The following is a 115,343-nucleotide window of genomic DNA, read 5'->3' as shown; positions in this document are numbered from 1 at the left end:
CGTTGTGCTGATCACTACTAAACGAGGGAAATCCGGTCAGACGAATGTGGGATTCAATGCATTTTATGGTTTCCAAAAAGTACCACAGAAAGGCCGGATCGAGATGCTGACCGCGCAGGAATTTGCGCAATTCAAAAAGGAACTGTTTGAAGATGAGAACAGAACGGTACCTGCGCCCTTTGATAAACCGGAGCTATTCGCGAATCAAAACAACGACTGGTACGACGCGCTGCTGCGTACTGCGCCGATTCAAAGCTACAACCTGACAGTTAGCTCTAACAAGGAAAACATGCGTACATCACTTGTAGCGGGTGTTTTCAATCAGCAGGGAGTTGTGATCAACAACAACTACAAGCGCTTTTCGCTTCGGATGAATACGGAATACGATATTTCCAGCAAGGTGAAGATTGGATTCAATATCGCTCCGCAATATGTATACGACAATACGCCACGGACCGACGGCGACCGCGGAACAGGTATTCTTTTTAATGCACTGCATACCTGGCCGGTAATGCCGATTCGTGATGCGGCCGGCGAGCTGACCAAGTTCAATCGTTTCCCCGACAATACCGGAAACATTTACGCTTATCCAAACTGGGTACGCGCCGCAGACGAACTTACCAACGAGACCAAGATCACGAAGTTACTAGGCAATACTTACCTGCAATATCAGCCGATTAAAGGTCTTACGCTGAAATCGACACTGAACATTGAAATGGAACAGAATAAGTTCTTCTTCTTCAACCCGTCGACCGCAACCAGCCAGATCAACGTGCCTATTCCAACAACAGCCGCTGCGATCCGTCAGAATTACCAGAATTTTTCCTGGCTCAACGAAAACCTTGCAACTTTTAACCAGAGCTTCGGTGGAAAACACAACTTTGAGCTTCTGGGGGGCTTTTCACAGCAAAGGTTCCGTCAGGAATTTGACCGGATAACTACCAATACCTATACCGACGACAGGCTGCCGACAATTCAGGGCGCATTGAACATCGACCGTGGCGGTAGCTTTAATGTGAATGGGATTTCAGGTTCGAACACTTTCAATGGTGTGAATGAATGGTCGCTGCTTTCGTATATTTCCCGGCTGACTTACAATTTCAAAGGCAAATACCTTTTCACAGCAGCGGTTCGTGCAGATGGTTCGTCCCGTTTTGGATCTGAGAACAGATGGGGCACATTCCCTTCGGTATCAGCGGGTTGGGTATTATCCGACGAGAATTTTATGCAAACTGTTAATAAGGTTTCATTTGCCAAGGTACGCGCAAGCTATGGGGTGATCGGTAACAACAACATCGGTAACTACACCCAATATGCACTGGTGAACAATACTACCAATGCGGTTTTTGGGAATACCGTTGCAACTGGGGCGAATGTAACTTCGCTGGCAAACCCGAACCTGGGTTGGGAAACTACCAAGCAGTTTGATTTGGGACTGGATCTGGGCTTATTCAACGACCGGATCCAGTTTATCTACGATTTTTACACCAAGCGGACAACAAACCTGCTCTATGCAGTGCAGGTACCACAAGAGGCAGGATTTACCAATTTCAATGACAATATCGGCGAGATCAAATTCTGGGGTCACGAGTTTGCGATCACTTCCCGCAACCTGGACGGCAAGCTGAAATGGACAACGAATGCGAACATTTCTTTTAACCGGAACAAGGTAATGGAACTGGCTCCCGGCATCGACCGCGTATACGGAACATTCCATATTACGCAGGTAGGGCAGCCTTTTGGGCAGTTTTATGGAATGGTAAAAGAAGGTTTTTACGAAAGCGCAGAAGATCTGGCAAAATATCCTGTCATTCCCGGCCGCTCTGCAATCGGTACTATCAGAATGCGTGACGTAAATGGCAACGGTGAGATTACCTACGGCGGCGATGCAGACGACCGCACGATCATTGGTAACCCATTTCCAAAGTTCACTTATGGTATCACCAACAATTTGAGCTACAAAAACTGGGATCTGTCGATTGTCGGCTCCGGCTCGCAGGGTAACCAGCTTTGGGTTCGCCACTTGTACAGTACTGCTAATCTTGATGGTGTTTTCAATATGGTAGCTGGTGTAAAAGACCGCTTCCGTGTGAAAAACGTAACAAATGACAAAGGTGTAGGTATTGCTACTACCGTAATCTCAAAAGGAAACGGAATGTACGGCGCGACAAACAATGGAGGAAATTTCACTGGTATCGAGCGCGACTGGAACAGCTCGCATTTCGTGGCTGATGCTTCTTACTTCACGATCAAGAACGTAACATTGGGATACAATATCGGCGCTGTGAATAAATTTTTCAAGTCTGCTCGTTTGTACGCTTCTGTGCAGCAATTGTATGTATTTACCAAATATTGGGGTGGACCAAATCCGGAAACGAGCGCAAATGGAGAAGGTAATGGTGACGGTGGAAACCTGAGCCAGGGTGTCGATTTTTCCAACTATCCTGTACCACGTACCTGGACTTTGGGTGTCAACCTCAACTTCTAAGTAAGATCAGTAACAGACAATTTAATCTGAAACGAAATGAAAATAAGATATATAGCAGCTTGGTTCCTGGCTACGGCCCTGACGGGTTGCGGCGATAAATTTCTGCGCGTGATCCCGGAAACCGCATTGAGCTCCGGCATCTTCTTCACGTCGCAAAATGACTTTCAGCAGGCTGTGAATGCAGCCTATGTTCCTCTCCGTCAAATGTTTAACGAACGTGCTTGGATTCTGGAAGAAATGCATTCCGACAATACGTACTACGCACGTAATGTACTTTACGGAGCGGTGGATGCTACGGAAAACGTGGCGGATTTTGCGATACCTACTGCCGCCGGCGTCACCGCGAATGATAACGTATTGGTTCAATACAGGCTCAACTATCAGATTATCTCGCGCGCCAACCAGATATTGGTATTGATCGACGACGTGGAGTTTGATGAAGTAGCAAAGAACAATTTGAAAGGACAGGCTCTGTTCCTTCGTGCATTCGCATACTTTGATTTGATCCGTCTTTTCGGAAAAGTGCCCCTTCACCTTGAACCTGTAACAAGCAGGGAAGATGCAGCATTGAAGCTATCAACTGCGGAAGAAGTGTATGCCCAGATCGAGAAAGATGCTACCGAAGCCAGTACGCTCTTGCCGAATAAAGCAAAACAGGAACCGGGACGCGCAACTTCCGGCGCGGCAAAAACACTTTTAGCTAACCTCTATCTGACCCAGAAAAAATGGGCACAGGTGGAGCCGTTGATGAAAGATGTGATTACAAACGACGGTTACACGCTCATGCCGGACTACGCCAATGCATTTTCCACAACAACGGGAAATAAGAACAACCAGGAATCGGTATTTGAAATCCAATATATGGAAGGCTCGGCCGGATATAATGGTAACCAGATCTATCGCTTCCTGCCGTCGCCGATCACCGCCGCTGAAATTGCGCCGATCACGGGTACTGCCAATCCGCAGGGAACTTCACAGGAAAGTAATAACATTCCTACGCCCGACCTGATCGCAGCTTATGAGACTGGTGATAAAAGAAAGGAAGCTTCTATTGGTTATGTTACGCTAAGTTCAAGTCAGGTCGAAAATAAGGTTTATCCTTATATTAAGAAGTACGCGAAAACGCATGCGCTGCATAACAATACAGGTCAAAACTGGCCGGTGTACCGGTATGCTGAAGTGCTGCTTTTCATGGCAGAATCGTTGAACGAGCAGGGCAAAACGGCAGATGCAGCCACTTACCTGAACCAGGTACGGACCCGTGCCGGACTGGCAGCAACCACAGCCTCTTCACAGGCAACAATGCGGGAAGCGATATTCAAGGAAAGGCGCGTTGAGCTGGCTTTCGAAAACAAACGCTGGTTTGACCTGACCAGAACCGGTCGCGTGAAGGAGATTATCGGTGCTTATGGTGCGAAAGTAAAGGCGAATCCGGCAGCTTACTATTTCCCAAAAGGAGCAGTTCCCCCGCCGAATGCCTTCACGGTTTTAGACGATTATTATGGTCTCCCGGCAGTGGAAGCTGCTTTGACGCCGCATTTTTGATTTAGTTTTGAATGAGTGAATGAGCCGCCGTGGAACGGGGAATGAGTGAATATTTTAATGAGTGAATGAGCGAATGAGTGAATGAGTGAATTTAGAGTTGCTTATTAATTCGGTTTTCCGTGCAAAAAGTGCAGTTGCCTCGGCTTACTGCACTTTTTGTTTTGAAATCAAAATTGATCAATCAATCCTTCAAAATCTATTCGCTCACTCATTCCCCGTTCCACGGCGGATCATTCATTCATTCACTCATTCCCCGTTCCACGGCTGCTCATTCACTCATTCACTCATTCACTAACTCACTCATTGACCTCCCCGCCCGACACAACAGGATGGTCGCGTGAAACATAACATATAATATTGCGATAATCAGATTATTTGAAGTTTTATTTAGTTTTATTTTAGATATTAACATAACGAGTAATCAATTCTTAACATATTATTTATCAAACCACTGAGCTGTAAAATGTATACCAAAAAACAATGGTTGAAGCTTCCAATGACACTTGCAGTGCTGATTGCTGTGGGTGTTTTTTGTGGAGTAATGCTGAGTAACCGAACCGCGAAACACCGACCACCGGGCTCGAAAGTCGACAAACTGAAACTGCCCGAAGGTTTTAAAGCCGAGCATTTGTACAGTCCGTCGGAAGCCAAAAATGGCTCCTGGGTATCGATGGCATTTGACGACAAAGGCAGGATGATCACCTCCGATCAGTACGGGTTTCTTTACCGGCTTGAACTTCCTCCGATCGGTTCTACTGCGGCGCCGAAAGTTGAGAAGCTGATTGTAGGAAGCAAATCCGACACTGCAAAAGTCAATATGGGCGCTGCGCAAGGTTTGCTGTATGCATTCAATAGCCTTTATGTGGTTGTTAATAACCGGTCAACAGACAAAATCCCAACGAGCAGCGGTGTGTACCGTTTGCAGGATACCGACAATGACGATCAGTTTGATAAAGTGACTTTGCTGAAAGCGACAAAAGGAGAGGGGGAACACGGCCCGCACAGCATTATCCTTTCTCCGGACAAAAAATCGCTTTACGTCGTAGCCGGTAACCACACGGATCTGCCTGCAATGGATTCATACAGATTAACACCAAACTGGAAAGACGATAACCTTTTTCCTCTGATCAAAGATCCACGCGGTCACGCAAATGACCGTATGGCGCCTGGCGGATGGATTGTTGAAACAGATCCAGAAGGAAAAAAATGGGAGCTCGTTGCGGCGGGTTTCAGGAACCCGTATGATATCACATTCAATGAAGCGGGTGATTTGTTCACTTATGACTCAGATATGGAATGGGATTTCGGCCAGCCCTGGTACCGGCCGACGAGAGTTTGTCACGTGACGAGCGGCGGCGAATTTGGCTGGCGGACAGGTTCAGGAAAATGGCATCCATCTTTCCCGGACAATCTTCCTGCATTGCAGAACATCGGTCAGGGATCACCAACCAACCTGATCTATTTGAAAGACGCGCGTTTCCCAGCGAAATACAAAAACACACTGCTTGCATTCGACTGGAGTTTCGGTATCATGCATGCATTGCACCTGAAACCAAATGGCGCAACATACGCAGCTGAGCATGAGGAGTTTATTTCCGGCTCGCCACTGCCTTTGACAGATGGACAGATCGGTCCTGACGGTGCGCTTTACTTTTTGACAGGTGGACGCCGCCTCGAATCTGATCTTTATCGGGTGTACCACAAAGACCACGATAAGATCGCGGCAGGTACAAATGTTACCAAGCCGTCCATTACGCCTGAGCACAAACTTCGCACTGAACTTGAACAGTTCCACGCTAAAAAAGACCCGAAAGCAGTTGCAGCGGCCTGGCCGAACTTGAATCATGCGGATCGTTTTGTTCGCTATGCAGCACGGATCGCGGTTGAGCATCAGCCGGTAGATCAGTGGAAGTCGAAAGTTTTGACAGAAAAAGATCCACAAAAACTGATATATGGTGCATTGGCACTGGCGCGTCAGGGTGATGTGAGTGTGAAGGACGAGCTTTATAAAGCACTGATCAAAATTGACTACAACAAGTTACCGGAGACCAAACAGCAAGATCTGCTCAGAACTTTTGAAGTAGCATTCTTCCGTTTCGGACAACCGGATGCGGCAACCAAGACTGCTGTTGTGAGTTACCTGAACCCGCATTATCCTGCAAAATCTGCTACTACAAACAGATTATATAGCAAACTGCTGGTTTTCCTGGAAGTACCGAAAACTGCTGAAAGAACGCTTGCACTTTTGAAGAATGAGAAATTTGAGGACGTGGACAACATTCCTGCAACGGCATCTTCTGATCTTATCCTTAGAAATCCGCAATATGGTCTGGACATTGCCGGCCTGCTTGCCAAGCTTCCTCCCGCGCAGCAAACATTTTACGCAATGGTATTGAGCAGCGATAAAACGGACTGGACGCCGGCTTTGCGCGATGAGTATTTCAAATGGTACACCAATGCGTTTGGTTATAAAGGTGGCCGCAGCTACATTGGATTTCTCGACAAAGCCCGCCAGCGTGCATTGCAATATGTCCCGAAAGACAAATTTGAGTATTACAATGATTTGTCAGGTGCTAAGTTGCTAACAGCCAGCGGAAATGATATCGCTAACGCGTACAGTCCAAAAGGTCCGGGCCGTGGGTGGAAAGTAGAAGAAGCTGTGGCGATGGTACAAGATAGCTTGCAGAACCGTGATTTTGAGAGAGGTAAGATGATCTTTTCTGCGGTGATCTGCGACAAATGTCACACAATCCAAGGAGAGGGCGCCGATGTAGGTCCGGAATTGACGCAACTTGGAACCCGTTTCGGGGTGAAAGATATGCTTGAAGCGATTATCATTCCTGACAAAGCGGTTTCTGATCAATACGCTTCGACGATTTACACGATGAAAGACGGACAGTCGGTATTGGGTCGCCAAATGAATGAAGATGCGAACTTTTACTATATCGCGCAAAATCCATTTGATTCAAAAACGATCCGCAAGCTCTCTAAAAAGGAGGTTACTTCCAGTAAAATATCATCGGTTTCAATCATGTTGCCAGGATTAATCAACGGTTTGAACCCGAACGAACTACGCGATTTAGTTGCGTATCTGATGTCAGGTGGCAACAAAAACAACCCGATTTACACTGAAAACGGTGCGCCGAAATCTGGAAAGTAGATCTCGTTTTTTTTGAGTAGAATATAATTTATTAAGCTTAAGATAGTGGTGCTGCGTGTTGTTCTGTGAGCTGTAAAAAGCAAAACGGGCCGGTAGCATCACTACTTTTTTTGACCAAACACATAGCCAAATTGTAATGACTAAAATTTCTGGCAGAAGGAAAGTATTAAGGAACCTGGCGCTTGGAGCTGGAATCTTACCGTTTTCTTCGTCTCTTTCAAATGCATTTACAGCTTCCAAAAATGCGCTCGGACCAGCATTAAACGGAAAGATAAATCACTCCGTTTGCAAATGGTGTTACAGCAAAATCCCGTTGGAAACATTCGCAGAAGACTGTAAGAAAATAGGGATCACTTCCATTGAACTGCTCGGACCAAAGGAGTGGCCGGTAATTAAAAAGTATGGCCTTACCTGCGCGTTGCCTTGGGGAGAAGGATTGACCAGAAATATTGAAAAAGGATTTAACGATCCGGCCAACCACGACGAGCTCGTGAAAGGTTTTGAAGATGTGATTCCAAAAGTGCAAGCCGCAGGATACGACAAAATCATCTGCTTTTCAGGAAACAGGCGCGGGATGTCGGACGTAGACGGAATGCGGAATTGTGCGGTGGGTATCAAAAGATTGATCCCGATTGCTGAGAAACACAATGTGACGCTCGTCATGGAATTGCTGAACAGCAAGGTGAATCACCGGGACTATATGTGCGACCGGACAGAGTGGGGGGCTGGCCTTTGCGATATGATCGGTTCTGAAAAATTCAAGTTGCTGTATGATATTTATCACATGCAGATCCAGGAAGGTGACGTAATTGCGACAATCAAAAAATATCATAAATACATTGCGCATTACCACACCGGCGGCGTGCCCGGCAGACATGAAATCGACGAAACGCAGGAGCTGTATTACCCGATGATCATGAAAGCAATCGTCGAAACAGGATACAAAGGCTTTGTTGGTCAGGAGTTTATCCCAAGCAGAAACGATGATCTTGCTTCTCTGAAACAGGGAGTTACCATTTGTGATATCGCCTGATTTAATTCAAATATTAAAATCAATATGTCAACCAGACGTAACGCATTGAAAAATATTGCAGCCGGAACCGCCGGTGTGCTATCTATTACCGACGTTTTTGCAGCGACAGAAAAAGCACTAGGGCCGAATCTGAAAGGTAAGATCAGGCATTCAGTTTGTAAATGGTGCTACGGAAAAATCCCGCTGGACACATTTGCGCAGGAATGCAAAAAAATTGGGATTACCTCTATTGAACTGCTTGGCCCGGAAGATTGGCCGACTTTGAAAAAGTACGGACTGACCTGTGCGTTGCCAAACGGCGCTGGGATGGGAATCGAGAAAGGTTTCAACGACCTGGCATTGCACGACGAACTGGTCAAAAGTTACGAAGACCTTTTCCCTAAACTGAAAGAAGCAGGCTACTCGACAGTCATTTGTTTTTCAGGTAACCGCCGCGGCATGTCCGACTATGATGGAATGCGGAATTGTGCGATCGGATTGAGAAGGTTAATGCCTTCGGCTGAAAAGTATGGGATCACGATGATCATGGAACTGCTGAACAGCAAGGTGAATCACAAGGATTACATGTGCGATCACACAGCCTGGGGTGCGGGACTTTGCGAAATGATTGGTTCTGAACACTTTAAGTTGCTTTATGATATTTACCACATGTCGATCATGGAAGGTGATGTGATTGCAACGATCAATCGGTACCACAAATACATAGGGCATTATCACACAGGCGGGGTACCGGGAAGGAACGAAATTGACGAAGGTCAGGAATTATATTACCCCGCAATCATGAAGGCGATTGCCGACACAGGATTCAAAGGCTTTGTTGCTCAGGAGTTTATACCAAAGCGTGAGCCGATTGCAAGTTTGAAACAGTGTGTTGAGATCTGCGATATTGCCTGAGGTAGGGCAGGGTTGTAGTGGATTAATCTTCGAAAACGATCTCGTTTTCATTACAATACTTCAATCGTTTCCCGGCGCGGATCTTTCCAGGATCTGCGCCGGGAATTTTTTTGTTCCGAAAATAAACCTGGCGGTCATCACAGCTACAATGAAATTCTTCGCTGATAATTTTGAATGTTTGGGGATCTGCTTCCTGCATTTCAGTACCGCGCCAAAATACGTTGGAAGAATCCTTTGTAAAATATTTTGAAACAACTTGAAAGGATCCGGCGTCTGCATTCGTGACTTTTTCTAACCTGGCTTCTCGGATCACGAATACATGTGATTTGTCTTTTGAATATCCGTGAGCGAGCGGGACAAACGAATTTACATCTACTGAGTCAATCCGAATGTCATTTGCTATAATTCCTTTTGAATCACTGAAATATTCGATGTAGCCGTGCTGACCAAGATATTTCAAATTTACCGGATCATCGGAAACAATATAGCCGCCCCGGTAAACGTGTCTGCTGTCCCTATAAAAGCCGCCTTCAATTTTGACGAAGTTTGCAGGATCGTCGGAAAGAACGGAATGCCGGTAAAAGACCGAATTCACATCTTTGCCTAAACCATAATCCAAAACCTCAAACGTTTTTGAATCTGCGCCGTTGATCAAACGACCTGCAAAGTACACAACCTTATTATCACCAGCGTATTCGGCTGCACACTCGTTTCCGGGGAATCGCTGACCGAAGACTTTGAACTCTGTTGCGTCAGCTTCGGTAAGTTCAACAAGCGACGCATTACTGAACCCGCCGTAGAAATAAGCTTTTCCAGCGTGAACATAATAGCCGCGGGAAGTCAGGACCCCGGGCTTAAATGCGGACTTGCGATCTGAGCACGAGAATATGCCGGATAAAATTCCGAATAAGCTCACTATAAAAAGGCTTTGCGTGACTGGCATATTTGGATTTGCACTGGACATTAGGGATTGACTTTACAAACAAGTAGTCAAAGTTGTCTTTAAATGCCTGAATGTATCTTTCTATCGGGCATGATAACTAGCTGGCGGTAATTTTTAGACAATAATTTGATCAGATTGGAAAAGTTGAGATATGTTTTTAAATGCCACGAATGCACGAATTTGCACTGATATTCAGGTTAATGAGTATGTTGTTGACAACATTTCATTCGCTTAGAATTGAACAGACGCAGTCGAGCTGCACCATAGACCGAAATGGTTTAATCTAAGCCTCTACCAGAATGTCATTATTTGTTGTATAATTTATATTATGTTAAATAGAGTTTATGCGAGCCCCTCCGAGCTCGCTAGCTTCTTTACCTTACTATATTGATCAGTTTTGATACTATATCCTCCTGTCCACGGAATTGCAAGATATATTTACCCGCCGGCAGCTCCGAGATATTCACATGTCCATTGGATTTCTGGATCAACTCTCCGGATCGCAGCACTTGTCCATTTAAAGAAATGATTTTTACCGACACGCCGCCGCGCCAGCTTTCGCTCAGGTTAAACATCACTTTGTCGCTCGCAGGATTTGGATAAATATTTATCTTGTCAGCCAGGTCTCGGCGGATTACAACGATTTTGCTATATGCGAATGTTCCGTCCATATCAATTGATTTCAGTCGATAGTAAATTCTGCCGGCTGCCGATTCGGGGTCTGAGAATATATATTCGGCTTTTCCCACCGCAGCAACCTCGCCAATCGTGACAAAGTTTTTACCATCTTGTGCTGCTTCAACCACATACCTGTCAACATCAATTTCGTCGGCTACTCTCCATAGCAAAGTCACTCCTGACTTTTCAGCGATCGCATAGAAATGAATCAATGTCACCGGCAACGAACCGAAGTTGTCAGCTCCAGGGCTTCCTCCGTCCGATGCTCGCACCGCCCAATTGGCGGCACTATTGTTGTCAGATGATGGAGTTTTCAATTCAAGAGATTTACCCCCACCATCCGCAGACGTCGGCCACGGAGCTGAATCAGAATAAGTTACATCGTCGATTATATTTCCAAATGCATCTGAAAGCAACAATCGCTGTGATCTGTTAGACAAGTTTCTGGTGAATTGGCCGAAAGGTTGAAATCCATATTTCGCAGCAAATGCTGTGGGGTTACTTGCGATCACCAGGAAACCACCCGCGTCGACAGAAGTATTTGGGGGAAACTGATAGCTCAACCCCAGGCCCGCAAAATAAAGACCCGACAGATTAACCGGACTACTTCCCTGATTCTTGATCTCTATAAATTCAAGATCATTACTGCTTCCCGCCGGACCTGCCGGAGCGTTATACATAATCTCGTTTATAACTAACTGCGGAATGACCAGATTCGCGCAACCGCTGAATGAACCCAGATTATTCGTCATCCACGTACTCCTATCCTGGATGAATTGTTTCAGAAATGTGACCTGATCGTCGAAGTTCCCTATCGTATGCCAGCGTTCTACGTCCCGTCCAGCAGCAGCTATTAATTGACTTTTGACAGATTCAATTTCATTTTGTATGCTACTGACATTCAATGGCATACCAGCTTGTGTGAGCGAATTCCAACGTTTTGCCAGATAACATTGGTATTCAGGATTATAAAACATTTGTCTGAAAAACCGCGGGCCTTCGTTATTACCATTTTCAAACTGCCAGTCAGTTGTCTTGGAGCGCGGGTCAGTCTGCCCTCCTACCATCCCAAATCCATAATTGAAATCCCAGACCGGCCCTGCTCTTAGTTTCCCACCTCGGTCTTTATGGAAAAATGTACTGAATTTATAAGCATCAACGCTACTGCCTAGCTCACTGACGAGCATGTAATCCAGAAATGTGGGAACGTCAATGATCGAGGGAAATCCGTTTGTGACTGAGGAATTGTTAGCATTGGTTTCATTTTCCAAATCCCGAAAAACAGATTCAATATAGGCAGCCTGCTGGTCGGTAATCACTTCTGGCTCAGGGGTATCGTGAATAAAATCAATTGTTTCGTCATAACCATTCATGTTATTTCCATTCATGACAAACGCCACAGGATCTCCGCCTGTGGTCTTGTCAGCTTTGATTATATAGCCCCCGGTAATCTCGGGCGCAGCATTATCACTATTTTCCAAATCCACCAGATCTACCCTATTTCCATCAACCTTGATTTTTTCCTGCAACATATACACGCCGCGGTAATCTGCATTGACAAATAATTCGCAGTAGATCGTGCGCGACGCATAATGTCCAGCCGCACGAGACATGGAATATGCCAGGTAGTCGCGCATCAGGCTCGGGTCGAATATCAAACCGTTTAAGATCCAGTCGTTTTCACTTGGCAGTCCGAGCAGAGAAACATTTCTGTTATCTACGTTATTATCTTGTCGCGTCTCAAAACCGTAGGACTTTTTGGGCGAATTCTGAGAACTTGAACCGCGGATTTCAATCGCAATTCTTCCATCATAATTCAAGCTGGCCGGATTCGTGATGTCTGAATAATTATTCGTTTGCCCCGCGCCATTGAAAATAATCTTCATCCCCGCTCCTACCTTCGGGTCATCTAAAATCTCGCCATCCGAGGTAATGACCACAATCGGAAGATTCGTAGAAAGCGATTGAGAAAATGAAAGGCGGCCAAATGCCAGCAGTGAAATTGTGATAAGTAGAAATCGACAGATCATAACAGCAGCGTTTAGTGTTGGAAAATGGCGAAGACAATATGGTATCAGTCGAACGTTGAAACCAATTAAAATTAACAGATTGGTCTTTTAATTATTCAAGGTTTCAATAGTATTTATTAAATGGTAAAAAAACGAAAGCCGCAAAAAAAGAGGGCGCTGATATCAGCGCCCTCCCTTAAAATATTAAAACCTGAAAGGATTACTCCTCTACACAGGCTACGTTTTTGCTGGCAAATTGCTCCAACACTCCGTTAACAATTCCCAAGGTTTCTTTCGCCTCAGCCTCGTCTTTTGCTTGAATAGCTTTTTCGAAGTATGGTTTCGCTTTCTTGAATTTACCACAAACACGACCTTCAATTTCTTTACCTTTTGCCTGATATTCAGTCATATTCATGTTATCCACTTCGCCTTTCAGGATAACCGCTTCGTTGAAGTAGAATACTCCCAAGTTGTAAAGTGCATCGTAGTTAGCAGCGTCAATTTCCAACACTTTTTTGTAGTTGGTCATTGCTTTACTGCTTGCATCTGCTTGTTTGGCTTTCAGGTCAGCAAGTTGTTTTTCCATTCCGGCGTTGTCGCTGCTTGCTGCTGATGCTTTGGCTGCGCTAACTTCACCCTCCATTTTCGCGATCGCTTCAAGTGTTTCTTTCTTTTTCGCGTTCACATCAGCAAGCTGGCGTTTCAAATCAGCATTTTTTGGCTGTTTTTTGATCAGCCCGCTGATACGTTTTACCTCTCCGTCATATACTTCGATCTTACCTTTTTCACTTTCCAGGTTTTTAGTCATAGCAGCAGCTGATTTGTTTCCAGTGCCCATTTTGCTTGACATTTGCTTGATCGAATCGTTAGCTGTACGTTGCATGTTGTCATACAAAATAGCGAGGTTAACGAGGTTCTGCGTGTTTTTTGGGTCAGATTGTGCCAAAGCTTCCAGTTCCTGGATAGCCTTATCTTCTTTACCCGAAGCCAACAGAATGTTCACGATCTCCGCTTTCAAGTCCTTATTGTTAGGAGCTTGTTTCAAACCTGTATTCAAGGTTTCGATTGCTTTGTCGAAGTTATTTTCAGCACGGTATAGTTGAGCCAAACCATAAAATACGCTTGGATCTTTTCCACCATTTGCAGCATAAGCTTCGAAAGATTTTTTAGCTTCTTCTTTCTTATCCAACTGCTGCGCCGCGATACCACCGTACAAAGATGCCAAAGTATCTTTTTTGTTGATATCCTGAGCAAGTGTGAACATTTCCAATGCCCCGTTAAGGTTTTTAGCCTGGTATTTTTCAGCACCTTGTTTTACAAAAGCATTGAACAACTGAGTACCCTCTCCTGCTGTAAGTGCACTGGTCGCTTCTTTAGAAGATTTTCCAGGCTCTCCTTTTTTGGTTACGTCAAGCTCTACTACTTTTTTGTAAGCCTCCATAGCAGTTTTTGCTGCACTTGAGTCAACTCCGGAAGCCTGAGAAGCGATGTTTTCATAAAGTTTTGCGCGCTCCATCCAGAACGATGCTTTCGCACTAGCCTTTGGATCAGTCACATCTTTATCGCTTTTCTCTTTTTCCTTTCGAAATCCGTCTACCAGAGCCTTGCTAACAGCGTCGTCTTGCGAAAATGCTGCGAAGCTGAAAAGGCTTAGTGCAGATACAAAAATCAGTCTTTTCATAAATATTTACTTTGATTGTGATTGGTTGTTCGAATGCTAAATATAAATCAATTAATATAATTTTTACAAAAATCATGCCTCTGGTTCCTCAGGAGCCTCATTTTCGTCTTCCTCATCGTCTTCGATCACATCTTCATCCAGCTCTTCATCCTCCTCGTCAGTCAGAACTATTTCACCCGCCGCGATCGCTTCCGACAGAGGCATTACGATTACATTGCCTTCTTCGTCCAGCTCTTCCGCCTTCTCGTCAGGATCTTTGAGAATGCGCGTCACCGAAGTGATTTCGTCAGAATTGTTCAGCCTGATCAGCTTCACCCCCTGCGTATTTCTTCCAGCCAAACGAATATCCAACACGCTCATTCTGATTGCAATACCATTTCTGGTAATGATCATCAGGTCGTCCTGCTCCGTTACTTCGCGAATTGCTACCAGCTTACCTACCTTATCAGTTGCGTTCATGGTAGAAACTCCCTTTCCGCCACGGTTTGTAATGCGGTAACTATCTATATCCGAGCGCTTTCCAAAACCGTTTTCAGAAACAACCAACAGTTGCGCATCTTCGCGATTGATACAAACCATACCGATCACCTTGTTGTCAGGATCGTTCAGGTTAATACCCCGCACACCGGCTGCGGTCCTTCCCATCGGGCGAACCCCTTTTTCGTTAAAACGAACTGCACGGCCGGCACTAGACGCAATGACAATATCATTGTCTCCATTGGTCAAAGCCACGTTGAGCAGCCTATCACCTTCATTGATAGAAATCGCAATGATACCATTTGCTCTCGGACGTGAATATGCCTGCAGCAAGGTTTTCTTGATTGTGCCCTGCTGGGTACACATAATGAGATAATTATTGTTGATATAATCCTCATCCGACAAAGTCCGCACATTTATTACAGAACGGATAGAGTCGCCGTTTTCCAGACTGATCAAGTTTTGAATAGGCCGCCCTTTTGAAGTTTTGCTTCCTTCCGGCACTTCATATACTTTCATCCAGAACAGCTTACCATATTCTGTAAAGATCAGCAGATAGTTGAGCATAGTGGCCGAGAAAAGGTGCTCTGTAAAGTCAGTGTCTTTTGTCTTAACACCGCGTGAGCCAACTCCTCCCCTTGTTTGCGTACGATATTCCGACAAAGGTGTTCTTTTAATATAACCGGCATTTGAAATCGTGATGAGCATTTCGTCATCAGGGATCATATCCTCGTCACTGAATTCCTCTGCTGCAAATTCGATTTTCGTTCTGCGTTCGTCGCCGTAACGGTCTTTGATCTCACCAAGCTCTGTTTTGATAATTTCAAACTTGCGGTATTCGTTAGCAAGAATGTCGCGCAAATCTGTGATCAGAAGCATGATCTCGTCATATTCTTTAACGATCTTGTCTCTTTCCAGACCGGTCAATCTTTGCAGACGCATTTCCAGAATCGCTTTTGCCTGGATCTCGCTCAGTGCGAATTGCTCCATCAAACCGCTTTTCGCAGCTTCCGGATCGCGCGAACTGCGGATCAGGGTAATTACCGCATCCAGATTATCCAATGCGATGATCAAACCTTCCAGAATATGCGCGCGCTTTTCAGCTTCTCTTAGTTCATATTCCGTGCGGCGAGTGATAACAACAACCCGGTGATCTACGTAATGTTTGATCAGGTCTTTCAGGTTCAGCAATACCGGTCGGCCTTTTACAAGCGCCACGTTATTTACCCCGAAAGAACTTTGTAAAGGTGTGTACTTGAACAAATGGTTCAGTACGATATTAGGGATCGCATCTTTTTTCAGATCGAAGACAATGCGCATTCCGTCCCTGTCAGATTCGTCGCGGATATCAGATATTCCGTCCAGTTTCTTATCATTGATCAAACCCGCGATCCTTTCAATCATCGCAGCCTTGTTCGTCATGTAAGGAATTTCGGTAATAATGATCTGCTCGCGTCCGGTTTTCGAAACTTCAAAACTCGCCTTCGAGCGCATGATAATGCTGCCCCGGCCGGTTTCCATCGCGGAACGAACACCGCTGTAACCATATATAATACCCCCCGTCGGGAAATCAGGAGCTTTTACGTGCTCCATCAATTGCGGGATAGTGATCTCGTTGTCGTCAATATAAGCCAGAACCCCGTCGATGACCTCCGAAAGATTGTGAGGCGCCATATTCGTGGCCATACCTACCGCAATACCGGACGAACCATTTACAAGCAGGTTCGGGAATTTGGCAGGCAGAACAGAAGGTTCACTTAAAGAATCGTCGAAGTTAGGCTGGAAATCAACTGTATCTTTTCCGAGGTCATTCAGCAATTCATCTGCGATCCTTTTCAGTCGGGCTTCCGTATACCGCATCGCCGCCGGGTTATCCCCATCGACAGATCCGAAGTTACCCTGACCGTCAACCAGCGGGTAGCGCAGCGACCACGGCTGGGCCATACGTACCATTGTATTATATACCGAAGAATCACCGTGAGGGTGATATTTACCTAAAACCTCCCCTACTATACGAGCTGATTTTTTATGGGACCTATTGTAATTCACGCCCAGGTCCGACATTCCGTAGAGAACCCGCCTGTGAACCGGTTTCAAGCCATCGCGAACGTCGGGCAACGCGCGGGAGATAATGACGGACATCGAATAATCGATGTAAGCCCCACGCATTTCATCCTCAATATTAATTGGGATAATGTTTTCACCAGAAGATTCTGCCATAAAGTGTTAGAAAAGAATCGAAATTTGTTAAAATGAGAGATTGAAAATATTCAACTGCTCAGTGAATTAATGCAATAATACCCTTTGTAAAAAGTCAAATTTCGCGATTTTAAAGCATTCTAGCAACTATCTTTTATGCTATTTGGAGCGGCCCGCCCTATATCGATGATCTGCCGCCATTTAGGCCAAAAACCGCTTCAATTAAAACTAAATTGGCATCTATCATTAAAAATCTCTTTCTTCCAACTTATTACATCAAGCTTACTTTCCTACCATTTCAATTATGCCCTTATTACTTACATTCTTTGCGATCCTGGCATTGATCCTCCTGATCGCCTGGCTAAAAATCGACACCTTCATTTCCTTTCTGCTCGTCTCCATCGGACTGGGCCTGGCGAGCGGGCTGAGTGTAGCGACTGTAAGTACGGCGATTCAAAAAGGTGTCGGCGGCACACTCGGCGACCTGGTGCTGATCGTAGGTTTTGGGGCGATGCTGGGTAAAATGGTAGCCGACAGCGGCGCGGCGCAAAGGATAACCGACGCACTGATTGGTCTCTTTGGTCAAAAATACATTCAATGGGGAATGGCGCTGGCCGGTTTTGTGATCGGTATCCCGCTGTTCTATAATGCAGGTTTCGTGATCGTGATTCCATTAATCTTCATGATCAGCGCTACTGCCCGGCTTCCGCTCCTTTATGTTGGTATCCCGATGCTTTCCGCATTATCAGTTGCGCACGGTTATCTCCCGCCCCACCCGTCGCCCGCGGCTATAGCCAGTCAGCTCAATGCGGATCTGGGACAGACGTTACTGTATGGTATCCTCGTTTCCATTCCCGCCATCGCAGTAGCAGGGCCAATTTTTGGGAGTACTTTAAAAAGGTTTCAGCCCAAACCCGACGAAGATCTTTTTAATGTAAAACCAAGACCGGCCGCCGAGCTACCGGGACTCGGGATCAGCGTTATTACTGCTCTACTTCCCGTCTTTTTACTGACAGCCATGTCTGCGATCAAGCGCTATTATCCCGACAACAAGATCATCGGTCTGCTCGCTGAGCCCTATTTCGGAATGCTGATCTCCGTACTTTTTGCTGCTTATACGCTCGGCATTGCGCGCGGCATGAATATGAAAAAGATCAGCAAATCGATGGAGGAAGCCTTCAAAGGTGTGTCCGTGATTTTGCTTATCATTGCAGGTGCAGGTGTGTTCAAAGAAATCATGACTGCCAGCGGCGTAAGTACCTACATTGCCGAAAGTCTGGCAGGAATTGATATTTCTCCACTGATATTAAGCTGGTCGATTGCGGCCGTAATCCGGGTTTGTGTCGGTTCGGCAACTGTTGCGGGATTAACCACCGTTGGCATCCTTTCGCCCCTTCTGGTGAATGCGAATGTGGAACCTGAATTGATCGTACTTGCCATTGGATCAGGAAGTTTGATGTTCTCTCACCTCAACGACGGTGGCTTCTGGCTCTTCAAAGAATACTTCAACCTCAGCATTAAAGACACGCTCCTCACCTGGTCCGTAATGGAAACAATCGTGTCCGTAATGGGATTGCTGGGGGTTTTGGTGTTAAATTTGTTCCTTTAAGCCTCGGGCCGTACGTTGAAACGGACGGTAATTGATTGCGGTGGCGCGTTGCAATAGACCTATAACCGTTCTTTGAAAAGAACGGAAATTGATGGCGGCGGCGCGTTGCGATAGACCTATAACCGTTCTTTGAAAAGAACGGAAATTGATGGCGGTGGCGCGTTGCGATAGACCCGTAACCGTTCTTTGAAAAGAACGGAAATTGATTGCCTTATCTATTAAAATTCAAAATCAATACCCGTTCGTTTCAACGAACGGATAAATACAACCATAATGGAAAATACACCAGAAGCAAATTTTGCGGCCCTTGGCCTGAACCTTCCTCCCGCCCCGAAACCGGTCGGCGTTTACAAACCATTATTGATTGTCGACAAACGCTGGGTTTACGTCTCCGGCCATGGAACTGTGCAGGACGACGGATCCCTGATCATTGGTCGCATTGGCAAAGACATGGATGCAGAGCAAGGAAAGCTTGCTTCTCGTCAGGTAGGACTGGCGATTTTGTCGACATTGAAAGCCAATCTGGGCAGCCTTAACCGTGTGAAAAGAGTAGTTAAAGTGCTCGGTATGGTTAACTGCACGCCGGATTTCGAAAAACATCCCTTTATCATCAACGGAGCCAGCGAGCTTTTCGCAAAGGTATGGGGCGAAGAAAACGGAATCGGAGTAAGAAGCGCGGTTGGAATGGGCAGCTTGCCGGATAATATCCCTGTGGAGATTGAGGCGATGTTTGAGCTGGAAGAGAAGTAGTTTAATTTTGAATGACTGAATGATTGAATGATTGAATAGAGAACATTCAGTCATTCAGTCATTCAGTCATTCGATCATTCAATCATTAATATGTGGTATCAACTTAAAAATCCCGACGAAGTCATTTCGCCTTCGCTCCTATTTTATGAAGACAGGATCCGGCATAATGTGCGGAGTATGATCAGTATTGCAGGTGGCGCCGACAGGTTGGTACCGCATATTAAGACGCACAAATGCGCAGAAATTGTTGCTATCCAGCTCGAACAGGGAATCAGTAAGTTCAAATGCGCGACGATTGCGGAAGCGGAAATGCTGGCAAATGCCGGCGCAAAATGGATTCTGATCTCTTACCAAATGGTTGGGCCAAATATTGCCCGGCTATTCAAATTGAAGAATGCGTTTCCTTACGTTACATTTTCCTCGCTGGTAGACAACGAAAAGTCAGCTGATCAACTGAATGCGGTTGCATTGGATCAGGGTTTGAAAGTTTCCGTTTTTCTGGATGTAAATAATGGAATGAACCGGTCGGGGCACCCTACCGATGTCACGCTGCTATCACTGTACAGGTATCTCACAACGCTTTCGCATGTAGAGTTTGGCGGACTGCATATATACGATGGTCACATCCGCAATCCCGAGTTTTCGGAGCGTAAAGCAGCGGCAGACGAAGCGTTTAATTCTGTCCTTCCGTTGATCGACCTTGTTAAAAACGATATTGGTCGCGACCCGATGATCATTACAGGCGGCTCGCCTTCCTTTACTGTGCATGCTTTGCGCGACAATGTTTTCCTTAGTCCGGGCACAAACGTACTTTGGGACTATGGTTACGGCGACCGTTTCGACGGGCAACCTTTTGAACATGCAGCATTGATATTGACCCGCGTAGTATCTAAACCCACAGCCGGAATCGTTACGATCGACCTCGGACACAAAGCGATCGCCGCCGAAAACCCGATAGAAAACCGCTTCCGACTGCTAAATCTCAACGGCTATACCGTCGTCGGACAAAGTGAGGAGCACGGCGTATTGCAGGTTTCTGCGGAAGTTTGGGATTCGGTCAGTATTGGCGACGTGCTGTACGCATTGCCTTACCATATTTGCCCGAGCGTCGCATTACATGATTTTGCAACGATAATCGAAGACGGCGCTGTGAAGGCGGAATGGAAAATAGTGGCCCGAAACAGAAGGCTGAGTATTTAACCTACATTAATCACAAAGATGTTTTTATTTGACGCACACCTTGACCTTTCCATGAACGCCGTGGAGTGGAACCGTGACCTGACCCAGGACCTTTACACAATCAGGGACAGGGAGAAAAATTTGACCGATAAACCCGACCGCGGCAAAGGTGTTGTGAGTTTGCCGGAAATGCGGAAAGGCAATATAGGTGTTTGCGTGGCTACGCAAATTGCGCGGTACGTGAAGCCCGACAGTAAAATTCCCGGCTGGCATTCGCAGGCACAGGCCTGGGCGCAGAGCCAGGCGCAGATTGCCTGGTATAAGGCGATGGAAGAAGCTGGCGAGATGTTTCAGATCACTACTTTCGACCAGCTTTCCAAACACCTCGCGCTTTGGGAAAATGCATCATCGACAGAAAATCTCCCGATCGGCTACATACTGAGCCTGGAAGGTGCCGATTCATTGATCAGTCTGAAAAACCTTGAAATTGCTTACGCTTACGGGCTGCGGGCGATCGGTCCGGCGCATTACGGACCCGGCGTATATGCGTATGGTACAGATTCTGATGCTCCTTTGGCACAAAAAGGAAAAGACCTGCTGCGCGAAATGGATAACCTGAACATGATCCTCGATGCGACGCATTTGTGCGACACTGCCTTTTGGGAAGCAATGGATATTTACAAAGGACCTGTGTGGGCGAGCCACAATCTCGTTCGGGCGATCACCCCGCACAACAGGCAGTTCTCAGACGAGATGATTAAAACGCTGCTGGAACGGAATGCAGTGATCGGAATGGCTTTCGACGCCTGGATGATGATCCCCGGCTGGGTACGAGGAGTATCGACCCCGGAAAGTACCGGACTGAAAATTGAGCATATCGTTCAGCATATTGATCACATCTGCCAGATCGCTGGTAATGCAAACCACGTAGGTATTGGTTCGGATCTCGATGGTGCTTATGGGAAAGAACAGTCGCCGGGTGATCTGAATTCGATCGCTGATTTACAGTCGATCACTTCCCTGCTCGCCGCACGCGGCTATTCGGCAGCTGATATAGAGAAAATTATGTGGAAAAACTGGGTGGAATTCCTGCGTTCCGCCTGGAACTGACAGTGTTAAGTTTCGATGAGACTGAATTTATAAAATCTAATACTTTCTTAATATTATAATAAAAGTATTATCAAAAAAGCTTCGCAACTTTGGAAAAGAATTCCGGTTGCGAAGCTTTTTTATTAAAGCGTCCTTGTCATCGTACTTATTTGGATTAATTATAAATAAGTACGATATTTACTCACAGTTCGGAGCAGCGGCGAATGCCGGTTTTATCAAATAATATCCTTCATCAAAAAAATGGCCCGTAAGTACAAGATATCATTCAGAACACGAATACAAAATAACAAGTCTTTCCAAAGACTGCACGATTGCCTTAAACAGCTTAATGTGAAACATTGGGCTTACGATTTCCAGGAGTTTATGTTGACCCTTACCTCGGAATTATCGGATTTCACCCTGATCCAGTCCACTTTGCGGTCGGCGGGTTATGTTTGTCACTTTATCAAGTTGGAAAACCTGAACGAGGCTGGTGACTTCTCGTCAGCCAGCGCTGCCTAATGCGTTAAAACAGAAAAGCCCGGCAGCTTTTGCCGGGCTTTAATAGATTCCAATCTATCTCACAAGAATAAAGAAGCACTACTCAGAAACCGAAGAAACCATAAACGTCAGGAAATGAAATACCTCCTCCTGGCTTCTGATATGATTGCGGGCGGCAGACAGATCGTCACCTATCTTAATCGTAAATGAAGTGTCCGGCAACGCTTCGAACATATCCTCATCGGTAGTATCATCACCAATCGCGAGCACGAAGTCATAATTTCCGTTATCTACGAACATCCGCGTCGCCGTACCTTTATTAAATGCAGTTTTTTTGACTTCCACAACCTTGTTTCCGTCGATCACCTGCAAATTAAGCTCCGGCTGAATGTAATTTTTGAGTTGCCACAAAAGCTCCTGCGCTCGCCTGGTCGCATATTCTTTTTCGTCGGCCGTACGGTAGTGCCACGCGAGTGAAGTTTCTTTTTCCTCCACAAAAGCGCCGGGGCACCTTTTCGCATACATATCCATAATCGGGCGAATACTCTCTTTCCAGCCTTCCTCGTAATCCGCATTCATCACCCACTCTTCCGAACCTTTCGTTTTTACGAGCGCGCCGTGTTCTGCGATAATATGTACAGGCAGATCATTGAACAGATCGCCCAGGAATTGTTTATCACGGCCACTCACGATTACAACGGTATCGCGCTTGGCGATCTCACCGATCAGTTTTTTTACATCTTCGGAAATAATAGCCTTCGCCGGATCCGCCACGATCGGCGCAAGCGTACCATCGTAGTCGAAAAATAGAATCCTGTCGCTTGAAGCTTCGTAAGCTTGTCTGATCGCGTCGATACCACTGGTGTTCAGAAATACCTGACGCAATCTGTCGTGTTCTTGTTCTAGCATTGTCATTTGGGTAAAAAAATCATTGGTCCACGCGAAGACGTCGTAATCCTTAATACGCTCGCGCATCGCATCCATTCGTTTGGTTTGCTCTTCGACGGGCATTTCAAACGCCTGCTGGATCGCATCGGCAATATCCTGACTGTCGAGCGGATTGATAATGATTGCCTCGCCCAGCTCCGCCGCAGCTCCCGCCATTTCACTGAGTATCAGCACACCTTTCCGATCCTTGCGACTGGCTACATATTCTTTACACACCAGGTTCATCCCGTCGCGCACAGGTGTAATAAGCGCCACGTCGCTGGCTGTGTACATGCCCACCAGTTCGTGATAAGGCATAGAACGATATTGATAAATGATCGGCTGCCAGTATATATTGCCAAAATCTGCATTGATCTTGCCTACGGTCTGGTCAATATCCGATTTCATCTGCTGGTACTGCTCGATCGTATCGCGCGAAGGCACTACTACCATTACAAACGACACCTTTTCGTGCCACTCCGGATATCTTTCCAAAAACCGCTGATAACCTTTCAACCGGTGGATAATACCTTTTGAGTAATCGAGCCTGTCAACCGAAAAGATCACTTTTTCTTTCAGCGACTGCCGCGCATCGTTTCGCGCCTGTACCACTTCCGGTTCATCGAATGCCGCGTTGAACTTTTCAAAATCAATACTGATCGGAAATGAATCGACTTTAACGATCCGGTTACTCATATTAATATAATGCAGCTTGTTTCCATATTCAGAAACGAGGCGCGCAGCTTTCAGGAAATATTCAACATAATCATTGGTATGAAATCCAACCACATCGGCACCAAGTATCCCGTCGACCAGCGCTTTCCGCCACCTTACCGGCAGCATTCTGAAAAGCTCATAAGACGGAAACGGAATGTGAAAAAAGAACCCGATTTTGTTCGAAGGATATTTCTGACGGATCATGCCCGGCAGCAGCATCAACTGATAATCCTGCACCCAGATCGTGTCGTCCGGTTCCAGTATTTCATCCAGTTTTTCAAAAAAGAGCCTATTGGCAGTTTGATAAGCTTCGAAATATTCATCATTGAATCGGGCAAGGGAAGGGAAATAATGGCAAAGCGGCCAGATCAGGTTATTGCAAAAACCTTCATAATAATTCTCATTTACTTCATCGGGAATAAAGACAGGGTGTGCCTGAAACTCTTCATTTGCAAGCGATTGCCCTTCCAGTTCTTCTCTCGTATTCTCTGAAAACCCTACCCACTGAATCTTTTCATGGGCGTTAAACTTGGGCATCCGGGTGTCTTTTACAAGAGATAACACCGCCGATACAAGTCCTCCCGAATTTTGGAACAGACGGACCTGTTCGTTTTCCCGGACTAATTTGAAGGGTAATCGATAAGCAACTATGATTAATCGTCCGGAGCTACCTGAATTTGTTAAATTTTCCATACGCGGTATCTAATCGGCAAAACCTGTGCCAGAAGCGTAGAATTGACGTAAAACGCCCAGATGAATTCAATTTGTACCTGGAAGACTACTAAATGACAGTCCTGACATGAACCCTGCCCGACCTATTCTATGCACGGTTTTACAATGTTTTCACTCCCAAAATTTTGCCTTTGCGTGGATTTGCATTAGCTTAGCTATGCAACCTCTGTTATCATATTACAGGAACGCTTCTAGTGATGCAAATCGGCGAGAGTTGATTGCTAGCAATGAAAATTGCTGTTTTCCGTAGAATAATATGATGATTGAACACAAATGCAGGTTTTTAACAAACCTCAGATTAGTCCAGGACTACAAACATGTAACCGCAGATTAATGCTGTGCCACTCTTTGTTGTGGGTTGCCGGCGGTCAGAAATGGCCGCCATTTTTTATGCCCTGCCTGATATGCATTTTCCCTGCAGCAGCTATTCCCGATCTTTTTCAAAAATAAATCCTGCTTCCAGGCAACCGTTTGCCGGCTGAGTTCCTTATTATCATGATTCATCCCGACCGCCTTTGATCACCCTCGCAATCATTTACGCAGCCCAGCAACAAGATGCGTATGCGCAGCGGCAGATCTTTGATTGTTACGGAAGGATCCTGTTCCGGCTGGCGAAAAGATACCTCGCCGATGTGCCCAAAACAGAAGACGCAGTTTCCGAGTCTTTCTATATCATTTTCAAAAAGCTGGGAAACTGTCAGTTCGAAGCGGTGCCGCCATTTGAATTATGGATAAAAAAAATTGTCGTAAATGAATGCCTGCATATTCTTAGGAAAGAAAAGCGAATGGAGTTGCTGACCGAACAAGATCAGGAAAACTATGCGATCGACACCGACACTATTGAACATTTAACAGCAGAAGAGATTTTCAAGCTCATAGAAAGCTTACCGGCAGGCTACCGGACTGTGTTTAATTTATACGAAATAGAAGGTTACCCACACGCTGAGATCGCTCAAATGCTGGGAATCAGCGCAGGTACCTCGAAATCGCAGCTCAGCAAAGCGAAGAATTTGCTTCAAAGAAAAATCATCGAACTGGACCCAGCTTATGCGAAACGAAAGATTGTTTGATAAAATAAGGGAAGCTTCGCAGACCAATAATGCCGAAAGCGAAGACTTTAACCCCGAAAAAATCTGGGCTAGTGTAAAAGAGAAGCAAAAACCCAAAACCGTGTGGCTCTGGTGGCCTTATGCTGCTGCGTCAGTTCTGTTGTTGATTGTATTTGTTATATCGATATTAAAACCGGAAAATCAGCAAATATTGGCGAGCAAAAGTACAACCCCAGCTGTTCCCCAAAAATTACACGCCGGGAGATTAGAGGCTGATAGTAAGCTGGTTAGAAAACCAAAATCGGGTTTTGAAATGGTTGAGAAGCCAATAGAAAACCAACCCGATCAAATGGACAGCAAAACTGAAAATTCAATATCCTTTGAGGAAAATACGGAAGCGGTCACCCCGCAGGTTGCTGATATTCCTTCTGTTACTCAACCAATTGAAAGCAGCATTAACACCACGAATACAATTGCCGATTCAATTACCGCGAAGCCACGCTTTGAGAAAGTGCTCATCGCTGATATTGCCTTACCAGAAGAAAATACTGTGCAGCTCTCCGCTTTGCAGCGCATATTCGATCAGGTAAAAAAGGACCGGGAAGCTAAGAAAATGCGACTGCAATTTGACAGAAATGTGGGTAAGCCGACATTCTGGTCTTTCGTACAGCAAAGTTTCGTCGAATATCCGACAGCTGTCAAACCGACCTCGCCGCAAAAAAACCTGGAAATGAAGCATTGAATTACTTAATAACCAATCTATTAGCCATGAACACGATCCTTTTGACCCTCGGAACGTTCCTATCCTCCTACCCTAACCCGGCGCCACCCGACACCATCATCCTGAATGCAGGTAAAAACAGCAAAGTGATCTTTTACGGACAGTCTCCGGAAGATCTTAAAAAGCTGGAAATGCTGGACCTGAATAAAATTCTGAAAGAATTAAATGGCACTCAGGCCGGCACGGAAGAAGCTCAAAAACACGTCACATTAACAAACACCAGTTTCATTAGCGAACCCGTAAACCCGTCAAAATCCCAGCACTATCTCGCAAGTACCTTCCTGAATCTGCATGTCGGGGCGGGTTACAATATCAATCGATACACATTTTTCCAGGCTTCGCCTGCTCTGATGAACCACCCTACCGGCACGCTGACATGCGATGTTGTGATGCAAAATCTACTGACGAGCAGCCTGTCCGTTGTGCACGATATGAAGTTTGCAGACCGGCCCGGGTACATCGTTTCCCTGCGTTATGGAGCAGGTATTGGACTGAATATCCAGCGGTACCTGCACTGGAACCTGGTGGCGCCCGTGCTGTTTGAAGATTTGAAACAGGTAACCGACCGGGCGAAGGAGATAATGAAAGAAAACCGGATCACGCCATTAAAGTCGGATTTTAATGCATTACAGACCTACATCCAGGTGGCGCCACGTTTTGCGCTGAAGAATAAAAAGGGCCAGTCGACCTTTTATCTGAATGCAGGAGCCAGATTAAACTACAACAGAAATTTCGAAAACGCCAGCCCATCGCTGTATTCGAATGCCGTGATTATCAATAACCCTTCCGGGCCCGCAGTAATGGACGATGCGGGCCCGATCGTCACGGGCGGCGGGTATGGTGTTTTCACTAAAAAACACACACTAGGACTAAGCTATATTGCTGAGATCGGCTATAAATGGATCGGACTATTCGTGCTCTATTACCCCAATTATGTGGAGTTGAAAACGAGCCCGCTGAACGGAACAGACACAAAAAATCCCGGCTTTTCGCCTGGAAAAACCGGGAACCTCGGGTTCGCTTCTTTTGGGATCAAACTCGGGCGCTAGGACAAAATCTTCACAGCCTGGCGCGCGATCATCAACCACTTTCCATTCGACTGTTTTTGCCAAACCTGCAAAACTTTAATGTTTGCCGTTCCCGGACCTTTTCCCGCGTCGTTCGTTTTAGCAGTAAGAATGTGCCGCACAATCGCCGCATTGCCGGTAATTGTGATCGTTTGCTCAGTCAGGTCCATGGTGACGAAATCGTACTTTTTGCTGATCAGCGATTCCACAAAAGTCTTCTGATCTTCCACCAGACCATTCGAATGTCCGTAGCTCAGATCCTTTGAAGAAATTTCTTCCAGACCCTTTTGGTTTGGTTCTACCAGCAATGCTTTCAGCGCCTCGACCGCTTTGGCAACTTCCGCTTTTTCATTACTTTGGGCCATGCTTTTTTGTGAAAAAATTAGGGTTAACAACAAAACGGCCATTCCGCCGAACAACTTGGATCTTAGTTTCAGGTAAGTCATATTTTTAGTTTTATATCAAATCTTGCTGTTAAAAATACCAGTCGGCTCAACTATACTTGCCGGAAAGCCAACAAATCGTATTTCGCTACAACCTGAGCTGGCATGTAACCTACTGCTGGTCGCCGGTCAATGCGATCAACGGGCAGCTCACGGTAGTCAGGTACACCGGCCCCCGAATACCTTCCGCAGTAAAGCATTCAACCGGAGAATTGAAGTTCGGCCCTTTTCTGTAATCATTTTCGCGCAGCTCCGCAATGTACTCGGCAAGCAACTTCCTGGCAGACTCCGGTTCGGTTTGAGCAATCAGCAATGCCACCCAGCCCACGGGAGTGCCCCAATACGATCCATTCTGATACGTGTTTTTTGGAACGATCGCACTTTCCCAGGCCGTTTTTTCATTAAAATCCTGGTCGGTCAATACGTGCCGCACACTTCCTTTGTAGGATAATGTTCCTTTTTTAAATGCGGCGGCAAGAAAAGAACTCGCGATCTCGACCTGCTTTTTATCCAGAATACCCCAATAGGAAGCCAATGCAGTAGCCCACACATCAGGCTGGGCACTTTTGCCTGTCGAAGCCAGCAGCATTCCATTTTTATCCAGAAATGTTGCAGGAATAGCTCGCTTGATCGTTTCTGCAATCTTCAAATAGGATCCCGCTTTTTCTTTGTTACCCGTTTTCTCAAAAAGCGCTGCGAGCTGCTTTGCCGCGCGATATTTCAATAGCGAAGGATATACCAGCTTCCCGGTAATCCTGATCGCGTCGCGAAATCCGAAATCCACGCCCCGAAAATTTTCATTTGTAAAAACGAGCTGATCCGCCAGATCTGCTGGGGGAACGCGAAATGCGATTTCCAGTCTTTCCATTATTGTGCTTCCATTGATTTTTTGTTGCAAAAACTGCGTATCAGATGTCGTTTTGAAATAGTGATAACCCATTTCTATAAAGTAAAACTGGTCACAATACGGCGGCGTCATTCCGAACTCTTCCGTTCCCTGCCCGATGTAATCGTAGGTGCCGGGAAAGTAGATCGGCTTATTATCATCGACGCGAATATGGTCTGCAATCGCGCCAAACGGCACCATACTTCCGCCTTTCGTAATCCACGTTTGGTCGCATTGAGTGGCTGCGGTGAGTATCAGCATGTGCTTTTGTTCGGCTGCGGTGACCATTCCTGTTTCCAGTGACATTGCATAATCGCGGATCCAGAACGAAGGATAAGTGCTCCGGCCGCCGGGACGAATGAGCGTTCCGCCCGTATTGTTTTTCCCATAAGGCGCCGGCAGGCTTTGCCCGGGGCGAATGCGCGAACTGTCGAGCACATCCCGGGTCATTTTTTTCAGAAATTCCATATCCGCGCCGGAAATCAGCCCGTTATTCTGGGCAAAAGTCATGGTCGTAAAAAATAGGTATAGGCAGGTAAATGCAGCTAGCTTTCTCATTAGTAAAAAAGCAGTTACGAAAGTTATTTTACCGAACAAGGATAGAAAATAACGAAATCTGCATTTTACAGACCAATACTTAAATCCCGGTGACTTATGCTCGTACAATTACCACTCAAACAATTTGCGACGGCTACACTACTGCTATTCACACTTCTCCCTGCACTCGGCCAGCAGTTGCCTGTGATTAAAGCTGCTACCCCAAAAGCGAAGATCCGGATCGGAACGCATATACAGGAAGGTTCCTGGGGCATTGACGCGAGCGTGAAACCGGATATTTTGGACGTATATGTGCCCGGCGCAAACATTCCTGTCACCTTTATTACCGACCAGGATTCGATCCAATTCCAGGTAAAACCGAACAGCTTTCAGGAATTTGTGATCCTGGTAAATGGAAAAGACAGCGCCCGCACCGCGATCAAAGGTATTCCCATAGTACCTCGCGCACATTATTCTGAGGAATATAAAAAGTCACATTCCGGCAAGACTTCGGTCGAGATCCCTGCTTTTTACGAGCTGATCAATATCGTGTTCGCCCTCACCGCCGAAGGCCGGAAAGATAATGGGCTGATCATGAAGAACACCCCATACTATACCGACGTCATGCAGTGGTTTGACAAGTTCAGCGACGAGCCGGTTGTGAAAAGTATCAATGCTGACCTGGTTGAATCGGATGCATATTCCGCCCTCAAAATGGACGCGTATTCTTTCGGGCTTGAAGGTAAAAAAGTGGTAAAAAGCCCGATTTACGATCGGATAGGATTTTCGAATTCTAATAACCTGCAACACCAGGTCGCTGGTTTACAGGATTTTCTGGTCAAAAGTAACTTCCCTGAATTTTTCGCTAAACATCAGCCCTATTACAATGAACTGATCGTCACGTATCGCGACTCGATCGGCGTGCCCGAAATGCAGAAGTGGCTGAATACCAATTTTCCATCGACCCGATACGAATCTTTCAAAATCATTTTTTCGCCGCTGGTGGCTGGCAATCAGTCTGCTACCTGGTTTAATTACGACGGCTTCAAAGAAGCGCAGGCCCACGTCAACTTTCCATTCAGGAACAGGAAAGTGCCACATATACTCTCAAATGAAGCACAATTAGTCGCCGCCGGAAGCATTCTGTTCACCGAACTAAACCACGCATTCATCAATCCCGAAAGCGAAAAACCTGAGTACGTGACGCGAATTCAAAAAGCATTTACCGACCTGAGCGTTTGGAATGATCCTGACAAGCCCGCTAAATATTATGAAAGCCCGTCAGAATCCTTCAATGAATACATGAACTGGGCGCTCGTTTGCCTGCGCTACGCAGATTATGCGCCGAAAAGCGAACAACAGAGATTGATTAGTGATATTGAAAAAATGATGGTAGAAATGCGCGGTTTCCGGAAGTTTGCCGCATTTGACCAGTTTCTGGTCCCGCTTTATAAAACTCGCAAAAAGGGGCAGGTACTGGCAGACCTTTATCCGCAAATCGTGGCGTGGTTTGAAAAGAATGGTAAATAAAAACAATACTTTTATAATATATTAAAAGTATTGTTTCTACTAAACCTATTAAACTGTGCCTACTTTTTCTACATTAACGTATAACATGCCGGTTTTTTCTGGGTGATAGCGAATAGGCAGGGTATTGTTGCTACGCGCCCGCAGATAAATATCCTGGTCAACCTCCACCCACACCCCAACAGGATCCAGAGCATGAACAATGTGAAGAAAGTGCCTCTGGGTTTCGTAATTGCCTTTTTTAGTTTTCGTACCCCGGATGGTTCCGTGACCTTTCCGGATAAATGTTTCCCGGGGATATAACTTTGCTTTACGCATTCTACCAACGAAAGCTGGAATTTTCCTGATCAGATAAGAAAGTACCAATGGAGTTATCATCAAAAGAAAAAACTGAAATGTCGGTATTCCCGTTTTCTTTTCGTCGTTGAGATCATTTATTTGCTGCCAGTGCGCAATTCTTGCGAAGGAGAGCAAAAAGGCAAAAGCAGTTCCACCGATATACAGTATGCGCGACACGATCGTAGTTACTTTTTCAAGCCGATTCACAGTCCGGTCGCCGTAAAATTCCCTGTCAGCCATATTCAAATGCTGTTTAATCCAATCGATAAAGTAAGTTTGAAAACTATATTACTGTTTTTACCTTACCCAACATAAAAAATGATGACGTTAAGAGAATTGTTTTACAGCCACAAAGGAAATCTCGTCCATAAGTGGGACCATTATTTTGATGTTTATGAAAAGCACTTTGCCAAATACCGCGGACAAAAAGTCAATATCCTGGAAATAGGCATTTCGCACGGAGGTTCCATGCAGCTTTGGAAGAAATATTTTGGCGACGGCGCGCACATTTACGCGATTGATATCAACCAGGACTGCAAAAAATTAGAAGAAGAGAATACGACCATTTTCATCGGGTCTCAAAGTGATAAAGCTTTTCTTGAAAGTGTTGCAGCGCAGATTCCCGACCTGGATATTATCATCGACGACGGCGGCCACCTGATGGACCAGCAGCTGATCTCATTCGAAACGCTTTTTGGAAAAGTGAAGGAGGGCGGCGTGTATCTGGTTGAAGATACCCATACTTCATACTGGACAGAGTTTTACGGCGGATTGCGCAAGCCGGGTACTTTTATAGAGTATTCCAAAAGCCTCATCGACCCGCTGTACGAAAGTCATCTTCACGAAGCTAACCAGTTAACTTACAACGATATAACCCGAAATATCAGCTGTATCTCGTTTTACGACAGCGTTGTTGTTTTCGACAAGGAAAAGCGGAAAAAGCCGTTTCATAAACAAGTCGGCAATATGACGATCACTCCTTACGTGCAAATGGAAAAGAAGCAGGAAACCTTCTGGGACTCACTAAAAAACAGATTCAAACCAAAATCAAAACACAGTTTTGAAGAGAATGACGGGGGATTTGTTTGAATGAGCGAGGGCTCATCTTGAACCATTTTTCATCACCCCAACTTCTCCACAAACTGCTGAAAATGAGCTTTTAGTCCGGCCCAATCTTTGGCTTCAATTAATTTTTTGTCAAAAAGCTGCCCGCCGATTCCCAGGCCGTTTGCGCCGGCGTTTAAGAAAGCGGTCATATTTTCGAGCCCTACTCCACCGGTTGGCAGCAATTTGAGCTGGTTCATCGGGGCTTTCAGGTCTTTAATGTACTCGGGGCCGAGGGAAGTGGCGGGGTATATCTTGACCATCGTCGCGCCGAGTGTCCAGGCGTTGTAAATTTCAGTTGGTGTAAATGCGCCGGGAAATATCGGAATGCCCTTTTTTACGCAGGATTTAATCACTTTTTTGTTGATCACCGGGGTCACAATAAACTGAGCTCCCGCTTCCAGTGCAGCTTCCAGATCATCTTTTGTACAAACCGTGCCGGCACCGATATTCAGTCCCTCGCTTTCATTTGCAATCGCCCAGCTGATCATTTCGGCAGCATCGGGCGTATTCATCGTGATCTCAACGGTCGTGAGCCCGGCTTCCCGGAAGATCGGCAGGATCTGCTTCACATCTTCCAGCGCCACATTGCGGATAATCCCGACAATAGGCGCTTTTTCAAACAGCGTTTCTGAAAAGTTTCCTATACTCATTGTGTAGTTGGTCCAAAGTCAATTCTTGTGTTCTATCCGGCAAATATCCGTAAGAATTAGCAACCGGGAAATCATTTTAAATAACAATGCCCACGCTTTACGTAAAATGCCTGTTATCTATGCTTTCCCTGAATATAAATTTGTCTCACGCATCCTCTATTCATAAAAGTGTCCCGAAAAGACAAAAATTTCTTGCGGCGACTGCTCGATCAGTCGCAATTACCCCTGTCTGAAAAAGATTTCTGGCAATACTCCTTCTATTACTGGGGTCTGTTTGCCCTGATCACTCTGTGGCAGCTGACAATGCTGTGGCCCATGCGGGTAGGTTACGAATTCAGGCCGCACGAAACGTTTATCTGGCTGCTCGACGGGCTTTTCTGGTGGTCTACTTCGCCGCTCGTACTCTGGGCTTCCCTCAAATTTCCGCTCGCATTCAAAGGTACGCCTGGCTCGCTGCTCAAAGCGACGCTCATTCACCTGCTCATCGTCGCATTTTTAAATGTATTTGTGAACCTGGTGCATTACTATATTACCAACCCACTCATGTTCAGTCTGGTTGGTCAGTCAATTCCGATGGAAAGCTATCTGTTTTCCTTCTATTTCGGATTCACGGGAAGCTTCGCGCAGTACCTGCTGCTGGTTGTGGGTTTCAACACAGTTTCCTACATTTATCGATACCAGGCGCTGAAACAGCAACATTTCGAAACGGAACTTAACAACGAGCAGCTCCGCAGCCAGCTCGCCACAGCCCAGCTGCAATCGCTCAAAATGCAGCTCAATCCTCATTTTTTGTTCAATACCTTACATGCAGTGGTAAGTTTGATGGTTAAAAATGATAACCGGAAAGCGATCGTGATGGTCACTACCCTGAGCGACCTGCTCCGCGCGGTGCTGATCAACCAAAAAGCCGACTTTATACCTCTGCAGGAAGAATTGAAACTCACCCGGCAATACCTGGGTATTCAGCAGATCCGGTTTCAGGACCGGCTGAAAGTGGAATACGAAATCGACCCGGCCTCAGAATTGTATCCGGTTCCGCAGCTTATCTTGCAGCCGCTCGTCGAGAACTCGATTACCCACGGCATTTCCGACCTGACTACCAATGCATTGATCCGAATTACGAGCTCAGTTGGTGCAAAAGGACTGATTATCAGGGTTTACGACAATGGTATCGGCACAAAAATTTCCACCGAAGGAATGGGACTCGGACTAAAAAACACAACTTCCAGACTCCAGCAGGCTTACGGCGAAGAAGCAGGGATCACATTCGAGCGGCCACCGGAAGGCGGCACGCTAGTGACACTTTCATTTGAAGGTGAACCCAAAACCACAATCAAGAAACCAAATGAAACATACCTGTCTGATTATTGATGACGAGATCCTCGCCCGGGATGTGATCCGTACTTTTTTGCAGGATGACCTCACGATAGAAGTGATCGGCGAGGCTTCGAATGGTTCGGAAGCGGTTGTGAAAATATTGCAGCACCGGCCAGACCTCGTTTTTATAGATATTCAAATGCCGGAACTGGACGGATTCGGGGTATTGAAGGAAATATGGCCGCACCACCAGCCTTTCGTCGTTTTCACTACTGCTTACGATCAATATGCGCTCCGGGCATTTGAAGTGAATGCGATCGATTACCTGCTTAAACCTTTTGACGAAGTGCGTTTTCACCAGTCGCTTGGGCGGGCGAAAGAGCGGCTCGGCCAGAAAGCGCAGCCGCGGATGGAGGAGCTCGTCAGTAACCTGCTCCGGGATCAGCGGGACAAGACAGGCAACTATCTGCAAAGGATTTTGGTCAAGGAAGCGGGTAAAATGTACCTGGTCAAGACCCAGGATATCAGCCATTTTTCAGCCGACGGCAACTACATTTCCTTATTTACCACAGCTAAAACCTACACGATCTACGAAAGTCTGAGCAGTCTCGAAGGCCGCCTCGATCCCGAAGTGATGATCCGCGTGGGGCGCTCCAATATCGTAAATATGAACTACATATCAGAGCTGGAAACGTACTTCAACGGAGAGTATATCATTCATCTTACCACTGGCGACAAAATAAAATGGACGCGGGGGTACCGGGATAATATCAAAGCATTTTTGACTAAAATGGGCTGACCTGCCCGGAAGCTGATCAGCCCAATATGCATTTCAAATAATATAACCCTCAGCTTAAATAGTTCTGCTTCGACGAAGGCGGTTTTCAGCGCATTTTGAAAAACAATTCAATACCCTGTTAAAACTTAGCCATGTTCCTGAAAATCTCTACCTCCACCAGGTCTGCGTCCGCACGCAGGCGACGCCTCAACGCGCCCCATTACGGGCGACCGATCCTGTTCGCTTCCACCACGCTTTTGGTATTCGGCGCATTCATGCTGTCGAGATCTGTCAAATGTTCCGAGCGCCCGGTGAACCGTGAGCAGGCGATCCACGCTACCGCCGCCCGCTGGTGTTACGATCCGATGAGCCGAAAGCTCGTCAGCAAACCTGTACCGTTCGTTGAAACTTCCTGCCTCATTCAAATCCGCATCAGCAGAATGGTTGAGAAGATAGCCAAACGAAATGCGCCGGGCAGCGGAACCGCTAGCTTATAACCGACCATTGCAATTCCTCAACTGGTTCTTTCACTGGCACTTTACTTTCGATTTCCGGCGGCAGCAATTTGTACATCACCGGCGTAACCAGCCGGGATAACAAAGTGGAACTGATCAATCCGCCGATCAGCACGAGCGCCAGCGGGGAATATAACGCACTGTACTCAATCACGAGTGGCAGCAGACCCCCTATTGCCGTGAGCGAAGTCAGCAAAATCGGTACAAAACGGATTTCACCGGCCTCAATGATCGCTTCTTCGATCCCTTTTCCCTGCTCGCGCAGTTGATTGGTGAAGTCTACGACCAGCAGGGAATTTTTCACTTCAATACCCACCAACGCGATGAAACCAATGGTAGCAGTGAATGAAAGCGTCTCGCCGGTGAGAAACAACATCGCCAGACCTCCCACTATCCCCAGCGGGATCACGGAGAGTACGATCAGGATACTTTTGAAAGTCTTGAATTCCAATATCAATACACCCAGAAAACCGAATATCGTGACGAGAATAATCAGGCCCAGCCCGCCGAAACTTTCCTGCTGACTTTCCTTCTCTCCGGCTACCGTGAAAGTCTGCCCTTTTTCAAACTGAAATGCATTAAGTTTCAAAGTAATAGCATCATTCAGCCGCTGCACATTGAAGCCGGGCTTCACGAATGCCGAAACCGTTACGTATCGATCTTTGTCGTAATGCCGGATCTGGTTGGGTGAACTTTCCAGCTCGATCGTCGCGACATTTTTCAAGGGAATGCTTGCGCCGGTTGCAGAGGTCACATATAGTTTGTCAAAAACGCTGTAATCCTGCACGGACGCATTCCGGGGTACCGACACGTTTACATTGTAATTATCAGCTTTTCCCACATCCTCCCGGTAAGTAGCAACATTCAGGCCCGCCGCACCAAGCCTGACCGTACGATCAATCTCAGCGGACGAAATACCCAGCGTACCTGCCTTTTGCTTATTGATATTGACCCTCAGATCAGTCGGCTGCACAAGCAAAGGATTATTTACGTAAATCGTACCCTTTGTTTTGGCAAGCAGATCGGCGACGCGGAATGCTGTTTTGCGCAGCTGATCCAGATTTTCACCATAGATACGGTACGCGAGCGGCGCTTCTATCAGCGGCCCCTGCTCAAAATCCTTCACCTTAATCTCCGCTCCGGGATAACGTTCGAGCTTTTTCCGCAGCCGCTCGATCACCTCCACTTTCTGTTCGGTTTCAAGCCCTTCTACCTGCACGAAAATTTCCGCAAAGTTCTCACTTTCATTACGTTGGATCACATTGTAATAGACCCGCGGATTTCCTTTACCAACATTCGTCGCAAAAGATGTGATCAAAGGTTCCTGTTTCAAAACGCCTTCAACATATTTGGCAACCTGATTGGTCTTCTTCAAGTTGGTACCCTGCGGCAGCTCGATATCCACCAGAAACATCGGCTTTTCAGACTTGGGAAAAAGGCTGTTTCCGATCATCGGAATGAGGGCTAGCGAGCCGGCGAAGATCAGCCCGGCCAATACCAGGGTTAATGCAGGCCGCTTCAATGCCTTGTCGAGAATACTTCCGTAAGTGCTGTGAATGAGCCTTTTCATGCCGCGGAGAAAGAAGTTACCCTCTTCGCTCGCGTGTGGTTTCAGGATTACGCTTGATAAAAAAGGTACTACTGTGAGTGAAACGAGCATGGATGCAAATACCGTCGTGATCACGGAAAGCGGCAGGCTGCGGATAAAGTCGCCCGCGCCTTCGGGTAGAAAAACGAGCGGCAGAAATGCAAAAATCAGCAATATCGTACAACCGACCACCGCCATTCCTATCTGCGAAGAAGCCTTGATCGAAGCCTCTACCCTATTATAGCCCATTCGCAGGTACCGTTCTATATTTTCAACCACCACAATACTGTCGTCGACCAATATACCCAGCGCCACGATCATCCCGACAATGCTCAGCTGGTTGATATTATATCCCAATAAGTTCATGATAGTCAACCCGATAGCGAGCGACAACGGAATGGAAATCATCACCACCAGCGATGCCCGCGTGCCCAGCGGCAGCAATGTGAGCAATACCAATATGATTGCGATACCAAAGTCACGCGCAAAGTGCGACAGCCGCGTGTCGACACTTTTTGCCTGGTCAAAAACCTTGATCAGGTCTATATTCGGAGGCAAAGTAGCTTTGAATTTCTCAACCACCGGTATCACCTGATCCTGCACTGCGATGATATTTTCCCCCTCTTTCTGGCTCACATTCACGAAGCTGCACCGGTAACCGTTCAGCCGGGTAAGGTGCGTTTCGTCCTCATAACCCAGCTTCACGTCGGCCACGTCTTTTACGTAAACTATTTTTCCATTGGCAGTAGAAACCACCGTATTGGCGATCTCATCCAGCGTGCGGTAATTCCCGCTGGTTTTAATATTCAGCTTTTTGGTCGACATACTAATGCTACCGCCCGGCACATTCACGTTTTCACTTTGCAGTGCGGCGATCACCTGATTTTGTGTAAGCTGCTGATTGGCGATCTTTTGCAGGTTCAGGTTCACATTCACCTGCCTTTCCGGAACGCCCGAGTAGTCAACTTTTTTGAGACTTTTTATCTTTTCGAGCTGCTCTTTAAAATCCTTCGAATGCTTTTTCAACTGCGCATAAGTGGCATTTTCACTGATCAGCGCATATTGGTAAATGCTTACGTCGGAAGGAATCTGCTTATTAATGCGGATATCGGCAATATCGGCAGGTAACTGTCCGCGCAGACTATTGATCTCGCGCACCACTTCCTGGTATTTATCGTCGGGATCGGAACTGTATTTGTACTGGATCTGCATGACAGCCAGTCCGTCCTTGATATCCGTGATAATATGCTTCATATCGTCAAGCTCGTTGATCTTCTTTTCCATCGGATCGACTACAAGCTGCTCCATATCCTTCGGACTCGCGCCCGGGTAAATCACGACCACTGTGAACTGCGGCGGGTGAATATCCGGATCTTCGCTCCTCGGCATCGTGAAAAGCGAATAAATGCCCAGCGCTAATACGGCCAGGAATACAACCAGCGTAAACTGGTAATTTTTGACAGCAAATTCAGGTAATTTCATGATTTCATCCGTTGCGTTTACTGTACAATTTTGATCGCCGAACCGTCTGTGAGGTAGGCGGAACCTTCTCTGATTACCTGAGCCCCGGCTTCAAGACCAGATAATATAAATGCCTTATCGCCAGCGAGGTAAGCAATTTTCACCTGCTTTCTCAGTGCTTTCCCCGAGCCAGCCACGAATACGTAAGCGCTATCGTCTTCGCCCTCGATCAATGCATCCAGGGGAACGGAAATCATGGTGGTTTTTTCTTTCGGGTAAATGCTCACTTTCGCAAAAAGTCCGCTCGCCAGCTTGGAAGCCTGCTTATTCACTTGTATCTCAGCCTGATATAATCCCGACCCCGCTTCGCTTCCCTGCGCGAGGGAAATTACTTTTCCGGTAAAAGTTTGCGGGTAAGCGTCAAAAGTGATCTCCGCTTTTTCGCCGCCCTTCAATCTCGCCCAATCCTTGTCGGTAAGGCCGCATTTAACAACCCAATCCTTGTTGCTCGTACTGCTCACAAAAAGCACCGGCGTGCCGCCCTGCACCTGTTCGCCCGCATTCTGGATTTTCTGGATCACTACACCGTCGGTCGTAGAAACGATCCTGGTTTGCGACATATTGAATCTGGCGATATCAAGCTGTTTTTCAGCCAGTAATGTCGTTGTCTGACTGTTTTCAAGCTGCTCCTTCGTACTTACACTATCCCTGTACAAATTGCCAATCCGCTGCGCGTCACGTTTCGCTTTCAGGAAATTCTCTTCCGCCTGACTCACCTGCGCAGCAATTTCAGTGGTATTCAATGTAGCGAGCACCTGTCCTTTCCGAACCCGGTCGCCCTCTTTGACCAAAACACTTTGGATAATCCCGCCAACTTTAAATGAAAGTCTCGCCTCGTTATCCGAGCCTAGCAGCCCCGAAGTTTCCACCGGCTGCGCCTGATCGAGCGAAGCGGAACTGATAATCTTTACCGGGATCGTCGGATCGGTTTCCTCCGGCTTTTTTTCTTCCTTGCAGCCCGCCAGCAGCATTCCAGCGCTGAGCAGGAGTATGAGGTTAATTTGAGTAGTCGTTTTCATATTGATCTAGTTTGAAAATACATAGCTGGCCCTCGCCCGTTCCAATTCTGCGGAGCGGGTCTGAACGTTGAGATAAGCAATACTTTGTTGCAGCTGATCACCGATCAGGCGGTTTTGCGCGTCGAGAAGCTCGATATACAGCAGCTGGCCTTCGCGGTAAAGCTTTTGCTGATCATTGTAATATTGCTGGGATAATGCAGTCTGACTTTTGGAAGCCTGGAAAAATTGAGAGGCCGAATGGAGCCGGTTACCTGCGGTTTCTACCTGTAATGCAAGTTGTTGCTCTACCTGATCGATCTGCTGGCCGGTTGCCTTGCTTTCCAACGCCGCCTGTTTGGCTTTATATTGAACCCGGTTCCCTGCAAATACCCGCCAGTCGAGCGTGAGGCCGAACAGATAATAGCGGGTATCGTTATTGAATTTGATAAAATCGCCCTGCGAGCCGAGGTCGATGAATGTGGAAAGTCTCGGCAGCGCCGCCGCTTTGGCCAGTTGCTCGGATAGCGAAATGATTTTGGAAAGAGATTCCAGCTTTAAAAGTTCCTCGCGCCGGCCTGGCTCTGCGTTACCGATTTGCACAGTATCGGCCTGCATTTCAGTCAGTTCCATTGGCGTATCCAACGGATTATTCAGTAAAAAATTGAAATAGGCAACTGCGCTGCGTGACTGATTCCTGGCATCTTCCAGCCGCGCTTCCAAACCGATCAGCTCGTTTTCCGACCGGCTTACCACTGTCCTGATCGCCTTGTCGTTTTTGACTAGTGCCTGATTGAAGCGAAGGTTCTCCCGAGCCAGTTTCACCGCATTTTCCAGGATAGTAACGCCCTCCCTGGCCTGCACACAAGCATAGTAGCCCAATTTGATCTCCTTCACCAACTCCCTCTTATATACGTCGAGCTCCGCCTGCTGAAAATTGATCTGTTCTTTCCGGATCCGGGAATTGTAAATGATCTCCGCATTATAGATCGGGAGCGAGGTCCTGAACTTGGCGTCGTAATAATTATTCGGGTTGAAAGTCTGGTTTACATTATCGACTTGCGGAAAAACCGACGAATTAGTAAGCTGGTTAAGTGAGCTGTAAACCGGATTAAGCAGGTCCCCGATCGGAATACTGATTTTTCTGCCCCCGCGGGAGTCAAGGTAAGATGTATTGAAATTGACTTCCGGCAAAAAGAAACTCCTGGCTTCTTTCAGCGCATACATATTTCTTTCGAGCAAAAAACCCTGCTGCCTGATACCCTGGTTGTTTTTCAAACCCTGCTCAATATAATTTCGAAGCACTGTATCCTGCGCCGCAACCGGGCCAAACAAACAGGAAAAGACAATAGCGTAGCCCCACAGCCGCCGCAAGGGCACCTTAAAGATTGCATTCATAATAAGTGATGTTTATTTACTAAACAGTGTTCATCAAAAGGTAAATTTTTTTACGTTTTCAGACTTTGTAGAAAATTTTCAAATGAGGCATTAACAATATCCCGTACCACATCGTCGGGCATTTCCAGAATACACATTCTTTCCCGGATATAAAGGGAAACCAGTCCGTGAACGAAGGACCACACAGAAACGGCTGTGATGTATTTATCGGCGGGCCTGATCAGATTTTGATCCAGACATTGAGTCAGGGTATCCAGCACGTAACCGAATGCGCATTCGCCGGCATTCCACCTTTCCTCATGCTTGATCTGCGATAACGGCGCACGCATGATAAACATCAGATCGTAGTAATCAGGGTTTTCAAAAGCAAAATTAATGTAAGTACGACCGATCGCGCCCAGGCGTTCATAAGGGTTACTGATCGTGTCGTGCTCGCGGAAAAGCTTGACAAGGAGATCGAATGCATTTTCGTGAATTACATAAAAAATTTCATCTTTATCCTTGAAATACAGATAGATAGTAGCCGGACTGTATTCTATATCCTCGGCAATGTTACGGATTGACGTCTTGTCGTAACCATGCTTCAAAAATAGCTGAGTTGCCGATTCAATGATCAGGTTCCTCATATCCTGCTTCTCCCGCTCTTTCCTCTCCTTGATTGCCATAGATTCTACAATACGCTGTGAATATACTAAACAGTGTTTAGCAAATGTACATTAATTTTTCAAAAAAGGATAAAAGGCAGGATATTATACTTGAACGAAGGTCTCTTTCACTTAATTTGCCACACTTATCTTCGTGAATCTTTCCTGTATTATCAAATGAAGAAACTGTTTGCTCCTATTGTACTGGTAATTATCTCCTGCCTGAATACCTTCTCACAAGTTGCTCAGAAACCTAATATCATAATTTTTCTGGTCGACGATATGGGCTGGCAGGATACTTCGGTGCCTTTTTGGAACAAGACAACTTCTTTTAACCAAAGATATAATACCCCGAATATGGAGCGGTTGGCGAAAGCGGGTACCAAGTTTACCAATGCTTATGCGATGCCGGTTTGTACCCCTACCCGCGTGAGCCTGCTGACGGGCGTGAATGCCGCGCACCACCGCGTCACGCACTGGACTTCGCCGGATCAGAACAAGAATACGGATCATCCGGACTCGGTTTTCAACGCGGTTGACTGGAATATCAATGGTTTGAGCCCGGAGGCTGGCATTCCGCATACTTTTCACGCCACTCCGCTACCTGCGGTTTTGCGGCAAAACGGCTACTTCACCATTTTAAGCGGAAAAGCGCATTTCGGCTCTTCCGGTACCCCGGGTGCAGATCCTAAAAATCTGGGTTTTGATGTGAATATCGCCGGCAGCTCCATCGGGCATCCTGCGAGTTACCTCGGCAAGAAAAATTATGATGCGCCAGCGAAAGGCAAGCCCAGCCGGAATGCAGTGCCCGGCCTGGAAGCTTATCACGGAACAGACACTTTTTTGAGTGACGCGATTACGATAGAGGCACTGAAAGCTTTGGAAAAACCAATCAACGAAAAGCAACCTTTTTTCCTTTATCTGTCGCATTACGCGGTGCATACGCCGATCAATGCAGATCAGCGGTATCTTGCCAGGTATTTAAAAATGGGCCTCGACAGTGTTGAAGCGAAATACGCTACGCTCGTGGAAGGAATGGATAAAAGTCTGGGCGATGTGCTCGACTACCTTGATAACAAGAACATTGCAAAGAATACGGTAGTCATTTTTATGTCTGACAATGGCGGATTGAGCCGCACGCCGCCTCGTGGAGGGAAAGCGTGGACGCACAACCTGCCGCTGAAAGCTGGCAAAGGTTCCGTATACGAAGGCGGCATTCGCGAGCCGATGCTCGTGCGCTGGCCGGGGATAACGAAGCCGGGCACCGTGGCCGGGCAATATGTGATTATCGAAGATTTCTTTCCAACAATACTAGACATTGCGGGTGTAAAAAATCCTGAACTGATACAGGAAACGGACGGGGAAAGCTTTGTGAAAATACTCAAAAACCCGTCTCTCAAAAACGACCAGCGCGAGCTTGTGTGGCATCATCCCAATCGCTGGACGCCCGACGAAGGTCCGAATATCCATTATGCGAGCGCAATGCGAAAAGGGGATTGGAAACTGATCTATGATTACAAAAAAGCCAGTTTCGAACTGTATAACCTGAAATCCGACATTGGTGAAGAAAATAACCTGGCTGCCTCCAATCCTGCAAAAGTGAAAGAACTGGCGAAGTTATTTACCCAAAAACTAAAAAAGTGGGACGCACAGTGGCCCACTTTTAAAACCACGGGAAAGCTGGTCCCGTGGCCGGATCAGGTTATTAAGCAATAGTTACCTTACCTTCCTGTGCCAGCAGGCAGGGATGATAATTTTTCTTCGTCTTTGCTGATATCTCTTTTCAGCTCTTCAATATCTTTTGTCAGGCGATCTAGCTGATCGGCTGCTCTTCTTGCCCGCTTAGCGTCTTTGTTGGCTGAGCCGGCACTTTTGCTTGCCCGTCGTGCTGCCCTTTTGTCTTGCGGATCATTCCCCAATTTATCGGCAGCTTCCCTGTTGGCATCTGCCGATTTTTGCGCGGCCTCTGCACTTTTCGCTGCTTCGTCGGTTTTGCTTTGAAGCTCATTTTCCAGCTTCGCAAGTTCGAGTTTGCGGTCATTTAATTTCTTGCTCAGTTCAAGAGCCTCTTTTTGGTCCTTCAATAGATTGATAGAGTCCTTCGAAACCACTTGCGCCGATAGCGAGCAAGTCATTATTGCTAATACCAGGGTTCCTACTACATTTCTGATTTTCATTGCTTTCTTATTTAAATGAGGTAATGCAGCTACAAGTGCAAAAATCGTACCGGCAAATAAGTCACGCCTTTACTCACTTTTCTGATTTTAGAAACTTATTAGAATGACGTTTCAGAGCGGTTTCAAGGAATTTTAATCGGCGGGCAACGGTTATTTACTGACTCACCTGACCGAATTCGCGTAAGGTGGTACCTTTAAAAATCTATCAAAAGTGAAGCCCGTTTTACGTTTTTTACCCTTTGTCAGTCTGCTCTTTTTTTCTTCCTGCGACAGCCTGTTTTTATACAACCCCAACCAGGTCACGCTTCATAACGGAGAATCCAATCTCAATGCACGGAACATCGCTGCGCTCGTTTCCCAGCCGCCTCCGGATACGCTCAGATTCATATTGATGGGTGACTCGCAGCGCTGGTACGACGAATCCGAAGATTTTGTAAAAAGTGCTAATAAGCATCGGGACATTTCATTCGTACTCCACGCTGGCGACATTTCCGATTTCGGTCTTTCACAGGAATTTAAATGGGTAAACCGCATTCTTTCCAAGCTGCATGTGCCCTATATGACGGTGATCGGCAACCACGATATTGTCGCCAACGGCCCCGATGCTTACCGCAAAATGTTCGGGCCGATGGACTATTCCTTTGAATACGGCAGCCACAAATTCATCTTCATCAATACCAATTCCCGTGAATATGCATTCGACGGAACTGTACCGGATGTGAACTGGCTGCGGAAGGAGCTGGCGGATAACCCGGAAAACAAGGATATGATCGTGATCGCGCACATTCCGCCTTACGACAACGATTTTGACAGAAACCTTGAAAAAGAGTACGGTGAGCTGCTCGGCAATAACCCGAATGTGCACATGAGTCTGTACGGTCACCAGCATTCATTCAACGACGGGGAATATTACAAAGACGGTGTTCGCTACGTGGTTACGACGAGCATGGGTGCCAGGGGTTATTTGAAGATTAAGGTATGGAAAGGCGGGCAGGAAGTTGAACGTATTAATTTTTAAGAAAATGAGTAAATATCTGCTTTTAATACTTGCTTCGCTGTCCTTTGCCGCGGAAGCGCAGGAAGGTCCGAAGGCAAAGCGCTGGTACCTGCCCGATCACATGAAGCTGCAATTCGCGGGCGGGACAGGTTTTTTATCGGGCGGCCCGGGGTATAATTCCAGGAACAAAAAACTCGAAACCGACTTCCTTTTCGGCTATCTGCCCGAAGAATTCGGCGGGGACGCATTGATCACCATTACCGGAAAAACGACCTATTCGCCCTGGCGGGTCGCGCTCAAAAACGACTACTACCTGGCACCCGTTTCAATTGGCATGTACCTGAGCTATACGTTCGGGCCACAGTTCGACTCGAAGTGGCCGGCCTACTATCCGAAAGGTTACTATTGGTGGGCGACTGCATTCAGGCCGGGCATTTACGCGGGCGGAAAAATCGCTCGGGAACTGACGATGCATTCGCGCAGGCGGGGACTGGAATTGTATTATGAGATCGGCACATACGATCTGATGCTGATCAGTTATGTGCAGAACACCGGATTTCTTACGCCGGGTGATATTTTAAATCTGGCTATCGGATTGAAATTCGCATTCTAGCCCAGATCTTCTGTTTTTGATGAAATGTCCCTGATAATATCGTCAAGTGAATGGGCTGAATGCAGGATATGTTCGAGCAATTCGTCTTTTTCTGTTTCTGAATTCTCGTAGTTCCTGAGAAGGTCGATCAGTGACATCATTCTGGCAAGCGGCGCCCGGATCACGTGCGACTGCATCCACGCTATTTCCTGCAACTTCTTGTTCCGTTCTTCAATCTCAAATACATACCGGCGCTTTTCAGTAACATCGCGGCCGATCGAAATCCAGTGCGTAAGCGTACCAGCCGCATCTACAACGGGGTGAATGGAGAGATTGATAAAATAGTGCTGCCCGTCACGCTGGTAGTGGATCGTTTCCGCTTTCAGCGATTTTACATTGGTAATCGCTTCTGCAAGTCTGGCAAAATCGTTCTCAGGCAAGTTGAACCCCTTCAATAACATTGGATTCTGGCCGATGACGTGGGCGGGCGTGTAGCCTGTGAGACGGGTAAATGCGCCATTCACATATAGTATCCGAAGCTGTGCAATATCGCCGGGTTCCGATTGCGCGATCAGTACCGCGTCGTTTGTATTCGTGATCACGGACCCCAGCAATTTCAATTCATACTCTTCCTGTTTTTGCTGGGAAATATCGCGCAGCACGCCGATCATACGCACTGCCCGGCCCGACCGGTTTCGCCGGATATAACCGATCTCTTCCACGAATGCATAAGTCCCGTCGAACCTTTCAAAACGATAATCAGCCACCCATTTCTTCTGGTCTTTATCGGCAAGCCGCAGTTCCAGACTCTGTACGGTAGCAACCCGATCGTCCGGGTGCAGGTGGCTTGCCCACTCTTCCAGCTTCATTTTTTCGGTCCCGATCTTCAATCCGAAAAGTCTTACATACCCGTCGCCCCATTTGACATGGTCGTTGACAATATCCCAATCGTAGATCGCATCGTTGGTGGCCATATTCAGGAGTTCGTAACGCTCGTTACTTTTCCGCAGGTCGTCAATGGCCTGCTTCCGCTCCGAAATGTCGATGCCGATACATTGAATTTCAGTTGGCTCGCCATTGGAATCCGTTAATGCGATGAAATGCCAGAAAACTGTCCGCGCTTTTTCACTTTGCTGTACGTGATCCAGCTCAACGGTACACATATGTCCCGGGTTGTGTAGGCATTTCTTAACCGCATTGATTGCGTCGGCGCGATGATATTGGCAGACGACCATCAGGCAGTTTATCCCGAGAAAATCATCACTGTTATAGAACCAGCGAAAATCTTCGTTGAAAGTACTGTTGTAATAAGTGTACTTTCCCGAAAGGTCGGTACGTACCACGTAGTTGGTCTGCGAATCGACGAGGCTCCTCAGTCTTGACTCGCTCGCGAGCAGCTTATCCTGGATATTCTTGCTGGCCGTCGTATCGAGGCACGCGCCGATCAACATGATCACCTTTCCGTTCTCATCCAGCTTGGTCTTCGTCCACGTTTTCAGGTAACGGTATTCTCCCGAGGAATGCACAATTCGTTCTTCAAACTCGACTTCGCTTTTAGTGGCTATTGCATGCAGGATATTGTCATGGACCCGCTGCATATCCAAAGGATGTACGAGCCCAAGGTAGTTGTCCATAGAAGGTTTAAAACTGCTGCGGTCCAGACCGTAGATGGTGTACAGCGTATCCGACCACACGATTTCGTTCGTACCGGTATCCCATTGCCAGGTACCCAGCCGCGCAAGCTCCTGCCCCTGTGAAATGAGCATCGCCGCGTCGGCAATAAGCGCTGCATTGCGGCGGCTTTCCAGGATTAGAGTCAGAAGCGCGACCGCTTTATCGATAAGCTTCAACTCGTCTGCGTCCGGCAACCTTATTTTGTCATAATATGCTGCAAATGTAGCGATTACAGTACCATCTGACAGGATAATAGGATGTGACCAGCATGCGAGCAGGCCCTCATCCAAGGCAATATCCTTGTAGCGGTCCCAGCGGAGATCGGTAGCAATATCATCTACAATCACCAGTTCGCGGGTAAAGGCCGCAGTCCCGCATGAACCTGTAAATGGGCCTATCGCTAAATCTTCGATTCCCCGGATATAGGATTCCGGCAAAGAAGGCGACGACCAGTTTTTCAGCTTATTGTCTTTAATAGCCAGAATCGAACACTTCATATCCGGGAAGATCTGCTCGATCCCCAACAGGTACCGATCGAGTACGTCGGTCAGCAACGAGTCTTTCTGTGCGCTCAGCTCGAGCACTACTTTTTCCAAACGTTCCACATCTTCCAGGCGCTTGGTTTCGGTAATGTCAACCATAAAACCGCATAACAACGCGCCGGATTCCTGACCCACGATGGTAACAATATCCCGGATCCAGACCACTTCTCCGTCTGCACGGATCATTCTGTAATCAAACCGGTGACTGGCGCCCGGCTCCGAGAGCAAAGGACAGAACTCTGGTAACGCCGCTCGGTCAGCAACGTGCATGTGGTTTTTCCAGAAATCGGGTTCGGAAAGCCACTGCGCTGCTGTAAAACCGAGGATCTTTTCTACCTGATCACTCACAAAACGAAACTGTAAAGTCGTAGCATCGGCCTCCCAGACGATACCGTCTATGGTTTGGATCAGATTTTCGCTTTGTGTGGCTTTGCTTGTTTCCGTCACGTCCGTAGCAGTAACAAGCAGCAACCGGCCTTGATCGAGGGGCGCTATATCCAAGGAAAATATGCTGCTTTCCTGCTCTCCGGTATAAAGGTTATTTCGAAAAAAAACGTCGGGGCCGAGCTGTTGCGGGTTACCGGAACGTTTCACATCTTCCAACAGCCTGCTCCATTCCTGCCGGCTTTGCTCCGGCATAAGGTTAAAGTGTTCAACAAACCCTTTGCCTACCATATCAGCCGCAGATAATCCGCTCACTTCCTGCCATTTGCGATTGACAGCTACGACTGTAAAAACAGGTGAATCAGCTTCCAGCACCACTGCCGGCGCGGGTAACATATCAAACACTACATGAAAATCAATATTCACCATGACCATATTCAAATCACACTGAAATATCGATATTTTATAGAACTAATTAGGTATGATTCCAAATAATGATGAGCTCAAAGCGCAATGAGCATAATTTATCTGCCTGAGATCGGCACATTACTTGCGGCATTTATGCTTATATTTCAGAATATAATCGCCTTACAGCGACCTGGACCTGCTTTTAAAAAAATACCGAAATTCAACCCGATGAATATTTTCAACCCGCTTATTTTACTCGCCGCCTACTGCATCGGCCTGGTTTCACTGAAATTGACTGTGTCCGATACAACTCCTTCGGATACAAGTGAAAATATAACGATGTGCGGGCCGGCTTATACCCGGCAATCGGGCCTCGATGAAAACGGAAAATTTGTGGGTGTACTTCCCGGCTGGGGCTCCTATTCGTTTCCGGTCACCACTACCGTCGACAGCTCCCAGTTCTATTTCGATCAGGGCTTGAATATGTATTATAGCTACCACGTACGCGAATCTGTGGCTTCTTTCAAGGAAGCGGCGCGGCTCGACCCGCAAAACGCGATGGCGTATTGGGGACAGGCGCTTGCGATGGGACCGTACTATAATGCGGCGCACAGCTATCAGAAACCAGCTGAGATTGCAGAAGTTTTGGCTAAAATGAATGCGGCAGCTGCAAGCGCGGGCGTGAAAGAACAAAAGCTGATCAAAGCAATGAACACGCGTTATTCCGACGGGCCGGGTGACGCCGAGCGGCAAAAACTGAATACAGCCTATGCAAAAAGCATGAAATCGCTGGTGGCTGAGCATCCGGAGGAGAAAGAATTTAAGGTATTATATATTGATGCCGTGATGCTGCTCCACGCGTGGGACTTCTGGAACCGCGACGGTTTAGCAAAATCATGGACACCGGAACTGGTAGCACTTTGCCAGAAAGTATTGAAAGAAAGCCCAAAACACCCCGCAGCCCTGCATTACCATATTCACCTGACGGAAGCGTCCCGGAACCCGGGCGTGGCACTGGGCAGTGCTGAAACGCTGCGCGACCTGCTGCCGGGCGTGGCGCACATGGTACACATGGCGAGTCACGAATACGAGCGTAATGGACTGTATTACAAAGGCGTGGAAGTAAACAACCTCGCCGACGAAAACCTTTTGCGCTACGATATGGTCGCCAAAAATCTTGGTCTGAACAAGCATTCACCTCATTATTTTGCGGTTCAAACTTACTGCGCGCTGACGGGCGGCATGTACAAAGACGCCCTACGTTACGGCCAGCGGGCCCGGAAAAGTGTTACGCCTGCCTACGAGACGACTTACGATCAGTACCTCTTTATGCTGCCGGTAATGGTGAATGTGAGAATGGGCAAATGGGAGCAGATACTGAACGATACGGTAAAACTGGACCCTAAATGGACTTACGCCGGCATTTTGTCCAACTTCGCGAAAGGGCTTGCGCTCGTGAATACCGGCAAGGCAGAGCTTGCAGCGCAGGAACTAAATAGTCTTCGCGAAAAGATCAACGACCCGATTCTCACCAAACGCAGGATACCCTTCAATTCGCCGGTAGAAATGGCGCGGATCGCCGAGAAGATCCTGACCGGAGTGATTTCTTACGCACAGAAAGACCAGGCAAAAGCAATCGCCAGTCTGCAAGCGGCGGTGAAACTGGAAGATAATCTGATATACACAGAACCCAAAGATTGGCCAATCCCGAGCAGGCAGTTTTTAGGAAATATTTTGGTTAAAAGTGGCCAGACTGCATTAGCTGATCAGGTTTACAAAGCAGATCTGGTAAAAAACCCGGGGAACGGATGGTCGCTGATGGGCTTGTACCAGAGTGCCAAAGCGCAGGGAAAAACACAGCTGGCAGCGAAATATACCGGGCAATACAAAGCACCTTTCGCGCACGCCGACGAACTACCTGCAGGCTCTGTTTTTATGAAATAAGTGTCGTTCCGGCCTTTTAACAATTCGTCTGCATTCACTATTAAATCTCCGCAAGTGAAAATATCCATATCGGCAAGTCTGCTTCTGTACTGCATTACGGGCGCATTTCAGGTCACTCACAGTCAGAGCCGGCCTACGTTCAAGGTGAAGGCAGGGGATTATCCCGACAAGATCATTCCTGTTGCAGACCAGTTTCAATATCCGACTTTTCAGAAAGGAAAGGTGCTTTTTTACGGTGGCCGGATGGTGGAGGCTATGCTGAACTATTCTTACCTGAGCGGTGAGGTACTCTTTTTAAAAGATCAAAAAGATACACTGGAACTGCTCGACAAGAAAATGATCAAGGTAGTCGACATGCAGGGCGCAATTTTTTACAATGAAAAGCAGTACGGGTTTTGTGAAATGGTGTCCAATTACGGGGATATTAAACTAGCCAAAAAACATTTGCTGGCTCGGATCGGTAACGAAAAGGGCGGACCTTATGGAATATCCTATACTGCCTCATCTGTAACTACTTACAGCTCCTATGCAAATGCAAATGCGCCGGGCGGGAGGAAACTTAAGATGGATACCGAAGCGATTTTCGGCCACCGCATACTTTACTTTTTTGTGGATAAAAATGACCGGTACATGATTCCTGGCAAGACCAGCATTACCCGCCTCTTTCCGAAATACAAAGACCAGATCGGCGAATATCTGAAACAAAACCCGGTCAATTTCACCGAAGAAGAAGACCTCGAAAGACTGCTCAATTACAGCCAGAACTTGAATCAACAACTAAAATGAAAATAGCTACTTACAATGTGAATGGCGTGAATGGCAGGTTGCCGGTATTGCTTCGCTGGCTCCATGAAACTGCGCCCGACGTGGTATGCCTGCAAGAACTGAAAGCCCCTCAGGAAAAGTTTCCTCTGAAAGCGATCGAAGATGCAGGTTACCAGGCGATCTGGCATGGACAGAAAAGCTGGAATGGCGTCGCGATCCTGTCACGCGGTCATGAGATCCAGGAATTGCGGCGGGAACTTCCTGGTGATGAAGAAGATACACATAGCAGGTACATCGAGGCAATCATCAACAATATGGTCATCGGCTGCCTGTACCTGCCGAACGGAAACCCGCCGCCCGGCCCAAAGCTTGAATATAAACTGGGCTGGTTTGAGCGGCTCCATGCCCACGCCGCCGAACTGCTCACCCACGATGTGCCCGTGATCCTGGCAGGCGACTACAATGTAATGCCGACCGAACTTGACGTGTACAAGCCAGAGCGCTGGGTCGATGACGCGCTTTTCAGACCCGAAGTCAGGGAAGCTTTCAAGAATTTGGTTGACCAGGGCTGGACAGACGCATTGCGCAAAATTTATCCAAACGAAGTGATCTATACTTTCTGGGACTACTTCCGAAATGCGTACGGCCGAAACGCCGGACTTCGCATCGACCATTTTCTCCTGAGCCCGCATCTCAAAAAAAGGCTGCTCAATGCCGGCGTGGACAAGGAAGTAAGAGGGTGGGAAAAGTCGAGCGACCACGCGCCTACCTGGATCGAATTGTCGGAGGAATAGCGCAGGATCAAGCTGTATGAACCGCCCGCTGAGCTGGAATTTCTGGCCCCTGCCCGCTTTTTTCGCATTAATAGAGGGATTATCGTTACACACCAGGCGGTTACTCAAATGCAGCCTTACTACAATAACCGCCTGGCTCTGAAACTCAAACCTGCCTTCGAAAAAGAAACGATCGTGAGCAGGGAGCTGGTGAACGATTTTAAAAACCGGATGGGGAAATAGCTGCCGCCGAAAGTGCCTCGTGGGCGCTGCTCAGGCGCCTGCGGGCGATCGGAATGTTTTTACCGCAGTGCAGCTGGATGTTGTCAAACCAGCGCTGCTTAATATGGTAGCGGTTGACAGAATACGATTTGTGGACCCGCACAAAGTCTCCGCCCAATACTTCCTGGACCGTTTTGAGGCATTTGGCCACGAGGTAGCGGTTGGATTTCGTACATACAAAAGTATAGTTGCCCACGCCTTCAAGGTACGCGACATCGCGGCCCGCAACGGACAAGGCTCTTCCCAGGTGGTACACCACGATTGCATTCGATCCCTGGATTTCATTGGACTGACGCTGGTCAGCGAAATAATCATGGCTAACAGATGTTCTCATTTGAAAGTGGTTTATTTGACGTAGCTAATAGGTGTTATTTTGTATGTCAAATATCTCAAATGGGCACATCAGGAAAAATGGTATTAGGTCTGAATTGTGGTTTTCAATGGTTGAATCATATCAATTGCCATTTTAGGTGTTAACCTAGTTTTTGAAAATTTTCACATAAACCTGTCCCAATCCTTCCAAACCGGCTCATAACCCTTGCTTCTGATCAGTTCCGCGATCTGTGCGGGCGTTCTTTCGTCCGATATTTCAAACTGTTCCAGCGACTCCGGCGCGACCGAGTAACCGCCGGGGTTAGTCTTGCTGCCTGCACTGATCGAAGTGATCCCCAGTGCAATGCAATGATTTCTGGACTTTTCAGATTCCCGGGTAGAAAGAGAGAGTTCAACTTCCTCATTCATAATGCGATAGGCGCAAATAAGTTGTACCAATTCCCTGTCGGTCATCTCTACTTTCGGTTCCAGACCTCCTGAGAAAGGGCGTAATCTGGGGAATGACAGGCTATAACGTGTTTGCCAGTAGGTTTTTTCGAGATAGTCGAGGTGCAATGCAGTAAAAAAACTGTCGGTCCGCCAATCTTCCAGGCCGATCAGCACACCCAGGCCCATTTTGTGAATACCGGCTTTGCCCAACCGGTCGGGCGTTTCCAGGCGGTAATTGAAGTTTGACTTTTTCCCTTTCGGGTGATGTTTTCTATAATCTTCCTGGTGATAAGTTTCCTGATATACCAGCACTGTGTTCAACCCGAGCGGGATAAGCTCCGCATATTCATCGGTATCCAGTGGTTGCACTTCCAGGGAAATCATCGAAAAATGCGGCCGGATCAGTTTCAGCACTTTTTTAAAATAGCCAACGTGGACCGTCTGGTTCGCTTCGCCTGTTACCAGCAAAACGTGATCATAACCCAGCGCTTTGATCACAGCAATTTCTTGCAAAATCTCGTCTTCGCTCAGCGTGCGTCTGCGCACCTTATTATCCAGACTAAAACCGCAGTAAGTACAGATATTCGTGCATTCATTGGACAAATACAGCGGGATATACATCTGGACGGTTTTACCAAACCGCTTTTGCGTCAGTTTCTGACTTAGCTGCGCCATCGGCTCGAGATAGGCAGCGGCAGCCGGGGATATCAGTGCTTTGAAATCTTCCAGTGTTCGCTTTTGTTTCAAAAGCGCATTTCCAACGTCAGCGGCGGTTTTTTGGTAAATGCTTTCTTTTACCTCGTCCCACTTATGCTGCTCGAATATCTCCTTAAAGCTCATCTAAAAACGCGGTTAAGGGGCTGCTCGCGACTGCCCTGTTTTTCTGGTCACCCAGCTTCGCTTCAAATGCCATTCTCCCGGCCTCGACAGCCATTTTGAATGCGATCGCCATCGCCACCGGATCACCTGCGACTGCAATGGCAGTATTGACGAGCACCGCATCGGCACCGATTTCCATAGCTTTTGCAGCGTCGGAAGGCGCACCGATTCCCGCGTCGACGATCACAGGTACCTTACTTTGCTCGATGATAATTTCCAGAAAATCGATGGTCTTCAACCCTTTATTACTGCCAATCGGCGACCCAAGCGGCATCACCGCGGCCGCGCCTGCCTCTTCCAGTCGTTTACACAAAACCGGATCTGCGTGAATGTAGGGCAATATCACAAAGCCCAGCCTGGCCAGTTCCTCCGTTGCTTTCAGGGTTTCAATAGGGTCCGGCATCAGGTATTTCGGGTCCGGGTGAATTTCCAGTTTGAGCCAGTTCGTTTCCAGTGCCTCCCGCGCAAGCTGTGCAGCAAAAACCGCCTCCTTAGCATTCCTCACGCCAGAGGTATTAGGTAGTAAATTAATTTGGGGATGATTTAAATGCAGCAAAAGATCATCCTGGCGATCCTGCATATCGACCCGCCTGAGTGCCACCGTCACCAGCTCCGAGCCGGAAGCAACCAATGCTTTTTCCATCAAAACCGAAGAACTAAATTTACCCGTGCCGGTAAACAGCCTGGAAGTGAATACCTTATCTGCTATCGTTAACATAGTATTTGTTGGATTTCCTGTACAGTTTCCTTTGTATTTTCTGAATTAATCAATGCCGAAGATATCGCCACGCCATACAAGCCTGCCGCTTTCAAACTTGCGATATCTTCTTGTCGAATGCCGCCGATCGCGATGATCGGAATGTAGCATTTACGTAAAGAGAGCTCATGTAAAATGCGCTGGTAACCTTCCAAACCAAGGATCGGGCTGAGATTTTGCTTGGTCGTCGTGAAACGATAAGGCCCCAGACCCACATAATCAGCGCCTTCTTCAATTCGCTGAATTACGTGTTCCAGTGTATTGGCAGTGCCACCGAGGATCATTTCCTCGCCTACAATTTCCCGGGCTTTGCGCAAAGGCATATCGTCCAGCCCCAGATGCAAACCGTAAGCATTTACGCTGTTCGCTACATGAGGAAAATCATTGATGATTAGTTTTGCATCGAAGCTGTCACACAGCAACTTAGCCTTTTCCGCCATTTCTAAAACCTCATCTTTCGGCCTGTCTTTCACCCGCAGCTGAATCCATTTACACCCAGCCTCCAAAGCCAATAAAATGCTCTGAACATGAGACACTTCACCATTCTCATTTGACACAAATTGCAGCCTTCCATCTCTTATTATCCGGCGGCTGAAGCCGCCGGCAATTGATTTTTTGGGGCTTTGCCCTTTTGCAATAAATTGCTCGGGGATTGTCTCAATTGCAGCAGGAAACTGCTGGCGCAGCTCAGCCCAAATCAATTGCCGGGGGCTTAAGCCCCCGGTTCCCAGATTAAATGAATCAATTGATTTAATTGATTTAATTGATTTAATTGATTTTAGTGATTGATTTTCTTGCCAGACTGCCCCGAGCAGAGCCACTCCATCGAAGTTCATTCTTTGGATTTTTTGAATGTTAAATGCATTGATCCCGCCCAATGCGATCACTTCCGGTGTGTTTCTATTTTTTGCTAGAATGAAATCTTCATCCAAGACACCGTTGTAACCTGCTTTTGAAATACTATCGAAAACCGGCCCGAAAAACGTGTAGCTGAATGCATCGGATAATCTTTCCAGCTCCGCCAGGTCATGAATAGAAGTGCTGAGCCGGTAACCCTTTGCGATCAGGTCCTGCCAAAGTTCCTCACCGGTTGCTTTGCGCTGCTTTTCGGGAAAATGCAGTCCTGTTATACCAAATTCCGCTGCGAGATCGTGGTGCTGGTGCAACGAAAGCCTGCTGTGATAGTCTGTATCAACGGACTCGATCAACTTAGACAAGTCTTCTCTTGAACACTCCGGCTTCCGCAAATGCAGATTTTCCATTCCTTCCTGAAAAAGCCGGTTGATTGCATTCCCCTCGCCCGGAAAGAAATCGGGGCGGGATATGATGATGATTTTCATTTAGTTACAGATAAATTTCACTACCTCTATTCGCAAACTCACGCGCCTTTTCCTGCATACCTTCCACCAGTACCGACTCTTCCATGAGCCCGTTTTCCTCGGCATAGTCGCGCACATCCTGCGTAATTTTCATCGAACAGAAATTGGGTCCGCACATGGAACAGAAGTGCGCGATCTTGGCTCCTTCCGCAGGTAAAGTTTCATCGTGAAATTCCCGCGCAGTGTCCGGATCGAGCGAGAGGTTAAACTGGTCTTCCCACCGAAACTCGAATCTGGCTTTGCTTAATGCATTGTCGCGGTATTGCGCGCCGGGGTGTCCCTTGGCGAGGTCGGCCGCGTGGGCCGCGATCTTGTACGTGATCACGCCGTCTTTCACATCCTTTTTGTTGGGCAACCCCAAATGTTCCTTCGGCGTCACATAGCAAAGCATCGCGGTACCGAACCAGCCGATCATCGCAGCACCGATTGCGGAGGTAATGTGATCATAACCAGGCGCAATATCAGTAGTAAGCGGTCCCAAAGTATAGAACGGCGCTTCCTGGCAATGTTCCAGCTGCTTTTCCATATTCTCCTTGATCAAATGCATCGGGACGTGCCCCGGACCTTCGATAATAGTCTGCACATCGTGCTTCCAGGCGATTTTCGTGAGCTCGCCCAACGTTTCCAGTTCCGAAAACTGCGCGGCATCATTCGCGTCCGCAATGCAGCCCGGCCGCAGTCCGTCGCCCAGCGAAAACGCTACATCATAAGCTTTCATAATCTCGCAGATATCCTCGAAATGCGTGTACAGAAAGTTCTCTTTGTGGTGCGCCAGACACCATTTCGCCATGATCGAGCCGCCGCGCGACACAATTCCAGTGAGCCTTTTGGCTGTGAGCGGAATATATCTCAGCAAAACCCCTGCATGAATTGTGAAGTAATCCACACCCTGCTCCGCCTGCTCGATAAGCGTATCGCGGAACAGTTCCCACGTCAGATCTTCGGCTTTGCCATTCACTTTTTCCAAAGCCTGGTAAATCGGCACGGTACCGATCGGCACCGGCGAGTTACGGATAATCCACTCGCGCGTTTCATGGATATTCTTGCCGGTCGACAAATCCATGATCGTATCTGCGCCCCAGCGACAAGCCCAAACCGCTTTCTCTACTTCCTCTTCAATGCTCGACGAAACCGCAGAATTACCGATATTGGCATTGATCTTGACCAGGAAATTTCGCCCGATGATCATCGGCTCGCTTTCGGGATGGTTGATATTGACCGGAATAACCGCCCGGCCAGCCGCCACTTCCTGCCGTACAAACTCGGGCGTAATAAATGTTTTGGGGGTATTTGCGCCAAAACTATGACCGGCGTGCTGGTGCGACAATGCATTTGCTTTCCCATTCAATTCGCCGATATGCTGCTCAATGCGCTGATTTTCACGAATTGCGATGTACTCCATTTCTGCCGTAATAATACCCTTTTTGGCATAGTGCAGCTGCGAGACATTCTGGCCCGGTTTGGCACGCAAAGGCTTACTGATGTGCGCAAAACGCAGTTCATCGAGCTTGCTGTCCGATAACCTTTGCTGTCCATATTGCGATGAGATCATATCCAGCTGCTCCACATCCTGCCGCGCTCTGATCCATTCCGAACGCAATTGCGGCAACCCTTTTTTTACATCGATTTCGAGATCAGGATCTGTAAATGGGCCGCTCGTATCGTAAATAGTGACGGGCGCATTGGGCTCGGCAGCTCCGTTTCGCCCGTGGATTTTGGTATCGTGAAGAGACACTTCACGCATTGCGACAGAGATATTGTGCAGCTTTCCGGGCACGTATATTTTCCGGGAGGCAGGAAAAGGTGTTCTCGTGATCACGCTGCTCTCAGGAGTTTTTTCGATTTTCATCAGGATACAGGATTGAGGTAAATACCGCCGGGAAGACAGTACTAACCGGTGAATAATTGAAATCGGGAGTTGGAAAAGTGACTGTTAGCCGCCCTGTGTGGCTTTGATCAGCGTAATGCGGTCGTTGGGTTGGAGCAGGTGTCGCTCCCATTCTGATCTTGCGAGCACAGATTGGTTGATCGCGACAGCAATACCTTTGGAAGTATCCGGGAAAAGACCGGACAAAAGTTGCTGCACCGAATATGCTTCGGGAATTTCTCGGGATTGATCGTTGACTGTAATTTCCATTCTGAAAAACGTTTTGTGAGAAAAACTTCAGGAATGGACCTTATGGAAAGATTCATTGAGATACAATAGCAGTATCTCTTACTTTTCCCTTCGGCAGTACTAACTGCATCAGGTTCAAAGGGTATTATCTCAGTCCGCATATCGGGACACCCCTAAAGTTTCGACAAAGCTATTTGAAAATACCGGTTATCAAAATTTGTTTTTGCAAAATTCAGACGGGCATCTTTGCCGTCTTAGTCATTAACCAGTAACTTCCATATATTAGTAATCTTTACAATTAATAGAGATATGATCTGTTAACAGCTTAAATATGAGATGCTATGAAAACACCTGTTTTAGCTACAATTCTATTTCTCGCCATCAGTGCGACTGCTTTCTGTCAGGAGCAACAAAGTAAAAAAACTGCGGCTTCCAGGTCGAAAGTCACGATCCGGGTTTTGGATAGGGAAACTTTCAGATCAATCAACGCTAACATTCTCATCGTAAGCCAGAATGCGGGAAAGCAGATTGTGCCGCTCATCCAGGACAATAATTATCAATACAAAATTCCGGTCACAGATACCACCACGTTTTCCATTTATGCTCCGGGTTATGAGACATTGAATGAATCCATTCTTGCCGACGAAATCAATGCTACCGAGGTATTTTATCTGACACATAAAACAGCTGGCAATGAGAAGGTTGCAGAAAATACGGAGGCTAATAAAAATTCAGAATTTACCAGGCCCGTACTTCGGGAGGATATTACATCAACATTGTATTTCATCCAAAGCAATACAAATATGGCCGGCAGGTCGCGCCCCGAACTGGAACAGGTCGTTGATTATATAATCAGGCACGAGGATCTTCAAATCGAACTGGCCGGCCACACCGACAATGTCGGCGATGCAGATAAAAACTATGTTCTGTCCGTCGATCGGGCAAGTGTGATCAGGCAATATCTTATTTCCAGGAATGTTTCCCCATCCCGGATCAAAAGCAAAGCATTTGGCAGCACAATGCCAGTCGCGCCAAACGACAGCGAGCGCAACCGTAGGTTCAACAGGAGAGTTGAAATTAGAATGAAACCGACAATTTACTGAGTAGTATAAGTTTCGACTTTGGGCCTATTTTTTTCGAGCCTCTTCGATCAGCCCCGCCATCGCGGCGCGGACAGCTTGCCTGTAACTTATGCTGGCCGATCTGTTATATTTCGAAAATTCTTCCAGTATAAGTGGCAGGTAAATGAACATCCGGTCTTGTTCATAATGCGTCCGCAATCGTTGCGTATCAGCTGCATTACCCCTATTTTGGGAAATAATGATCTCCCCTGCCCTAACAAAATGTTCGTAAACGCAGGCTTTCCAGGTAGTATAGCCCTGGTTAGACATTACTTTTTTAATTGGCTCAAAAAGACTTTCCGTTTCGGAACACATCTTTCCCGGAAGCTCGTCGACCACCGGGTTCACAAATGAATGCCCGAATTCATGCGTACTAAGTTCCAGGAGATGTTTTTGATCGTTGAAACCCATATCAACTCTTAGCGAATCTTTGAAATTCGGGATGTGAAATGCGCCGAAAACATGGAAAGCAAACGTCTTTTCCTGCGCCCCGTATTTTACCCCGAAACCCATTCCCGGCGGGATAGTAAGGCTTGGAATCAGCTTGTAAGCGTCAAGGTGAGCCTGGTAAAACTTTTCCATAGTCGGTATGAAGCTGCTGTCGGGTAAGCCGCTTTTTACCTGTGCTATCGCATTTGCGTATTTCGGCTGGTTTTGTGTAAGGTAAGTGTCAAAATCAACTTCCAGCCATAACCCGTTCATCGCCTCAATAAAAGCTACTGCATTCGTTTTCGCTTCTGTCGTATCTTTCTTTGAAGAGAACCGGAGATAATAGGTGGGATCAATATCGTCTCGCAGCTTCGCGTTTGGAAAATCGTCGAGCTGAACAAGGAGATTAATGAAATAATCCAGCCAGATATCCTGCGCAAAACCGATCGCGACCGCCAGATTTTTGCTGTTTTCGAAAGCTTTATATTGGCGGTACAAATCCAGTCCGTATGCATAACGCGCTTTCGTGCGGGGCGAATAATCACTCGTTTCGGCCTGCGCGCCTTCGTAGCCAAGGAAATAAACGAAGCCCAGCAGCTCCACATTTTTATTTACTTGTATTTCAAACTGACGCTTCTTTTCAGAAGGAACCTGAGATTTACCAACAGTGGAAGAAATCCATAAAATAACTAGCAGCAGCGCAAATTTTGCATTCATTTTCGAAAGCTTTAGTGTTTGACCAAAACACAAAAAAAGCACATGAAAACGCGCAAAACGCCCTGCAATGCATTTCCGGACGTCCGGAATCACGTTTTCGGACAGCTACTTCTGAGCCGGCAGATACTGTGAAGGCGATTTGCCGGTATGCTGACGAAATACCTGATTGAAAGTAGATTTCGAATTAAAACCCGCCTCAAAAGCCAGCGCCAGTACGGTCTTATGCCGCTCTTTCGGATCCCCCAGTTTGCAAATCACCTCGCTCACCCGGAAGCCATTTACGAAACTGGTAAAATTGGAAGCGCAATGCGTGTTCACCACATACGACACGTAACGGGCAGGCAAATTCAAATGCGCAGCGACATCTTCGAGCGTAAGACGCGATCGGGTATGCAGCGCGGCGGTTGTGAAAGCGGCGTGCAGCCGCTGCAATTCGGCCAGATCATTGTACTGAAAAAACTCAGGTTTCTCAGTTGATTTGGGTGCGTGAAGTGTGGGCAGGATAAAAAAGTCGGGATTCAGGTAGCCTAGATAACCCATTCCAAACAGGCACACTGTGAGCAGAAAATTCACCCACGAGAAAATCGGCCACGCTAATATCACACCCGAGAACCAGAGCACAGTCAGCAAAATCATAAAGCCAAATAAACCATATAAACGCAGGTATTGAATCGGTTTCAACCGGTTCAGCTGCCTCTGCCAGGCAATACGGAACCGCGAAAGCTTCTTTGCGTAGATCCATAAAACAAGAATCATCCCGACTATTGGAAATATTTCTGTCCATAAAAACCAGAAATTATTATCGAGCAAAGACGTCCGATTTGCTTGCAACGAGCTGGCATACACCTGCCAGAAACAGCGAAAACCGATCTCTGCGGCAATGGGAAGAAAGAATAGCCAGTACTTTTTTTTGAAGTGATAATCGGGCAAGGTGGTAAGCCGCGCGAAAAACCACAGCGCAAGAGGCAGCACCAGATAACTCTGATAGTTCCAGAAACGAAACGCGCCGGCTTGCTGGTGGTAACGCACCTGCATCCCCCACGCATTCAGCAGCTCCTGCGAAAGGACAAAAAGGATTAACCCACGGAAAAAACTGGCTTTCGGACCTCTCGCCCCCCGCACGATCAGTGACAGGCTCAAAATAAACCCCTGCCCCGCAGCTAGTAAGAATGCAATTGCTTTCCAGTTTTCCATGGTATATCGAAAGTAGCCTGCCTCAGCAGCGGCAGTTCTTTCACAAAAGCAATTCTCCGATTAAACTTAATGTCTGGTTACAAAACCATTAAATAAATTACATTTGTTCTAGTAGAATTTCCATTATTGTGCGTTTGCAGAATATAGTCCCATTGGTTTATCTGCTTCAATATGTCTGACTTACCCATCATAGACGAAGACAGTGAGTTGCTTCTGCTGGTTGCGCGGGGGGATGAAAAAGCTTTCAGGACCATTTTCAACAAATACCACAACCGGCTCGGCTCCCACTTATTTCGCATTACCAGGTCGCACGAACTGGCGCAGGAAGTGGTGCAGGATATATTTTTAAAGATCTGGATAAACCGCGAGGAGCTCTTCTCTGTCCGTAATTTCAAAGGGTATTTGTACGTAATATCTAAAAACCATGCACTCAACTGCCTGAAAAGGAACGCACTGGAAAACGCACTGACCAGCGAGCTCGACGATAATCAGGATTTCGCTACTGATGACAATTACGAGGAAAGTACCCAATACCTCCTGCTCGACGAAGCGATCGACCGCCTTCCGCCCCAACAGCGACAGGTTTATCTGATGAGCCGCCACGAGCGATTGAAGTATACAGAAATAGCCGCGCGCCTCAGCCTGTCCCGGGAAACGGTGAAGAGATATTTGCAGATCTCGTCCGAATCAATCACTTCTTATGTTCGCAAAAAGCTGATTGTGAGCATATTACTCTGCTCTATTTTTTTATTTTAAAAATATTTGCAGGACAATACCCCCTTTTATTCAATTTTTCCTGTCTTAGATACAAGACCGCTTTCTTACAAATCCTAAATGCTTTTTAGTATGGAAACATCCTCTTCCAGGCTGGCGCTGCTATTCAGTCGATACTATTCCGGGCTGGCAACGGATCCGGAAACGAATGAGCTGATGCACCTGATCAGGATGTCAGAAAACGACGAGACGCTCGCCGCGCTGATTAGAAATGCCTGGGAAAGTTTGCATCCGGATGAAAAGGAATTTTCGGAAGAAGAGAGCGGCAAAATGCTCCATTCCATTTTACAAACAGCTGAAAACCAGCACGAGGAAGAGGAGGAACAAGAAAAAGTGCGTCCGATGCGGTGGCTGCGCTATGCAGCAGCTTCACTGCTGATCATCGCCGGATTTTCGCTTTACTGGCTGAAAAACCGACCCGAAAAAGCCCCGGAGGTTGCGGTCACCGGGCGGCAGGTCACTGACATTCCACCCGGTGGCAACAGGGCAATGCTCTCCTTGTCAGACGGTCGTCAAATTCCGCTTGACAGTGCCGCCAACGGGCTGCTGGGCAGTCACGGCGCAGCCAACTTCACGAAGACCGACGACGGAAAACTTCGGGTCGCAGTTTCGGAAAATTTACAAGAAACTAATAATCAGAGCAATAGACTTTCCACACCCAAAGGCGGGCAATACCAGGTTACCCTCCACGACGGAAGTAAAGTGTGGCTGAATGCATCTTCCTCGATCCGCTTCCCGACAGTTTTCGCCAACAATAACCGCACAGTCGAGATATCGGGTGAAGCCTATTTTGAGGTAACGAAAGATAGGAAAAGACCATTTAGAGTCAGATTCGGTACTTCTGAGGTAGAAGTACTGGGTACCAGCTTCAATATCATGGCTTACAAGGACGAAAGTGCATTGAAGACTACGCTTGTTGAAGGCTCGGTGAAATTGCGGAATAAAAAAGGCTCGAAAAAGCTTACACCCGGCCAGCAGGCGACGATTTCGGCCAACGGTGCAATCCAGACAGCCGCAGTTGATATTGACCGGGAAATTGCCTGGAAAAATGGCTTATTCTACTTCAAAGATTCTGGAATTGAGGAGATTATGCGGCAGGCAGCCAGGTGGTACGACATCGATGTGAACTATGAGGGTAAAATTCCAAAGCGGCAGTTTACCGGCAAGGTTTCCAGAAACGTAAATATCTCCGAACTGCTGAATATGCTCAGGTATGCCGGAGTAAATGCCAGGGTCGAGCAGAATAAAGTGGTTGTAAAGATGTGACAAGAAAGCTGCGTATACAGTATATCGTTAATATTGAATGATTCTATTCCTAAATCTAAAAACTATGAAAGCCAAGAGAAAAGCGCCTTCGTAATTGCTCCATCTGCACTGCCGGACATTAAAAAGGGAAGATGCTGCGAACATCTCCCCGGAAAGTCCAGATAGTGCGAAAAGCCCTTTGTGACAAAGTCTATTACAGTTTATCTAAACCTTACAAATATATGCAATTAAACCTTTTACCACAGAAAGGGGGATGCAGCATCATATCCGTGCCTCCCAGACTGATCTTGACAATGAAACTAATCACGTTTCTGCTGGTGGCGACGTTATCTCAGGTAGCGGCCAATGGATTTAGTCAGAAAATTTCGCTGAACGAAAAAAACGTTCCGCTGGAAGTCGCGCTCACTGCTATTGAAAAGCAGACAGAATACCTGTTCCTATACGATAAACTCGATATTCCGAAAGGATTAAAAGTCAGTCTGAATATCAGAAATGCGTCTATTGATCAGACTATGAACCAGCTGCTGAAAGACTTGCCGCTGTCTTACAAGATATTCAACAAAAGCATTGTGATCAGAAAAGAAGTCCGGGCGAAGGAAGAAAGCCTGCTGATTCCGGCTGTGAAGGTCAAATTACTGCATACCATCGCGGGAAAGGTGTCTGACGATCGGGGCGACGGTCTTCCAGGGGTGAGCGTATTACTGAAAGGAACCCAGAGCGGTACTACTACCGACGCTCAGGGAAGGTATAGTCTGGATGTGAGCGACGAGAATACCACACTGATTTTCAGCTTCGTAGGTTATATCAGTCAGGAAATTGTGGCCGGCAGCCGCACGGAAGTGAATGTGCAGCTGCTGGGTGATATCAAGGCGCTGAGCGAAGTAGTCGTAATCGGATATGGTACGATCAAGAAAACGGACCTGACCGGCGCGGTGGGATTGGTATCGAGCAAACAAACTGAAAATCAGGCGGTACCGAACCTGGCGCAGGCATTGCAGGGAAAAGTAGCGGGCTTGAATGTTCGCCAGACGAACGGCGGCCCCGGTGCAGGTGCCGAGATCCGGATCCGCGGAATGGGCAGTTTCGGAGCAAGTGCTTCCCCGCTGGTGGTAGTCGACGGTATTATCACAAGCGGCGGCCTGACCGACCTCGACCCGAACAGCATTGAATCGGTAACCGTACTGAAAGACGCTTCTTCTGCGGCCATCTACGGTTCGCGCGGCGCGAATGGTGTAGTGTTGGTCACTACCAAAAGAGGGTCTATTGGCAAGGAAGTGATCAGCTTTCAATCCATGTACAGCTTCGACCGGCCGATCAACAAAATTGGTACCGTGGACGCGGCTACTTATGGCGCGATGGTGAATGATTTTTATGTCAATCAGGGCAAAGAAGCGCCTTATGCTGATCCGGCTTCACTCGGAAAAGGTACTAACTGGCAGGATGAAATCTTCCGCACGGGAGGCAAACAGAACTATTCCCTTTCTTTCAGCGGCGGTACGGAAAAGAACTTGCACGCAATCACGATGAGCTACTACAAAGGCGACGGCATTGTACTTAATTCCAGATACAGTCGCGCGAACTTTCGTGTAAATAATGACATTCAGCCACTGAAAGGACTGAAAATCGGAAGCAGCTTCGGGTTCAGTTACGGCGCATTGAAGCAAGGCGACCCGCAGGGTGCCGTGAATGCGGCGCTTATCTACGCCCCGAATGTGCTGCCTTACAATCCCGACGGAAGCTACGGAATCGCCGACCGCGCAGGTCAGCCGACTACTATGACCGCGCCGCTGGTGTACGCATTCGAGCGGACAAACGTCGATAACAGACTTGGCTTATTGGGTAATCTGTATGCTGAATACGAGATCGTTCCGGGCCTGAAATTCAAAACCAGTATCGGGGCCGAATATATCAATCTGGATATCAAGAACTTCGTGCCTTCCTACAACTTCGGACTGGGTAATTCCAACGGGATCGCTACGCTGAACAGACAGGTGAACAGCACGAAAAATTACATTATCGATAACATCCTGACCTACGGCAAAACCTTCGGCACCAATCACCACGTGGACCTGATGGCGGGTTATACTTTCCAGAATGAGCGGTATGAATTTGTGCGGGCATTCAGGAATACATTCAGCAGAAATGATGAGAACCTGCAAGTATTGGACGCCGCCACTTCCAACGATCTGGCCCGCGGTAACTTCACGGAATGGGCATTGCAATCGTATCTCGGACGTCTTAATTATGCATTTAAAGAAAAATACCTGTTGTCTTCGAGCATTCGGATCGACCAGTCCTCCCGCTTTGAAAAGAGCAACCGGACGGGGATATTCCCTTCTGTATCAGCCGGCTGGGTGCTTTCAAATGAAGAATTTATTTCCGGTAAATTGGGCCCAGTCAGCTACGTGAAGCTCCGGGCGGGTTATGGCGTACTTGGCAATCAGGACGTCGGGATATACCCTTACCAGTCACTGATCGATTACAGTCTGTTCTACAATTTTGGTTCTTCTCAAAATGTCGTTTCAGGAGCAGGCCCGACCGCACTGGCCAACCGCAATATATCCTGGGAAAAAACAACTACCACCGGCGCCGGACTCGAATTCAACCTTTTCCAGGACAGACTGGGCTTTATCATCGACTATTACGACCGCCGCACTTCCGACGTACTGGTGCGAGTGCCGCTTCCGAGCATTTCGGGACTGGCCACCTATCCTTATCAGAACATAGGCAGCGTGCGCAACAGCGGGATGGAATTTACAGTCGATTACCGTGGCAGCGCATTTGACCAGAATTTCACTTACAACCTGGGTTTCAATATCACGATCAATAAAAACGAGGTGACCAAACTGGACAAGGGGCTGGACATTATCCAGGCGGGCGGCGGCCAGGGCGGTGTTGAAACGCGCACTTCGCAAGGTCATGGGATCAACTCATTTTACGGTTATGTGCACAATGGGATCTTCCAGACCACGGACGAAATCGCGGCCTCACCTTTGCAGCCCAACGCGCAGCCCGGTGATATCAAGTTCAAGGATTTGAATGGAGATAATGTTATTGATGACAAAGACCGGACCTATATCGGCGATTTCCTGGCAAAGCAGATCATCGGTTTCAATGGCAGCGCACGGTACAAAAACTTCGATTTCGCAGTATCTGTGACGGGCGATTTTGGCAGGTATCAGAACATTTTCGCCAGCGGGTTTGCAGCCGCACGCGCCGCAGAATCGACCAATATCATGTGGGCCGATCGCTGGACGGGGCCTGGAACGAGCAACTACGTGCCGCGGATTATCGGTGGTGATCCGAACAACAACTCCCGCTCTTCGGATTTCTGGGTGAGAAGTCAGGATTATATCCGCATACAAAACGTGCAGCTGGGTTACGACTTTTCGGGTGAGGCGATCAAAAAGGCGGGATTGGGCAAGATCAGGCTGTTTATAGCCGGACAAAATCTGCTCACATTCACCAAATACCCAGGTTTTGACCCGGAAACGAATGCGACCGCCTACCCTATTGCTCGCTCGCTTTACATGGGATTGAACCTCGGTTTTTAACAATAACTATCAGCAACGTATCCATTATATACGAATGAAAAAACTCACTTTTACGATCGCGCTGCTGGCTGTGCTGGCGGGCGGCTGCAACGACAAACTGAACCTGGAACCGATCGGCTCGGTGTCGCAGGACGGATTTTATACCACCGCCGATGATGCAAATGCGGCTGTGGTGGCTTGCTATAATGCAATTCTGGCCTATCATACCGGCGGAAGTACGAGCAATACGACGGGAATGGATATGTGGGGAGATATTCAGAGTTCCGACGCCGAGCCTCATCCCGACGGTGTGGCCTGGAACCAGATCTACCAATATACTTTGCAGCCCAATAACGGGGAATTGTCCAATCAGTGGTTTCAGATCTACGAAGGCATTTACCGATCCAATCAGGCAATGGAAAAAATCCCCGCTATTGAAATGGACGAAGCTCTGAAAGGCCGGCTGATCAAAGAAGCCTATTTCCTGCGCGGCTGGTGGATGCTGCGCCTCGCCAAAATGTATGGTGACGCGCCGCTGGTGACCAAAACACTCGGTATCGACGATTTACTGATACCTAAATCGACGCAGCAGGAGCTATTTGACCAGGCTGAAAAAGACCTGCTCGAAGCTTCCACCCTGCCCGACACTTACGACGATGCGAACCTGGGCCGCGCAACTTCTTATGCAGCTAAAACCGTACTGGCAGAGCTTTATTTGTGGGAGAAAAAATGGGCGCAGGCCAAGCCGCTCCTGGAAACGGTGATCAACTCGGGCAAATTCAAACTACTGAATTCCTATTCGGCATTGTTCGACGGTTCGGTTGAAAACCACAGTGAATCCATTTTTGAAATACAATACAAAGCGAATACCGGTAAAAACCTGGGCAACTTTTCGACTACTTACAGTGCGCCAAACGGAGAAGGATATGTGCCGGGCGGCGGCTGGGGCTGGATCCGACCAACCCAGGATCTGGTGAATGAATATGAAAAAACACCCAAAGAAGATCCGCGCCTCACCTATTCGATCTTTCGCAAAGGCGACAATTTTGAAGGTCAGATATTCAAAGACGTAGTGAACGGAACCGGCTTTGCATTGAAAAAGTGGGTGATCTCGGGAAAAACGGGCGCTGAAATCGAACAGAACTATCCGTGGCATACCTCTGCGAATTTCGCTTTGTACCGCTACGCCGAGGTACTGCTTATGTATGCTGAGGTTTTGAATGAAACAGGCAGTCCGGCAGCGGCGGTACCTTATATTAATCAGGTTCGCGCTCGGCCGTCGGTGAATATGCCGCCACTGGCTACGAGCCTCAACAAAGCGCAGGTATTCGAAGCGATCCGCCACGAGAGAAGGGTTGAATTTACTTTCGAGGGAAAAATTGCATTCGATTTGCGTAGATGGGGTATTGCCGGCAGCTTTTTAAGATCGAAGGACCGCTGGCAGAACGATACGAAGATCAACCCGCAATGGGGCGGCAATTTCTTCAAATATGTGGACGGAAAGCATGACTTTTTCCCGATCCCACAATCCGAGATAGACAAGTCTGGCGGCACATTGGTGCAGCATCCGAAGTGGTAACAACAAATTAAATTTTTGAAAATGAGCTTATTTAAAAATAAAACACTGCTGCTGCAACTCGCATTTGCCTGCATTTGCTGGAATGTATCCGGTCAGTCAACCGAGAAAACGGTTTCTCTTTTTGACGGAAAAACCCTGACCGGATGGAGAACGATCGAACCCGCTGAAATGAAGCTTTGGACAGCGGCCGACAGCTCTCTGAAAAGCGGCGACGGCAAAAACAAGATCGACGCGAACAGGTACCTTTTTACAACCAAAGAATACGGCGATTTCGAATTCCGCTGCCTGTTCCGGCTCACCGGTGATGCAAAAACGGGTATGATCAACAGCGGTATCCAGTACAGATCGGTGATCGAGGGTGGTAAAATGGTAGGGTACCAGGCCGATATCGGTACGGGCTATTGGGGCGATATTTACGATGAGCACCGCCGCGGCAAACTGGTCGGAGGCGACCTGAAAACGCTTAGCCACGTTTTAAAAGAAAATGACTGGAATACGTATATTATCCGCTGCAAAGGCAACCGGCACGAGCTGTATATCAATGGCGTTAAAACCTGCGATTACACCGAGCAAGACCAGAAAATGCCCCAAAAAGGTGTGATAGCAGTGCAAATACACAGCGGCGGAGTAGCCCAGGTCGAATTTCGCGACCTGGTGCTCACCGAGCTGTAAAAACATTTGATCCTGTAACAGCAAATCCACTTATTTATGAGGCTACAAAAATTCACTGCGGCATTCGCGGTTATAATAGCGCTTTGCCTGCCCGACAGCAGTTACGCGCAGAAAAAAGATAAAACCCAGTCGGTACGGACGAAAGTCAACACGCCCGAACAGGAAATGGCGGGATTTAAGTTAGCGCCCGGCTTCGTGATCGAGCTGGTCGCCAGCGAGCGCGACAGTATTGTTAACCCGGTGGACCTGACCTTCGACGACGCGGGGCGGCTCTGGACTCAAACAGCCAGAATGTACCCGCTCGACCCTATTGCCGATATCCAGTGGAATGACCTGCTGCGGCTGATGGACAACCAGGAAGAGCAAAAAACGCACCCCAGTTTCAAGCGAATTCTCGATCTTTATCAGGGAAAAACCAAGGGTACCGACAAGATCATCGTGATTTCGGACCTTTACAAAAAAACACCCGCGAAAGCGACTATCTGGGCGGACGGACTGACGATCCCGATGAGTATCCTGCCTTACAAATCGGGCGTTTACGTGGCGCAGGGTTCCGAAATGTTCTTTTTGAATGATGCAAATGGCGACGGAAAAGCCGACCAGCGCGACCCGCTGCTTACCGGATTTGGCTTTACCGACACGCATACAATGGCGCATACGCTGGTGCGCGGGCCGGGCGACTGGATCCATTTCAGTCACGGTGGATTGAATAAAGGCGAGGTGACTTCGCTCAAAAGCGACGCAAAAGCCAAGATTGATTTCAGCAAGATCGCGCGGTTTTCACTGGATGGAAAAAAGGTAGAGCTGGTGAGTTCGGGGCTCAATAATATCTGGGGTTTCCAGTTACGCCACAATGGACAATGGTATGGTTCGGAAGCAAATGACCTCGGCTATTCGGTCGTGCAGCTGGAACCGGGCGTTGGTTTTCCGGGTATCGGGAATGATCGTTTGCGCCCGTACCAGCCATTTATGCCACCGCTGCACAGTTTCAGAGTAGGCGGAACGGGGATTTCGGGAACAGCTTTTCCCGACGATGCTTCCGGTACTTTTCCAGCTGAATACAAGGATGTAGCCTTTTTGGCAAACCCTATTACCAGCTCGATCAATGCGGTGAAAATGGTACGTAATGAGGATGGTACCGTCACTTCCAGCCACTTGCCGGATTTGCTAACCTCGGAGGATGATTGGTTCAGGCCCGTGAATATGGAGTTTGGGCCCGACGGCTGTCTTTATATTGCCGACTGGTACAACAAGATCGTGTCACACAACGAGTTACCGACCACTCACCCCGACCGCGACAAAACGCACGGGCGGATCTGGCGGATCAGGCACGTAAGTCAGCAGCCGCGCGAGGTGCCCGATTTTTACAAAATAAAAACCGAAGATCTGGCAGGTTACCTCAAATCCCCTTCACTTTGGGAAAAACGCGCAGCCTGGCACCAGATCTCTGATCGCCCTATCGCCGAAACTTCGAAGCTCGCGCCTGAGCTGATCGCTACCGCGGGAGACGAAGGCGCCGATCCGGTCGCGCGGATTCATGCATTATGGTCTTTGGAAGGAATTAAAAAATACGATGCTGCGCTGATAGCAAAACTTTTGCAGGCTTCTTCATCCGATCTTAAGCGCGAGGCAATCCGCTCACTGAACAGCTTTTCATTGAAACCGGCAGAAATCGCTGCGCTGACTAAAAACCTGATCGAAGACAAAGATCCGACGGTACGCTCGCAGGTGATCCGCACGCTTACTGACTCCGGAAATGCAGACCAAACTGTGATTGAAATACTCGCGAAAGCCTCCAAACCCGAATTACCGGGCAACGCAATGGGCGGTAGTTACGAGCGGCGTTTTGAAAGGTTTTTGGCAAGAAAAGCATTGGAGCAATCGCCAGCGGCATTGCAGCAATTCATCAGCTCACCGGCTGCCGCGAATGTGCCGGCGGTCAATATGCTTTGGGCGGTACAGGCTTTACCGGAAGGACAGCGCGAAACTGCGTTCCTGCAATTCTGGCCAAAAGCAGAAATGTCCGTACTGGATGAATCTACTTTTGTGAGTATGGCGGGAATGCTCAAAAACAGTGATATTCACCAGAACATGAAGCAGTTGACCGCTGATCCGGCGAATGCGAAAACGTACATTACGTTCGCTTTGCAGAACCAATCGCAGGTACAATCGCCGGAAATGGCTGCGATACTGGCCGCGCCGGTCAAAACTTTACTGGGAGGCAACACCCAGGCCGACAAAGACCTGGCACTCGACGCGATCGGCCGGTTTAAGATCGAGCAATCGAGCGCAGCGGTGGCCGGGATGATCAGCGACCAGCTGCCTGACAATACTTTGCGCCTCGCCTTGAAAGCCATGGAAGTAAGTCCAAAGCAGAACCAGCCCGTATTCGCGAAGGTGGTGCAGGACAAGAAAATGAGCTTCGATATCCGCGCAGCCGCATTAAACAGTTTATCGAAAACCGACCCCGCCGCAGGCAAGCAGGCTTCGCTGAAATGGGTACCTGAATTGACCCAGAATGAAAAAACTGAACTCGCCTCGATCCTGTCGGCTTCCAGCCAGGGCGCAGAGTTGTTGGTTTCGATGCACGAAAAGAAGCTATTAGATCTTTCCGCATTCGACCTTCCAGCAGCCGAACGCATTTTGAATGCAAACAAAAACGACAAGCGCAGTATCTCGATCATGGAGGGTGTGAAGAAACGCGACGAGGAAAAGAAGAAAGAGTTCAAGGGTAAGCTTACGAAATATATGACCGTGGCAGAGAAAAACGGCGGGAATGCGGAGGCTGGGAAGGTATTGTTTCAAACATGCCTTGCGTGTCACCAGGTCGGTAGCAAAGGCCAGAATATCGCCCCTGCTTTGGACGGATCGGCAAATCGGGAAAACGAGGCGCTTCTTACGGCGATCCTGGATCCGGATGCGGCTGTGGAGTCGGGTTATGCAGTTTATCGGGTAAATAAGAAGGATGGGACCAGCGTGGAAGGCTACCTCGTGAACCGGGATAACCAGGGTACTACACTCGCATTTATGGGCGGCGCCAAGGTTTTTGTGGAAGCGGCGGCGATCAAAAGCCAGAGTTTTCTCGGCGGTCGCTCTTTTATGGTCAAAGGGCTGATCGACAGCTATTCAGACAAGCAGGTAGCTGATTTACTTTCCTACATTAAAACATTAAAATAAAAATTATGGTCAGGCATTTCGGGGTTTTTCAGTTTAAAAATTCGGTTACGGAGGAACAAATCGTACATTGTTTTAAAACTATGATGGAAATGGTCGGGCAGATCCCGGGGCTTCTTGACATGGAACACGGGCCTTACGAAAGTCCGGAGGGCATGAACGATGGTTTTACGCACGGATTCGTGATGACATTTGACAGTCCGGCTTCCCGCGACGCCTACCTGCCCCACCCCGTGCATGAGCTCGCGAAAGATGTGGTGGTACCCAATCTGGAACGGGTGGTAGTTTTTGATTTTGAGGTTAAAAATTGATGCATGAATATGTTTTCAAACGAAAAGTACATATTGTTGCTGGGTTGTTTTGATACAAAAGGCGACGTTTTCACCTTTCTCCGACAACAGATCCTCGCCCAAAACGAACAGATCATTGCGATCAATACGGGCATTTTCGGTACAACCGACGCGTTTCATGTTGACTTTGAAGCCGAGGCTGTCGCGGTCGAAGGAGGTTATGATCTCGCATTGCTCCGCTCGGAGCGCGACCGTGGAAAAGCGATGGATATCATGGGGCGCGGGGCCGCACAGATCGTCGGCCGGCTCGTGGAAGAAGGAAAAGTGAAGGCGGCGATCGGCATGGGCGGCGGCGGGGGTACTTATATTACCCTCGCCGCTATGCAACAAATTCCATTCGGTATTCCCAAACTCTGCCTCAGCACCGTGGCTTCCAAAGACCTTTCCCGGCAGATCGGCGACAAGGATATTACCTTAATACCCTCGGTAGTAGATGTGGCGGGCACGAACCATATTCTCAAAAGGCTTGTGGCGCAGGCGGCGGCGGCGATTTGCGCGATGGCGAATGTGCCCCCAACGGAAAACAGCGAAACCGCCGGCTGCATCGCGATCAGTATGTTTGGGAATACGACCGCCTGCGTGGACAAATGCACCGAACTGCTGAACAAACAAGGCTATGAAGTACTCGCCTTTCATGCTACGGGTGTGGGCGGCAAAACCATGGAAGCGCTGATCCGCGAAGGAAGTTTCGACGCGGTACTCGACGTGACCACGACCGAGCTGGCCGACGATCTTTGCGGCGGGATTTGCAGCGCCGGACCTACCCGGCTTACCGCCGCTACCGAAATGGGTTTGCCGCAGATAGTCGTGCCCGGCTGTCTGGATATGGTCAATTTCGCTCATTTGGACACTATACCTACCCAATACAAAAACCGGCAACTGTACAGCTGGGCGCCCGACGTGACGCTGATGCGCACGAATGTGGAAGAAAATGAAATACTCGGTCAGCGGCTGGCGGAAAGGGTGAGCCCCTCGCTGGCACCGGCTTCGATCATTATCCCATTGCGCGGTATTTCGCAGGTAGACTCGGAAGGCGGGATATTTTACCAGCCAGACGCAGACGCAGCCCTGTTTGATTCGATCAAAACACACGCGGCCGACCACGTGGAAGTGATCGAGTCCGACCTGCATATCAACGATCCTGCATTTGCAGAGACGCTGGTTAACAATCTGCTGTTACTTTTGCAAAAAAAAAGCTTAAAATTTAAGTATTAATACCATATAATATGCCGAACCAATGGACCGGTAAGGGAAATCCTTACACAAAACAGGAAGTTAGAGACCGCCTGAAAAAGACCCTCGACGAGGGAAAAGCGATCATCGCAGCGGGCGCGGGAACGGGGATCAGTGCCAAATTCATCGAAAAAGGTGGCGCGGACCTGATCATCATTTACAACTCAGGAAGATTCAGAATGTCGGGCCACGGCTCTACTGCCGGGTTAATGGCTTACGGCGATGCGAATGCAGTAGCGATGGAAATCGGTGAGTTTGAAGTATTGCCGGTAGTCGAAGAAATTCCGGTGATATGCGGTGTGCACGGCTCGGATCCCAGGCGCAGAATGTGGCACCATTTGCTGAAAGTGAAAGAAATGGGATTTTCCGGAGTCAATAACTTCCCTACCCACTGCATTGTGGATGGTCACTTCCGGCAGGTTCTGGAAGAAACGGGAATGGGCTTTGCCAAAGAAGTTGAAATGGTCAGACTAGCGACGATGATGGACTTGTTTTCTATCGTATATGTAGCTACGCCGGAAGAGGCGCGGCAAATGGCGGAAGTGGGCGCGGACGCGATTGTGGCGCATGTAGGCACGACCGTAGGCGGTTCAATCGGTGTGACGGGCGCGGCTGTTTCCATGGATTACGCGATTGAGCGTACCCAGGCGATCGCGGATGCGGGACGGGAAGTGAACCCTGATATTTTTTTCCTCGCGCACGGCGGACCTGTGAATACCCCCGACGATGTGCGTGAAATACTCAGCAAAACCGACGTGCACGGATTTGTCGGCGCCTCTTCGCTTGAAAGAATGGGGATAGAACAATCGCTCACTGACCTGACGCGCGACTTCAAGAGCATTAATCTCAAATAGAAAGCATAGCCGGTTGCAGGTCAAATGGCACGACTTTTTGATGTTGCGAATACATCACCTAGAAAGAAATTCGTGCATATATGGCTGTAATCGGCGAGCTTATCAAAAAAGCGCTTGATTTCACGGGCAGGATCATCAGTGATCCGGAACCGGTGGAAGCGCAAAAAGACGTTCTTAAAACCCTGCTGGAAACGGCAAAACTTACTGCTTTCGGAAAGCGATATCAATTCTCCGAAATCCTCGAAAGCGACGATATCATCTCCGAATTCCAAAACCGGGTTCCGGTTCACGATTACGATAAAATATTTGGTGAATGGTGGCACTTCCTGCTGGAAGGACACCAGAATGTGACCTGGCCGGGCGGACAGAGCTATTTTGCGCTCAGCAGCGGAACCACCAGCAATAGTAAATACATTCCCGTTACAGACGAAATGCTGGGCTGCATTCGCAAAGCCGGTATGTCGGAGATCGCTACGATCGGTGCATTCAATTTGCCGGGTGATTTTTTTACCAAACAAATCTTAATGCTCGGCAGCAGCACCAACCTGATCCAAAAAGACGATCACCAGGAAGGTGAGATCAGCGGGATCAGTGCAAGTAACCTGCCGACGTGGTTTGGCGGATTTTACAAGCCCGGGCCGGAAATCGCCGCCATTTCAGATTGGGATGAAAAGGTAAAAAGGATCGCGGAAGAAGCGCCTAACTGGGATATTGGCTGCTTGTCGGGTATTCCGTCATGGATTGAGCTGATGTTAAAAGAGATTATCAGTTATCACAAACTCAACAATATTCACGAGATCTGGCCGAATCTGATGGTCTACACCACGGGTGGCGTGGCTTTCGAACCTTACCGGAAAAGTCTGGAAAGGCTTTTTGCAAAACCGCTCATTTACATAGATACCTACCTCGCTTCCGAAGGTTTTATTGCGATTCAAAAGCGGCCTGACACTTCTTCGATGGCGCTTTTTCCTAACAATGGAATTTTTTACGAATTCGTCCCATTTAACGGCGACAATGTGGATGAAAATGGGTTGGTAAAACCCGGCGGCACTGTGCTATCCCTGGCCGACGCCGAAGAAAATGTCGAGTATGTACTGCTGCTGTCGACCGTTTCCGGCGCGTGGCGCTATATGATTGGCGATACGGTTACCATTACCAACAAAGCGCGGGCGGAGATCAGGATCACCGGCCGGACCAAGCATTTTCTCAATGTAGTTGGCTCACAACTTTCTGTGAACCAAATGAATGACGGACTGCGCGTGATCGAGCAGGAATATGATGTGGTAGTGAAAGAATTCATTGTAGCAGCCGTGCACCGGGGCGATGAGTACATTCACAAGTGGTTTTTGAGTTGCGATAAAACCCCGGACAAGGTGAAAGTCGCGGAGTCGCTGGATGCGACTTTATCCGAAAACAATAAAAACTATAAGGTAGCCCGCAGCCGAGCGTTGAAAGGCGTGGAAGTGGAACTGATACCTGAGGAGCTCTTTTACAAATGGAGTGAGGAAACAAAAAAGAAAGGCGGGCAGGTGAAAATTCCACGCGTGATGAAAGAGGAGGATTTCCTTGAATTCGCTGCTTTTGTGGAAAAAAACCTAGGTTAACCCCTGTTCCTTCGCTTCCAGTTTCCGGACCTGCTCTACGATATCGTCCGGCGAAAGATACAGGCGGGCAATTTTCTGCTTGTATTTTTCGGGAAGGAAAGTGTGGTCGAGGATGAAATGTTTCGTGCTGAGAATGTATTTACCCAAACCATGACTTACCGCAAACGTATCGGCCACGCGCTCGGCTTTCTTTACAAACCTGGTAGAAAAAAGGTAACCAATTCCAAACCGGATCATGCCGAACGTATCCCGGTTTTCATAATCCATCACATGCCCCAGTTCATGCCCGATCCAGCCGACCATAATGTCCGGCGGGATCTGGTGAATGGGGATCGCCGAGTTAGTGAGCTGGAATAACGCGCTGATATTGATCTGATAAGCCCGCTTGCCCCCGAACATGGAACTGATCCGCGGCTGCGCCTGCATCACCGATCCTTTGATCTTCTTTTTGAACAAGAAATGAATTTCGGTCTCTTTCAATTCGGGGTAAAAAGAGAGCGCCTTTAATACCTCCGCTTCAATCACCCGCGGGATCGTCTTATTCTGCCTGAAATCCTCTATTTCCATCGTAAAATCAACTATTGCCCGAAACTGTACCGGCAATAGTAAAGGAATATAATCGTGCCTGTTTACCTCGCCCGGCTGTTTTCGGCCTCCCCGGTAGACCTGCTGTTGAAAGTTACTTTCGCAGATTTACCAAAACGATAGGTCGCGGCGAGTCTGAAATAATTTGTTGAAAATGAGCGGTCAAAGTAAATATCTGTCTGCCCGACGCTATAAGTCCCGGCTGCATTGGTTTGATGAAAAATATCGTTGGCTGTAAATCTCATTGTGAATGCATTTGCAAAAAAAGCTTTCTCTATCCCAAGCGTCACCGTCGACCGGTTTTTATTGTAGTAAAGTCCATAGTACCTGTCGCCGAGGTACCAGGCGAGCACCTGAACTTTGAACAGATTACGAACATTGAAGGTATTGCTGCTATACAGGTAGATTTGTGGTTTTGGACTAAAAAACACGAAATCAAACTGATTATCAATGGATTTACTATATGTGACCGTCGCTGTATTGGTCGAATTCCACCAGCTGAGATTGAGCGAATAAGATACGGAGGTCAGAAACGTGTAGTCTTTTTGCAGGTTCAGGGCTTTTAAAACATAGCTGTTTGGCTTGGTGCCGCGCAATGCGGCAGCACTCAGCGGATCGACCGTGTAGTTAAATCCCGCGCGAACATCGAGAGCGCCGCAATTGGCCCCGAGCTCAAAAGCGTGGATCTTTTCGGGTTTCAGGGTTGGGTTACCTTCAATGGTTGTAAACGGGTCCTGATAGATCACAAACGGATTAAGTGCCTGGTACCGAGGTCTTGTGATCTTGGAAACGTAGGATGCCCGGACTTTCAGGCGCTCCGTCAGACTTTTGCTTAAAAAGATATTAGGGAAAATATTGAGATAGGAAGATGTAATTACCTGACCTTTTCCAGCGGTGGTATTGAGGTTGAAATGCGTCCACTCCCCACGCAGCCCGACCGCCACGTTTACACTTTTTCCGAGTGTCGTATTGTAATTCAGATAAGCCGCAGGCAGCATTTCTTTGTATTTGAAATTACTCGAAAGCTCAGTGTCCGGCTCGAAAACGCCCGTTTCGTCCCCTACCAGAAAATCAGTTCCCGAGTTATTATTCGCATAGCTAAACTTCACGCCCGCTTCGAGCCGCCTGTCGCCATTCAATACTTTTGTAAAATCAGCCTGGGTGCTGGAAATAGAAATATCCTGCGCCACTTCATTCCTGATCACCTTTGTTAACTCATTGTCATTTACGAGGTTATTCTCATTGATCAGGTCATTTGTAGCAGTTCGGTAGCGGGTGTATTGGCTGCCGATAAACAGTGCAGATCCCGCAGAATCTAGCTTGTTATTGTAATTAAGAATGTAGGAATGATTTCTGCGGTCTTCATTCTTATTGATATAACTCCGGTATAGATTACTTTCCGAAATAGTGGTGATCCTGTTGCGACTTTCCTGGCTGCCGCGCTGGTCGTCGAAATTCCCGCGGTAGCTCAGCGAAAACCCCGACCGCGCATTCACGTCATATTGTACGCCCAGCCCCATATTGACAAAATCGTCATATTTGCGTTTCCAGTCCGTAGTAAGCTCGGATCGCAGGTATTCTTCCGGATTCGGGCGCGTGCGGGTTGTGTACAAAACTTCCCTGTTCTTCCCCGCTAGCAACCCGAAATTGGCCGCAAGTGCTATTTTGTTTTTCATATAATTCACATCAAAAAGTGAATTACTTTCCCCGCCGGCATAATCCGAATACGAATACTGCTGCGTCGCCGAGCCTGCTACTCCCGCCTGGCGATGCGATTTTATGATGATATTGATCACGGCCTTCCCCTCCGCGTCGTACCGCGAAGATGGGTTAGCCAGGATCTCAACTCTAAGGATCTGGTTTACCGCAATAGCCGCAAGTTGCTCAATGGTAATCGGCCGGTTGTTCAGGAAAATGATCGCCTCACCTTTCCCGATAAACGAAATCCTCCCGTCCGTGACCGACAGACCCGGCGATCTTTCCAACAGCTCCATCACAGTGCTGCTCCCGGCCAGCAAAGTGCCGGGTACCTGCACTTCGATACTACCATTTTTCCCGTATTTCACGAGCGGCGGCTGTCCTGTGACCCGCACTTCGTCGAGCAGCTGACTTTGCTCTTTCAAAATAATATTCCCCAAATCCACTTCCTGCCGACCGTTACTTTCAATGAAAAAGGTGGTGTCCGTGAATGCTACTGACGACAGTTTCAGCAAGACTTTCAAATGTGCGATCTGCGGGATTTGGACATGGCCGGTTTCGAATAACTTGCCGGTGATCAGGCTGGAATCGGCGGGTAATAATACCCGGGCTGTCACCGGAATAGCCTGCTGTTTCGTGTCGACTACTTTGGCTGATATCGAGAAGCTTTCCTGGGCAATGGAGCTGGTGATTGAAAAACAGGTGAATGCAAGTGTGACTAACAGAATTCGTACGGGTCGCATGGAATAGATTTTCGTTGGTTTTTTTTGACAAAAATCCGCTGGAAATCCGGCTGCGAAGTTCAGAAATCTCGAATCAGGAGTACGTTTTTATAAATTCACACCTGGTTTTGTGAGCGCCGTCTGCGTTTGCTGCTGCTGAAAAACGGCCGGTGTTACGCCTTTAAACTTCTTAAAAGCCACAAAAAAGGTTGATTTTGAATTGAAACCCACTTCATAACCTACCGTTTCGAGCGTGAACCGATAATCTGAGGAAAGTATCCGGCAAGCTTCTTCGATCCGGAACTCATTGACGTAAGTCGTAAAATTCTTACCCAGTTCATCATTCAATAATTGCGAAAGCTGGTGGGCTGAGATCTGAATTTCTTTTGACAAGTCGCCTAGTTTCAGGTCAGCATTGGTGTACACCGATTGTTCCCGCATCAGCTTGTCAAGCTTCGCAAGCCAGAGCCGGGTATCCGATTCGCTGAGCTTCCTGGCAACCGGCCGCGCAGCCTGGATCAGGAAAAGTTCGTCGGTCCTGTTGCGATATAAAATGATGGCCACAATGAGATACAGTACCAGCGAAAAAGCGATCGATCCGCTGATATACGGTGCGTAAGGTGCATCGATCATGGAGGAAAAGTATAGGAAGAATATCAGGACATTAGCCATGTAAATGACCGCGATCCAGACTTCCGAAGCCTTCATCTGATAGGATCTTGCCGATAACTTTTGCAGGATATCCCGGGCCACAAAACCCGCCGCAACGATGAAAACAAACCATTGAAAGTAGATCCCCCGGATGATATACGTTTTCCAGAGCGCAGGATTTGCTGAATAGGGCCAGCCTATGTCTATTACAAGAATGAGGGCTAACAGGAAAAGCAGCCCTGCGGACCAGCGACGCGGCATTTTCTCCACTGGCTTCACGGCCGAACTGACGAAACCGTACAGAAACGGACCAATAAAGAAACAGGCGGAAAGGCCGATCTGCAAATAGATTTTGGGCAGCTTACCATCGAAGTACAGAAATACGGACTTTCCTATTCGCAGGCTCAATGCAAAGACCAGAGCGCCCAGCAGGTAATTGACCAGATATTTCTTTTTGGTAAAAAAGAAAAAGTATAGCCCTAGCGCCAGCCCGTTGAACGCACCCAGCGCACTGAAAAAGAATAAGAGTTCTTTACCAATATTCATGACGGGCACAATGGGTTTTCGAAAGAAATACTTTGTTTAAATAGCAATGCAATATCGGATTGTTAGCCAAGAAACCGAAGGTTGCTTATCTTTTTATTCTACTACGGCGGGCAACCTGCCGATGCTCCACGGCATGCTATTTTGAAACTTCGATGTAGGTCGGATGGAAGCGCTTCGCTTGACCAATCAATTTTTGAAGCTTCATAGATCCGCTTTCTCAACAATTTTTAATTTTTCAATTCATCAACATTCCAACACAATGAAAACAAAACTAACCTACTACGCGCTGGCTGCCATGCTGTTTTCGCAGCCTGTCCTGGCCCAGGTTGTCTCCCAGGACTCTTTGAAGGCCCTTGACAATCAAAAGGAAGCGATCAAGATCAGTCAGGATATTAATGACAAAAAAATAAAGCTGGCTGAAAAACAGAAAGACCTTCTGGAAAAAGAACAGGAAATGCAGAAAAGCGCACAAAAAGCGCAGGCCTCAGCGGACGCAAACAGACAGGCGGCGGCTGATCTGACTTCCAATCCGCAGGATAAGAAACTGTCGGGGAAAGCCAACAGTGCCGCGAAGGATGCCCAGCGTGATGCTAAAAATGCCCGAAAAGATAGCGAAGGCATTGAAAAGCTTAACAAGGATATTGCGGAGCTTCAGAAAGATATTCAGGAAGGTGAGCAAAAGCTTGCTGGAATGGGACAGCTCGTTTCTCCGGCTTCTCCTGCAACGGTTACCACACCCGTGATCAGCAGCCAGTCGACTCAAAATAATGGTCAGATTACGAACAGCTCAGGTTATGCAGGGAACACTTCGGGCGGGCAGAATGCAGTGCCGGCTGCTGCAACCAATAGCGGCAACCCGAGTGTAATTCAAAGGAATATCACTTTGGATTCGGCCAATGCAAACAATGCAAATGCGTTCGCGCAGCGGCTCGTGGAATCTACCTACAAAAATTACCCGCAGCAACAGGGCCAGCCTGCTATTATCATCAACAATATCATCGTTCCGCCGAACTACAACCAGCAGGAACCAGCCGCCGGAAATGCGGGAAGCCGTTTTTCGAATAGCCAGGATCAGCAGGATTATGAAGATTACAAAGCGTGGCTGAGATTCAAACGTGGCGAATCTGCGGCGCCCGGACAACGCGTTTATGCAGCGCCTGCCAGCCCTGCCGATGCGGCATACAGCGAACCTATGACGCGGGAAGAAAGGCTGACTTTCAGAGAAAGATTTGGTGAAAAACCTGCCCGCAACTCTGGCCTATGGGTGATCCCATTGGTAGGTATCCACGCATCTAACTTCAATGCAAACTTCGACGATGGCAAGTATGAGGGCAGATCTGGCTGGAATGCGGGTCTTGATTTCCGTTTCAGGATGAAGAAATTTTTCATTCAGCCGGGTGTACATTATCTGAGCTCTTCGATGGACGTGACAAGCGAGGATAGTGTTTCAACTGCTCCCTTACTGACCGGCCCGAGGATACATTCATTGAAAGCTCCCTTAATGCTCGGCGTGTACCTGACGAAAGCCAAAGGCGGATTTTTCCGGTTCAATATCAAGGGCGGTGTGGTCGGAAATTATGTATTGAGTGTTGACGATACCGAAAATTCACGCTTCAACAAGGACAACATTGAAGAGTTTTCTTACGGGTTGAATGCAGGAGTTGGCCTTGAATTCGGCTTTGTGACGCTTGATCTTTCGCATGAATGGGGAATGAGCCCTTTCCTGAAAGCGAATGATCAGAAGAACAATGTGCTGAGAGCGACACTGGGTTTCAAGTTGTAATCTCATTTGCATACAAGAAAAAAACGGGGTCGGAGCACATTTGCTCCGACCCCGTTTTTGCTTTTCAACAGCTTTACTGCGCTGCGGGTCCCATCTTGAACTCCGCGCCCATAACAACCATTAACGAACTTTCTTCGGCTTTCGGATTCACAAATACGACATACAAATCGTGCAGTTTCCCGTCTGCGCTACCCGCATTTTTGATAGGGATATTTAAGGACGTGGGTTTAAAATCCAGTTTCTCAGCAGGTTCCAGAACAATCGACTCGCCTACGAGGTTTCCGGTCGGACTGTCGAGCCGCAGTTCCACTTTTCCGCCGGCCGCATTCAGTTGCGGCTTGGGTGCAAGTGCCTGTAATTCCAATTCCGTCACCGCATTCAGGTCGACTTGTTTCAAAACCATGTAAGAACCTGATTTGGAAGCGATTGCGAGATTCATTCCACCATTTGATATTTTCATGATGTTCTCGTAAACATCAAAATTGTGCATATCAACTTTCGCATTCCGCAGTACAACCAACTCTTCCGATCTCAAAGAAGACAATCCGCTCGCGCCTGCATCTTCATAAGCTGCCCGCACGATGAAAATCCCTTTGCCTTTGTCCCCTGCCGGCAATTTTGCCTGGTAAGTACCTTTCAGCGGCAACGATTTTTCCTTTGGTTTTTCATTCACTACATTCAAAATATACTTCACCATCTCGGAAGCGTCGGCCGTTGAAAGCTGCGGGTGCGCTGCCATTGCAGTCTCTCCCCAAACACCTCCACCGCCAGCAATCACCTTTTTGGTCAGTCGCTCCACCGCCGATTTATCGTCTTTGTATTTCGCCGAAACCTCGCGGTAAGCCGGCCCGATCGACTTTTTATCAACTGCGTGACAAGCCTTGCAATCGCTCGCTTCGATCAGCCTCTTACCCGAACTGAATGCTGCGCCTGCATCCGCCGAGCGGTGGCCCTGCGCGATGGCGATCTTGTCATATCCTTCCGGCAAATAATCTATATTCAATGCAACACGTTCAGCATCAATCCCTTTACCTAATGTTCCGTCTTCTTTGTCAGATACTTTAATATCGTAATTGAACGGTTTATCGGGCGTGTAAAAAGACTTGTTGCTCGCCGGCATATCCAGGGTCAGCACGGGCGGTTCGTTTCCAACGGTAATTTCCATCGCTTGCGTGCTCACGCCTCCTTTTCCGTCATTTGCGGTGAGCGTAGCTTTGTAAACGCCCACTTTCGCCAGGCTCAGTGCTGCATACTGGGTATTGATGGTTTTTGTAAATCCGTTTTTCGAAGTGATTTTCCAGGAATAGGTTAATGCATCTCCGTCGGCATCGGTTGTACCTTTTGCGCTGAGTTTGAGCGCAAGCGGCGCAGCTCCACCCATTTTATTCGCGACCATTTGCAGCATTGGTTTCCGGTTTCCGCCATTGTATTCAATGCGGATCAGGCGGGCGTCGTCGTTGGCTGAAAACCAGCCGGTACCATATTCCAGCATGTACAGATCGCCGTTTTCGGCGAACTCCATATCCATCGGATTGGAGAATTTATAGCTCGGCATGAAACGTTCCATCGCCTTGTAGTTACCTTCTTTATCCATCGTCACCGACATGATCCAGCCGCGCATCCAATCGTAGGTCAGGATCTTTCCATTGTAATAATCAGGAAATGCACGCGCAGCATTTTTGAATGCATCCGAGTAAAAAACAGGGCCCGCCATCGCATTCCGCCCACCTGTGCCGGTTAACGGAAATTCGGGAGAAGCGCCGTAAGGATACCAGATAAAAGCTTTCTGAGCCGGTGGAAGCACTTTCAGCCCGGTATTATTCGGTGAAGTATTGCTTGGCGCATTCACGTCCCACTTCTCCATCGATTTCTGTCCGGCAAAATCATATTTGTTATAAGCCTTATTATCCCCTACAAAATGCGGCCAGCCAAAGTTGCCAGCTTTGCGTGCCTGCCCTACCTCATCGTGACCAGCCGGGCCGCGGCTCGAATCGGGCTTCGCTGCATCCGGGCCAACCTCTCCCCAATATACGTAGTTCGTTTTCTGGTCTACCGAAATGCGGAACGGGTTGCGGTGCCCCATTGTGTAAATCTCGGGGCGGGTATCCGGCGTGCCTTTGGCAAACAGGTTACCCTCGGGAATCGTGTATCCTCCGTCTGGTTGTGGCTTGATGCGGATGATCTTGCCGCGCAAATCGTTGGTATTCGCCGAAGATTTCTGCGCATCCCACGCCATTCTTCCTTCGCGCTCGTCGCTCGGGCTGTACCCGTTTGAACCGTGGGGATTGGTATTATCGCCGGTCGACAAATACAGGTTACCCGACTTATCCCACGCAATGGAACCGCCTGTATGACAGCATTCTTCGCGCTGCGTCGGGACTTCAAGCAATACTTTTTTAGAGTTCAGATCGAGCTCGTCGCCTTTCAGCTCGAAGCGTGCCAGCACATTTTTAGGCGCTTCCGGAACGGAGTAATACAGGTAGATCCAGTGGTTTTTCGCGAAATCAGGGTCTTTATTCAAACCCAGCAAACCATCTTCGCCCATCGATTCCTTACCTTCCTTGTTCACATATTTTGTACTTACCGGAATCTCGGCAATCGTTTTCAGTTCATTAGTTTTAGTATTAAAAAGCCTCACCTGGCCCTTCCGCTGGATGAATAGGATACGTCCGTCGTTCAACACGCTCAGTTCCATCGGCTCGTCGAGTTTCTCTTCAAGCACAACCTTGGTAAAACGGTTTTCCTCTGGTCTGGATTTCGAGAAATCGATCGCTTTGGGCGCGCCGCCTCCCGCTGATGGCAGCCCCGCTAATGGCAGCCCCGCTGTATATCTGATCCCTGCCCAGAGATGGTTCAGGAAAAGCGGCTCCACGAATGTTTCGTCAGTGTGCCCCATTGCGGTATAAAACGAGCGGCCACCGTCGAACTCCTGATACCAGCCCATTGGATGAAAGTCGGGGTTTTTACCTCCTATATAGCTCTTTTCGTCTATTTTGAGAACGACTTTGATATTCGGGGAGATATTTTTGAAACTGTAAAATTCATCGGTCCTTTCAAATTCATCGGGCATTCCCTGCGTAGCCCAGTGGTTTTTTTCGGTTACGATAAACTTGCCTTTCTGCACATTACTCGGCGTCATCGGGTGATCGAGAAAGTAAGCGCCTGCAAGATTGCCGTACCAGGGCCATTCATATTCGGTATCCGTGGCTGCATGAATACCCACATAGCCGCCGCCTGCCTGAATGTATCTTTCAAATGCAACTTGCTGCGCATCGTCGAGCACGTTTCCGGTCGTGTTCAGGAAAATAACGGTATTGAATTTTTGCAGGTTCCTCTCATTAAACTGCCCTGCGTCTTCCGTAAAAGTGGCACTGAACCCTTTTTCCTTCGACATTTTTTCAATCGCCGCATTGCCCGCTTTGATTGATTCGTGCCTGAAAGAAGCGGTTTTGCTAAATACCAGCACTTTGAAAGCCGGTGACTGAGCGATTGCCAGACTGGATATCAGCCATAGGCTCACAGTCAATACGCGTATAAGTATAGGTTTTGTTCTCATCGGTTAATTTTTGATCCGTAAACAAATCTAGCCTTATTCTCCTTATTGTCTTAAAGCTAGACAATAAATATTTTCAAAAAATTTTCTCCTATTAATTCTTTGTTAATTTATAGTTAAGTAAAAATTATTGGTGTAAACATAGTTTTGGAACAGATCGCCAGGCTCTTACGGCGGCACTGTTTCACCTTTAACCAATCATTGATACACATGAAAAAGAACTGTCTACTATTGTTTATTTCGCTGTTTTTTGTCCTGCACGGATATGCGCAGGTCATCCCCGCAGACGATTGCGAATCGCTTACCGGCTGGGGCGGCGGCGGCAATGTACTAAGTCTGAGCGGCGACGCACCTGCGCAGGGAAGCTTCTCCGTTCAATCGGAAGGTGGCAATACCGAGCGTTTCACAAGGCATTTTTCGACTCCGATCAATACCGGTATCGCGGTGGGTGAGCTGAATATTTCCTATCTGCAATTCTCCCTTTTTGTGTCAGATATTACCAAGTTCAGCAGTTCGGACGGACAATTTGAAATTACCAGCTCAGGTAATCCCGACACCGACGAATTCAACTGGGGAACCGCCAGCGTGAACCTGCGTAACGGATGGAACAATGTAGTGCTGCGCCTCAGTGCGGCGGGCAAGCAGGGTAACCCGAACCTGGCAGCGATTAATTTTTTCAGGTATTATAAACCGATTAATGCGGGCGAATCGGTCATTGTCAAGATCGATGATATCCGTTTTACAAAAGGTTATCAGGGCAGTGAGCTGATCGGCGCAAAGATTTTCAGTGCTGCCGACGACCATGCAGGCTGGTCGGGGAGCGACGCGGTGACGGTGGATACTGGTAATAAAATCCTGGGAAGCAGCTCTTTGACGAAAACAGGAACGGGCCCGGACTGGTTTGTTCACACCCGCGCACCATTCAATACGGGAGTGAGTGAAGAAGGTATCGTCAAATTCTGGCTGTACGTATCGGAAGCGAGCCTTTTTAATGGCGCGGGCAATATTGTTTTTTCTTCATCGGGGCAAGCCGGTACCGATGAATATCGCTGGAACCTGGCTTCTCAAAAGATACAAAATGGCTGGAATCACGTGATTTTGCATTTGTCCGAGGCGACAATACAAGGCAACCCGAACCTGGGCGCGATCAATTATTTCCGGGTGAGCCAGCCTGTCGACGGAGCGATTACAGTTAAGATTGACGAGATCGAATTCTACGAACCTATCTCTGCGATTACTGCCGATCCGGCTACAAATTCGCTGAACGGAAAGGTTATGTTTGGCTACCAGGGCTGGTTTGGCCTGCCAACCGACGGACCTCCGGCGCACAACTGGTGGCTGCATTGGTTTGGCGGCGCACCCGACCACGTGAATGCGACCGTGGATATGTGGCCGTACATGGGCAACTACCCGCAAAGTGAGCTGATTGCAACAAATATGAATTACAGCAATGGAACCCCGGCCAAACTGTTTTCAAGTTACAGTTACAATACGGTCGATGAGCATTTCAAATGGATGCGCGAGCACGAGGTCGACGGGGTTTTCCAGCAGCGTTTCCTGGATTATTTCCGGACTACCGATACGCGCGTGCACCGGCATTTTGACAAAGTGCTCGAAAATGTGCAGACCGCGAGCAACAAATATGGGCGCGTTTATTCCATTATGTACGACCTCTCCGGTGCCGATGCTACTTCAACCGAGCAGGTTATCGCCGACTGGAAGCGACTCGTGGACGAAATGGGCGTGACTTCTGAAAGTAACTATTTGTGGCACAAGGGAAAGCCGCTTGTTGCGTTGTGGGGACTTGGGTTAGCCTCAAATCCTGACGCGACAGCTGAGCGCTCGGAAAAGCTGGTGCGGTGGTTTAAAGAAGGCGATCCTGCCGACCCGACCGACGATCCGAAGTACAGGGCGAATATTATGGGCGGTTTGAATGATAACTGGCGCGGGCATTCGGCAGCGTGGCTCGCTGTCTATGATCTACTCGATGTGATCAGTCCGTGGTCGGTGGGGAGATACAATACCGAAAGTGGCGCGAATGCATTCGCAATCAATAGTGTAAGACCGGATATGGCTTATCTCGCACCTAAAAACATCGACTATATGCCCGTTATATTTCCCGGCTTTTCATGGTTCAATCTTCAAAATGTCCGTGACAATCCATCCGGCGCTGTCAAAAATGCTATTCCGCGCAATGGTGGCAGCTTTTTGTGGCAACAGTCTCAGAATGTGATCAATGAGGGAGCCAATATGATTTACCTGGCGATGTTTGACGAAGTGGACGAGGCGACTTCATTTTTCAAAATGGAGAAGTTTTCGAACCACACACCAAAGGGAGGCGATACCTGGTTCCTGTCGCTCGACGCCGACGGTTACGACCTGACGCCCGACTGGTATATGGCGCTGGGCGGCTACACAAAAAAGGTTTTAGCAGGAAAAGCGACCAACAGCTTGTCGGTGCCACTCTACCCTAATGCACTGTCCACTACCGCAGGAAGTCCGCTACCTGTAACGCTCATCAGTCTGACCGCCGTAAACCGGGAAAACCAGGTACAGATCGAGTGGCAGACTTCTCAGGAATCCAACAGCTCACATTTTGAGATACAACGCAGCAGCGACGCGCGCACTTTCAGGGAAATTGCCAGGATTAATGCGCAGGGCAATGCGGCCAATACTACAAACTACGGATATCCGGACACTGGCTTGCCGGGCGGCCAGTATTACTATCGCCTGAAAATGACAGATCGGGACGGTACTTATGCATACAGTAATATTGTTACTGCTGAAATTGCGGGAGCTATTGAGGTAAGTGTTTATCCAAATCCTACCTCCTCTTCCTTAAAAATCAAGTCTGCGGCGAAGATCGGGCAGGTTGATATTTTCAATGCCAGCGGTCGAAAATTGTATAGTTTTAAAACTGATAACTCCTCATTTGAAATGGACATCAGCAGCTGGAAACCGGGCGTTTACATCGTGCTCATCGATGGAGTCGAGCGAAAAATAGTGAAGTTATAATTGCGTAAAAAAAAGTAGCTCCCGGCATTCCTGAAAATCGGAAAGCCGGGAGCTACTACTATCTTTTTGTTTAATCTTCTTTGTTTATTTTAGTGAGCATTCTCGCAAGAAATTCTCTCAGACTTTTACCGTAAATGATACTCAAAGCCAGGAAAACCAATGTTGACCCGATCAGTATCACATATCCCAGGAAATAGCTGTCGAGCGCGCGGTTGAGCAGTTGCCCGAGGATCAGGATGATCGTGATAGCAATCGTTAATGCGATCAGTGCCATAATTCCGTAGTAGGTTACCGGCGAAGCTATTTTGGCAACGAATGCATTAAATTCTGCCTTGATCTGGTCGAGCTTATCGTCAATGAATTTGGTAAAAATAGTAAAGGGACTTTTTTTCGCACCTTTTTCCGCATTCTTGGTCTCTTCCGGCGCAGGTGTACCTGGCCCATGATCCACCACTACTTCATGCCTCGATATAAGAACCGCGTGTTCGTTGGGCGAAATCGCGATACCATCGGATCTGGCGTAAACCTTGGTAAACTCCGCACCGAAATACAGAATGATCGATGAATAATAGATCCAGGTAAGCAGGATTACAATAGACGCCGAAGTTCCGTATGCGGCGCCAAGATCGGACTGACCGAGGTAGAAGCTAATCGCAAATTTCCCGATCGCGAACATGATGGAGGTGAAAGTAGCACCCACCAGACACTCCTTCCAACGCACGTGTCCATCGGGCAGGATCTTAAATATCACTGTAAACAAGGCAGTTATGATCACCAATACAAGCCCGACATTCAGAATTGAAAATATAACCACTGAAACTTCCGAAAAGTACCTTTCCAATCTGTTACTAAGCAAATCCACCGCTGCATTCACCCCGAGCGAGACGATCAGGAGGAAGCCCAGCGTGAGGATGATCGAGAATGACAATAGCCTGTTTTTGAGGTATTGCAGCCAGCTGCGTTGTGGCTTGGACTTGATTGCCCAGATGTAATTAATAGAATCCTGGATTTCAGCAAAAACCCCCGTGGCACCGATCAGCAGCGTTACCCCTCCTATTGCAGCGGCCAGTTTGGACTTGTCGGTGATCGCGGCATTCTTAATCAGTTCCTGTACCTGCACAGCCGCCTGCTTTCCCACCAATCCGCTAATCTGGGCATACAATTCACCCTGAAAAGCCTCTCTTCCGAAAAAAATGCTGACGATAGAAATGATCAGGAGCAGCATCGGGGCCAGTGAAAATATGGTATAGTAGGATAAGGCCGCGGAAAGTTTTAGCACATTATCCTCCATAAATTCGGCAAAACTATCCTTGATCAGCGTGATAATAAACTTGATGCGTTGCATATTATAGTGTTGGTCAATGGTGATATTACCAAGCCCACACTACAAAAAACAATCATACCAGAGATCAGGCGGGCAATACCTGCCTGACTTTTTTAAAGCCGGGATACTCTTGCCAAAAAGCATCCCGGCTTACTGAAAATACGATGCTGCTATTCTTTCAAAAATTTCAGACGCGAGATTGTTCCGGTTTTCATTGTAATCTGCACCATGTACAAGCCTGAGCCCAGCGTTTCAACCGGTATTGCCAGCGCGTCACAATTAGATATCTTACCAGCTTTTCGTTTCCTCCCGGCTATATCTGTGATTGAATAGGAACTTGCGTCGCAGGGCTGCGGCAAAATGATACGAAGTACGCTTTTGACCGGATTTGGGTAGAGCGTTGCGGCTTCCGGCTGGGGGCGATTCACAGAGACCAGATTTGAATACATATAGGTCTGGTCATAGTCGATCTGTTTGAGGCGGTAGTAGCTCCTGCCACCCAGCGGTAGCTCGTCGGCAATCCCGTACCGTTTCGGCTGAGAGCTCGTTCCATTTCCGGGTACGGATTTAAGCAAAAGCCAATTTTTAGCATCAGCCGACCGCTCCACTTCAAAATGATGGTTATTCAGCTCACTGCTCGTTACCCAGGTTACTGCTACCTGATTCTCAACGGTTTTGGCATCAAACCGTATCAATGTGACAGGCAGCGGGTCCGAGCAGGATTGTATTGCAATATCGTCCAGCCGCAGTTCGTCCCGGGCGCCGCTAATCGTTGGATCTATGCAATAGTATCTCCATAAAAGCTGCACGTAAGGCTGGTTCAGGGCAGCGGCGGGCAATTTCACCCAAGGCATCATTTGCGAGTGCCCCGCAGTGGCCGACCTCACATATTCCACAGGCTGGCTGCTGGTGTTGAGTACATCGGTGAAAGGGCCCGTTTCGGAGAGCCGGTACTGCAACCGGATCGCATAAGGGCGAAAATTGGGCGTGACCGTACCGCCTGTCCACTTCACACTCACCTGCGTTTTGCCGGTTGTGTTGAGTGCAAGAATAGCCCCTCCCAGCTTCATCCCTGCATAGCCCGGGTTACCAGCGGCATTTCCGGTATTGATAAACGATATTCCTTCGTTGCCAAGCCCGCTGATCCTCGTCCGGCTGGTAAGATCATACGCGCCACTTGTAAACCCAACTACTTCCGAGCTCAATTCCGGATCATCATTGGCCATATATACAAATCCCATATGCGCGGGAAACGTCCCGGCGACGGCATTGGCCGCCCAGGAAGTGAGAAGGTACACGCAGGCGCTTTCATCGAGCGGCTCCGGAAATTTCGTCGGCGCTACGTCTGTCCCGAAAACCGCCCGGTAATTGGAGCCCGAAGACGGAACAAACTCGATCGTGGGTGTAATTAGCACATCGCCGTTGGTAATATTTTCCCATTGTAAAAATTTAAAACCGGGCTTGGGAATTGCGGTAAGCGCTATTGATACATCTTTAAAATAGGTTCCCTTCCACGGATACGGATTTCCTGTTAATCCCGGTGTTGTTGGCAGGATATCGATGGTGTTCACGCGGACAAACCCGTGTGCGGCATTAGATACGTTTACTGTGATCTGGCGGGTCCCTTCGTTCAGACCAAACTGGCTTTGAATGTGGCCGCGCGCAATGTTCGGGCGGTTGGTTGCAAAGTTGACCATGAGTTGGATGTTTGCTTCCCAGGCGTCCACGCTGGCAGGCCGGTTCCAGCGTTTGATATTTTCAGGGATCTCGCCGCTGATCGCATTTTTACAGGATTCAATCTCCGCCAGCAGTCGCTGCGGCTGAAAATAGGAGTTGATCAGATCCGCATACCTGTTGATGAATTTTTTTCTGAATGTCGGATTTGGCAAAAGGTATTGCAATAGGAAATCGGGCGCACCCAATGCTTTTCCGAATTGATTGGCATCAAGCTCTTCAAAACTCAGGTCAACGTCGAACAGGGACCATCTCCACCGCCCGTCCTTACCTTTACCCGCCGCCGGGTTGTAGGGGACTTTGTGCCGCCAGTACGTGACGTTTCCATAGGGCCAGTCCCAGTTGGCAGCGTATAGTTCGAGCACGCAATAGTCGATAAAATTATCCATGTCCATTCGTTCCAGCGCATAGTTATAGCTGCCCGCGTCGGCCATATTATGGGTTTTAATGTAATTCGAGAGATCACCATAATGCCCCGAATTCCCGGAAATATCGGGATCGGCGAAGAACTCGATGTGATCCGGTTCCAGCGCGTAGTGACTTGCGTAATAGTATTCGTCGAGACGCTCCCTTACGTCGTGAATTCCCCAATATTCTCCGTTCAGATAGGTCACTGCCGGCCGGTAATCCTGCAATTCCATATCAAGTCCTTTCGCAATCTGGTGAATGTAGGCGTCTTTTAGCAACATTCTCTCATAATCATTTCCGGAATTCCTGAGTAACAACCGTTTGAACGTATGGAAATTAAGCGATGGAAATATGGGGTAATCGATATTGCTCTGCGACGCGTTCTGACCGGTCGAGTAGAGCCGGAAACTCTTTTTGTCGTGCGTTCGCGAACCTGCACCATGAATACGCAGCCCCAGTTCCTGGTTCATCACTGGCACACCATCTACCAGCATTTCCACATTCACGGGTATCTCGTCGCTTCTGTAATAGTTGCCAGCGGGTACACCGAATGAACCAGCAGCAGGATTTGCATTGCGCCAGTCGACGAAATCTTTGCCAGCCACACCAATTCCTTTCACGTAATCGAACATATTATCCGGATTAGTCTTAATTGAAAATACAGGCAGGTTTGATTTCGGCTGACCGTTTGGTGTAAACCAGTACGACCTGGAAATGGTCTCGCTGGGCAACTTGCCCGTTTCATACACTTTGGCCCTCACCACCATCCCCTTGTAAACAGGCTTGACAGGTACAGCTGCATAAGTGGGCGTGAAATCGTTGGTCGTAGAGATGGAGGCATAAACGTCGGGTTGAGAAGACTTGTCGGTGATGGACAGGTTTAAAGGGGAATTTTGCTTTAAGGTCAGAAAATTTCGGGTCAGCGTAGGCCCGGCAGACTGTCCGGGGTTTTGCGGATACTGATTTTTGAACTGGTAGGCGGTGCCGGGTGCGACCGTGTTGTTCTTGTTCGGCTCGGAACCGTCGGTTGTGTAATAGATCTCTGCTCCCGGAACCGCAGAAGTGATGGTAAGTGTAAAAGGATTTTGGAAAAAACCACTTGCCGCGCTCATGGCAGGCGGCTCCGAAACGCCAGTGAAGGAATTGGCGGCTACATTGCCTGCATTGGGCGAAGAAGGTGAGAAAAAAACGATTTCCGGACCTCCGTTTGTCTTTCGTCCATAAGAAATATCCGCCCGCTGCTTTGGAAACCCAAGGTGATCTACGATAACCTCACCCGGTGTCGACAAGAAAAATTCCTCTCCGTCCCCGCTCAGGTTGAAGCTCAGGTGACGGGCCAGGTGGGTTTTACCGCTCGCCCAGAGTATCAGGTAGGAACCGGCCGGCATTACGTAGTCACCGGTGCCTGATGGCAGCTGAAATTTTTTGAGCTCTCCGGGATCATCGGAAACATAGTAGCCACCAAGATCCACCGTGGTGCCACCTGCATTATACAGTTCTATCCAATCTTCGTCCTCACCTACCTGATCCTGATAGGCGTTGGAATTGGAAGCCATTAATTCGTTAATAAAAACAGATTGTGCGTTGCATTTGGGAAAGACCAGGCTGGCCAGCATCCAAATTGAAAGTTGTAAATATTTCATGATTCGGAGGAAATGATACAGTTAAAATTTAGAATAATTGTATCAGATTTACCAACGGGCAAGCCGTCAATTATTTAACGGTACCCTTTTTAATGCTCTAATTATCAATTATTTACAACATATCGTCAATTGTCCTCACTCCTACTACGCAGCTGCTAATTGTTCTATATGGCCTGCAAAAAAAGCATCGGATCCTACTACACAAATTCATGCATTCAGAATATTATTCACGGAAGTTTCAGTGTAGAATTTGGCGCGTAAAATTTGTCGCTACTCAGTTACTCTGTATTTAAATTTCTCGAAACTGTACATATTAATGGTTCCATATTGTTCTGATTGCGTCAGTATTGAAACGCATCTGAAAACAGTTCCTGCCTGGGCCATAACAAGAAAGCGCGCCTGTTACGAGGCGCGCTGCAAAAAAACGAAGAGCTATCGGAGACTTTTTCTGCTTTCAGGAAAAACGGCTTCGGGCATCGTAAGCAAGGCCGAGCCCGACACTGGAAAGCTTGTTTTCTTCCGACCATTCAGCCGCAGGGAATAGCTTGCGGAATTGTTCCTGAATGAGCGGGATCTCGGTAGAGCCGCCGGTCATGATCACCAGGCTTATCGCTTCGGGCAATATCCCGGCGGCTTGCAGGCATTCCCGCGCCGCGCTCACGATCTTCTCAGTTTTGGATGTAATAGCAGCATTGAAATCTTCTCTGGCCACATCAATGCGGAGATCCTCGTCGATAAAATCCAGTGCCGCGGCGAAACGCTCTCTGCTGGCCAGCCCTATCTTGATCTTCTCCGTTTCCGCCAGTACCGCGTGCCCGGTTTCCTGTTCCAGCACGTTGATCAGCCTGCCGTAACGTACAGGGTCATGCGTTTCCCGCAGTAATTGTTTTGCCTGAAAAACGATCCGGTTCGTATACAGGAAGTTTACTTTGCTCCATTCCGACAAATCGAAGTAATGGTAAGATGGAACTTCCAGGTTTTTGGCACCATATCTGGTCCTGAATCCCAGTTCGGGCATCATTTCAGCCAGACTCAGGTCTTTATCAAAGTCGTTTCCACCCAGGCGCACACCGGTATTGGCAAGAATATCGCTGTTCCGGTCGGACTTGCGTGCATTTTCCTTCGAAAGGCGGATGATCGTAAAATCAGAAGTTCCGCCGCCCAGGTCTACCACGATTGCCAGTTTCTCGCCGGAAAGCCTGCGCTCGTGGGCGAATGCAGCTGCAATCGGTTCATATTGAAAACCGACGTGCTCAAAACCAAGGCTAGTTGCAACCGCTTTCAATTCGCTCTCGGCGCGCTGATCGGCGGCAGGATCGTTGTCTACGAAATGTACGGGCCGCCCCATTACCACGTGCCGGAGTTCGGTCCCGCAATCGGCCTCGGCTTTCCGCTTCATCTGGTCCAAAAAGGCGGCGATGATCTGGTGGAACTTCATCAACTCACCGTTCACCATCGTTCCCTGGCGCATCGCAGGTGTGCCTAGTACCCGTTTGAGGCTGCGCATCAGCCGGCCGGGCTGGCGTGTCAGAAACCGTTCTGTCGCCTCGCGCCCGAAATAAGCGTGATTATCTTTACGCGCGAAGAACATTGCGCTGGGAATGGTAGTATGGTCGCTTTCGACCGGGATCAGAAAAACATCGTTTTGATCCGCGACCGCCAAACTGGAATTGGAAGTGCCGAAATCAATACCGCAAAAAACAGGAGGTGTCATTGGTCTGGAAAATTGGGCGCGCAATTTCTGATTATTTGCCCGGCAATGCAAACTTTTTAGTAAAAGTTCGTCGATTGCACCACCTGGGGGCGTGTATTAATAGCCGCGTAGCTATTTCGCTACAAAGGTGTTTTATAAATTTTCCGTAAAATTGCCTTTCGGTTAGTCTGGTGGCTAAACTATCTATTGCCCTCCATCGTACATGTCATTACTCCGCCTTAGCAACGCGGAGCTTTTCTACACACCTTACCTGAGGTAAATAGTTCGGGTGCGAATTGACAACTTTACTGATGAAGAAATATTTCGGTTCGCCGGTACCTGCATATACTTTAAAAACTTTCCTACTTTGTTTTGCCGCCCTCTGGTTTTTCACAGAATGCCAAAAGTCAATCAAACCGGTGCAGGAAGACCAGCTTGAAATGTGGATCGACAGCCTGGACCGCCATTCCAGAAAAATCGGGATCAAAAATGCGATCCACACCCTCGACTCTATCATGGCGACCCGCCCGAAAAAGACTTTCGCCGACCGGATGCAATATTACAAATTCATGAAAGTGTTGTGTCACCGCGATTCCACGCTGAGTGAAGAGGCATTGAGCTATACGGACAGTCTGCTGCTATTATTTTCTTCCGTGCAGGTGCGTGAAATGTATCCGGCTGAATATTCGAAAGCGTTACTTCTAAAAGGTGATGATCTTTTAAAACAAAAAGAATATTACCGGGCCTACCGAAATTACTACCACGGCAAATCCTTTCTGACAGGCCTGGGCGAGATTTGCGAATGTGCCAGGTACAGCAGCCGGATCGCGAATATTTCCTACAAAGAAGAAAACTACTATCAGGCCATCGAATATTGGCAGCAGGAACTGAAGGAGCTTGCCAAATGCCGAGAAGCAGACAATTTCCAGTTACAATTCATTGAAAAACAAGGTAGTATCCGCAATATCGGAATGGCATATATTCATTTGAATCAGCCGGATATTGCCTCGGACCAGTTTCGCAAGGCCATGGATTTCATTGACAAAAATGAATCGAAATTTCCGCGCGAAAAGAACTTTATCAAGTTTGCGCGCATCGTCATTTTACTGAACCAGGCGGAAGCTCATGTATTAAAGAAGGAAATGAAGATCGCCGAGAGGCTGCTGAAAAAATGCCTGCAACACGATCCGGAGATTGACTGGTCAATGGAAGTAGAGCGCGATTCCCGTCAATTACTTGCCAGGATTTATATCGAAACAAAGGAGTTCAGCAAAGCAGATGAACAGCTGCGCATATTAAAGAGTGTGACCAGCACTGCGAACGATGCGGCGACCGCCAGTTTGCACCAAAAATTGCAGGGTTCAGTTCTGTTCGGGCAAGGCAGATTTGAAGAAGCGGGCAGGTTAATGCTGGCCAGTCAGGAAACCGACCGTAACAACAAACTGAAAAAGAACATAGAAAATAAGAGTGACGTGAGTGTGCTTTTGCAGCAGGTACAGCGCGAACACGAAGTGGAGCTAGTTGCCGAAAAGGACGCTCAGAAGGAGCTGATCCTACGTTTTGTTATCCTGATCTCGATCACATTGTGTGTGATCGCGTACCAGATCTGGCGCAGCGCCCGGAGAAGTGCGGCCAATTTGCGCGCTGTCACCGAACTGAATAAGGCTGTGACACAAAGTAATATCGTATTGCAGGATACCGTGAATGCGCTGGAACATGCAGAAGCTGAAAATCAGACGGTTTTAAGGATTGTAGCGCACGATTTGCGCAGCCCTATTGCCGCGATGATCTCTGCTTCTCACATCATTTTCTGGGAACATACCCCTTCCAAAGATCAGCTTGAAATATTAACTGCGATGCAGCAGTCGGGTGAAATGGCGAATGCGCTGATCAGTCAGATTTTGCAGTCAAGTGCTGATCGCGAGAAGATCTCTACCAGCAACATTGCGTTGCCGGAGATCGTGCAATCGTGCGTGGATATGCTGAGACACAAAGCCGGCGAGAAACAGCAGAATCTGGACTTTCAATTTGAGGAAGTCACCGCGCCGGTAGACAGGGAAAAAATATGGCGGGTGTTCTGCAACCTGCTCAGTAATGCGATCAAATTCTCGCCGCCCGGCAGTACCGTACTGGTCAGTTTACAGAAGCAGGGCGGGCAGGTATTGCTGACGGTCCGAGACCAGGGGATCGGTATTCCCGACGAATTGAAAGGCGAAATTTTCCTGCCCTCCGACAATGCCAAACGCTCGGGAACCGCGGGAGAGCAATCTTTTGGTATCGGGTTGTCCATCTGCAAACAAATCGTTGAAGCGCACGGAGGAAGGATCTGGTTTGAATCAGAAAGCGGAATCGGGACGGCCTTTTTCGTTGAGCTGCCGGCTACCCCGCTGAACAGCTAGGCATTTCATTATAAAAAAAATGGGGCGCCCAAACTGATCCGGGCGCCCCATTTATATTTGTTTCAAACCAGATTATGCGAGATCAAACCTATCGAGGTTCATCACTTTGGTCCAGGCTGCAATGAAGTCTGTCACAAACTTCTCGCGGGCATCCGAACTCGCGTAAACCTCGGCGATCGCCCTCAGTTCTGCGTTGGAACCGAACACAAGATCGGCGCGGGTAGCAGTCCATTTCGGCTGGCCACTTGCGCGATCAGTTCCCAGATAAACTTCTTTATCATCGCCCATTGCTTTCCAGGCTGTGTTCATGTCCAGCAGATTAACAAAGAAATCGTTGGTCAACGCGCCTGGTCGTGAAGTAAATACGCCATTTTTAGAACCATCGAAATTCGCATTCAATGCACGCATACCTCCTACCAGCACAGTCAGTTCGGGCGCGGTCAGGGTCAGCAATTGTGCTTTGTCGATCAGCAGTTCTTCGGTAGATACCGTTAACTTTCCTCTGCTGTAATTACGGAAACCGTCAGCAGCAGGTTCCAGGTAACCCATTGATTCAATGTCGGTCTGATCCTGCGAAGCGTCCATTCTGCCCGGTGTGAAAGGAACGGTGATAAAATGTCCTGCATCTTTCGCGGCTTTCTCAACAGCAGCACAACCCGCCAGAACGATCAGGTCGGCCAGTGATACCTTTTTCCCTGTTACCTGAATTGCATTGAACTCACCCTGAATACTTTCAAGTACATTCAATACCTTCTGTAATTGCGCAGGATTATTCACTTTCCAGTCCCTCTGAGGCAAAAGACGAACGCGCGCACCATTGGCACCGCCACGTTTGTCCGAACCGCGGAACGTCGAAGCCGAGGCCCATGCAGCCGACACCAGTTCTGATACGCTCAGACCAGAGGCCAGGATGTTGGATTTCAATGCATTGATATCATTTTCGTCGATCAAAGCGTGATCAACTGCCGGAATAGGATCCTGCCAGATCAACACTTCCTGTGGTACTTCCGGACCAAGGTAGCGTTCGCGCGGGCCCATATCCCTGTGCGTCAGCTTGAACCATGCACGCGCAAAAGCATCGGCAAATGCATCCGGGTTTTCGAGGAAACGTCTGGATATCTTTTCATAAGCAGGATCAAATTTCAATGCTACATCGGTAGTAAGCATTCTCGGCGCGTGCTTTTTGGAACTATCGTATGCATCCGGGATAATTTCCCCTGCATTTTTTGCAACCCACTGATGCGCACCGCCCGGGCTCTTGGTCAGCTCCCAATCGAATGCGAACAGGTTTTCGAAAAAGTTATTGCTCCACTGCGTGGGCGTTGTTGTCCAGATCACTTCCAGTCCGCTGGTAATCGTGTCAGCGCCTTTTCCGGCGCCAAAACTGTTACTCCACCCAAAACCCTGCGACTCTACATCAGCGGCTTCCGGCTCTTTTCCAACATGTTCGGAAGGCGCGGCACCGTGGGTTTTTCCAAAACTGTGTCCACCCGCAATGAGCGCAACGGTTTCTTCATCGTCCATCGCCATTCTTCCGAAAGTGTCACGGATATCTTTCGCAGACGCGATCGGGTCCGGGTTTCCGTCTGGCCCTTCGGGGTTCACATAAATAAGGCCCATGTGAGCAGCTGCAAGCGGTTTTTCCAGGGTACGGGAGTGAATTCCTTCACCCGGATCTTCGTCTGACGATACTACGCCGTGTCCTGCTACGCCGGCAACACCTTTCGCATAGCGCTGGTCATTACCGAGCCAGGTAGTTTCAGCTCCCCAATACACATCTTCATCCGGCTCCCATACATCGGCACGTCCGCCGGCGAAACCGAAAGTTTTGAAGCCCATTGATTCCAGAGCCACATTTCCGGTAAGGATCAGCAGATCGGCCCAGGAAATTTTATTACCATATTTTTGTTTGATAGGCCAAAGCAACCTGCGCGCTTTATCAAGGCTCACGTTATCCGGCCAGCTGTTCAGCGGCGCAAATCTTTGCTGACCTGAACCCGCACCACCGCGACCATCAAACACGCGGTAAGTACCTGCACTATGCCACGCCATACGAATAAACAGCGGCCCGTAATGTCCGAAATCTGCCGGCCACCAATCCTGGGAATCTGTCATCAATGCATGCAGGTCCGCCTTTACTGCCTGCAAGTCAAGGCTTTTGAAAGCCTCCGCATAATCAAAATCCGCGCCCAACGGATTGGTTTTGTTGGAGTGCTGGCGCAGGATATTCAGTTTGAGTTGATTAGGCCACCAATCGCGGTTCTTGGTTCCGCCGCCGCCTACATTACTGGTATTCATTGAGCCGTTGTGGAACGGGCATTTTGAAATGTCGCCTGATTCGTTTTCCATTGTTATATGTTCATGATTAAATCAATAATAAACTGCACTTCTTATCGTGAGGTCGGCAATATATACGTTTGTTACGTATAATCACAATCGATTAATTCTATGAATTGATAGGCCTCGTCTATTATAGGATGCCACGAATGCACGAATAGGCACGAATGCGTTTATGCATTAAAATCAAAAAACCCTTGCATCTACCGGGATAGGTGCAAGGGTTTCTTCGTGTGTTCTCTGCTATATTAAATAGCTGTTAAGATATTAACACGGAGCACAACTTAACATTCGGGTAAAATACGTGTATGTAGTTTTGCGCCAGTTGACAAAACTGATTACCGCATTTGATCCGATAAATGAAAAGAAGGGACTTTTTTACTAATAGCGCGGCAGGCTTACTGCTCGGCCCGATTACGTTTTCAGGAAAGCCTGATAATAAATATCCTGCCAAAACCAGGGACTCAGCCAAAAACATCATTTTCATGGTTAGCGACGGCATGAGTACCGGCACGTTGAATATGGCCGATCTGCTTTTGAAACGGAAAGAAGGTCGTGAAAGCGCTTGGATGAAATTGTATTCGGAGAAAACCGGTCGACGGGCATTTATGGAAACATCTTCTTCCAGCGCGCTTGTCACCGATTCGGCAGCGGGAAGCTCGGCCTGGGGCGGCGGCAGAAAGGTACCGAACGGAAATCTGAATGTGAATGCAGACGGTAGCTTCAACAAGCCTATTTTACAAAAATATAAGGAGGTTGGAAAATCGGTGGGCTGCGTTACCTCGGTAACGATCACCCACGCAACACCCGCCGGATTTTGCATTAATAACAAATCACGCGGCGACGAGTCGGAGATCGCTGACCAATACCTCGACCTCAAATTCGACGTAATGATGGGCGGCGGCTCTGAGTTTTTTAGTCCTGAAACCAGGAAAGATAAAAAGGACCTTTTTGCAACTTATACTTCGGCGGGGTACAATCTGGCCAGGAACCGTGATGATCTGCTGGCATTAAATAGTACCCAAAAACCGGTACTAGGGGTATTCTGCGAAGGCGCACTCCCCTATTCGCTGGATACTTTTGAGGATAAAACCCTTCAAAACAGTATCCCTACCCTCGCAGAAATGACGCGGAAAACGCTTGAACTTTTATCGAAAAACCCGAAAGGATTTGTTGTTCAGATCGAAGGCGGAAAAGTGGATTGGGCGGCGCATTCCAACGACGCCGGCGGACTTCTCTACGATCAGATCGCTTTTGATGAGGCGATCCAGGTAGCGCTCGATTTTGCGGCGAAGGATAAAGAAACGCTGGTAATCATCACCACCGACCACGGCAATGCGAATCCCGGACTTTTCGGTTCGGATCAAAATTTTGACCGGCTGCACAAATTCAGGCATAGCAACAACTGGATCATGGGCGGACTAAAAGAAATGCTCTCGCCCGCACAATTGATCGAGCGGATCGAGTTCGCACAGGGTTATGCAATCCGGAATGAGGAAGCTGAGAAACTACTAAAACTGTTTGGCCTTAAAAATGAAAAAGGGCTATATATTACTAATAAGCCACTTTTTAAAGAGTTTGGATCAATTCAAACAAAATATACAGGTATTGGCTGGGCAGGAATGGACCACTCTTCCGATTACGTAGAACTGGCTATGTTCGGCCCAGGCAGTGAAAAACTCGACCCTTTTGTCAAAAATACCGACCTGCACAACTTCATGCTCGACGCGACGGGTATTGCAAGGGTTTAAATCAACTTTTCCTTCCAACCGATTGGCGCTGTCCCGAGTCTGAACAATAAACTCGATCAGCTATGAACAAACTACTTCTTATTTTACTGGTACTAATTGGCTTCTCACAATGCAAGAAGGACAATCCCGCGCCCGAGCCGCTTCCCGAGGTAGCCTCGATCGTTGGTAAATGGCGCGTGATCGCATACGGCCGGACTGTCGGCGATTCTCTGGTGACAGAGCCGGTTCCAGCTGGCGAGCGGACAGTTTATGAGTTTCGGTATGATGGGATGTTACTAAATGAAAAAGGCTATTTACCGTGCTGCATATCTCAAAGGCTGGTCATAGACGGAAAACTGTTTGTACCTAAACCGTTAGGTCCTGTCGAATCTGATCCAAGCTGTATATTCTTAGACTGTGCGCCCTGCCCGCAGGTCAGCATTACACGTCCCACTGCGGACAATCTGCTGATCGAACCCTGTACGGGAATCTTCATGACGCTGGCCAGGGAAAAGTAGCTTTGACAAGCTTCGGGTTAACCAGGCAGCTGGCAACTCTTCGCATTAACCCCCATTATTTGGCCCGATTGCCCTCCGTAATTGAATGACGTAACTGGTAATTTTGAGACGTAAATTATTAAGCTTCAAGATTCTGGTTTCATTTTAAATCTATTGGTTATGTCAAAACAGGTCACATTTTTTCACGGGGGCGGGTCAAGAGAGGATTTTGAAGCGGATGAAAAGCTGGTCGTTTCGCTCCTATCAGAACTCGGCGTGGGTTATTCGGTCCACTATCCCTATTTGCCCAATAACGGAACGCCGGACTTAGGCCGTCGCGAGCAGATCGGGAAAGAGATTTCGGCAAGTCCGGATGGTATAATTCTGGTCGCGCATTCACTTGGCGCTTCGATGCTGCTGGCTTACCTATCTGAAAATGAAGTGGAGAAGCAAATTGGAGGCATTTTTCTTCTTGCCACACCCTTTTGGGAAGGAAATGAAGATTGGGTAAATGCCTTCAAGCTCCAACCCGATTTCGCCGCGCGCATTGATAAAAATATCCCGCTTTTCTTTTATCACTGCAAAGACGACGAAGAAGTAGCCTTCTCGCATTTCGAAATCTATCACCAAAATCTCCCCCACGCCACCTTCCGCGACGTTCCAACCGGCGGCCACCAGTTTAGTGATGGTTTGAAAGTCGTTGCGGCGGACGTGAAGGAATTGTGAGCATGATAAGGGTTAGATCCGGGCGTTGTCATTTGGGTCGAATTCCACGATCCATTCAATGCCGTACTTGTCTCTGAACATGCCGCCGTATGATCCCCATGGACTATCGCCAATAGGACCTTCAATAGCTCCACCTTCGGACAGTCTGTTGAATATATTATCCGCTTCTTCGCGGCTTTCTGCACTTACTACTATTTTTGATCTGTTCTCATTTTCGTTCGTTGGCCCCATTATTTCGGGAACGTCGTTCGCTATCAATACATTATTTTTCCCTAGTGGTAAAGAAATGTGCATTATTTTATCTGCTTCATTTTCTGACACTGGAAATTCGTCGCTTGCTATGTCTTTGAAGCGAATAATTCTTGTAAATTCTCCACCAAAAACTGATTTGTAAAAATTAAATGCTTCTTCGGCATTTCCATTGAAATTGATCCAGGGATTAATTGCTCTCATGATTTTATATTTAATTGTTTAGCTTTTTTGATTTCTGCGATAATGTTACAAGAAGATCTTCCAGGTTTATTAATGTCATTTTGAAACCTGCTGTAAATCCATCCAGCAATTTCTCCATTCGATCAAACGATTCATTAAAAACTACAATAGTTACTTGTGTAATATCATTTTGTTCGGTGAAATTGTAATTCCATTCAGATCCAGGCAGTTCGAGGTTTTCGTCTTTATCGGAAAAGGCATTATAAATTTTGAAGTTAGTTTTCGGCGTAATGGAAGTATATCGCTGTAATGCCCAGCGCTCTTGCCCGTCCGGACTTACCATTGCGTAAAACCTCGCCCCACCTACCTCAAAATTCATGTATTTGGTTCTGGCGCGCATTGGGGCTGGTGCCGACCATTGGTCCAGTAATTCCTTTTTGGTAAAAGCGTCCCATACCAGGGCCAGCTCAGCATTAAATTCCCTGGTAATAAATACCGTTTTCGCTGCTTTGTCGACCGTAAAGTCAAATAGTAAATTACTGTTCATTTTTCTGTTTTCTAATTGTCGTTAATACTTCATCAAGCTGATTGAATTGCGTTTCCCAACTTTGTCTGAATTGGGCCAACCAATTGTCAAACTCCTGCATTTTCTTTGCATTAAAGCGATAATAGATTTCTCGGCCAGACTGCTCCGGGCTGATCAGTCCGCATTCATTTAAAACCTTAATATGTTTTGATACTGCCTGCCGGCTCATATCAAATTTTTCAGCCATTGCATTTGGCGTTAATGCCTGAATGGCAATCAATGATAAAATAGCTCTGCGCGTAGGGTCAGCTATGGCCTGGAATATGTCTTGTCTCATGTCAATTTATGTCAATTTATTTGCAACCTAACAGTTGCAAATATAAATGCAACTTTTGAGTTGCGCAAATTTAATCCGTGATTTTCTTGGTATAATAAGGTGAAGGTTGCCGAACAGCATCTGGCTAACGATCACCTGCAAATAGAACACTGGGAATTTATCCGAATAGAAAAACTAAAATTAAGGCTATCTTGCCAAAATCGCAGTGAACCTACATTCGGTACAATATCCTTTATCTCTCAATATATCTTTCATCACTAAAATGGGAACAGAACTCTTCGAAATTTTAAGGAAAAACAAGGAAAAAGTCTTGCAGCTTTGGCTCCAAGCGCAGCAGACCGAGACAGAATTCTCAAATAACTTCAATACAGCCGACGAGCTCAGGGCGCAGTCAGCAGAATTTGTAGACCTGCTTTTGAGCACGATCGATGAAAGCAACATCCAGGATTTTTCCCCGCCCGGCCTAGAATCCCTGACCGACTACATTTCAAGCCTGACCATTTCCAGGGCCCGCCAGGGTTTTTCCCCAAGGGAAACAGCTACTTACATTTTTACTTTAAAAGATGCCCTTTTACAGGTTTTAAGCGAGCAGGCGGGCACTGACCCCATGCAGCTTTATAAGGCTAGCATGCAGCTAAGCAAGTTTGTAGATAACATCGGCATCCTGAGTTTTGAAACCTTCATTACAGGTCGTGAAGATGTGATCTCGCAGCAGTCCGATGAAATGGCCGAACTTTCTACGCCTGTGATCCGGGTTTGGAATGGGATCCTCGCGATGCCTATTATTGGTACGCTGGACAGTGCGCGCACGCAGGTGGTCATGGAAAACCTGTTACAAGGCATTGTGGATACTGGCAGCAGTATAGCGATCCTGGATATTTCGGGTGTGCCGGCTGTTGACTCGCTCGTTGCACAGCATTTGATCAAAACAGTCAATGCGACCCGCCTGATGGGTGCTGAATGTATCATCAGCGGAATCCGGCCGGAAATAGCCCAAACGGTTGTGCATCTAGGAATTGACCTTTCGCAAATGATCACGAAGGCCACATTGGAAAGCGCGCTCAAATTCGCTTTTAACAGCCTGCAATTGGAGGTTAGGCGGATTCAGAAAGACAAAGCAAATTAAGTAGAATAAGCCGCTGACAATATGGAGAAGATCCCTATTCTTAAAATGGGAAAGTTTTTGCTGGTAACGATCCAGGTTGATTTATATGACCGCCTGGCATTGACCCTGGAAGAAGACCTGATCGAAATGGTTTATAAAACAGGGTCACGAGGTGTACTGATTGATATATCTGCCCTATCCATCGTGGATTCGTTCATGGGGAAAATTATTGGCAATATCGCCGGCATGTCCAGCATTATGGATGCCGAGACTGTCGTGGTCGGTATGCAGCCCGCGGTGGCCATCACCCTCATCGAACTTGGACTTCCGCTTGCGGGGGTACATACTGCCTTGAACGTTGAGAAGGGAATGGCATTGCTTGAATCCAGGATAAGCTCAGACCCTGATGATAACGCTGCTGATGGCGATGATTAGAGAAAGCCTCGCCATCCAGCATGAGCGTGACCTGGTATATTGCCGCAACCGTGTAAAGGAAGTAGCGGTAAAGATGGGTATGGGCATTGTAAACCAAACCAAACTGATCACTGCTACCAGTGAAATCGCGCGCAATATGCTCATTTATGGCGGCGGGGGGATTGTCAGGCTGGAAGTGATCATCCGCGGGAAGCAGGAAGGTATTCAACTTGTATTTGAAGACAAAGGGCCCGGAATAGCCGATATTCAAAAAGCTATGCAAGATGGCTTCACAACCGGCCGGACGCTGGGAATGGGCCTGCCGGGTGCAAAACGCCTGGTTAACGAATTCGCAATACAGAGCACGCTTGGTCAGGGAACAACAGTGAAAATATTAAAATGGAAGAATGGATAGCCTAAAACAAGTGGTTTTTAACCTCACCGACCGCAGCTATCTGAATATATTAAAAAAGGATATTGTAAGGATTGCCGAGCCGGCTGGCTTGTCTGCTAAACGGGTGGCTGAATTAGAACTGGTCGTTTCCGAGATCACCACCAACCTGTTAAAGCATGCGAATGGCGGTGAACTGGTGGTCAGGGTTATATCTGAAAGTGCAAATAAAGGGATTGAAATCCTGAGCATTGATAATGGACCGGGAATGGCAGACCCGGCCAGGATGATGGAAGACGGCGTGTCCACAACCAAGACTTTGGGACACGGACTAGGCTCGATCAAACGGCTTTCAGACCAGTTTCAGCTCTATTCTTTAAAAGGTTGGGGAACAATACTCTTATCACGTATTTTTTCCCAGCCTGTGCAAAATCAGCCAGCAGCCGTAGGTATTTACCCGATCATTTTATGCAAGCCAGGCGAAAGCCTGTGCGGAGATGCTTATGCCTGGAAAGCCAACCCCTATTTTCTTAAAGTAATGCTCGCCGACGGGCTCGGGCACGGGCCGCTTGCAAACCTGGCTGCACAAAGGGCTTGTGAGGCCTTCCGAAAGTCGGTACACAACAATCCCAGCGACATTCTCAATGATATTCACAAGCATGTGAAGGATACCAGGGGCCTGGTGGCTACCGTCGCAACCTTTGACCTGGTGAATAAGGCATGGAACATTTGTGGTGTTGGCAATATCTCAACGCGCTTATGCAATGCACTTTCCGCAAAAACGCACATGCCTTTCAATGGGATCCTTGGTGTTAACATTTCGGGTAGGCTCCAATCACAAAAAATTGAAAATGAGACCGGTAGCTACCTGGTCCTTTGCTCAGACGGTATCTCAACACGGTGGGAAACAAGCAAGCATGCTTCGGTCTTCAAATATGATCTGTCGATCCTGGCCGCTGTGATTTACAAGGACTATGCGCGCCATTCAGATGACATGTCAGTTGTAGTTGTCAAGGTTAATTAAAGAAATCATGAATGATATAATTGTCTTTAATCTTGAAAACGACCAGGACCTGGTGCTGGCCCACAGAAGGTCCATGCAACTGTGTGAAATGTGCGGGTTAGGCCTGATTGCCCAAACCGGCTTTGCCACGGCTGTGTCTGAGGTGGCGCGGTTTATGATCGAAAACCAAACTGGCTCTGTACTGAACCTGTCACTGGGCAAATCCAAAAACAGCCGCCCGGCGATTTGCGCAAGTATAAATTACCCTTCGTTAAACCGTCTGAATGTTTCCAACGAAAACTTTCAGTATGCCCGAAAACTGGTAAGCGATTTCCAAATATCAGCTTCGGCAGTTTCGATCAGCTGTGAATTGCCTAAGACGATCAAGTTGAGCCAGGCACTCTTTGACAAATGCAAACAGGAATTCAACAAAGGGCAGGCGATTTCTCCGTATGAAGAAGTCAAACGTAAAAATGCCGAACTTCAGCAACTGGCCGACATTTTGGTCGCAAGTGAAAACCGCTACCAGGAACTTACCAGCTCTCTGCCGCTGATGATGTTTTCCCTGGCGCCCGACCATCAAATGCTCTACGCGAACCAGTCATTTTTAGATTTCACCGGCAGGTCCCTCGAAGACTTAAAAAAGACAAATTGGTTTGAATGGGTTAAAACGCACCACCTGGACGTCGATTTCGGTTATCTGAGAACAAAACTGGAAGATAAAAAAGCTTTTCAGCTGGAAGTGATCCTATCCTCTGCAGCCGGAAAGGTGTGGCACCTGCTCTCGCTTACTCCGCAGCTGGACAGTCTCTCGGGGAATTTGCTGCAATGGTTCGGATTCATCGTCGATATCCATGCGCAGAAAGTGGTAGATGAGACTTTAAAGGATAACCAGGAGCTGCGGCGGGTGAAAGAAATCATGGAGATCCGGGAAAAACAGCTCGATGATACAATCCAGGAACTTAACCGCAGTAACCAGGAACTTGCACGTTATGCATACGTAGCATCCCACGATCTCCAGGAGCCGGTTCGCAAAAATATGCTCCTTGCGGACATGATCATTGACAAATATTATGCGCACATACCGGAGGAAGCGCAGGATTTGCTCAGGCGCTTAAAAAATTCGGCCGAGAGGATGCAGCTCGTAATCAGGGACTTATTAACTTATTCACGTCTGAATTCGGGCCCGGTATTGCTGAACGAGAAGGTTGAGCTTTCCAAGCTCATTCAGCTGGCCACTTCCAACCTGGAATATATGATCAGCGAAAAGGGGGCAACTATTTTAGCGCCCGGCTCGCAGGTACTGACTGGCAACGCTTTACAGCTTCTTCTGTTATTTCAAAACCTTCTGGCGAACGCGATCAAGTTCACAGCACCCGATGTGAAACCAGTCGTTTCGATTGTTGCCGAGCTGCTCACAAAAGAGCAATCAGGGCCAATAAATCTGCCCGGCACCCAACAATGGTTATGCATTCAGGTGATTGATAATGGGATAGGTTTCGATGAGCAATACACCGACAGGATTTTCGAAGTATTCCAGCGCCTCCATTCCAAAAATGACTTTTCCGGAACCGGGATCGGCCTATCAATTTGCAAGAAAATCATCGACCTGCACGGTGGTAAAATTACCGCGAAGAGCAGCCCCGGCCGTGGGTCTAACTTTACGGTATACCTCCCGGCGTGAAGGCAACTCTGCATTCGCCAGATCGAGCAGGATACCTGCTACCGATACATTTTCTCTCACAATACATTCATTATTGACTGAAAGGATATTGCGAGAAAAAATGTTCGGGATAATATTTAATTACAATTCCAGCTTTTGTTTATCCTTTAATAGTTGCGTTTTCAGCTTGGGGTAATCTACGTCCTGCACTGCCACTTTGCGATCGATCGCCTGCACCGCCGCTGTGGCCGCACTCTGGCCCAAAATCATAAACACAGGCTCCATCCGGATCGAACCATAGGCAATGTGTGAGCTTGACAAACAAACCGGCACCAGCAAATTTTCACATTCAGCTTTTTTAGGGATAATGGATGCATAGGAAATGCTGTAAGGTTGCTTAGGATGTACGCCGATATCGCCTTCATTCTGTACAAAACCATCTTCCTTGACATAACGCTGCGCATTGTGGGCATCCAGCGCATACGAGCCCATACCGATGGGTTCTGATACCGCTTTTTTGCCCAGTGTCTCATTTTCAGTCATTACGCCGTGGCCAATCATGCGCCGGGCTTCGCGGACATAAATCTGGTGCGGCCAGCCGCCGTTATCCTTAAATTCATCTTTTGGCAATCCCCATTCACTCGCTTCCGCACGCACATCAGCAGGAACAGCCGGATCATTGGCAATGAAGTACATCAGGCCTTTCTGGTAAAGCTCGTGCTCCCTGATAATTTCTTTGCGACGCTCGTAAGTAGCCTCTGGATAATCGTAGTTCTGACCAATGAAGTCGGTGCTGAACGGGCCGTGATTGTTGGTATCTGTCTTCCGGTTGGGAATCGGATCGTATTTCTGGAAAGTCTCTGTCCAGCCGGCTTTGTAAACGCGCGCCAGCAGCTCATATTTAGCTGGGTCGTACCCTTCCGGCTTGGTGAAAGCAATGCGGTTGTCGGGGTGCGACGACAGGCACATGCGGAAGCAATAGGCCTGGATTTTGTTATCACCATCGCCGTTTTTGCCTATTTTTTCATTCGAAACATAAGGTAACAATCCACTCTTCGGATCACCTTCGATCTTGTATGGACTGATGTTTTTCTGAAAATAGTGATTGTGCTGAAACACACCCGCCTGGATACCATTCCATTCTTCATTGTAAACGCTGTTCGCTTCGCGGCCCACGTGGTATTTTACTCCGGCAGCAGCCATCAAATCCCCTTCATAGGTAGCGTCGATGAACATTTTACCTTTGAAGGTTTTGCCGCTTAGTGTTTTCAGCGAAGTAATGCGGCCCTTGTTTTTCTGAACACCTGTTTTGCTGCGGTCGAGCCACTCGTCGCGGTAGATCTTTATATTATTTTCTTTAACAAAATCCTCAAAAACCTGCTCGGCGACGTGAGGTTCAAAAATCCACATGGTACGCTCGGCTCCGTCCATCGCAGGTGTTCCCTGGCCTTTGTTACCGTATTCATCTTTCTTCTGCCATTTCCAGGTTTCAGGTTTGTCGTAGCGCATGTATACGCGGTGATAAAACTCGCGCGCGAACCCGCCGATAACCGATTTATCGCCGGTGTCGGTAAAGCCCAGCCCGCCGGAGGAGAGCCCGCCCAAATGCTTATCGGGAGAAACGACTAAAACCGTCTTGCCCGATTGAACCACCTGCATAGCCGCCGTGACAGCCGCAGAAGTGCCGCCGTAAACAATCACATCAGCCTCAAAAGATTGTGAAAAAGTGAGGGTCGGCATTACCGTGAAAAGGATGCTTACCAATGCCAGCAGTCGCATCATTTTTATTTTCGAAAACATAAATTGTGATTTTTGGTAAATACTTAATGAGTACCCGGATTAGTAACCAAGCAGCTTTTTCAGTTGGGCAGGATAACTATTGCCTTCCACGCCGCCACCGCCATTCGTAATGCTGTCACCAAAGCATACGAGCCTCCTGTAAGGCGCATTGACCGAGATCAGCTTTTCGTAAACTGCCACGGCAATGGTCCGGTAACCGTCGGGCGTAGGGTGAATACCGTCGTTTTTATTGCTGTTGGCAACATTCTGGATCAGGCTGCCGGCCTCTTCGCCCACATTGCCCACTTTGTCGAAGACGTGATGCAAGTCCATAAAATGCAGCTTTAACTCTTCTGCTACATGTTTAATCGTCGCATTTACCTTCAACAATCTGGATTGATAACCCTCCGGCTCGTAAAACTCCTTTGAGTGACGTGTGAAAAGGTAAGGTTCATACCCGGGCAGAATGGTCATCAGCAGCACCTGGCTGCCCGACCCGGTGATAATCCCGATAATCCTGCGCAGGTTTTGTTCGAACTCCGGCAGTGGAATGTGTTTACGGCTATTCATATCGTTGGTACCGATCATCAGGATCGTGAAGTCCGGCTTGTGCGAGAGGCAGTCTTTTTCTATTCGGGCAAGCAGGTCAACGGTATTGTTCCCACCAACTCCCGCATTGATAATGAACGGCTCCTCGGCCGCTGGTTGTACCGGCATAGCATTACCGGCCCAAGCTGCGGCCGGTAATGCAAGTGCGGTGTGCAAAAAATGTCTGCGGCGCATATCAGTACCCGGGGTTCTGTGTCAGGTTTGGATTCACGTCGCGCTCCGTTTGCGGGATCGGCAAAAGCTGGTGGTTCTCCGTAACCTGGATCGTCGGGTTTTGCGCTTTGATCGCCTGCACCAGCTTGCCGGTGCGAACAAGGTCATACCAGCGGTGGCCTTCGAAAGCCAGTTCCAGCCTTCTTTCCAGCAAAATCGCATCGCGGAACGCAGCCTGGCTGAGAGATGCCGGAAGCGCAGCCAGCCCGGCACGCGCCCGGATTTTGTTCACGGCCGCAAATGCTTCGGCATTTCCGGCTCCCAGCTCGTTGAGCGCCTCTGCATACATCAGGAGCACGTCGGCATAGCGGATCACAGGGAAATTGTTGCTGCCTTCATTGTTGCCGGTTGCCGAGGGATCAAGATATTTATAAACATATCCCGGAAAATCGACGCTGGCGGGAGCAGCCGGAGTAGATGTGGCCGAATAAATGCGGATGTTCACGTCCCGGCGCTTGTCAGCAGCGGTGTAGGTTTCGTACAGGTTTTTGGTAACCGGATCGTCGCCAAAACCGGAAATGTTATTGACACGGTCAAAGTTCGGACGCATGTAACCCTGCATCCAGCTTCCTTCAACGAACCCGCCACCGAGTGCCTGTACTTCAAAAACTGCTTCTTTTCCATTTTTATTGACAATAGCGAATGCTTCGGGATAAGTAGCCCACAGATCATACATACCTGAATCGATTACCTGTTTTGCTTTTGCAGCTGCATTTGTCCAATCCTGACGGGTAAGGTGCACTTTTGCAAGAAAAGCCGTCGCTGCTCCCTTGGTCGCACGTCCGCGGTCTGCACCGGAGTAGCTAGCCGGAAGTACCGCTTCCGCCTCGGTAAAATCCTTGATGATTTGCGCATACACTTCCTCCTTCGGCGTTCTTGAAATTTGCAGGTCGGTCAGGGACGTAGTTTCTTTCAATACCAGCGGCACATCGCCGAAGAACCGTACCAATGTGAAATAGTAAAACGCGCGCATAAATTTGGCTTCGGCGATCAGGCGGCCCTGCAATGCAGCGTCCATAGTAATCGCCGGAATGCGCTCGATCGCTGCATTGGCCCGGTTAATAGCTCTGTACTGCGCGCTCCACGTCGACTGGAATGTGCTGGTAGCCGGCGTAAACGTGTATTTATCGAGATCGTTTTTGGCCTGGTTCGCAGTAGATCGCCCGCCGCCCCATTCCGCGTCGTCCGTGGCCTGGTCCTGGACAATCCACATTACCTGGTTATACAGATCCTGGGTATTCAGCTGGTCATATACCGAGCTTATCGCAGCGATGGCGTCATCTGAATTTTTATAGAAATTGGTTGGCGTAAAGGCGGATTCAGGTACCTGGTCAAGAACGTTGCACGACGATGCGACCGAAAGTGTTACCAGAAATGCTAATATTTTTTTCATGTGGATTCTGCTTTAAAATGCTTTGAACTTTTAAAAACCTACATTCAAACCAAAAATCAGTGTTTTGGCTGCCGGATAACTCGCATAGTCGAAGCCCTGGCTGCGGCTGTCCTGGCCAAAGCGGTTCACCTCCGGATCATAACCCGAATATTTCGTCCAGGTCAAATAGTTCTGCGCGGAAACGTAGAAACGCACGCCTTGCAAATGCAATGCTTTCGTCGCAGTTGCCGGCAGTGTGTAGGCAAGCTGGATATTTTTCAGGCGCAGGTATGAACCGTCCTCGATCTGGCGCGTCGAAATGCGGTTGGCAGGGCGCGTCGTCGAAGCTCTCGGAATGTCCGTATTGGTATTTTCCGGTGTCCAGCGGTTGAGCATATCGCGGCTTTGGTTGTTGGTTCCATTCAGGTATTCGAGCTCGAAGCGATTTGCATTCAGGATCTGATTTCCATAAACACCCTGGAAGAAGACAGTCAGGTCGATGCCTTTGTACGAAAATGTATTGTTGATACCACCGATGAATTTCGGCTGCGCGCGACCGATTATGGTACGGTCATTGTCGTCAATCCGGCCGTCAGCTTTCAGGTCCTTGTATTTGCGGTCACCGATTTTGCGTGCATTCGCATCCACGAGGGCTTTCAGCTCTTCGTCGGTCTGATAAAGTCCATCTGTTTCGTACCCAAAGAACGACCCGAGCGGCTCCCCTACCCGGATAACGCCGGAATTGACATTCTGCGCGATGTTGGCAACTCCGCCTGCGAAAATCTGAGGCGCACCACCGATGTCAAGCACCTTGTTGCGGTTCAGTGCATAGTTAAAATCGGTTTTCCATTTGAACGCGCCATCGATATTATAAGAAGTGATAGTCAGTTCAATTCCCCTGTTTTCAACTTTTCCAAGATTTTGGATCGCGCTGGAAAAGCCGGAAGTACTCGGGATCGTCACACTCAGGAGCAGGTCGCGGGTGCGTTTGATATAAGCGTCGGCCGTGAAGCTCAGGCGGTTTCTGAAAAGGCTTATGTCGATACCAATATCGGATTGCGTAGTTGTTTCCCACGAAAGGTCCGGATTCGCGATCTGGTTAGGCCCTATACCCGTCGACACGTTGTTTCCAAATACATAGTTCTGTGTTCCCAGCAACGAGTAAGCCGGATAATTACCGATCCCATCCTGGTTTCCTGTCGAACCGATCGTGGCCCTTACTTTCAATTCACTGATTGACTGAATGTTCTTAATGAAGGGTTCCTCCGAAGCACGCCATGCCAATGCAAGAGAGGGGAAGAAACCGTAACGCTTATTAGCACCGAAGCGGGAAGAACCGTCTGCACGGAAGGATGCGGTTAAAAGGTATTTTTCATTAAACTCATAATTCACACGCCCCAGATAAGATTCCAGTCCCCAGGTACCAATGCCCGACGACGGTATCAATGCGACAGAACCGGAACCGATGTTGCCTGTGCCCAGATTATCATTCACAAAATTACGCGAGGCCGCAGAACTGTTTTCAGTACGATTGGCCTGTTGCGTATATCCTACCAGCAAAGTCAGGTTATGCAGCTTGTTGAAATTTTTGGTGTAGGTCAACAGGTTCTCGTTCAGCCAGGTAATCGACTGTCCGTTATTAACTCTACCCACCCCACCCTGCGACAAGCCACTCGAAACGCTTCTTGGAAGGTAGCTATCCTGCTTCTGCATAATTCCATCGACGCCGAGAACAACTCTCAGGTTCAGTCCCTCGATGATCTGATATTCA

84 protein-coding genes, 1 pseudogene and 1 riboswitch (2 of these 86 only partly in view) are annotated in these 115,343 nt (G+C 47.9%); of the genes and pseudogenes, 46 read left to right on the top strand and 39 right to left on the bottom strand.

Features of this window, described 5'->3' with window-relative positions; genetic code table 11:
• The 5 genes from LZG94_RS09760 to LZG94_RS09740 all read left to right on the top strand — a co-directional run.
• A protein-coding gene (locus LZG94_RS09760) for a TonB-dependent receptor (protein ID WP_233791719.1) crosses the window boundary here: on the top strand, window positions 1-2,488 show its 3' portion. The gene continues 758 nt to the left of window position 1, outside the view; the window shows 2,488 of its 3,246 coding nt (coding positions 759-3,246); its start codon lies off the left edge, out of view; its stop codon occupies window positions 2,486-2,488.
• Window positions 2,489-2,524: 36 nt separating this feature from the next.
• On the top strand, window positions 2,525-4,033 hold the full coding sequence (locus LZG94_RS09755; RefSeq protein WP_233791718.1) for a RagB/SusD family nutrient uptake outer membrane protein: 1,509 nt from the start codon (window positions 2,525-2,527) through the stop codon (window positions 4,031-4,033).
• 463 nt (window positions 4,034-4,496) lie between these two features.
• A complete protein-coding gene (locus LZG94_RS09750; protein ID WP_233791717.1) occupies window positions 4,497-7,193 on the top strand; it encodes a c-type cytochrome in 2,697 nt (898 codons plus the stop codon).
• A 136-nt stretch (window positions 7,194-7,329) separates the two neighbouring features.
• Entirely contained in the window at window positions 7,330-8,226 is an 897-nt protein-coding gene (locus LZG94_RS09745) for a hydroxypyruvate isomerase family protein (RefSeq protein WP_233791716.1), read from the top strand.
• Window positions 8,227-8,250: 24 nt separating this feature from the next.
• Window positions 8,251-9,120, top strand: coding sequence for a hydroxypyruvate isomerase family protein (locus tag LZG94_RS09740; RefSeq protein ID WP_215233197.1), 870 nt, complete (start codon window positions 8,251-8,253; stop codon window positions 9,118-9,120).
• A 22-nt stretch (window positions 9,121-9,142) separates the two neighbouring features.
• On the opposite strand, the gene LZG94_RS09735 is transcribed toward LZG94_RS09740, so the two are convergent.
• From LZG94_RS09735 to gyrA, 4 genes are all read right to left on the bottom strand, one after another.
• Window positions 9,143-10,063, bottom strand: a complete 921-nt coding sequence (locus tag LZG94_RS09735; protein ID WP_233791715.1) for a DKNYY domain-containing protein — start codon at window positions 10,061-10,063, stop codon at window positions 9,143-9,145.
• Window positions 10,064-10,437: 374 nt separating this feature from the next.
• Window positions 10,438-12,771, bottom strand: coding sequence for a CotH kinase family protein (locus LZG94_RS09730; protein WP_233791714.1), 2,334 nt, complete (start codon window positions 12,769-12,771; stop codon window positions 10,438-10,440).
• Window positions 12,772-12,970: 199 nt separating this feature from the next.
• On the bottom strand, window positions 12,971-14,431 hold the full coding sequence (locus LZG94_RS09725) for a tetratricopeptide repeat protein (RefSeq protein WP_215233193.1): 1,461 nt from the start codon (window positions 14,429-14,431) through the stop codon (window positions 12,971-12,973).
• 72 nt (window positions 14,432-14,503) lie between these two features.
• Window positions 14,504-17,128 (bottom strand): DNA gyrase subunit A, encoded by a 2,625-nt coding sequence (gene gyrA, locus LZG94_RS09720; protein WP_233791713.1) that lies wholly within the window; start codon window positions 17,126-17,128, stop codon window positions 14,504-14,506.
• A gap of 283 nt (window positions 17,129-17,411) precedes the next feature.
• On the opposite strand from gyrA, the gene LZG94_RS09715 reads away from it, so the two are divergent.
• From LZG94_RS09715 to LZG94_RS09695, 5 genes are all read left to right on the top strand, one after another.
• Window positions 17,412-18,716, top strand: coding sequence for a gluconate:H+ symporter (locus LZG94_RS09715; protein ID WP_233791712.1), 1,305 nt, complete (start codon window positions 17,412-17,414; stop codon window positions 18,714-18,716).
• A gap of 273 nt (window positions 18,717-18,989) precedes the next feature.
• Window positions 18,990-19,466 carry a RidA family protein gene (locus tag LZG94_RS09710; protein ID WP_233791711.1) on the top strand — a complete coding sequence of 159 codons (477 nt, stop codon included), beginning with the start codon at window positions 18,990-18,992 and terminating at the stop codon, window positions 19,464-19,466.
• A gap of 90 nt (window positions 19,467-19,556) precedes the next feature.
• Window positions 19,557-20,666 carry a D-TA family PLP-dependent enzyme gene (locus tag LZG94_RS09705; RefSeq protein ID WP_233791710.1) on the top strand — a complete coding sequence of 370 codons (1,110 nt, stop codon included), beginning with the start codon at window positions 19,557-19,559 and terminating at the stop codon, window positions 20,664-20,666.
• 18 nt (window positions 20,667-20,684) lie between these two features.
• A complete protein-coding gene (locus LZG94_RS09700; RefSeq protein WP_233791709.1) occupies window positions 20,685-21,755 on the top strand; it encodes a dipeptidase in 1,071 nt (356 codons plus the stop codon).
• Window positions 21,756-22,085: 330 nt separating this feature from the next.
• Window positions 22,086-22,256: a hypothetical protein gene (locus tag LZG94_RS09695; RefSeq protein WP_233791708.1), complete on the top strand. Its 171-nt coding sequence runs from the start codon at window positions 22,086-22,088 to the stop codon at window positions 22,254-22,256.
• Window positions 22,257-22,334: 78 nt separating this feature from the next.
• On the opposite strand, the gene LZG94_RS09690 is transcribed toward LZG94_RS09695, so the two are convergent.
• Complete coding sequence (locus LZG94_RS09690) at window positions 22,335-24,572, bottom strand: bifunctional alpha,alpha-trehalose-phosphate synthase (UDP-forming)/trehalose-phosphatase (RefSeq protein WP_233791707.1); 2,238 nt, start codon at window positions 24,570-24,572, stop codon at window positions 22,335-22,337.
• Window positions 24,573-25,126: 554 nt separating this feature from the next.
• Here LZG94_RS09690 and LZG94_RS09685 point away from each other — a divergent pair.
• The 3 genes from LZG94_RS09685 to LZG94_RS09675 are packed head-to-tail and all read left to right on the top strand — an operon-like array spanning window position 25,127 to window position 27,490.
• Window positions 25,127-25,681, top strand: a complete 555-nt coding sequence (locus tag LZG94_RS09685) for an RNA polymerase sigma factor (RefSeq protein WP_233791706.1) — start codon at window positions 25,127-25,129, stop codon at window positions 25,679-25,681.
• Window positions 25,659-26,402: a hypothetical protein gene (locus tag LZG94_RS09680; RefSeq protein ID WP_233791705.1), complete on the top strand. Its 744-nt coding sequence runs from the start codon at window positions 25,659-25,661 to the stop codon at window positions 26,400-26,402. Before LZG94_RS09685 ends, LZG94_RS09680 begins: the two co-directional genes overlap by 23 nt.
• A 26-nt stretch (window positions 26,403-26,428) precedes the next feature.
• Window positions 26,429-27,490 (top strand): hypothetical protein, encoded by a 1,062-nt coding sequence (locus LZG94_RS09675; protein ID WP_233791704.1) that lies wholly within the window; start codon window positions 26,429-26,431, stop codon window positions 27,488-27,490.
• On the opposite strand, the gene LZG94_RS09670 is transcribed toward LZG94_RS09675, so the two are convergent.
• Window positions 27,487-27,873 (bottom strand): nuclear transport factor 2 family protein, encoded by a 387-nt coding sequence (locus LZG94_RS09670; protein WP_233791703.1) that lies wholly within the window; start codon window positions 27,871-27,873, stop codon window positions 27,487-27,489. The genes LZG94_RS09675 and LZG94_RS09670 overlap by 4 nt on opposite strands.
• A 190-nt stretch (window positions 27,874-28,063) precedes the next feature.
• Entirely contained in the window at window positions 28,064-29,395 is a 1,332-nt protein-coding gene (locus LZG94_RS09665; RefSeq protein ID WP_233791702.1) for a hypothetical protein, read from the bottom strand.
• Window positions 29,396-29,491: 96 nt separating this feature from the next.
• Here LZG94_RS09665 and LZG94_RS09660 point away from each other — a divergent pair, with 96 nt between their 5' ends.
• The gene (locus LZG94_RS09660; protein ID WP_233791701.1) at window positions 29,492-30,904 is read left to right on the top strand and encodes a DUF4932 domain-containing protein; all 1,413 of its coding nucleotides are present in this window, start codon (window positions 29,492-29,494) and stop codon (window positions 30,902-30,904) included.
• Between the two features lie 48 nt (window positions 30,905-30,952).
• Here the strand turns inward: LZG94_RS09660 and LZG94_RS09655 are convergent, their stop codons facing one another.
• Window positions 30,953-31,480, bottom strand: coding sequence for a hypothetical protein (locus LZG94_RS09655; protein WP_233791700.1), 528 nt, complete (start codon window positions 31,478-31,480; stop codon window positions 30,953-30,955).
• A 78-nt stretch (window positions 31,481-31,558) separates the two neighbouring features.
• Here LZG94_RS09655 and LZG94_RS09650 point away from each other — a divergent pair, with 78 nt between their 5' ends.
• On the top strand, window positions 31,559-32,329 hold the full coding sequence (locus tag LZG94_RS09650) for a class I SAM-dependent methyltransferase (protein WP_233791699.1): 771 nt from the start codon (window positions 31,559-31,561) through the stop codon (window positions 32,327-32,329).
• Window positions 32,330-32,361: 32 nt separating this feature from the next.
• Here LZG94_RS09650 and LZG94_RS09645 read toward each other — a convergent pair whose 3' ends face one another.
• Window positions 32,362-32,997: a bifunctional 4-hydroxy-2-oxoglutarate aldolase/2-dehydro-3-deoxy-phosphogluconate aldolase gene (locus LZG94_RS09645; RefSeq protein ID WP_233791698.1), complete on the bottom strand. Its 636-nt coding sequence runs from the start codon at window positions 32,995-32,997 to the stop codon at window positions 32,362-32,364.
• A gap of 168 nt (window positions 32,998-33,165) precedes the next feature.
• On the opposite strand from LZG94_RS09645, the gene LZG94_RS09640 reads away from it, so the two are divergent.
• Together LZG94_RS09640 and LZG94_RS09635 are read left to right on the top strand one after the other, a co-directional pair.
• Complete coding sequence (locus tag LZG94_RS09640; protein WP_233791697.1) at window positions 33,166-34,368, top strand: sensor histidine kinase; 1,203 nt, start codon at window positions 33,166-33,168, stop codon at window positions 34,366-34,368.
• Window positions 34,343-35,113, top strand: coding sequence for a LytTR family DNA-binding domain-containing protein (locus LZG94_RS09635; RefSeq protein ID WP_233791696.1), 771 nt, complete (start codon window positions 34,343-34,345; stop codon window positions 35,111-35,113). The genes LZG94_RS09640 and LZG94_RS09635 overlap by 26 nt, the downstream gene beginning before the upstream one ends.
• A gap of 125 nt (window positions 35,114-35,238) precedes the next feature.
• Here the strand turns inward: LZG94_RS09635 and LZG94_RS09630 are convergent, their stop codons facing one another.
• The 5 genes from LZG94_RS09630 to LZG94_RS09610 all read right to left on the bottom strand — a co-directional run bounded on the left by LZG94_RS09630 (window position 35,239) and on the right by LZG94_RS09610 (window position 41,774).
• The gene (locus LZG94_RS09630) at window positions 35,239-35,517 is read right to left on the bottom strand and encodes a hypothetical protein (protein ID WP_233791695.1); all 279 of its coding nucleotides are present in this window, start codon (window positions 35,515-35,517) and stop codon (window positions 35,239-35,241) included.
• 61 nt (window positions 35,518-35,578) lie between these two features.
• Window positions 35,579-38,677 (bottom strand): efflux RND transporter permease subunit, encoded by a 3,099-nt coding sequence (locus LZG94_RS09625; RefSeq protein WP_233791694.1) that lies wholly within the window; start codon window positions 38,675-38,677, stop codon window positions 35,579-35,581.
• 17 nt (window positions 38,678-38,694) lie between these two features.
• Window positions 38,695-39,735, bottom strand: coding sequence for an efflux RND transporter periplasmic adaptor subunit (locus LZG94_RS09620; protein WP_233791693.1), 1,041 nt, complete (start codon window positions 39,733-39,735; stop codon window positions 38,695-38,697).
• 6 nt (window positions 39,736-39,741) lie between these two features.
• A complete protein-coding gene (locus LZG94_RS09615) occupies window positions 39,742-41,109 on the bottom strand; it encodes a TolC family protein (protein ID WP_233791691.1) in 1,368 nt (455 codons plus the stop codon).
• 50 nt (window positions 41,110-41,159) lie between these two features.
• Complete coding sequence (locus LZG94_RS09610) at window positions 41,160-41,774, bottom strand: TetR/AcrR family transcriptional regulator (protein ID WP_233791690.1); 615 nt, start codon at window positions 41,772-41,774, stop codon at window positions 41,160-41,162.
• Between the two features lie 156 nt (window positions 41,775-41,930).
• Between LZG94_RS09610 and LZG94_RS09605 the strand changes: the two genes are divergently transcribed.
• Complete coding sequence (locus LZG94_RS09605; protein ID WP_233791689.1) at window positions 41,931-43,469, top strand: sulfatase; 1,539 nt, start codon at window positions 41,931-41,933, stop codon at window positions 43,467-43,469.
• Between the two features lie 5 nt (window positions 43,470-43,474).
• On the opposite strand, the gene LZG94_RS09600 is transcribed toward LZG94_RS09605, so the two are convergent.
• The gene (locus LZG94_RS09600; RefSeq protein WP_233791688.1) at window positions 43,475-43,930 is read right to left on the bottom strand and encodes a hypothetical protein; all 456 of its coding nucleotides are present in this window, start codon (window positions 43,928-43,930) and stop codon (window positions 43,475-43,477) included.
• A 211-nt stretch (window positions 43,931-44,141) separates the two neighbouring features.
• Here LZG94_RS09600 and LZG94_RS09595 point away from each other — a divergent pair, with 211 nt between their 5' ends.
• Together LZG94_RS09595 and LZG94_RS09590 are read left to right on the top strand one after the other, a co-directional pair.
• The gene (locus LZG94_RS09595; protein WP_233791687.1) at window positions 44,142-44,948 is read left to right on the top strand and encodes a metallophosphoesterase; all 807 of its coding nucleotides are present in this window, start codon (window positions 44,142-44,144) and stop codon (window positions 44,946-44,948) included.
• Between the two features lie 4 nt (window positions 44,949-44,952).
• Window positions 44,953-45,540: a hypothetical protein gene (locus tag LZG94_RS09590; RefSeq protein WP_233791686.1), complete on the top strand. Its 588-nt coding sequence runs from the start codon at window positions 44,953-44,955 to the stop codon at window positions 45,538-45,540.
• Here the strand turns inward: LZG94_RS09590 and LZG94_RS09585 are convergent.
• Window positions 45,537-48,554, bottom strand: a complete 3,018-nt coding sequence (locus LZG94_RS09585) for a PAS domain-containing protein (protein ID WP_233791685.1) — start codon at window positions 48,552-48,554, stop codon at window positions 45,537-45,539. The two genes, LZG94_RS09590 and LZG94_RS09585, sit on opposite strands and share 4 nt — an antisense overlap.
• Window positions 48,555-48,632: 78 nt before the next feature.
• On the opposite strand from LZG94_RS09585, the gene LZG94_RS09580 reads away from it, so the two are divergent.
• The 4 genes and pseudogenes from LZG94_RS09580 to LZG94_RS09565 all read left to right on the top strand — a co-directional run.
• On the top strand, window positions 48,633-50,471 hold the full coding sequence (locus tag LZG94_RS09580) for a hypothetical protein (RefSeq protein ID WP_233791684.1): 1,839 nt from the start codon (window positions 48,633-48,635) through the stop codon (window positions 50,469-50,471).
• 54 nt (window positions 50,472-50,525) lie between these two features.
• Window positions 50,526-51,257 (top strand): hypothetical protein, encoded by a 732-nt coding sequence (locus tag LZG94_RS09575; protein ID WP_233791683.1) that lies wholly within the window; start codon window positions 50,526-50,528, stop codon window positions 51,255-51,257.
• Window positions 51,254-52,030, top strand: a complete 777-nt coding sequence (xth, locus tag LZG94_RS09570; protein WP_233791682.1) for an exodeoxyribonuclease III — start codon at window positions 51,254-51,256, stop codon at window positions 52,028-52,030. Before LZG94_RS09575 ends, xth begins: the two co-directional genes overlap by 4 nt.
• A 42-nt stretch (window positions 52,031-52,072) precedes the next feature.
• Window positions 52,073-52,252 (top strand): annotated as a pseudogene (locus tag LZG94_RS09565) (LytTR family transcriptional regulator DNA-binding domain-containing protein); the annotation flags it as partial.
• Here the strand turns inward: LZG94_RS09565 and LZG94_RS09560 are convergent.
• From LZG94_RS09560 to thiS, 6 genes are all read right to left on the bottom strand, one after another.
• Entirely contained in the window at window positions 52,230-52,625 is a 396-nt protein-coding gene (locus LZG94_RS09560) for a LytTR family DNA-binding domain-containing protein (protein ID WP_233791681.1), read from the bottom strand. The pseudogene LZG94_RS09565 and the gene LZG94_RS09560 overlap by 23 nt on opposite strands.
• A 161-nt stretch (window positions 52,626-52,786) precedes the next feature.
• Window positions 52,787-53,893: a 2-iminoacetate synthase ThiH gene (thiH, locus tag LZG94_RS09555; RefSeq protein ID WP_233791680.1), complete on the bottom strand. Its 1,107-nt coding sequence runs from the start codon at window positions 53,891-53,893 to the stop codon at window positions 52,787-52,789.
• Window positions 53,883-54,650 carry a thiazole synthase gene (locus LZG94_RS09550; protein ID WP_233791679.1) on the bottom strand — a complete coding sequence of 256 codons (768 nt, stop codon included), beginning with the start codon at window positions 54,648-54,650 and terminating at the stop codon, window positions 53,883-53,885. The genes thiH and LZG94_RS09550 overlap by 11 nt, the downstream gene beginning before the upstream one ends.
• Window positions 54,644-56,029, bottom strand: a complete 1,386-nt coding sequence (locus LZG94_RS09545) for a thiamine phosphate synthase (RefSeq protein WP_233791678.1) — start codon at window positions 56,027-56,029, stop codon at window positions 54,644-54,646. Before LZG94_RS09545 ends, LZG94_RS09550 begins: the two co-directional genes overlap by 7 nt.
• 4 nt (window positions 56,030-56,033) lie before the next feature.
• The gene (gene thiC / locus LZG94_RS09540) at window positions 56,034-57,917 is read right to left on the bottom strand and encodes a phosphomethylpyrimidine synthase ThiC (protein ID WP_233791677.1); all 1,884 of its coding nucleotides are present in this window, start codon (window positions 57,915-57,917) and stop codon (window positions 56,034-56,036) included.
• A gap of 84 nt (window positions 57,918-58,001) precedes the next feature.
• Entirely contained in the window at window positions 58,002-58,205 is a 204-nt protein-coding gene (thiS, locus tag LZG94_RS09535) for a sulfur carrier protein ThiS (protein WP_233791676.1), read from the bottom strand.
• A gap of 68 nt (window positions 58,206-58,273) precedes the next feature.
• Window positions 58,274-58,369: riboswitch (TPP riboswitch) on the bottom strand.
• A 156-nt stretch (window positions 58,370-58,525) separates the two neighbouring features.
• On the opposite strand from thiS, the gene LZG94_RS09530 reads away from it, so the two are divergent.
• On the top strand, window positions 58,526-59,287 hold the full coding sequence (locus LZG94_RS09530; protein ID WP_233791675.1) for an OmpA family protein: 762 nt from the start codon (window positions 58,526-58,528) through the stop codon (window positions 59,285-59,287).
• Between the two features lie 24 nt (window positions 59,288-59,311).
• Here LZG94_RS09530 and LZG94_RS09525 read toward each other — a convergent pair whose 3' ends face one another.
• Together LZG94_RS09525 and LZG94_RS09520 are read right to left on the bottom strand one after the other, a co-directional pair.
• On the bottom strand, window positions 59,312-60,451 hold the full coding sequence (locus LZG94_RS09525) for a DUF4932 domain-containing protein (RefSeq protein ID WP_233791674.1): 1,140 nt from the start codon (window positions 60,449-60,451) through the stop codon (window positions 59,312-59,314).
• A 105-nt stretch (window positions 60,452-60,556) separates the two neighbouring features.
• Window positions 60,557-61,645, bottom strand: coding sequence for an AraC family transcriptional regulator (locus tag LZG94_RS09520; RefSeq protein WP_233791673.1), 1,089 nt, complete (start codon window positions 61,643-61,645; stop codon window positions 60,557-60,559).
• Between the two features lie 171 nt (window positions 61,646-61,816).
• Here LZG94_RS09520 and LZG94_RS09515 point away from each other — a divergent pair, with 171 nt between their 5' ends.
• The 10 genes from LZG94_RS09515 to LZG94_RS09470 all read left to right on the top strand — a co-directional run bounded on the left by LZG94_RS09515 (window position 61,817) and on the right by LZG94_RS09470 (window position 76,684).
• Window positions 61,817-62,401, top strand: coding sequence for an RNA polymerase sigma factor (locus tag LZG94_RS09515; protein WP_233791672.1), 585 nt, complete (start codon window positions 61,817-61,819; stop codon window positions 62,399-62,401).
• A 90-nt stretch (window positions 62,402-62,491) separates the two neighbouring features.
• Entirely contained in the window at window positions 62,492-63,685 is a 1,194-nt protein-coding gene (locus LZG94_RS09510) for a FecR family protein (RefSeq protein ID WP_233791671.1), read from the top strand.
• Between the two features lie 293 nt (window positions 63,686-63,978).
• Window positions 63,979-67,239 carry a TonB-dependent receptor gene (locus LZG94_RS09505; RefSeq protein ID WP_233791670.1) on the top strand — a complete coding sequence of 1,087 codons (3,261 nt, stop codon included), beginning with the start codon at window positions 63,979-63,981 and terminating at the stop codon, window positions 67,237-67,239.
• 34 nt (window positions 67,240-67,273) lie between these two features.
• Window positions 67,274-68,797, top strand: a complete 1,524-nt coding sequence (locus tag LZG94_RS09500; RefSeq protein ID WP_233791669.1) for a RagB/SusD family nutrient uptake outer membrane protein — start codon at window positions 67,274-67,276, stop codon at window positions 68,795-68,797.
• 21 nt (window positions 68,798-68,818) lie between these two features.
• Window positions 68,819-69,469: a DUF1080 domain-containing protein gene (locus LZG94_RS09495; protein WP_233791668.1), complete on the top strand. Its 651-nt coding sequence runs from the start codon at window positions 68,819-68,821 to the stop codon at window positions 69,467-69,469.
• Between the two features lie 36 nt (window positions 69,470-69,505).
• Window positions 69,506-72,646: a HEAT repeat domain-containing protein gene (locus LZG94_RS09490; protein ID WP_233791667.1), complete on the top strand. Its 3,141-nt coding sequence runs from the start codon at window positions 69,506-69,508 to the stop codon at window positions 72,644-72,646.
• A gap of 5 nt (window positions 72,647-72,651) precedes the next feature.
• Entirely contained in the window at window positions 72,652-72,954 is a 303-nt protein-coding gene (locus tag LZG94_RS09485) for a Dabb family protein (protein ID WP_233791666.1), read from the top strand.
• A gap of 3 nt (window positions 72,955-72,957) precedes the next feature.
• On the top strand, window positions 72,958-74,208 hold the full coding sequence (locus LZG94_RS09480; protein ID WP_233791665.1) for a Tm-1-like ATP-binding domain-containing protein: 1,251 nt from the start codon (window positions 72,958-72,960) through the stop codon (window positions 74,206-74,208).
• A gap of 11 nt (window positions 74,209-74,219) precedes the next feature.
• Entirely contained in the window at window positions 74,220-75,080 is an 861-nt protein-coding gene (locus tag LZG94_RS09475) for a phosphoenolpyruvate hydrolase family protein (RefSeq protein WP_233791664.1), read from the top strand.
• Window positions 75,081-75,160: 80 nt separating this feature from the next.
• On the top strand, window positions 75,161-76,684 hold the full coding sequence (locus LZG94_RS09470; RefSeq protein ID WP_233791663.1) for a GH3 auxin-responsive promoter family protein: 1,524 nt from the start codon (window positions 75,161-75,163) through the stop codon (window positions 76,682-76,684).
• On the opposite strand, the gene LZG94_RS09465 is transcribed toward LZG94_RS09470, so the two are convergent.
• The 3 genes from LZG94_RS09465 to LZG94_RS09455 all read right to left on the bottom strand — a co-directional run bounded on the left by LZG94_RS09465 (window position 76,676) and on the right by LZG94_RS09455 (window position 80,886).
• Entirely contained in the window at window positions 76,676-77,251 is a 576-nt protein-coding gene (locus LZG94_RS09465; RefSeq protein WP_233791662.1) for a hypothetical protein, read from the bottom strand. The two genes, LZG94_RS09470 and LZG94_RS09465, sit on opposite strands and share 9 nt — an antisense overlap.
• Window positions 77,252-77,313: 62 nt before the next feature.
• The gene (locus tag LZG94_RS26540; protein ID WP_409013264.1) at window positions 77,314-78,789 is read right to left on the bottom strand and encodes an outer membrane beta-barrel family protein; all 1,476 of its coding nucleotides are present in this window, start codon (window positions 78,787-78,789) and stop codon (window positions 77,314-77,316) included.
• Between the two features lie 1,008 nt (window positions 78,790-79,797).
• On the bottom strand, window positions 79,798-80,886 hold the full coding sequence (locus LZG94_RS09455) for an AraC family transcriptional regulator (protein WP_233791660.1): 1,089 nt from the start codon (window positions 80,884-80,886) through the stop codon (window positions 79,798-79,800).
• Between the two features lie 259 nt (window positions 80,887-81,145).
• Between LZG94_RS09455 and LZG94_RS09450 the strand changes: the two genes are divergently transcribed.
• The gene (locus LZG94_RS09450) at window positions 81,146-82,669 is read left to right on the top strand and encodes an outer membrane beta-barrel protein (protein ID WP_233791659.1); all 1,524 of its coding nucleotides are present in this window, start codon (window positions 81,146-81,148) and stop codon (window positions 82,667-82,669) included.
• A gap of 73 nt (window positions 82,670-82,742) precedes the next feature.
• Here the strand turns inward: LZG94_RS09450 and LZG94_RS09445 are convergent, their stop codons facing one another.
• Window positions 82,743-86,225: a ThuA domain-containing protein gene (locus tag LZG94_RS09445; protein ID WP_233791658.1), complete on the bottom strand. Its 3,483-nt coding sequence runs from the start codon at window positions 86,223-86,225 to the stop codon at window positions 82,743-82,745.
• A gap of 207 nt (window positions 86,226-86,432) precedes the next feature.
• Here LZG94_RS09445 and LZG94_RS09440 point away from each other — a divergent pair, with 207 nt between their 5' ends.
• On the top strand, window positions 86,433-89,237 hold the full coding sequence (locus LZG94_RS09440) for a T9SS type A sorting domain-containing protein (protein ID WP_233791657.1): 2,805 nt from the start codon (window positions 86,433-86,435) through the stop codon (window positions 89,235-89,237).
• Window positions 89,238-89,307: 70 nt separating this feature from the next.
• Here LZG94_RS09440 and LZG94_RS09435 read toward each other — a convergent pair whose 3' ends face one another.
• The 3 genes from LZG94_RS09435 to LZG94_RS09425 all read right to left on the bottom strand — a co-directional run bounded on the left by LZG94_RS09435 (window position 89,308) and on the right by LZG94_RS09425 (window position 96,060).
• Window positions 89,308-90,582 (bottom strand): YihY/virulence factor BrkB family protein, encoded by a 1,275-nt coding sequence (locus LZG94_RS09435; RefSeq protein ID WP_233791656.1) that lies wholly within the window; start codon window positions 90,580-90,582, stop codon window positions 89,308-89,310.
• 149 nt (window positions 90,583-90,731) lie between these two features.
• Window positions 90,732-94,346, bottom strand: a complete 3,615-nt coding sequence (locus tag LZG94_RS09430; protein ID WP_233791655.1) for a CotH kinase family protein — start codon at window positions 94,344-94,346, stop codon at window positions 90,732-90,734.
• Between the two features lie 454 nt (window positions 94,347-94,800).
• Window positions 94,801-96,060, bottom strand: coding sequence for an Hsp70 family protein (locus LZG94_RS09425; RefSeq protein WP_233791654.1), 1,260 nt, complete (start codon window positions 96,058-96,060; stop codon window positions 94,801-94,803).
• Between the two features lie 290 nt (window positions 96,061-96,350).
• Here LZG94_RS09425 and LZG94_RS09420 point away from each other — a divergent pair, with 290 nt between their 5' ends.
• Window positions 96,351-98,438 (top strand): ATP-binding protein, encoded by a 2,088-nt coding sequence (locus tag LZG94_RS09420; protein WP_233791653.1) that lies wholly within the window; start codon window positions 96,351-96,353, stop codon window positions 98,436-98,438.
• Between the two features lie 72 nt (window positions 98,439-98,510).
• On the opposite strand, the gene katG is transcribed toward LZG94_RS09420, so the two are convergent.
• Window positions 98,511-100,787: a catalase/peroxidase HPI gene (gene katG, locus LZG94_RS09415; RefSeq protein ID WP_255700625.1), complete on the bottom strand. Its 2,277-nt coding sequence runs from the start codon at window positions 100,785-100,787 to the stop codon at window positions 98,511-98,513.
• A 347-nt stretch (window positions 100,788-101,134) separates the two neighbouring features.
• Here katG and LZG94_RS09410 point away from each other — a divergent pair, with 347 nt between their 5' ends.
• The 3 genes from LZG94_RS09410 (at window position 101,135) to LZG94_RS09400 (ending at window position 103,728) form a co-directional block, all read left to right on the top strand.
• Window positions 101,135-102,526, top strand: a complete 1,392-nt coding sequence (locus LZG94_RS09410) for an alkaline phosphatase (RefSeq protein WP_233791652.1) — start codon at window positions 101,135-101,137, stop codon at window positions 102,524-102,526.
• Window positions 102,527-102,588: 62 nt separating this feature from the next.
• On the top strand, window positions 102,589-103,023 hold the full coding sequence (locus LZG94_RS09405) for a hypothetical protein (RefSeq protein WP_233791651.1): 435 nt from the start codon (window positions 102,589-102,591) through the stop codon (window positions 103,021-103,023).
• Between the two features lie 159 nt (window positions 103,024-103,182).
• Entirely contained in the window at window positions 103,183-103,728 is a 546-nt protein-coding gene (locus LZG94_RS09400; RefSeq protein ID WP_233791650.1) for an alpha/beta hydrolase, read from the top strand.
• 12 nt (window positions 103,729-103,740) lie between these two features.
• Here LZG94_RS09400 and LZG94_RS09395 read toward each other — a convergent pair whose 3' ends face one another.
• Genes LZG94_RS09395 through LZG94_RS09385 form a run of 3 tightly spaced genes read right to left on the bottom strand, consistent with a single transcriptional unit; the run spans window position 103,741 to window position 105,023 of the window.
• A complete protein-coding gene (locus tag LZG94_RS09395) occupies window positions 103,741-104,181 on the bottom strand; it encodes a VOC family protein (RefSeq protein ID WP_233791649.1) in 441 nt (146 codons plus the stop codon).
• Window positions 104,182-104,191: 10 nt separating this feature from the next.
• Complete coding sequence (locus LZG94_RS09390; RefSeq protein ID WP_233791648.1) at window positions 104,192-104,707, bottom strand: SRPBCC domain-containing protein; 516 nt, start codon at window positions 104,705-104,707, stop codon at window positions 104,192-104,194.
• Window positions 104,697-105,023 carry a helix-turn-helix transcriptional regulator gene (locus tag LZG94_RS09385; RefSeq protein WP_233791647.1) on the bottom strand — a complete coding sequence of 109 codons (327 nt, stop codon included), beginning with the start codon at window positions 105,021-105,023 and terminating at the stop codon, window positions 104,697-104,699. Before LZG94_RS09385 ends, LZG94_RS09390 begins: the two co-directional genes overlap by 11 nt.
• A 262-nt stretch (window positions 105,024-105,285) precedes the next feature.
• On the opposite strand from LZG94_RS09385, the gene LZG94_RS09380 reads away from it, so the two are divergent.
• Genes LZG94_RS09380 through LZG94_RS09360 form a run of 5 tightly spaced genes read left to right on the top strand, consistent with a single transcriptional unit; the run spans window position 105,286 to window position 109,620 of the window.
• Window positions 105,286-106,149 carry an STAS domain-containing protein gene (locus LZG94_RS09380; RefSeq protein WP_233791646.1) on the top strand — a complete coding sequence of 288 codons (864 nt, stop codon included), beginning with the start codon at window positions 105,286-105,288 and terminating at the stop codon, window positions 106,147-106,149.
• A gap of 21 nt (window positions 106,150-106,170) precedes the next feature.
• Window positions 106,171-106,563 carry an STAS domain-containing protein gene (locus LZG94_RS09375; RefSeq protein ID WP_233791645.1) on the top strand — a complete coding sequence of 131 codons (393 nt, stop codon included), beginning with the start codon at window positions 106,171-106,173 and terminating at the stop codon, window positions 106,561-106,563.
• A complete protein-coding gene (locus LZG94_RS09370; RefSeq protein WP_233791644.1) occupies window positions 106,535-106,957 on the top strand; it encodes an anti-sigma regulatory factor in 423 nt (140 codons plus the stop codon). Before LZG94_RS09375 ends, LZG94_RS09370 begins: the two co-directional genes overlap by 29 nt.
• Complete coding sequence (locus LZG94_RS09365) at window positions 106,950-107,957, top strand: ATP-binding SpoIIE family protein phosphatase (protein WP_233791643.1); 1,008 nt, start codon at window positions 106,950-106,952, stop codon at window positions 107,955-107,957. Before LZG94_RS09370 ends, LZG94_RS09365 begins: the two co-directional genes overlap by 8 nt.
• A 7-nt stretch (window positions 107,958-107,964) precedes the next feature.
• On the top strand, window positions 107,965-109,620 hold the full coding sequence (locus LZG94_RS09360; RefSeq protein ID WP_233791642.1) for an ATP-binding protein: 1,656 nt from the start codon (window positions 107,965-107,967) through the stop codon (window positions 109,618-109,620).
• Window positions 109,621-109,740: 120 nt separating this feature from the next.
• Here the strand turns inward: LZG94_RS09360 and LZG94_RS09355 are convergent, their stop codons facing one another.
• The 4 genes from LZG94_RS09355 to LZG94_RS09340 form a co-directional block, all read right to left on the bottom strand.
• Entirely contained in the window at window positions 109,741-111,339 is a 1,599-nt protein-coding gene (locus LZG94_RS09355; RefSeq protein WP_233792092.1) for an FAD-dependent oxidoreductase, read from the bottom strand.
• A gap of 99 nt (window positions 111,340-111,438) precedes the next feature.
• Window positions 111,439-112,161 carry a GDSL-type esterase/lipase family protein gene (locus LZG94_RS09350; RefSeq protein ID WP_233791641.1) on the bottom strand — a complete coding sequence of 241 codons (723 nt, stop codon included), beginning with the start codon at window positions 112,159-112,161 and terminating at the stop codon, window positions 111,439-111,441.
• A 1-nt stretch (window position 112,162) separates the two neighbouring features.
• The gene (locus LZG94_RS09345; RefSeq protein ID WP_233791640.1) at window positions 112,163-113,593 is read right to left on the bottom strand and encodes a RagB/SusD family nutrient uptake outer membrane protein; all 1,431 of its coding nucleotides are present in this window, start codon (window positions 113,591-113,593) and stop codon (window positions 112,163-112,165) included.
• 30 nt (window positions 113,594-113,623) lie between these two features.
• Window positions 113,624-115,343 carry the 3' portion of a TonB-dependent receptor gene (locus tag LZG94_RS09340; RefSeq protein ID WP_233791639.1) on the bottom strand. The gene runs 1,673 nt beyond the window's last position, so 1,720 of the gene's 3,393 nt are visible here — the last part of the coding sequence; the start codon falls outside the window, past its right edge; it ends in the stop codon at window positions 113,624-113,626.

It is taken from the genome of Dyadobacter sp. CY343 (assembly GCF_021390335.1).
Taxonomy (GTDB): Bacteria; Bacteroidota; Bacteroidia; order Cytophagales; family Spirosomataceae; genus Dyadobacter.
This window is presented reverse-complemented; position numbering and strand designations above follow the sequence as displayed.

Coding starts and splice junctions, on each gene's coding strand:
- LZG94_RS09755 (WP_233791718.1), top strand. CDS start 2,525: ATGAAAATAAGATATATAGCAGCTTGGTTCCTGGCTACGGCCCTGACG.
- LZG94_RS09750 (WP_233791717.1), top strand. CDS start 4,497: ATGTATACCAAAAAACAATGGTTGAAGCTTCCAATGACACTTGCAGTG.
- LZG94_RS09745 (WP_233791716.1), top strand. CDS start 7,330: ATGACTAAAATTTCTGGCAGAAGGAAAGTATTAAGGAACCTGGCGCTT.
- LZG94_RS09740 (WP_215233197.1), top strand. CDS start 8,251: ATGTCAACCAGACGTAACGCATTGAAAAATATTGCAGCCGGAACCGCC.
- LZG94_RS09735 (WP_233791715.1), bottom strand. CDS start 10,063: ATGCCAGTCACGCAAAGCCTTTTTATAGTGAGCTTATTCGGAATTTTA.
- LZG94_RS09730 (WP_233791714.1), bottom strand. CDS start 12,771: ATGATCTGTCGATTTCTACTTATCACAATTTCACTGCTGGCATTTGGC.
- LZG94_RS09725 (WP_215233193.1), bottom strand. CDS start 14,431: ATGAAAAGACTGATTTTTGTATCTGCACTAAGCCTTTTCAGCTTCGCA.
- gyrA (WP_233791713.1), bottom strand. CDS start 17,128: ATGGCAGAATCTTCTGGTGAAAACATTATCCCAATTAATATTGAGGAT.
- LZG94_RS09715 (WP_233791712.1), top strand. CDS start 17,412: ATGCCCTTATTACTTACATTCTTTGCGATCCTGGCATTGATCCTCCTG.
- LZG94_RS09710 (WP_233791711.1), top strand. CDS start 18,990: ATGGAAAATACACCAGAAGCAAATTTTGCGGCCCTTGGCCTGAACCTT.
- LZG94_RS09705 (WP_233791710.1), top strand. CDS start 19,557: ATGTGGTATCAACTTAAAAATCCCGACGAAGTCATTTCGCCTTCGCTC.
- LZG94_RS09700 (WP_233791709.1), top strand. CDS start 20,685: ATGTTTTTATTTGACGCACACCTTGACCTTTCCATGAACGCCGTGGAG.
- LZG94_RS09690 (WP_233791707.1), bottom strand. CDS start 24,572: ATGGAAAATTTAACAAATTCAGGTAGCTCCGGACGATTAATCATAGTT.
- LZG94_RS09680 (WP_233791705.1), top strand. CDS start 25,659: ATGCGAAACGAAAGATTGTTTGATAAAATAAGGGAAGCTTCGCAGACC.
- LZG94_RS09675 (WP_233791704.1), top strand. CDS start 26,429: ATGAACACGATCCTTTTGACCCTCGGAACGTTCCTATCCTCCTACCCT.
- LZG94_RS09670 (WP_233791703.1), bottom strand. CDS start 27,873: ATGGCCCAAAGTAATGAAAAAGCGGAAGTTGCCAAAGCGGTCGAGGCG.
- LZG94_RS09665 (WP_233791702.1), bottom strand. CDS start 29,395: ATGAGAAAGCTAGCTGCATTTACCTGCCTATACCTATTTTTTACGACC.
- LZG94_RS09660 (WP_233791701.1), top strand. CDS start 29,492: ATGCTCGTACAATTACCACTCAAACAATTTGCGACGGCTACACTACTG.
- LZG94_RS09655 (WP_233791700.1), bottom strand. CDS start 31,480: ATGGCTGACAGGGAATTTTACGGCGACCGGACTGTGAATCGGCTTGAA.
- LZG94_RS09650 (WP_233791699.1), top strand. CDS start 31,559: ATGATGACGTTAAGAGAATTGTTTTACAGCCACAAAGGAAATCTCGTC.
- LZG94_RS09645 (WP_233791698.1), bottom strand. CDS start 32,997: ATGAGTATAGGAAACTTTTCAGAAACGCTGTTTGAAAAAGCGCCTATT.
- LZG94_RS09635 (WP_233791696.1), top strand. CDS start 34,343: ATGAAACATACCTGTCTGATTATTGATGACGAGATCCTCGCCCGGGAT.
- LZG94_RS09625 (WP_233791694.1), bottom strand. CDS start 38,677: ATGAAATTACCTGAATTTGCTGTCAAAAATTACCAGTTTACGCTGGTT.
- LZG94_RS09620 (WP_233791693.1), bottom strand. CDS start 39,735: ATGAAAACGACTACTCAAATTAACCTCATACTCCTGCTCAGCGCTGGA.
- LZG94_RS09615 (WP_233791691.1), bottom strand. CDS start 41,109: ATGAATGCAATCTTTAAGGTGCCCTTGCGGCGGCTGTGGGGCTACGCT.
- LZG94_RS09610 (WP_233791690.1), bottom strand. CDS start 41,774: ATGGCAATCAAGGAGAGGAAAGAGCGGGAGAAGCAGGATATGAGGAAC.
- LZG94_RS09605 (WP_233791689.1), top strand. CDS start 41,931: ATGAAGAAACTGTTTGCTCCTATTGTACTGGTAATTATCTCCTGCCTG.
- LZG94_RS09600 (WP_233791688.1), bottom strand. CDS start 43,930: ATGAAAATCAGAAATGTAGTAGGAACCCTGGTATTAGCAATAATGACT.
- LZG94_RS09590 (WP_233791686.1), top strand. CDS start 44,953: ATGAGTAAATATCTGCTTTTAATACTTGCTTCGCTGTCCTTTGCCGCG.
- LZG94_RS09585 (WP_233791685.1), bottom strand. CDS start 48,554: ATGGTCATGGTGAATATTGATTTTCATGTAGTGTTTGATATGTTACCC.
- LZG94_RS09580 (WP_233791684.1), top strand. CDS start 48,633: ATGAGCATAATTTATCTGCCTGAGATCGGCACATTACTTGCGGCATTT.
- xth (WP_233791682.1), top strand. CDS start 51,254: ATGAAAATAGCTACTTACAATGTGAATGGCGTGAATGGCAGGTTGCCG.
- LZG94_RS09560 (WP_233791681.1), bottom strand. CDS start 52,625: ATGAGAACATCTGTTAGCCATGATTATTTCGCTGACCAGCGTCAGTCC.
- thiH (WP_233791680.1), bottom strand. CDS start 53,893: ATGAGCTTTAAGGAGATATTCGAGCAGCATAAGTGGGACGAGGTAAAA.
- LZG94_RS09550 (WP_233791679.1), bottom strand. CDS start 54,650: ATGTTAACGATAGCAGATAAGGTATTCACTTCCAGGCTGTTTACCGGC.
- LZG94_RS09545 (WP_233791678.1), bottom strand. CDS start 56,029: ATGAAAATCATCATCATATCCCGCCCCGATTTCTTTCCGGGCGAGGGG.
- thiC (WP_233791677.1), bottom strand. CDS start 57,917: ATGAAAATCGAAAAAACTCCTGAGAGCAGCGTGATCACGAGAACACCT.
- thiS (WP_233791676.1), bottom strand. CDS start 58,205: ATGGAAATTACAGTCAACGATCAATCCCGAGAAATTCCCGAAGCATAT.
- LZG94_RS09530 (WP_233791675.1), top strand. CDS start 58,526: ATGAAAACACCTGTTTTAGCTACAATTCTATTTCTCGCCATCAGTGCG.
- LZG94_RS09525 (WP_233791674.1), bottom strand. CDS start 60,451: ATGAATGCAAAATTTGCGCTGCTGCTAGTTATTTTATGGATTTCTTCC.
- LZG94_RS09520 (WP_233791673.1), bottom strand. CDS start 61,645: ATGGAAAACTGGAAAGCAATTGCATTCTTACTAGCTGCGGGGCAGGGG.
- LZG94_RS09515 (WP_233791672.1), top strand. CDS start 61,817: ATGTCTGACTTACCCATCATAGACGAAGACAGTGAGTTGCTTCTGCTG.
- LZG94_RS09510 (WP_233791671.1), top strand. CDS start 62,492: ATGGAAACATCCTCTTCCAGGCTGGCGCTGCTATTCAGTCGATACTAT.
- LZG94_RS09505 (WP_233791670.1), top strand. CDS start 63,979: ATGAAACTAATCACGTTTCTGCTGGTGGCGACGTTATCTCAGGTAGCG.
- LZG94_RS09500 (WP_233791669.1), top strand. CDS start 67,274: ATGAAAAAACTCACTTTTACGATCGCGCTGCTGGCTGTGCTGGCGGGC.
- LZG94_RS09495 (WP_233791668.1), top strand. CDS start 68,819: ATGAGCTTATTTAAAAATAAAACACTGCTGCTGCAACTCGCATTTGCC.
- LZG94_RS09490 (WP_233791667.1), top strand. CDS start 69,506: ATGAGGCTACAAAAATTCACTGCGGCATTCGCGGTTATAATAGCGCTT.
- LZG94_RS09485 (WP_233791666.1), top strand. CDS start 72,652: ATGGTCAGGCATTTCGGGGTTTTTCAGTTTAAAAATTCGGTTACGGAG.
- LZG94_RS09480 (WP_233791665.1), top strand. CDS start 72,958: ATGAATATGTTTTCAAACGAAAAGTACATATTGTTGCTGGGTTGTTTT.
- LZG94_RS09475 (WP_233791664.1), top strand. CDS start 74,220: ATGCCGAACCAATGGACCGGTAAGGGAAATCCTTACACAAAACAGGAA.
- LZG94_RS09470 (WP_233791663.1), top strand. CDS start 75,161: ATGGCTGTAATCGGCGAGCTTATCAAAAAAGCGCTTGATTTCACGGGC.
- LZG94_RS09465 (WP_233791662.1), bottom strand. CDS start 77,251: ATGGAAATAGAGGATTTCAGGCAGAATAAGACGATCCCGCGGGTGATT.
- LZG94_RS26540 (WP_409013264.1), bottom strand. CDS start 78,789: ATGGGGCTGGGCGTACAATATGACGTGAATGCGCGGTCGGGGTTTTCG.
- LZG94_RS09455 (WP_233791660.1), bottom strand. CDS start 80,886: ATGAATATTGGTAAAGAACTCTTATTCTTTTTCAGTGCGCTGGGTGCG.
- LZG94_RS09450 (WP_233791659.1), top strand. CDS start 81,146: ATGAAAACAAAACTAACCTACTACGCGCTGGCTGCCATGCTGTTTTCG.
- LZG94_RS09445 (WP_233791658.1), bottom strand. CDS start 86,225: ATGAGAACAAAACCTATACTTATACGCGTATTGACTGTGAGCCTATGG.
- LZG94_RS09440 (WP_233791657.1), top strand. CDS start 86,433: ATGAAAAAGAACTGTCTACTATTGTTTATTTCGCTGTTTTTTGTCCTG.
- LZG94_RS09435 (WP_233791656.1), bottom strand. CDS start 90,582: ATGCAACGCATCAAGTTTATTATCACGCTGATCAAGGATAGTTTTGCC.
- LZG94_RS09430 (WP_233791655.1), bottom strand. CDS start 94,346: ATGAAATATTTACAACTTTCAATTTGGATGCTGGCCAGCCTGGTCTTT.
- LZG94_RS09425 (WP_233791654.1), bottom strand. CDS start 96,060: ATGACACCTCCTGTTTTTTGCGGTATTGATTTCGGCACTTCCAATTCC.
- LZG94_RS09420 (WP_233791653.1), top strand. CDS start 96,351: ATGAAGAAATATTTCGGTTCGCCGGTACCTGCATATACTTTAAAAACT.
- katG (WP_255700625.1), bottom strand. CDS start 100,787: ATGGAAAACGAATCAGGCGACATTTCAAAATGCCCGTTCCACAACGGC.
- LZG94_RS09410 (WP_233791652.1), top strand. CDS start 101,135: ATGAAAAGAAGGGACTTTTTTACTAATAGCGCGGCAGGCTTACTGCTC.
- LZG94_RS09405 (WP_233791651.1), top strand. CDS start 102,589: ATGAACAAACTACTTCTTATTTTACTGGTACTAATTGGCTTCTCACAA.
- LZG94_RS09400 (WP_233791650.1), top strand. CDS start 103,183: ATGTCAAAACAGGTCACATTTTTTCACGGGGGCGGGTCAAGAGAGGAT.
- LZG94_RS09395 (WP_233791649.1), bottom strand. CDS start 104,181: ATGAGAGCAATTAATCCCTGGATCAATTTCAATGGAAATGCCGAAGAA.
- LZG94_RS09390 (WP_233791648.1), bottom strand. CDS start 104,707: ATGAACAGTAATTTACTATTTGACTTTACGGTCGACAAAGCAGCGAAA.
- LZG94_RS09385 (WP_233791647.1), bottom strand. CDS start 105,023: ATGAGACAAGACATATTCCAGGCCATAGCTGACCCTACGCGCAGAGCT.
- LZG94_RS09380 (WP_233791646.1), top strand. CDS start 105,286: ATGGGAACAGAACTCTTCGAAATTTTAAGGAAAAACAAGGAAAAAGTC.
- LZG94_RS09375 (WP_233791645.1), top strand. CDS start 106,171: ATGGAGAAGATCCCTATTCTTAAAATGGGAAAGTTTTTGCTGGTAACG.
- LZG94_RS09370 (WP_233791644.1), top strand. CDS start 106,535: ATGATAACGCTGCTGATGGCGATGATTAGAGAAAGCCTCGCCATCCAG.
- LZG94_RS09365 (WP_233791643.1), top strand. CDS start 106,950: ATGGATAGCCTAAAACAAGTGGTTTTTAACCTCACCGACCGCAGCTAT.
- LZG94_RS09360 (WP_233791642.1), top strand. CDS start 107,965: ATGAATGATATAATTGTCTTTAATCTTGAAAACGACCAGGACCTGGTG.
- LZG94_RS09355 (WP_233792092.1), bottom strand. CDS start 111,339: ATGCCGACCCTCACTTTTTCACAATCTTTTGAGGCTGATGTGATTGTT.
- LZG94_RS09350 (WP_233791641.1), bottom strand. CDS start 112,161: ATGCGCCGCAGACATTTTTTGCACACCGCACTTGCATTACCGGCCGCA.
- LZG94_RS09345 (WP_233791640.1), bottom strand. CDS start 113,593: ATGAAAAAAATATTAGCATTTCTGGTAACACTTTCGGTCGCATCGTCG.